A 115,343-nucleotide genomic window follows, 5' to 3' on the forward strand; every position below is an offset into this window, starting at 1 on the left:
GAAGGAAGACATAACAACCCAAAGGGCGGGATATACGGAGAAGACACCGATAACAGCAAGCAGCACATAACTGATTGACAGCCAGACCGATCCTCTTAGTTTACGGCTCATGATGAGGTGTCCTCCTTAAATGCCTTGGTCCGGCGAACATTCCAAATCGCGAACACGGACAGAATAATAAAAATAATAATGCCGATGACGGACGAGTAACTGTACTGTCCATATTCCATGGAAAGCTTGAAGAGCCAAGTGATCAGAATATCGGTATCCCCAGCAAACTGCAGGTCGCTATTGACCGGATTGCCGTTCGTTAGCAGGAAAATCACATTGAAATTGTTCATATTGCCCACGAAAGACATGATAAGCAGCGGCGCCATCGAATACATAACGCTAGGAAAGGTAATGAGCCGGGTCTTCTGAAAAGAACTCGCGCCGTCAATATCGGCCGCTTCATACATATCTTTAGGGATCGTTGACATAATTCCGATAATCATGAGCATGGATACCGGAAAGGATACCCAGAAATTCGCAATAACGAGCGTGACCTTGGCCCAAGTCGGGTCGGATAGCCACGGAATTCGGTTGAAGCCTAGAAGTTCGAGGTATTGGTTAACCGGGCCGAACTGGCCGTTAAACATATTTTGTAGAATCAGCATCGAGACAAACATCGGAATGGCGTATGGAAGAATAAACAGCGTGCGCCAGAACGATTTAAACCGAATCCGTTTTTGCTGTACGAGCAGCGCAACCCCAAATCCGCCGAAATAACCGGTGAGCGTCGCCAGAATCGCCCATAGGAAGGTCCAGAGCGTAACTTTGTAAAAGGTGGTGTTCCAACCTTTCATCTGGAAGATGTCCCTGAAGGCATCAAAGCCCGCCCAATTCAGCAGATGCGCCGGAGGCATATTCTTGGATGTGTAGTCGGTAAAGGCAATCAAAATCATGAATACGATCGGCATAATCGTAAAGAAGAAGACGCCCGCCAGCGGAAGCGCAAGGATCAGATAAGGGAAACGGTAGGACAGCACAAAGCTGACCGTCTGTCTGAAGGTATTGGGAACCCCTCCTTGTTCCCGCAATTTGCCGGTCCGGTAGGAATCCTTGATACTCAGCACGTAAATCCATAGCAGAATGATTACGGCAAATATCGTCACCAGACCTTCAATCATCAGGAACACGGAATGGTCCCCCATGACTTGCTGATAAAGTCTGCCCACTTTTTTTAGCTGTGTCTGGGTCTCGCCAAGGGTTGTAAGTCCCCATACCGCATGAGGCAGCTTAAAAATAACGGTATACAACGTAATCGCATGAACAGCCAGCAGAATAATGCCCTTCATAAACTGGCGATTATACAGTTGTCCCAATCCCATGGCCAGCACCGATAAGATCGTAGCGATTGTGCTGTAAGGTTTACCTGCCCCGGATTTGCTCTGCTTCGCTATGAGCTCCTGCATCACCCTTTAACCTCCTTTATTAAACTGCGGCCACCCTTAACCAAACGGGTGACCGCCAGCCCTTTCCAACATCCAACTTTATTTCTGATTAGCAATATTGGTCTTTAATTTCTCTGCGGCCTTGTCCAGAGCAGCCTTGGGGTCCCCGCCATTCCACACTTCGGCCACAGCTGCATCCAGCGCCGGCCATACATATTGGGTTTCAAACAGGCCCGGGAATCTGTGGCTGCTTGCAATCTGCTTCAGGAAGCCCTGCGTCAATTCATCATTACGTATGCCCTGTTCGGTTCCGGTGATATTCGCGGCAGGAAGAGCGCCGGTCAGCTCATTATTTTTAATCTGCATTTCCTTCGTTGTAATGAAGTTCGCGAAAATTTTCGCTGCGTTCGGATATTTGGAATAGGAGCTTACATAGTATCCGGTGCTTCCCGCAAGCGGCATCGCATTCTCTCCACCCGGCAGCTTCGGCATTGGAAGCACACCTACAGGAAACGGCTGCTTGTTATGCTCGCCGATTGCCCAGCTTCCGTCCATATTAATTGCGAGCTTGCCTTGTCCCCACAAGCCTTCCTTCAGGTTGTTCGTGGCATCGGCCAATGCAAGCGGCATAATCTCGCGAAGCGATTGAATGAACTTCAACCCTTTGACGGAGCCCTCGTTATTGATTCCGATGTCATTGACATCCGTTTCGTTGTTGCCGAAGATATATCCGCCGTAACCTGTCATGAAGGCAACGTCAAACGCAGAGGTTTTAGGCTCGTACAAGAAACCGTACTTGTTGTTCTTCACATCATTGAATTTCTTGGAGAAAGCGATGATATCATCCCATGTCTCAAGCTTCGCATCTTTGACGAGATCTTTATTGTAATAAAGGCTGAACGTGTACACATTCCAGGGATAACCGTACAGAATGCCGTCATGGGTAGCAGCGGCGATCGTGTCCGGCTTGTTGATGCTTTTCGTCTCTTCTTCAAAATAATCATTCGGCAGGACGAGGCCGGATTGGACCGCATTCGCCACATCGGGGGTTTGAAGCCCGAACACGTCGGCGCCTACACCGGCAGGTCCGTCTGTCGACAACCGCTTGATGCTGTCCCAGTAACCGACGTCTTCAACCGTGACTTTAATGTTATACTTTTGCTCAAACTCTTTAATTGCATAGTCTGTAAAAGGCTTCAGGTCCGTAGTGAATGTCCAGAATCTTAATTCTGCCCCTGGTTCGGGCTTCAGCTCATCATTAGCTGCTGGCTCAGCAGTATTTGCAGGCGTGCCTTCCGCATTACTGGTTGGATTGGCCGAATTCGTGCCTGCATTTCCGCCGCAAGCAGCCAGCGTGAACATCATTAGTGTAGAAAGCAATAGAGCGCCCAGCTTCTTTTTCATGGATAATCTACCCCTCTGTATAAAATAATCAGTCGTTGTAAAACCTGCGATGCAGATGAAGCGTATGTGTACGTATCCTATCCAGACGCAATTAGTCTACTCAGCTTCAGCCATTCACTGTCATGCAACTCCCCCTTACGATAATTTCATGGGACAGAATCCTCGTTTCCTTGACATAATCTTCTTTGTGCTTGATTTGCTTAAGCAGCATTTCTGCCGCCTGAACGCTGAGCTCATAAATCGGCTGCCGGATTGTCGTAATACCGGGACGGTAAGCTTTCGCCAAACGGATATCATCGAAGCCCATAATCGAAATATCTTCGGGAACCCTGATCCCGCTCACTTCCGCCGCCTTAATGGCGCCGACAGCGACCATATCGCTCACACAGCAGACGGCTGTCGGCCTGTCCGCTCTTTGGAACAACTGGATGCCGTTCTCAAAGCCGTGTTCGATATCATAATCATTTGCAAAAACAAGCGATTCTTCGTACTTGACTCCGTAGTCAGCCAGCGCTTGCTTGTAACCGGACAACCTCTCAACCGCTTGACGATAGATCAGAGGGCCGCCAAAAAAAGCGATTCTTCGATGACCGTTCTCTAGCAAATACAGGGTCGCATCATACATAGCCTGATAATTATCAATATTAACGGAGGAGAATTGCTTGCTCTTGTCGGTATGCCCGGCAAATACCACAGGAATATCTACCTGTTCGAAAAACTCAATTTGATGCGGCTTGGGATGAGAGGTCATCAGCACCACTCCATCCACGTACTTGTCTTTCAAGAGCCTCAAATAATCCTTCTCAACATCATCATCGCATCTTGTATTGCAGAGCAGCGTCGTATAATTGTGCTTAAAGAACTCCTCTTCTATGATGTTTACAAACTTTGAAAGAAATACGCTATCAATGCTTGGAATAACGACACCGATCAGCCTGCTTTCCTTCATGGCCAGACTGCGTGCAACCGAATTGGGATTGAAATTAAGTTCTTCCACAACCCTCATGACCTTCTCCCGTACCGCTTTGCTGACTGGTTTGCTTTGATTGAGAACCCGTGATACGGTGGCCGGCGACACATTAGCTCTCATGGCTACATCTCTTATCGTGATATTCATGACTCCCTCCAACTTCGCAGCAAAGAAGCGACTAGCCGAATTAGCGACGAACTTTCCACATCCAGGAAACCGGTTTCCCATCATGCATTGATGAAAATAAGTTGCCGGTACCCTCAGGAAATCGATTTCCTGTACATGCTTTGACACTGAATTCGATGTAAAGTGTGATAAATATCACTTCGTTTGTGTAAGCAAAATGTACATGAAGCCAAGAAATAGGTCAACTAACATTACATTTAATTGTACAATTCGACAATTTTCTTCGTTTTGATTATGCAGGGCGCACTATTTTTAGAGCAGTTGTAGAAATGAAGCCGGTTTCTTCAGTTATTATGATGTTATGTATATGTCATGTTTATAGGGATAAAAAAAGAAACGGATTGTCTCCGTTTCCAATATCTCCATAGGCACTACTCCAGCCTTTACCGAATCCAGACATTCAGACGGTCATAGTGTATGATCATCTCGGCCCTGCTAACGCAGCGCCTTGAGCGCATGGGCCTCATCTTCTTTACGCACAAAAATTTCGTATTGGACGGGTATTTTGCCTCCAATCTTCACCCGCCGATCCGCTGCGCCAGTTGATCCGGATATCCGTGAACGGTGACGGATTCCCTCAGCGTCAAGGATGCTTTTGGCTCTGAAATATGATGTCTGATTAAAAGTGTTACACACCAGCGTCCGCTCACCATCTGCAAACAGCCTCAGTATTCTTTTGAAGAAGCTCATACACTTCTCCCCCAAACTTTGATTAATACAAGTAACGTTCCTTAATTATATTCAAATGATGAAGCTCATGACCGATCAATAAGCAGGCCTGCGCCCTAGCCGTAATAGGATGGCCGTTCGAGGAGCCTTTACGGGTCCACGCTTCATCCGGAATGGCCGCAAACAACGACAGAGTCGATTGGCGCGAGGCTTTATATTGCCCGATCAGCTCCTCCAGGGAATAGGAATCGAACCCGGCTGCATTCACGAAATCATTCTCATCATACCCGGGAAGCGGCGTCTGATCTCCTCTTGATATCCGCAGCACGCGATAGGCGAAAATCCGGTCACTGTCGGTCAAATGACCGAGCAGCTGCTTGACGCTCCATTTTTCCGGGGCATACCGATAATTCCCCTGCTCCTCGGTCAATCCTTCAAACAAGGTGAACGCAGTCTTCGATTGCTCCTGCAGCACATCGGTAAGCTCTCCTTTTTCCGTCACCAATTTAAGGTATTTTTCGTAATTTTCTACATATTCTCCTTTTAACAGACGTTGATTCATAACGTATCTCCTCTCAAATTGAGAATAAAAAGAAATATTTGGTGGAAAGTGTAATTATCTGTTGTTGAATTGTATATTATTCGCTATACTAATTTCAAGAATCAGGAAATGAGAGTTTGCACACTTGGAGAGTGTCTGAATTGGTTAATTTTATATTTTACGTGTTTTTTTCGGTTTTAGATACTGCTTCACTCTTTTATATTGCTTTGAAGCTTTTTAAGATTGATCTTTATTTAAAAGAAATCATCTTCGCAAGCTTGATCATGACTTTCTTCTCATACGTAATTAGAGTAGAGCATAGTTACGCGTTTCTTGATGTTTTCTTACAATATGTTCTGTTTGTCTGTTTTTTATGGATGCTGTTTCGGATACATATCTTTTATGCCATTATTGTAGCTGGCACAGCTCTTCAGGCATTTATGTTTATACAATCCCTAATCTATATTGTCATAAATATCACGGGGATTTATCAACTGAACTTCCCCATCGTCTCAACTGGAATATTTCTGATGCAATTAATAACAGACTCTGTTGTTATATTTATAGGTTATTATATTCGCAAAAAGAGAAAAGGCTTCGATTTTATACCCGATAAACCAGATGGCAAAATCATACTTAGCAAGCGGGACATTGTATTATTTATCTTATCTGTTCCGTCTTTTCTAGCCTTTTACTTAAATATTTACTTCACTAGATATTTAAATCAGTATTCATTTCTGATTCCTTTGTTCTATGCTACGGTATTAATAGGTTATTTATATTTCTCTACCAAAAAAGATCGTGGTGATATATTCTGAATACCTTAGCCAACAAAATCGCTGTCGCTATTAAACGCGCGAATCCGGAAGAGACCAGTTCCGCTGAAGTGATGGCCTACTCCCTGGGCATCATTATGAACACCCTTCTCACTTTTGCTGCATCTTCATTAATTAGCTGGTTATTAGGAAATTTTGAAGCGACACTAACCTTTATGCTATGTTTTAGTCTATTGCGAGTATGTTCGGGAGGCTTTCATCTAAAGACGGCTACCGCCTGTAATATAGCCTCTACCTTCATCTATTCCTTCATTCCTTATTTTTTTGCGGTTAGCGGGACTATGCTTTGGACCATGAACGCCGTATCTCTGATTATGATGATTCTTTTTGCTCCCAATCCGGATAAAAATGCTCAAATTCCAGTAAAATGGTTCCCTTACCTTAAATGCGCTTCGATTTTGCTGGTCTGCTTCAACTTCTGGATTGGGTCTTCTAATATGGCGCTAGCATTTTTCATCCAATCTTTAACGATTATACCCTGGGAAAGGAGGTTGCGATCATGAAAAAAACTGTTGCCAAACATGCCTCTTCTGCTCTTTCCGCTTCTGCGCGCTTCTTTGCTTCCGTAATGAAAATTGGCATGAACAGCCCTGAAATCCCGCAAGAACTGCGCAAGTAATCAATTAAGGATGGGGAAAACATGCGTGTTCTACTAAAAGACGGTTCCTCCCTGGAAGTTAAAGAGGAAGAAATATTGTATTTCTCCAATTACAAGAATACAATATACGTCCATACGAAAGAAGGCGAGTTTGTTCTCCCCACAACTTTGTCTGACCTGTTTGCCGCCTATGGAAGCCGGGGATTTGAGCGTCTTGACCGAAGCAATGTCGTCAATATGAATAATATTAACGACTACGATGCTAGTCGCAAGATTGTGCACTTCCAATCGGGAGAACAATTCGCAACAGTTTCGGAGGCAAACGAAAGACGCGTCCAAAGATTTCTAGGTGCGGTAGACAAAAAAACGTAAGTATAACTGCTTCACTCCATTAAAAAGCAGCGCGACAAATTGCTGGTCAATTTATCGTACTGCTTTTTTAAATATATAGCTGCTTTAAGAAGAACAATTATTATGCCATATTATCCATCATTTGTAAAGAGAAATTGAGAGGGAGAATCAGGGGAGACAAGGAGAGGGATAGATGGTACCATTTGGAAAGGATGTATTTTCAAGAAACTAATTAACTTATGGAGGAATCTAATGGACTATCATTTTACTCCTTCTCCGCGCCCCTCCTCACTTGAATTATTAACCGATGAACAGCTATTTAACATCTATGAGTTGGCGGTAGAGGCGAAGGCAGCTCCCGAATTTATAGAAATTATCGAAGACGTTCTGATGAAAAGAAGACCGGAGCACTGTGAAAGCTACTAGCATGCGCCTTAAATAAAGAAGAATACCAGATAGAAGCCGCTTCCTCTATACAAGAGGCAGTCGCTTCCAATTCTGGTGGGTTATTTTACGTTCTTCGCCTGAATCTTATCCTCTTATCTAAAGAGCTCCACCTATATTTATCCCCGCTACTTCAAGACAATGTGGTAATCTTTTTTCAGATAGCTGTGAATTCTGTGGAAATCCGATTCGGTCAATTCATTAAGCGGTTTGTTTCGTTCCTTTAGGCGAGGTGACAACATGAAAGCAGTACCAAATTACATATCGTCCAGCAGAATTATTTTTTCGCTAATTTTGATTTTTGTTGCCCCATTAAGCACAGCTTTTTACGCAATATACAGTATTTGTGGATTCACTGATATTATGGATGGATTTATTGCCAGAAGCACAGGGACAACCAGCAGACTTGGCGAGAAGCTCGACTCTATCGCAGACTTAATAATGACTGGTGTATTAATAGTCGTTCTCTATCCAATCGTAAATCCTGCAACAGAAACCGTCATTTGGATAATTTCAATTGGCATAATCAGACTGGTATCGATGATTGCAGCCTTCAAAAAGTATAAAACCTTTGCAATTCTTCACACTTACGGAAATAAATTTACCGGCCTCGCATTATTCATATTTCCATTCATGCTTCCCTATTTTCACCCAACTGTGTTGATGGATATCATTTGTGTTGCAGCCAGTCTATCCGCGCTTGAGGAATTGATTATTCAACTGACATCAAGGGAACTGCAAGTCAATAGAGTAAGTATTTTTATCAAATGAGCAGCCTATTGAATCTCTTAAAATCTGTCACAACAAATACCGCTATTTATTGGATTTATGGCAAACCCAGTAAATAGCGGTATCCATTCGTTCGATACTTACTTTCGGCTCACTGATCCTTACCCTTTCAAGATACCTTATGCTCGATCCGCAGCTTGTCTGCCACCATCGCGATGAATTCACTATTGGTTGGTTTGGATTTCGAGATGTTGATCGTGTAGCCGAACAGGTGGCTGATGGAGTCGATGTTGCCGCGCGTCCAGGCTACCTCGATGGCGTGGCGAATCGCCCGCTCTACGCGTGACGGCGTTGTCTTGAATTTTTCGGCGATGGCTGGATAGAGCGTCTTCGTGATGGCACCGAGAATTTCAATGTTGTTATATACCATCGTAATGGCCTCACGCAAATACTGATATCCCTTAATATGCGCAGGAACACCGATTTCATGTATGATCGACGTGATATTGGCATCCAAATTTTTTCCTTTGGACAGCGGAACGACATTGGATTTGACCGACGAGAAGATTTGAGAACCGGAAGGAGAACTGGCCGTGACATTGCCAATCTGGGTTCCAACAAGCTGCCGCACACGGTTCGCGAGCACTTCCATATCAAACGGTTTCAAAATATAATATGATGCTCCGAGTTGCACTGCTCTTTGTGTGATATTCTCCTGACCGAATGCCGTCAGCATAATGATCTTAGGTTGGGGATTCAAGTCCAGCTCCCGCAGGCGTTCGAGAACACCCAGTCCGTCAAGATGCGGCATAATGATATCAAGGATGAGAACGTCGGGAATCTTGCGGGCTTGGCTTAATAATTGAACCACTTCTTCACCATTGTACGCAATTCCAGTAACCGTCATATCTTCCTGCTCGGAAATATACTCGGCAAGCAAATTAGTGAATTCCCGATTATCATCAGCCAACAATACTTCAATATTTTGCACTGGTTGTTTCCTCCTTATGAATATCTGCTTTTATCAAACAGCGTTTTATGTTCTCTGCATAATGATTTCGACATGTGGAATGAATTTCCTTCTGTCGAAAATTATTTTTCTTTATTTTTTTTTAGCCATGATTTATAATTAATAATTTTATTACACTATTCGATTATCTTCATGAACGTTCGACAAAAAAATCTTAAGGCTAAACCGCCTTAAGATTTGGTTGAAAACTATGCTGCTGAGCCGCGCCCGAATCTTTGAGCATCCATTCGATGAAACAACCGTAGCCGGATTTAGGATCATTGACGAAGACATGCGTCACTGCACCGACCAGCTTACCTTGCTGAAGAATAGGGCTGCCGCTCATGCCCTGCACAATACCCCCGGTCTTATCGATCAGCCTGGAATCGGTGATCCGCAGGACCATCCCTTTCGTAGCCGGCTCCTGCTGACGGGATACATGGATAATTTCAACATTGAACCGCTCGACCCGCTGGCCTTCAACTACAGTAAGAATTTGCGCTGGACCTTCCTTAACCTCACTGCTCATAGCCACAGGAATGGGTTCACGATACAAGCTGTGACCCGGATTACGCCCCATTTTACCGAAAATTCCGAAATCGGTGTTGCTTTCAACGTTGCCGAGCACTTGACCTTCCTTCATGAAAACCGCACGTTTCTCTCCAGGATCGCCGTCTTGGCTTTTGGAGATGGAGGTTACGTTTGATTCGACGATATGACCGCTCCCCACAACAATCGGAGTACCGGTATTCATATCGGTAATAACATGTCCCAGCGCTCCATAAACGCCCTCGTGGGGAGCATAAAAAGTCAGTGTTCCGACGCCCGCAGCGGAATCCCTGATATACAAGCCGAGCCGCCATACCTTGTCATTTCGATCGTAAGCCGGTTTCAGTCTGGCTGTTCGTTCCTTACCTTCACGAATATAACGGATGTTGAGTTCTCTGCCGGTATCTCCTGCCTGCTTTACCAGATCCGACACCCTGCTTATCTCGTTCAGCTTGACGCCGTCAATGGATACCATAAGATCGCCCGGCAGCAGTCCGCTCGTCTCGCCTGGTGATATTTTGGTTTGCCCCGACACATCGACAAGATGATGTCCCACAACCAGCACGCCTGCTGACTTCACTTTAACGCCGATTGTCTGTCCGCCGGGAAACACCCTGATATCCTGCCCCGCTTCGTGTTGGGCCGCGGCCCGCCCATGAATGATTTCGGCATTCGAGGCATAGCCGGAACTCGGAACGGTCAATCCTGAAACGCTAAGAAAGAACGCAAATAAAAGACCTGGCATTAACTTCCTGAGGTTGGGCTTCAAAGGCTGTCACGCTCCCTTTTGCTTCTTTCGCTTGACGAAAAAAGTGGTCGCCAATTGCGTACCTATAAGATAACCCTGCCCCCAGGCTTTTATTACTGTCAATACTTAACCGGTTGGGCCTCTCCAGCCTTGCTGGCCTCCGCCAGATTAAGCATTTCCTGCGCATGATGCAGCGTTTTTTCGGTAATCTCCACACCGCCCAGCATTCTGGCCAGTTCCTTGACCCGTCCTTCTTCGGACAGAGCCTCCACCTCAGTCATTGTACGGCCTTCCTGCACCTTTTTGCGGATAAGATACTGATGGTCCGCCATGCAGGCCACCTGCGGCAGGTGAGTAATGGAGAAGACCTGGCATGTTGAGGACAGCCGGTAGAGCTTATCGGCGATGGATTGAGCCGCACGTCCGCTAACCCCAGTATCCACTTCGTCGAATATCAGAACGGGGATATCCTCATGCCTTGCGAAGATGCTCTTCATTGCCAGCATGATACGCGACAGCTCGCCGCCCGAAGCGATTTTGCTCAACGGACGCAGCGGCTCGCCGGGATTGGGTGAAATCATAAACTCCGCACTGTCGATACCCTGCCGGGTTAACCGGATGCGGCGTCCTTCGTATTCTACTCCCCGTGGATCATCAAGCGTATCTATCTTAACTTCAAGGGAAGTTCGCTCCATTTGCAGGTCCTTCAGTTCACCTTCGACCTGTGACGCCAGATCCGCCGCACACTGACGCCGGGCTTCGCTAAGCTGCACCGCTGTCTCCATCAGCTCGCCAAGCAGAGCGTCCCGTTTAACCGTAAGTTTATCCAAATATTCGTCCTTATTCTCAAGCAAATCGGTTTCGCGGGAAATCTGCTCGTAATACTCCAGAATTTGCTCCACGCTGTCGCCGTATTTACGCCGCAGGCCGGAGATGAGATCAAGCCGGTTCTCCACTTCTTCCAGCCTTGCCGGGTTGAATTCAATGTCTTCGCGGTAGTCGCGCAGCTGAAAAGAGGCGTCCTCCAATTGATAAAAAGACGATTGAAGCTGTTCCAGAACAGGCTTCAGCGCTTTTTCGTCATAACGGGCAACTTCCTCCAGCGTGGAAATAACATTGCTGATCGCTTCAAGCCCCTGGCGGCCATTCAGCAGCTCGTAAGCGCCGGAGATGGAATCCATCATTTTCTCGCTATAGGATAGTTTGACCCGTTCCTCGGAAAGTAATTCATCTTCTCCCGGCTTTAAGGCAGCAGAAGAGATCTCCTCCAATTGAAACCGGTACAGGTCAAGCATCTGGTAGCTTTTTTGGCTCGAATCCTGCAGCTCGCGCAGTTCTTTCTCCACTTGGGCAAACTTTGAATATTTCTCCTGATATTCCGCCTTCAGCGGCCCGATCACAGATTCTCCATACGTATCCAGCAGCCCCAGATGCCGCTCTGGTCTCAGCAGATTCTGATGCTCATGCTGGCCGTGGATATTGACAAGCTGCTCGCCAATTTCCCGCAGCATCGTCAGATTTACCATTTGGCCATTAACTCTTGAAGTACTCTTTCCCTGGGAGTTCAGCTCCCGGCGTATAATTAAATGCTCCTCTTTCTGCGCCCTGATTCCAAGCTTCTCCAGTGTGCTCCAGACCGAATGTCCGCTTGGCAGGCTGAACAGGGCTTCCATCTCCGCCTTCTCGCAGCCGTAGCGAATGGATTCCGCCGAGCCTCTGGCCCCGGCAATTAATCCAAGCGCATCGATGATAATTGATTTGCCCGCGCCCGTCTCGCCGGTAAGCACGTGAAAGCCCGGATAAAAGTAGACATCTACCGACTCGACAACCGCCAGGTTGCGAATAGATAATGTTTCAAGCACAATTATTGCACCTCCGACGCATAAATAACATGCCCTTTGAGCTCTCCATAGACTAATGCTTAGCGAAAGGATGGCTCTTGGGTAACCCATCTACCCGAAAAAACGTTAGCCCAGCTAACCTTGTCTTTCCGGCAATTCATTTAAGATTTACACCGTCAGCATTTTATTGCCGTCGGCCCGGATGTTCGGATTGGCTTCTAAATATCGGTTAAGGCCTGTCCCGTGAGCGAGACCATAAACAAAGTATGACCGAACATAAGTTCGGAGTCAAGAGCTTTAAGTAAAAAAGTTACTGTCAGGCGGGAGGGAATGAAATTAAAGCGTTGAATGTGAAAGAAAGCAGCCAAAGGGGTTGCAAGAATGGCTAAGGAATAGATCGAACAAGGTGGTTGAAGATCGGGGACAATGAAGAGGGCAAAGACCCTCCCTTGTCCGGAGCCGATTCATCCCATGCGCATAGGGAAAGGGGTTGTCGATCGCTGACAATAAATTAAATGTAACCCATAATTTGCGATACTACTTGTTTGCTGTCCTCCGTCTCCCGGCAGATAATCAAAATCGTATCATCACCGGAGATTGTTCCCATGATTTGCGGCCACTCGATACTATCAATCAGCGCGGCGACGGAGTTAGCCGTTCCAGGCAGACATTTCATGACAACAAGATTGCCCGAATAGTCGATATGCACAAAATTGTCCACGAGCACCCGTCTCAGCTTCTGTGTCGGGTTGTAACGCTGATCGGTAGGCAGCGAATATTTATATCTCCCGTCATCCATTGGAACCTTGATCAGCAGCAGTTCCTTGATATCCCTGGATACGGTCGCCTGAGTAACCTGGAAACCCGCGCTTCGAAGCGCTTCAACCAGTTCATCCTGAGTTTCAATATCCCTATGGGTAATGATTTCTCGTATTTTGATATGTCTTTGACCTTTCATGAAAAGCCTCCCGTGTAATAAAAAATGCTAGTCATTCTCTCCATCATCCCTGCCAAATGTGATCACATTGACCGTGGCGGCCGGAGCGTTCACATAGAGCAGTCCCCCAACCCCCGGATAAATCAGGAGATAAGGAAGCAGCATGTCCCGCACCCCGCTTCCGGTCCACTCCAGCGAACGCCGCGGACGGGCAAGCACGACAAGATACTGTGTGCCATCCTCCGAGGCAGCGACGTAATCGACAAACAGCCGGCTGTACAGCGGAGCGCCGTCAATATTAAAGGACAGCGGAATTTTCAGCTTGCCGCCAACAACTTCATAACCTGCATCTTCCAGCAGACTTACGGCAGGGTGGGGGTAATCTCTTCATTCAGCGGAATATGATCCTGCAAAAAGGAACGCGGCGAGCTCTGGAGCCATACATAAATGCGGTAGACGACCCATACTGCCAGTCCAACGCCGATCAGCGCCATAACCGCCTTGTCCGGGCTACCCGTCATCGGAAATCACCTCGGTGATCTATTCGAGCAGATAGGGCTAAATCCCTCCAAATAGCCAAAAGAAACTCATCGTCTCGATGAGTTTCCATGAGTGGAAGCCTGACCGCCGAACGTGCCTGCGGCTTCCGCCACCACGTCTTTCGCAATTGCGGCAAAATCGCCGTTAGACTCAGAGGAAGCCTGATCGGGGGAAACTTCCCCCTGGTCAGCGGCTCCGCCGCTATTTTGTACACCCTCCGGTTCAAGACGCCAGTGGGCCAGAAATTCGATGTTGCCCTCGCCGCCCGTTATCGGCGAAAAGGTCAGCCCCTTGAGCATAAAACCAAGATCACGCGCCATTGTCAGCACATTCTCCAGCACTTCCCGATGAACCGCCGGATCGCGTACAACGCCGGATTTGCCGACCTTTTCCCGTCCGGCCTCGAATTGAGGCTTGATCAGCGCTACAATGTCAGCCGGGCGGTCCAGCAGCGCCATGAGCGGAGGAAGAATTATCTTTAGGGAGATGAAAGAAACATCGATACTAGCGAAATCCGGAACGGGACCTTTAAGATCGGGCGGCGTCATATACCGGAAATTCGTCCGCTCCATGACGCATACCCGTTCATCTTCCCGCAGCGACCAATCCAGCTGGTTATAGCCTACGTCGATGGCATAAACATAGCTTGCTCCGTTCTGAAGAGCGCAATCGGTGAACCCTCCGGTGGAAGCTCCGATATCCAGCATTGTTCGGCTTGCTACGTTGATGCCAAAAAGGCGCAGCGCCTTTTCCAGCTTAAGCCCTCCCCTGCTGACGTAAGGGTGTACAGCGCCTTTCACCTTGAGGACAGCACTTCGCGGCACCTTCATACCGGCCTTCTCGATGCGTTCTTCATTGGCAAGCACTAGGCCGGCCATTATGGCTGCTTTGGCCTTCTCTCGGCTTTCATAGAAGCCCTGCTCGACAAGCAGAACGTCGATTCTTTCCTTAGGACTCCGTTCTTTTTCTTTACCGTGCTCCATAGTCATCTCCAACTTCTATTCTCGCATGTTCATAAGCTTACGAAGATGTAGTCGTCTTGCCGTAAGGATAAGAGCTTGCCGCCCTCATCGATTTGATCCGTCCGCACAGCGCTTCAACGGTAAGTCCCGTTAGCTGACGCTGCTCCTTAATCGAGCCGTGCTCGACAAATATATCCGGCACGCCCATCAGTTCTACGCTGACAGCATGCAGCCCATGCTCGGCATAATACTCGAGCACAGCGCTGCCCAGACTCCCCGCCTGGCTCGCTTCCTCAAGCACGATCATCTTCGTTCCGGCCCGGGCAAGACCCTGCAGCATGGAGCCGTCCAGCGGCTTCAGGAACCGGGCATTGATGACGCCAACCTGGACTCCTTCCCGTTTGAGCTGGTCAGCCGCCTCTTCGGCCAACTGCACCATCGGTCCGCAAGTGATAACGGCAATGTCATCGCCCGGACGAAGCCGTTCCCACGAACCGATCGGCAGGCAGCGAAGCTCCGGATCAAGCGCCACTCCGGTGCCGTTCACACGGGGATAACGGTATGCAATCGGGCCTTCATCATATTCCAGCGCCGTCTTCATCATATGGCGCAGCTCGTTCTCATCCTTGGGCATCATCAAGACGATATTCGGGATATGCCGCATAAAAGCGATATCGTATACCCCCTGATGCGTCTCTCCGTCTGCTCCGACAAATCCCGCCCGGTCGATGGCGAACATCACGTTCGCGTTATGCCGGCAGATGTCGTGTACAATCTGGTCATAAGCGCGCTGCATGAAGGTGGAATAGACCGCAAATACCGGCTTCATTCCCTCCATCGCCAGCGCGGCGCACAGCGTCGCCGCATGCTGCTCCGCGATGCCTACGTCAATCATCCGGCCGGGAAATTCCTTCGAGAACGGAAACAGGCCGGAGCCTCCCGGCATAGCTGGAGTTACGGCGATCAGCCGCTCATCCTGGCGCCCAAGCTCAATCAAGGTCTCGCCGAATACTTCCGTATACATCGGATTGCCGACAGCCTTCAGCACCTGGCCGGATTCAATCTTGTACGGCGTGATGCCGTGCCATTTATAGGAATCGGCTTCCGCCGGCTTATAGCCTTTGCCCTTCGTGGTGAGCACGTGCACCAGTACGGGACCCGCCACATTGTCGGCCTGATGGAACGTATCGATCATGGTCGCAAGATCGTGTCCATCCACAGGTCCAAGATATGTAAAGCCCAGTTCCTCGAACAGAACGCCGGGAACCATCATATATTTGAGGCGGTCTTTCACCCGTTCCGCAGTCTTCGCCAGCCGGCCGCCGATCGCCGGAATCTTCCTAAGAAGCCCTTCCACCTCGTCCTTGGCCCGCAAATAATGGCGGTCCGAGCGAATCCGGCTTAAATAGTTATGCATAGCTCCGACATTGGGTGCGATGGACATTTCATTATCATTAAGAATAACCATCAGCTTGCGGCGCTCATGTCCGATATGGTTCAGCGCCTCGAACGCCATGCCCCCGGTAAGTGCCCCATCGCCGATCACCGCGATAACCTTGTTGTCCTCTCCCTTGAAATCCCGGGCCATCGCCATGCCCATCGCGGCGGAGAGAGAAGTGCTACTGTGACCGGCCTCCCATACGTCATGCTCACTTTCGGCCCGTTTGACAAAGCCGCAGAGCCCGTTCTGCTTGCGCAGCGAATCGAACCGGTCCTTGCGGCCGGTCAATATTTTGTGGACATACGCCTGGTGTCCGACATCGAAAATAAATTTATCCCGAGGACTATTGTAGCAGTAATGCAGGGCCAGCGTGAGTTCCACCACTCCCAGATTGGAGGCGAGATGTCCGCCGGTCACAGACAGCTTCTCAATCAAAAACCCGCGGATTTCCTCCGCCAGAGTATTCAATTTTTCGATCGATAGCGACTTCAGTTGCTTAGGATCATTCAGTTGTGGAAGCAGCACGTGATCTCCCCGCTTTCCTGATGTTGTAAAGTATAGCCTTCATTATAACATATATGAAACAGCTATCGAAATCAGCCCGATGCCGTAAACCTTAGTGATCTCTGGACATTAAGTAATCGGCAATTTCGAGCAGCCGCGACCCGTCCGCAAATCCGCCCGCCCGAACGGCGGTCTTGGCTTCTTCCGTCAGCCGTTCCACTTCCCGGCGGGAGGCCTCCAGCCCGATGAAATAGGGGTAGGTCACCTTCTGCTGCTTGACATCGCTGCCTGTCTTCTTGCCCAGCTTGCTTTCGTCGCCGACGAGGTCGAGGATATCGTCCTGCACCTGAAACGCGAGCCCGATGCTGACCCCGAACCGGCGCAAGGCGTCAAGCTGCTCCTCCGAAGCTCCACCTATCCGCCCGCCAGCGAGCAGCGAGAAGACGATCAGATCGCCCGTCTTATGCAGATGAATGTAGCGCAGGCTCTCAAGATCGGTCAGTCCCTGCTCACCTTCCATGTCGGCCGCCTGCCCGCCGACCATACCCCGCGGACCGGCCATTTCCGCCAGATCCTCCACAATGGACAGAACGCTCTCCGCAGGCGCCCCGTGCCGGCGGGAAGCCTGTACGACGCTGTAAAAAGCATGCGTCAGCAGGGCGTCTCCCGCCAATATGGCTACCGCTTCGCCGTACACTTTATGGTTCGTCAGCCTTCCCCGCCGGTAATCGTCATCGTCCATCGCGGGCAGATCATCATGAATCAATGAATACGTATGCACCATTTCAATCGCCGCGGCCACGGGAAGCGCCGCTTCCCGATTTCCTCCGATCGCTTCGCATGCTGCGATAACGAGCAGAGGGCGAAGGCGCTTGCCGCCGGCGAGAAGCGAATAGTTCATCGCCTCCGCCAGCTTGGCGGGAACCTCCCAATGCGGCGGGAACAACGCCCTGAATTCACCCGTGACAAGATCGCTCACGCCGGCGATATATTCATTTAAAGGCTCGCGATTAGCGGACTCAGCACGCTGAGCTTCTGCCGGTTCATTCTCGGGAAGACCGTTATTAAAAGGAGTCATCGCCGTCCCCTTCCAGCGAGGAGCCAAACGGCTTCTTACGAAGCTCTCCGTCTTCTTCCACAATCATTTCGATCTTGCGCTCCACCTGCTCAAGCTTGGCCCCGCACAGCTGCGAGAGCTTCATTCCCTGCTGAAACAAATCGATCGCCTTCTCCAGCGGAACGTCGCCCTGCTCCAGTTCACGCACGATCAGCTCCAGCTGGTCCATTGCCTCCTCAAACCCCAGTTCCGCTTCTTCCTTCGCCATGATCCTTCGCATCCTCCTTCATACCCCATACCTGGCAATCCAGCTGACCGTCAGCCAGCTTGACGACCACCAGGTCGCCGAGCTGGACCTCGTTCAGCGATTTGATCAAATGCCGTTCCTTCTCATCATAGACAAGGCTGTACCCCCGCGCCATGACCTTCAGCGGGCTGAGCGCGTCCAGCGCCTTAAGCTCCGCCGCAAAGCGGGAGCGCTTGTCCGCAAGACGCGCTCTCATAGCGGCGGCAAGCTCGCGCCTTGCCGCGTCGCTCCGGCGCCGCGCGGCGGTGACGCCTTCGCGCGGGCTATACCGCTCCAGGCGGTGATGCAGCACCGCCTGCCGCTCGCGGGCCCGCGCCTGCCGCGCCTCGGCGGCGCGGCCGAGCCGCTGGCGCAGCATGTCCAGCCGCTGCGCATGCTGGAGCAGGTGCCGGCGCGGGCTGGCCAGCACCGGCGAGCGCTGCAGCGCCGCGAGCCGCTCGCGCCCGCGCTGCGCGCGCCGCTGCAGCCCCTGGCGCAGCATGCGCTGCAGCTGGCGGAGCTGCGCAGCCAGCTCTGCGGCATGCGGCACGGCCAGCTCCGCAGCGGCCGTGGGCGTCGCGGCGCGAAGATCGGCCGCGAAATCGGCGATTGTAAAGTCGGTCTCATGGCCGACGGCCGAGATGACCGGAATATCCGACGCGGCAATCGCCCTCGCTACCGCTTCTTCGTTGAAGGCCCACAGCTCCTCCAGCGAGCCGCCGCCGCGGCCCACGATGAGCACATCCGCTTCGCCCATGGCGTTCAGATCGCGGATGGCCTTCACGATGGAAGGCGCCGCGCCCTTGCCCTGCACAAGCACAGGATAGAGCACAATGGCCACCTGCGGAAACCGTCTGCGCAGCGTAATCAGAATATCCCGAACCGCCGCGCCCGTCGGCGACGTGACGACGCCGATGCAGCGCGGATAACGAGGCAGCGGACGCTTCAGTTCCGCCGCGAACAGTCCCTCCTGCTCCAGCTTCTTCTTCAGCTGCTCATAGGCCAGGTACAAGCTGCCAATGCCGTCGGGCTGCATATGTGTAGCGTAGAATTGGTACTGTCCGTCCCTTTCGTACACGGTCACATTGCCCCTGGCAATGACCCGCGAACCTTCCTTCGGCACAAAAGGCAGCCGCTGGTTATGTGAAGCAAACATAATTGCCTTGATGCGGCTGCTCTCATCCTTCAGCGTAAAATACATATGTCCGCTGCCATGATGCGTAAAATTGGAGATCTCCCCGCGTATCCACACGTCGGAGAGCAGATGATCCGAGTCCAGCTTCATGCGGATGTAACGGTTAAGATCTTTAATGGAATATACCTTCCGCTCCGCCATGATGCCTGTCCTATTCCAAACCGTAGCGGCGCTTCGCCGCGGTCAGCGTGTTGACCATCAGCATCGTAATGGTCATCGGCCCTACGCCGCCCGGTACCGGCGTAATGTAGCCTGCAACATCCTTCGCGCTGTCGTAGTCAACATCTCCGGCCAGCTTGCCGTTATCAAGCCGGTTCATGCCCACATCGATAACGACCGCCCCCGGCTTCACATAGGAAGCGTCGATAAAGTTGGCGCGGCCGATCGCCACGACCAGTACATCAGCCATCCGGCACAGCTCGGCCATATTGCTAGTGCGGGAATGGCACATCGTGACCGTAGCGTTCTCGCGCTGCAGCAGCAGGGACACCGGCTTGCCGACAATATTGCTGCGGCCGATAACGACGGCATGCTTGCCGGATAGGTCGATGCCTGTACGCTTGATCAATTCAATTACACCGGCAGGCGTGCAGGGCAGCAGGCTGTCGTCCCCGATGACCAGATTGCCCACATTAACCGGATGGAAGCCGTCGACATCCTTCTCTACCGAAATGGCGTCGATTACAGCTTTTTCATTGATGTGCTTCGGCAGCGGAAGCTGCACCAGAATGCCGTCAATCTCGTCCGCATGGTTCAGCTCATCAACGAGCGCGAGCAATTCTTCCTGGGAAGTCGATGCGGGCAGCCGGTGAACTACCGAATGGAAGCCAAGGCTGATACAGGTTTTTTCCTTGCTGTTCACATATACCTGCGAACCCGGGTCCTCACCTACAAGCACCACAGCCAAACCAGGCTTGACCCCGCGCGCCGCAAGCGCCTCTACCTCCCGGGCAATATCCACACGAATCTCTTCGGAAACCAGTTTACCGCTGATGATTGCTGCTGACATGACACTTATCTCCCCTTTGTTGAACTTTGATAGTTGTTAGGCTGTCTTCTCGTGAAAAAAGGGCGCACCAGGCGCATCGTAGCATCTTTTGCTGAACCAGCTTCATTTACTAGGAACGGTTTGTCTTCAGTTCTTCCAGATCCTGAATCATTTTTCCGAGCACACCGTTGACGAATTTGCCGGAATCCTCAGTGCCGAAATGCTTGGCAAGCTCAATCGCCTCATTGACGGCAACCTTTGCCGGAACGTCATTCCGGTAAATCATTTCATAGGCGGCAAGCCTTAAAATCTGGCGGTCAACGCGGGACAGCCGGCTCATCTGCCAACCCTTCAAGTAATGTTCCAGCATATCGTCAATCGCAGGTTTAGCTTCCCAGATGCCGTTCACATGGTCCAGCACATAATCCTTTAGCTGAAGCTCGTCGGAAATGACGCGCTCCGTCTCATTTTCCTCCGACGCCTCTTCCAGCAGCATTTCCACCGCCTCGCCGCTTTCCACCTCGTTCATTTCCATCTGATACAGGCTCTGTACGATAATTTCTCTCGCAATTCGTCTTTTCATTTGTTCCTCCTTTAAATTAATCCAATCTCCATTTGACCGATGCGGACCTGCCGGTCCGGCGGGATGTGTCCCTCACTGTATCGCAAATAGTCGCTCATGTAGCAAGGTTAGGCGCAAGTACCCCCGTTCAATTATGTCACTCCGGCATATATGAATTAGGCAAGTGGAAAAACTCCCTATAATTTCAGCATAATTCCCCGTTCCCGTCCGAAATACTCAAATTAGATGGAGATTTTCCAGTCCGCTCTAGCGCCGAGCGCAGGCTGCAGCTTATTTAACCTGTACGGTAAAGCAGAACCCTTAGACGCAAAAAAACCGCGCCGCCCTTCTTTCGGGCACAGAAACGCAAATGACCAGTTCGCTCCGAAAGAAAGGCTTTAGCGCGGTTCACTTGAAGGGACGCCAGCGGCCCGACAGCTGCTCCAGCAGCTCCCGCCATGGGAGCAATGGAGCCTGCGCGTCTTTTCTGCCGCCAAGCGTATACCCGATGAACACAACCAGTGCAAAGAACAGCATATCCCAGAAACCGCTGATTAAATAAATGATGCCGAGAATTAAGCCAAAGGCTACTCCGGCGATTCTACCCCCGTGACTTTCCCATATTTCTCTCCAAGGCATAAGGGAAACTCACCTCTATTCCACTCGACTTTTGAAGCTGGGCGACTGGGCAAGATTGGCAATATAGACGGACACGTCGGCAACCGGAACTCCCGTCGTATCCTGCACATATTCATGCACCTGCCGCTGTACTTCCGAGGTCAGAAGCGGCAGCGATTGCTCGCCGTCCACTACGCCGCGAATCATAATTTCTAGTCCTGCCTGGGAGACGCGAATGCGCGATCTCAGGTCGCGGATGCCTTTGACCCTTCCGGCAGCCTTCAGGCTGAGATTCTCAATGGTTTCCATGGAAATCTGAATATCTCCGTACTCCGTCCGCTGATCAACCGACAGACTGGATGTCCGTTCCCGGCGAATGGAGATGTAGAAGAACCGGATACTCAGCAGGAATAAAATCACCGCAGCAACAATCACGGCGATATAAGCGGATTCCCAATCCCGGATTTCCAAATTCCTCGGAAGAATGCCGCTTAACAGGAGGATGGCGATAACAGATAATGTTCCAATGCTCAAGCTGTAAATAAACAGCAAAAGTCTGTCTAAAATTTTGGCCACGAGCCTCGTAACCTCCTCAAAGTAGACTAAACCCTCGACTTGACCGTCGGGGGTTTAATGAAAGACCGGAAGTCCTTATTTCACACGAAGGGCAACATCGGTATCGTCGGCAGCTGTGTTCTTATCCGCACTCTTAAACTGGACGTCGTGAATATGCACATTCACTTCTACTACCGTCAGACCTGTCATCGTTTCGATGGACCGTTTGACGTTTCGCTGAATTTCCGCCGCCACATCCGGGAGACGGGTTCCATATTCGATAATTACGGAGACGTCCACCGCAGCCTCGCGCTGTCCGACTTCCACCTTAACGCCTTTTGAAAGGTTCTTGCGTCCAAGCAGCTCGACAATGCCTCCGGCAAATCCGCCGCTCATGCCCGCTACGCCTTTAACTTCAACGGTCGCAAGGCCCGCGATCACCTCAATCACTTCTGGAGCGATCTGGATTTCACCGATTTCCGTACGTTCAAATTCTGTCGGCAGTGTACTCATTTTGTCTCTCACACCTTTCACATTTGTTCATGATGGCAAGCTTAAAGCACGTCTCTCCATTAAACATACTATATCATTTGGCGAAGTTTATGACAAACGATGCGGCTTTGCCCTAAATTTCATTTTCTTCAAGGAACTTGATATCGAAATGGCCGTCCAGGAATACGGGATGCTCCAGCAATTTTTGATGAAAAGAGATTGTCGTATGTATTCCTTCTATGGCGAATTCGCCCAGAGCCCGTTTCATCTTGAGAATCGCCTCCTGACGCGTAGGCGCCCAGACGATGAGCTTCGCAATCATGGAATCATAAAAAGGCGATATCGTTCCGCCGGGATACGCGGCGCTATCCACACGGACGCCAAGTCCGCCCGGAGGCAGGTAAAAGCCGATCTTGCCCGGAGAAGGCATGAAATTCTTGGTCGGATCTTCCGCATTGATGCGGCACTCGATCGACCAGCCGTTAATGACGATATCCTCCTGGGTGAATGAAAGGGGGTTGCCCTCGGCCACCGAAATCATTTCCTTAATCAGATCCACCCCCGTTACCATTTCGGTAACCGGATGCTCAACCTGAATACGGGTGTTCATTTCCATAAAGTAAAACTGCCCGTCTGCGCCAAGCAGAAATTCAAGCGTTCCCGCACCGGAATAATTTACGGCCAGCGCGGCGCGGACAGCCGCGTCTCCCATCGCCTCACGGATATCCGGCGTCAGCACGGAGCAAGGCGCCTCTTCCACCAGCTTCTGGCGGCGGCGCTGCACGGAACAGTCCCGTTCGCCCAGATGGACCACGTTGCCGTGGTTATCGGCAATAATCTGAATTTCGACATGCTTCATGCCGGTCAGATATTTCTCCATATAGACTCCGGCGTTGCCGAACGCCTTCTGCGCTTCCTGCTGGGCGGCTGTAATCTGCTTGATCAGCGATTCCTCGTCTTCGGCAATGCGGATGCCTTTGCCTCCGCCTCCGGCGGTAGCCTTGATGATAACGGGATAGCCAATCTCCCTCCCAAGCAGCACCGCTTCCTCCACATCTTCCACAAGACCGTCGGAACCGGGGATAACCGGAACGCCGGCCTGCTTCATCGTATCTTTCGCCACAGCCTTGTCTCCCATCCGGGTGATGGCTTCAGGAGACGGACCGATAAATATGATATTGCAGGAACCGCAAATCTCAGCGAAATCGGCATTCTCGGCAAGGAAGCCGTAGCCTGGATGAATGGCGTCGCATTCAGTCAGGGTCGCAACGCTCATAATATTCGTAAAATTCAAATAGCTGTCCTTGGAAGCTGTCGGTCCGATGCAGTACGCTTCATCGGCCAGCCGGACATGCAGCGAATCGCGGTCGGGTTCCGAATAGACTGCAACGGTGGAGATGCCCAATTCGCGGCAGGCGCGAATAATCCGAACGGCAATTTCCCCCCGGTTGGCGATCAACACTTTTTGTATATTCATTACTTTCCTCCCGATTCTAAGATTCCGGCTTCACCAGGAACAAGGGCTGGCCGTACTCAACAAGCTGGCCGTTCTCCACAAGTACGGACACAATTTCCCCGCGGACTTCGGCTTCCAGTTCGTTCATCAGCTTCATCGCTTCGATAATGCAGACTGTCGACTTCTCGGTCACCCGGTCGCCAACGCTTACGAACGAAGGCAAATCAGGCGAAGCTGCGGTGTAGAACGTCCCCACCATCGGAGAAACGATTTTATGTAAGGTTCCCTCTGCGGGAGCAGAGACCGTCTCTTGCTGTGGAGCGGCGGGACTGGGGGGAGCTTGCCCGACAATCTGCTGCGGTGCGGGCGGCTGTGGAGCAGGCGTAAAGGGGTAAGGAAAAGGCGCTGCCGGAACTACATGCGCTTCCGCAGCCTCGGAACGGTCCGGTTTGCGGATAGCCAGTTTCATTCCTTCGCTTTCAATCTCCAGCTCATGCACGGAAGAGGTCTGGTCCAGCAATTCGATCAATTCCTTAATTTCACTTAATTTGAACATTTCGATCAATTCACTCCTTCAGCTTTCTCTCGAACCCGCCACTCGGCGGATAAGATGAACCGGCTTCGGCGCCCTTTCGGGAACGTCAACCGTCACTCGTACAACATAGCGCAAATGACCAGCTGCAATGCTAATCCACCTATTTTCCATGATAACTTTATGTATTATAACACAAACGCAGGAAATGGAAAGAGCCCGGGATGACCCGAGCTTTTTTGCCAATTCCTGGCGTGATTTGTATTCGTATTACTTATCCGATACATGCTGTACGCTTACTTTATCCTGTGAAACGCTCAGCTCTTTCATGACCAGATCGATGATCGAGGCCGCCTGTTTCACATCCAGCTTGTCGCTGAGCACAACCACCTTATAGGAATCATTGTTCTCTTCCTTGACGATGGCTTCGCTGTACTGTTGTTGAAGCTTTTCTTCGATTCCGTTGATTTTGGATTCCTTCTCTTCGAGCTGATGCAGCTGCTCTTGCGCGGCCGCGCTGTCCGCCGGCGATTTGTCCATATCGTTGATCGCAGCCATCAGATCCTGCTGCTCTTTCAGGTTCTTCTGCTCTCGTTCGTACAGGTAGTTGGTGAACTGACTGGAAGCAGAAGTGCTTTGCGATGCGACTTCATTCAGAACAGCCGCGTCGTCCTTCGATACGCCGCTGTCTGCCGAAGCGGCATCCTTACCGCTATCCAATGAAGCCGTTCCCGGCTTCGCTGATGCGGCGGGAGCCGATGGAGCGGGAGCCGATGAAGCTGGAGCGGATGAAGCGGGGGCCGAAGCCGATGCCTGATCCTTGGCGCCTTCCGCCGCCTGATCTGCCTCCGATTTACCGTCATCCGTTCCCGCCGAAGCAGAGCTGGAATCGCCTTCCGTTGAGCTTGCCGCGGCGTTCGGGTCGGCCAAGGCGTTCGGGTCGGCGGCCGCAGCCGAATCGGAGGCTGCGTTCGGATCAGCGGCCGAATCGCCGCCTTGCGGAGTCACTTCGCTTGCCGTCGCGCCGCTGTCAGCCGCCGACGGAAGCGCGGCGCCCGAATCCTTAACGGTATCCACTTGAATCGTTCCGGCTGTATCCTTGGGCGAAGAAGAGCCCGAGTCCTCCGTGAACAAATAGTAAGCGGAGAGAACCACCATCAAGCTGAGCATAGACACCAACCAGATTGTTTGTCTTTTGCCATTCATTACTTTTCCTCCTTTTTGCTCTTCCTTCAGATTCGTCTGCCGAATCCATACCCTTTCGCGCTTCTTATTCCTGCTTGCGCGGCACAACGGAAATGCGGTAGCTTGGGACGTTCAGCGCTTTTTCCACCGCCTGCATGATCAGCCCTTTCACCACCTTGTTCTCGGCTCCCTTGGCGACAATGAGCACGCCGCGAACCTGGGGCTTGATTCTTTTGGTAATGATCGGCGTCTGGTCTCCGGACTGGCTGTAAGTGACGATTTCGCCGTTTCTCGTGTACGTGGTTGTGTGGCGCTTGCCGCCGTTCGCGTCGGTCTCGTCACTGAGCTGCTGCGAATCATTCACATTGCGCTGCACGATGACCTCCTCGGTGGAATCCACGGTCACCATAATATCCACCGTGCCGACCCCGACGATCTGCTCCAGTATGCCTTTCATCTGGTTCTCCATTTCCCGCTCGATGCCGTCAAATGAACTGGCGCTTTCACCTGTCTCCTGCTGCATGGCCGCCTGCGAGTTCTGGGTTTGTGGCGGTTCTCTCTCCGTATTCTCACTGTCGAGCTTCTTCACATTGACAAAGGAATTGAACAGCATAATCGCCACGCCCAACAGACCCAGGATGATCAGCCAGCGGAACGTGTGGTTTCGCTTCGGATTATCGGACCCGCCGCCGACCAGTTGCTCCAGCTTCTTCAGCCAATTGCCCATTATCGTTTACCCTCCTTCCTCCAGTCAGATGAACCCTGCCTTTACCATTTGTCTGTGCCGCTGTCCACTACTTTTATCTTGCCGGGATCAAGGCTCCAGTTCTTCTCCAGCAGGGCCGTTACCGCTTCAGCGTCCGCACCGCCAGTTCCGCTTCCTTGATTCGTCCCGGCCGCCGCCGGAGCGTCCCCGCCTCCGCTTGCGCCCTGTTCCTTCAGCCCTGTCTCTCCCCCGCCAAGTTCAACTTTGATATCCTCCACGGGTTGAACCATGATCGGAGTGCTTCCGCCGCTGCCGGAACCGCCGGGCGCATTGCCTTGGGCGGCGCCGGCTTCACCGGGAAGCGTGACAACGACCTGAGTTATGGCCGGAGTCCAGGCGCCGTCCGCCTCATTCGTCAAAGCTAGCGTTACGTTCACATTCGCTCCGCGCTTCCCCGTCTCTGCGGCAATCTGCTCTTTCATCTGTCCGGCAATTTGCTGCGCGGCCAGCTTCAGGCTTTGGTCCCTGCCCCCCGCAGCAAGCTTTCGCCCGTCCGCCAATATTTTTTGAAGCTCAGCGTCTGCCGTTCCGGTCTGCCCGGACCTCCCGCCGTCCGCCCGGTTGAAAGCCAGGCTGAGCTCGGACGCCGCGTTGCCTTTCAGCAGCGAGACAATGGGGCTGAGCAGCGTCAGCAGAATCAGCAGGCTGAGCACAAGCCTGGCATAGCGCTCCATCGACTTGCTCGGGAGCAGAAGCTCAACAAACGTCGCCAGCAGCACGATTAAAATGATCTCCCGCAGCCATCCTCCCAGCCAGCTCATGAGCTACCTCCTTTGTACCCCGTCATCTCATCATGACCGTGACATTTCCCGCCGTCAGCATGATGGTGACCGCCAGAAAGAACATGAGCGAAACGGCGGCCAGGGCGGCGAACACATAGACCATGCTCTTTCCGATGGTCTGCAGGCAGGATACGATCGGTGTGTCGCCGAGCGGCTGCATCACGGCTCCGGCTACGTTGTAAATGATAGCCAGCACAAGGATTTTGATCGCCGGGAACGCGCATAGGAACAGGATGATGATCACCCCTGACAGCCCAATCGCATTCTTCACCAGCAGTGAGGCGGTTATGACGGTGTCGGTTGCGTCCGCGAACATTTTGCCGATAACGGGTACGAAATTACCGGTGATGTACTTTGCCGCCTTTAACGTTACTCCGTCCGTAACCGAACTCGTAATGCCCCTGACGGAAATGACGCCCAAAAAGACGGTCAGCAGTACCCCAAGCACCGCCATGCCGATATTACGCAGCAAATTCGCAAGGTGGGTTAGCGTATATTTGTCAGAGATGGAGCTTACCAGATGCAGAACCGCCGAGAAGAACAGCAGCGGAAACACCATGGTATGGATCAAAGTGCCGACCGTATGGATCATGAACACGATCAGGGGATGGGTCACCGAGACGGTTACGATATTGCCCATCGAAGCAAGCAGAGCGAACAGCAGCGGAATCATCGCCATCATGAAGTCGATCATCCGGTCGATGGCGTCCTTGGCATAGCCGATGGCCACATTAAAGCTGTTAACCGCGATAACCAGCACCACCATGAAGCAGATCGTATACGCCACCTTACTCACCATCTTGCGCTCAAACGCCGTCTGCAGTGTCTCCAGAATCATGCTCATCACGCTGATCATCACGATCGTGACGAGCAGCTTGCCGTTGTAGAGCACTTCATGCCACATGTAAGATAAGAGTCCTAGTACCACATTTTGCAGGCTAAGCCCTTTCCCGCCCGGCAGCAGCATATCCATGAGCGAAGGAGTGGCCCCATCAGGAAAAAAGCCGCCGTAATCCTTCATCAACTGGTCCCAGTACCTCTCGACCTCGTCTTTGGGCAGTTCGTCCACCTGGCTCTTTACCCATTGGTCTATCGGCGTTCCGGTCTGACCGGTTTGCGCCCCGCTTGACGCCGCTGAAGTCACGGCCTGCTCCGCCGCTGCTCGAGCTTGATTCGCTGAATTTCCGGATTCGACCGGACTAGTCCCGGTTTGGTTCGTATATGCCTCCGCTTGACCCGGGTTATTGCCGAATTGGCCTGCGGCCATTCCCGGTTCGCCCACAGGCGACGCGTTGGCAGCCCGGCTCCATCCGATCAACACGAGACAGAGAAGCAGCAGCGCGGCACTAAGTTTGGGAGGACGGAATATGCCGCGCTTTTTCATTGCCGTTGCTCCTTTCGATTGCAGATAAGCCTGGCTGGCCTTATAGCGCCTTACGCCGGCAGCAGCTTCATGACCGTCTCAATAATGATGCCGATGATCGGCACAGCCAGCGTCATAATCAGCACTTTGCCGGCCAGTTCGATTTTGGAAGCGATCGATTCCTGACCCGCGTCGCGTACGATCTGGGCTCCGAACTCCGCGATATAGGCGATGCCAATAATTTTGAACACGGTCTTGAGATATACGGTCTCCATGCCCGAAGACTCCGCGAGCCGCTGAAGCGTGGATATGACGCCGCCGATTTTGCCGATCAGAAACAGGAAGATGAGTATGCCCGTAGCCGCGGCCAGCAAAAAAGCGAAGATTGGTTTTTGTTCTTTCAGCACAAGAATGAGAACGGTCGACATCAGCCCGATTCCTACGATTTGAATGATTTCCATGGCGCGGCCTATTGAAAAAGAAAGATCGTCTTGATTTCCTGCAGCAGTCCGTCCAGCATCCGGATGACCATGAACAGCACGACGACGAAGCCGATGACGGTCACCCAATGGGCTATATCCTCTTTGCCCATCTGCTTGAGGACGGTATGAATCATGGCGATAATGATGCCGATGCCGGCAATTTGAAAGATCGCATTGACTTCAATATTCATTCCTGGCACCTCGCTAAAAGATCAAAATGACGATGAGCGCCCCCAGCAGCAGTCCCAGGCTTTTGCTTACTTTCTCGTACTTGGCCTGGTCCTCGCGGGCCGAAATCTCCTCCTGCTTCAGCTGCTGCAGCGCCAGCGTAATATGGTTCACTTGATTGCCTCGGTCGCTGGTGCCCAGGGTGCAGCTTAGCTGCCGGAGAACTTCCTGCTCCGGCGCCTTCATCGCGGTCGCCTTCCAGTGCGTTTCCATCGCCCGGCCCACCGCTTCCTGCGCGCTTTCGTTACGCGGCGCGCACATGCCTTCTGCGGCTGCGGCGAAGAAGCCCTTGAGCGGCTCCCTCGACTGGACGGCGATCCGCTTCATCGCCTCCGGCAGCGGCGTATAGCCGTACATGATCTCGGTCTCCAGCCGCTGAAGCGCGGCGATCAGACCGCGGATGTGCCGGGGCCGGTCCGCATACTGGCCGGCCCGCCTGAAGCCCGCCAGCGTGGCCGCGAGCAGAATCATCGCGGCGCCGAGAAGCTTAAGCATGGCGTTCGCCTCCTCTGTCTTCTCCGGAGTATACCGGGAGCGAGCGTTTGCGGCCGTCCAGCACGCGGAAGGAGAGTTCTCCCGCCGACCGGCGGAGGATGACATACCTTTCGAACATCCCCAGCTCGATCAGCCTGCCCAGGCCGGGCCTTAAGGCCAGCTCGGACACTTCCCGGCCGTGCGCGGCCGCCAGAACCGTAATTCCGGCGTGCAGCGCCTCGGTTACCGCCTCTGCATCCTCCGGCCGGCCGATTTCGTCCGCAATCAGTACATCCGGCGAAAGGGAGCGAATCATCATCATCATGCCCTCGGCTTTGGGACAGCCGTCCAGCACATCTGTACGCGGGCCAATATCGAAGGCGGGAATTCCTCTTCGGCTTCCGGCGATCTCGGAACGCTCGTCCACGATGCCTACCTTGAGGCCGGGCCTCCGCCCTTCCCTTCCTCCCTTGCTCCCGGCGGAAATCTGCCGGGCGAGATCACGGAGCAGCGTTGTCTTCCCGTGCTGGGGCGGGGACAAAATGAGCGTGTGCATGACCCGCTGGCGGCTCCCGTCCAGAAGATGCGGCAGAAGCCGGTCGGCGACTCCGGGAATCTCTCTTGCGATCCGGACGTTGAATCCGCCGATGTCCCGCAGATGGCCTACGCTGCCTCCGCTCAGAACCGTCCGCCCGGCAAGTCCGATGCGGTGTCCTCCCGGGATAGTGATGAATCCCTTACGAAGCTCTTCTTCCATTGTGTACAGGGAATGGTTGCTGATCAGATCAAGCATCCGGTGGCTGTCCTCGCGGTCCGGTCTATATGCCTCCTCCGATTCCAGGGTCAGCCGCCCGGCCGCGTCTACAAAATGGTATTTGCCTGCATAATTGATTTCCAGCGGACGTCCTTCCCTGATGCGGATTTCTTCCACCGTCTCCAGCAGCGTAACCGGCAGCCGGGACAGCGCGGCTTTCACTTTTTCGGGAAATAATTGAAGCCAGTCGTTGGCCATAAACCGTACCCCCAAGTTGTCCTCTATAGAATGCTTTATTCCATATCTATGCTTGTACGTTCGCAATATGACTACCAATCTATCATTTTTTGAAAATGCCGATTAAGAGACACGCCACGCCTATACCCACCCAGGCCAGCTTGCCTGGAGAGAGATCCTTCGCCATGCCGGTTAGTCCGATAGCCGTCGTCAGAATCAGCACGGTCGGACCGACCAGCGCAAGCCCCGAGTTAACCGCAAGCGCCTTGTCCACCTGGTTTAACCGCAGCATGATCAGCGCAGCAGTGATTTCCGCGCTGCCCGACAGCATCCGCAGAATAGCCATCCAGCTCACATACTTGTCCACCTTCGTTATAGCCCCCTCTGCCCGAAATTTCGGCGCGTCTTCCGAAAGCCGCCGGTTCCCGACTGTTATATTCATAGATATGCGGGATTGTCCCGCTTTAGACAACAAGAATCCGGGCATAAAATCGGGTACAGCAATCCAATATATATGGAAAAGAAACCATTGCGAAAAAAAGTGATAGAAAAATCTCATCAGTGTGATAAAATATTTTTGGCAAATAGGATAACCAAGTCATGATACAGAAAGGAATGCTTCCATGCACATGCGTCATCAAGCAGTAGTCAACACTTTTGAAAGTCTTGCCAAAACGGCCAGAGAAGCAGCCATTGTCGTACTTTCCGCCCTCCTGGTAGCCGCCGGTCTCAAACTGTTCCTCATCCCGCATCAGCTGCTCAGCGGAGGAGTGGCCGGAACGGCGTCCGTCATCGGTTACTTGACCAATCCCAAGTATATTTCGCTCATCTATTTCGGCATCAATCTGCCGATTCTGCTCTGGGGCTTCGTTGCCGTAGGGAAAAAATACATCTTCCTCAGCATGCTCTGCGTCGCCAGCACGACCTGGTTTCTGACGATTATTCCCCAGGTGCAGGTGACCAAAGATCCGATTCTCGCCAGCATCTTCGGCGGGGTTATTATTGCGGGAGGCGTCGGTTTCTCATTGCGTGCGGGCGGATCATCGGGAGGGTTCGATATTCTGGGCTCTATCATTACCCGCAAGCGGGATGTGCCGATGGGAACGGTGCTGTTCATTTTGGACGGGGTAATTATTTTGACCCTCGGATTTATGAAAAGCTGGGATTCCGCGCTGTACGCCATGCTATGTACCTTTGTGAAGAGCAAGGTGGTTGACATCATCCATATCCGGCATGTCAAACTGACCTGCTTCATCGTTACGAAACGGAAGGATGAGATGGTCGCGCAGCTGAACCGGCTTCCTCATGGCGTTACCGTGGTTAATACGGAAGGGGGCTACAGTCACGAAGGTAATACGATGCTGATGACGGTCACCACGCGGTACGAGCTTGCGGAACTGCGCAAGACGGTTATCGAGGTCGATCCATCCGCGTTCGTCAATGTGCTGGAGACAGTGGAAATTCTGGGGAGGTTCAAACGGCTGGCATAAGGGCAGCTTACACATTCTTATCCATTAAAAAAAGGGACTGCCGAAAGCCTTCTCAGGCTCGCGGGGCAGTCCCTTGTTGCTGCTTGCTGTATAGAAAATTTGTGGATTATTCAGCTTGAAACTTTTTCAAGCTGTGATGATAGTCTACCGGCGTTCCTGCGGACCGCCTACAAACACCTGCTGGTCGGTATCCAGACCGTACGCCGTATGCAGCGCCTGGATAATCTCTAGAAGCTTGCCGGACTCCACAACGCAGGACACCTTGATCTCGGAGGTGCTGACCATCTTGATGCTGATTCCAAGACTTGAAATCACGTCGAACATCTGCGCCGCCACACCGGGATGGCTGACCATCCCCGCGCCAACGATGGAGATCTTGACCAGATTATCTTCCGAGGTTACTTCGCGGTATGGCAATTCTTGTCTGATTTGCCGGATAACCTCCTTGGCCTTTTCCATTTCGTCCAGCGAGACGGTGAAGGAGAAATCCGCTTCCCCGTTCTGTACGCCGCTCTGCACGATGATGTCGACGTTGATGCCTTCATCTGCCAGCTTTCCGAACACTTGAGCCAGTACGCCGGGAACATCGGCCACTCCCGAGATGCTGATCCGAGCCACACTTTTGTCGTATGCGATGCCGCTTACCGCCACTCCCTGCTCCATGCTTGCTTCCTCCTTCACCACAGTACCTTCGTTATAATTAAAGCTCGACCGCACAACCAGCTTCACCTGGTAGCGCTTTGCGTATTCCACCGCGCGCGGATGCAGCACGGCGGCGCCCAGATTGGCGAGCTCCAGCATTTCGTCATATGAGATTTCCTTAAGCTTGCGCGCGTTCTTCACGATGCGCGGGTCGGTGGAATATACACCATCAACGTCGGTATAGATCTCGCACACATCCGCCTTGATCGCCGCAGCCAGCGCAACCGCCGTCGTATCGGAGCCGCCGCGTCCGAGCGTCGTAATCTCGCCGTCCATCGTCATCCCTTGAAAGCCGGCAACGATTACAATCTTGTCTTTCTCCAGCGCTTCCAGCACTCGGCGGGGCACAATCTCGTTAATCCGCGCCCGTCCATGTGTCTCATCCGTGCGGAAGCCGGCCTGCCAGCCGGTATAGGAAACAGCTTCCCGTCCAATGCCGGATAGAGCGATGGTTAGCAGCGCAATGGAGATCTGCTCCCCTGTCGTCATCAGCATGTCCATCTCGCGCGCAGGCAGCTCGCTGCTGAGCAGCTTGGCCTGATCGATCAGATCGTCGGTCGTGTCCCCCATGGCGGAGACGACCACGACACAGCGATGGCCCTCATCCTGCTTGTCTGCGATGCGTTTGGCAACCCGCTTCATGCGCTCGGTGTCGCCTACGGAGCTGCCTCCGAATTTCATGACATAAAGTGACAAAGCCTCATTCACTCCCTACTTCAAATTCTATGTAGCAGTTAATACATTCGGTTTCCCGCTTTTACACAGTATAATACGAAAGTGACCGGTTGCGTTAATTATTTTTGCAAAAAAATAGCGACATATCTCAAGCTCATGAACGAGCCCGTGAACGCCAAAACCTCCCCGCATCCATGCGGGGAGGGCGGTATCACGGCGTAACTAAACGGAGCAGTCTTACGCGCGGGAAATATACTTGCCTTCGCGTGTATCGACCAAGAGAACGTCATCCTCGTTAATAAAGAGCGGCACCTGTACGGTATGTCCGGTCTCCAGCTTGGCCGCCTTCGTCGCGCCTTGTGCTGTATTGCCTTTCACGCCCGGCTCGGTTTCCACGACCTTGAGCTCAACGCTGGTCGGCAGATTGATGCCAAGAAGCTCGCCCTGGTAGCTGACGATGTTAACCGTCATGTTCTCTTTAAGGAAATTCAGTTCCCACTCGAGCTGATCAGCATCAAGGCTGAACTGATCATAGGTTTGGTTGTCCATGAACACATGCTCGGAAGCGCTCGCATACAGATATTGCACGGCACGGTTCTCGATGATGGCGCGGCCGATCGTCTCGCCCGCACGGAAAGTGCGTTCAACGGTGTTGCCGTTGCGCAGGTTCTTCAGCTTGGAGCGGACGAACGCCGCGCCCTTGCCCGGTTTAACATGCTGGAAGTCCAACACGGTAAAAATGTCGCCGTCCACCTCAACGGTCAGGCCTGTTTTAAAATCGTTTACGGAAATCACTAATAAACCCCTCCTGAATTCGAAAATAACTTGTCCTTATGAGAACAATTAAACTATTTCGGCCGTAACCTAGCAGGGCGGTTCTACCGAAATTTAGAGAACGGTGTAATCCTTGGATGAATGGGTCAATCTCTCGACGCCGGTCTCCGTTACGACTACATCATCCTCAATGCGGACGCCTCCGAGTCCCGGCACATAGATGCCCGGCTCAACGGTGACAACCATACCCGGCTGAAGCACATCGTCGCTGAGCTTCGACAGCCGCGGCCACTCATGAACTTCCATGCCAAGGCCGTGGCCAAGACTATGCCCGAACTGCTCTCCGTAGCCATAGCGGGTGATAATATCCCGTGACAAAGCGTCGCATTCCTTGCCGGTCATGCCCGGCTTAATATGCTCCAGCGCGTACAGCTGAGCCTCAAGCACGATGTCGTAAATCTCTTTAAGTTTAGGGTCAGGGCTGCCCAGCGCGATCGTCCGCGTGATATCGGAGCAGTAGCCGTCCAGCAGCGCGCCAAAGTCAAACGTCACGAATTCATTGTTCTGAATGACCTTCTGACTCGCAACGCCATGGGGCATGGAGGAGCGTTCTCCGGAAGCCACGATCGTATCGAAGGACGAGGCGGTCGCCCCGTGGCTCCGCATGTAGAATTCCATTTCCAGATCGACGTCCCGCTCGGTCATGCCCGGCTTAATCACATTCAGAATGTGCCGGAACGTGTCGTCGGCAAGATCCGCAGCTCTTCTCATCACGGCGAGCTCATCTTCATCCTTGAACATGCGAAGCTTCTCCACCGCTTGAGATACCGGAACGAGTTCGGCCGGCTTCAGCGCTTCCGCGTATGACGTATAGGCGCCATAGGACACGTCGTCCTGCTCAAAGCCAAGGCGTACCTGCCCGCCCTTCGGCAGCAGTTCGCGAACCGTATCGATAAACTTTGGCCCATGCTGCACGACCTTAAGTCCCTTCGCCTGTTCCGAAGCCTGGGTCATGTAACGGAAGTCGGTCAGCAAATAGCTCTCGTCGCCCGTAATCAGCACATAGCCGGATGAACCGGTAAATCCGCTCAAATAGCGGCGGTTAATGCTGCTCGTGATTAACATCGCATCCAGACCGCGATCCTGTACTACCTTCCGCAGTTTGGAGACCCGGTTGTTGCCCATGATCATTCTCCTCTCGAAAATAGCCACATTGTATTGTAACATAGGGCCATGCCAACTGAGAAGTTTTTTTGATCGTCAGGCCATTCCCTTACTGCTGTCCCTCTTGCGCTCATCCGTGTATTCGGTCGCGGCCGTATAGCCAATGAACAGTCCCCATAGGAGGAACAGGCAAAATTCACTGATTAATGAATTCCAGGGAAGCCGAAAAGGCGGCTGCATCAGGAGGGACCAGGAGCAGGCCAGAATGAGCACTGACCACCATACGATTCCATAGATCATACCTGCCCAAGGCCCCTTTATTTTGCGGAAAACCAGAACATACAAGATGGAACAAAGAACCGAGAAGCCGATGAACAGCAGATACCCTGTTAGCTGACCGGCGGCCGATATCAGAAATTTATGCCGAAAGACCGGCTCGCCCAGAAAGCCCGGAATTACCTTCGTAAATCGAAGCGCATAGAATATCCAGTGCAATCCGCCCCAGATAAGGCCCGCAAAAAAACCCGTCTCAATCGCAAAAAACAACGGATTCGTCTTCTGCCGCTGCTGACTCGCCGCATTTCCCATTAAGCCGCACTCTCCTCTTTCTACTATAGATATAGGCCTTATAATTAGCCGCCGATCCTGCTTACAGACTAGTATGCACAGGAAAGATCGTTCCAAGTAGAAATGCAAACAAAAATTAGTTACAATGAAGAATATAGAGCAGCAGTACACTACATTTTACAGGAAGGTGAATTGGTTGTCTCAGGAAACTCCAAGTTACGGCGGTCAGGCCGTCATCGAAGGCGTTATGTTTGGCGGCAAGCATGTCAATGTGACAGCCGTGCGGCGGAAAAATCAAGAAATCACTTTTTTGGAGGTGCCGAGAAGCGAGAAGAGCTGGGTTGTAAAACTGCGCAAGATTCCGCTGCTTCGCGGCCTTGTCAGTATTATAGATGCCAGCGCCAAAGGCTCCAAGCATTTGAATTATTCCGCCGAGGCTTATGCGGAAGACGAGACGGAGCCGGAGGAACCCGCCAAGCAGAAGAAGCACAAGGAGAAAGAAGAAGGCTGGGGGCTTGGAATGATACTTGGCGTAGCCGTCATGGGGATTTTGTCCTTCCTTGTCGGCAAAATTATTTTCACCCTCGTTCCCGTGTTCGTAGAAGATTTTTTGTTCGGTAATGCATTCAAGAACTACGTTCTGCACAACCTCATTGAAGGGGCCATTAAGCTGGTTCTGCTGCTGGTCTATCTGTGGGTCATCTCCCAGACCCCTGTGATCAAAAGATTGTTCCAGTATCACGGCGCAGAGCATAAGGTCATTAGCGCATTCGAAGCCGGCGACGAATTGACGGTAGAGAATGTGCAGAAGCACAGCCGCCTGCATTACCGGTGCGGAAGCAGCTTCATGATGCTGACGATTGTGCTGGGCGTTATCATTTACTCCATTGTGCCATGGGATACCCTGGTGGAGAGAATTGTACAGCGGCTTATCCTGCTCCCGCTCGTCATCGGTGTCTCCTTCGAAGTGCTGAAGGGCACCAACGCCGTACGCGAACTTCCGGTGCTGCGCTATCTCGGCTATCCCGGACTATGGCTGCAGTTGCTTACAACGAAAGAACCGAAGGACGATCAGGTGGAAGTATCGATCGCCTCCTTCAACCGCATGCGCGAATTGGATGCGGCAATCGAAGCAAAAGGATATCAACAATCAAGTGTAACCGGAGGCATATTGGACCCTGCGAAAGGATGAGTGGCCTATGAAACGGCATGCTTTGATTTTTTGGAGCGCAGTACTGCTAGCGGTTTTCGGTCTCGTATCGGGTTTGGCGGCAGATGGCCTCAGTTCGCTGAAAGGCTTTGTCATTCCCGTCGCTTTGTTCCTTGTTTTGTACCTGCTCTACAAGTTCCCGCCCCGCCGGTATGCCGGAAGCGGCAGCCGCAGACAGCCTAAAATCAAGGTGAAGCCTTCCCAGAAGACATTGGCGAAGGTCGCAGGCATGCGAAAGAGCCAGCCGCCGGCCGGCAAACGCAAGACCTATCCTTTTCGAGTCATTGAAGGCAGCAAAGGGAAGAACGAAGATGAACAGTTGCCCAGATATCACTAATTTAAGCACGGTATCCGGCGTTCACGCATTCCATCAAGAGTGCGGGGACGCTTTTTTATTTACAATCAGCAGCTTCTCCAGCCGTCCCGGACGCCATTTCCGGAAAAACTCTTTTCCCGCATGGTATCCTGAATTGTACAGGGCCGTGCTCTCTTCAGGAGTCAGCTCAAATTGGACCGTACCGATGCCGAGTGTGGGAATTTTGACCGTGCGGACGAACTTCTCCTGCTCGATGTAGCGCTCGTCATGCGCCGACAGCATCGTTCCGACCAGTGCCTGAAGCATACTGAACGGTCCTGTGATCCGGTGAGCCTGAGGTGCTGTGCGCCCGACCATCTGATAGCCGACGACCGGAATCTTAACCGGCCCCAGCCCGCCGGGCTCTTTTTCCTCAAACAGCCACATCGGAAAATTGCTCAGCAATCCTCCGTCCACCATGTAGACAAACTGTTCGGCAAAAGACCTTCCTTCCGCCGCTTTCCCGCTTCTGCGCAGCATCACGGGATCGAAGAAGTACGGAATGCTGCAGCTCATGCGCACCGCCTTGGCCACTTCAAAATAATCGGGGCTGATCCCGTACTCCTCAAGTCCTTCAGGCAGGACAACCAGCCGGCCATCTGTTATGTCGGAAGCGATGATCGACAGCTTGCCCGGAGGAAGATCGCGAAAAGAAATAATTCCCTTCTGCCGTAAAATGCCGCGTATCCACGATTCCAGCGCCTCTCCCGAGTAGAGCCCCTTTTTCAGCATCACCCGCAGAGCGGGACCGATTAGCTTGGTATTGAAGAACGGCGAGCGTTTCAAAAAAGAACGGAATGAGGTGCCCCGAATAATTCTGCTCATTTCCTCCCCGCTGTACCCGGCCGCAAGCAGTGAGGCGACAATGGAGCCTGAGGAGGTGCCTGCTACTCTTTTGAATGTAACGCCCGCCTCCTCTGACGCCTGAACCGCTCCCGCAAGCGAAATGCCCTTTACGCCGCCGCCTTCGAAGACCGCATTGATTTCCATAAACGGCAATCCCCCGTTCCCATAGACTTATACTGCTTATCTATGAGCACGGGGGATATTTAATGCCTGGGAAGCCGGTTTAAGACTTAAAATAAAAGGTCAGTAAACTGCTTAAATCCGATGGATTGCGCACCACAATATCATTGGCCCGGAACATGATGCTGCCCTGCACTTCGGCATATTTTTCGTTGAATTTCAACTGGTTGATAATCTGCTCGCCGCTCTGCCATTCGGCGCTTTGGTCCGCTGCGCCTACCTTGTAGGCCGCCTGGCCGATATACAGCTTCACGCCCGTATTCCGAACCTCGTTCGCCCACCAATCCACCAGCTTGTCGTACCTGGCTGCATCAAAGGATAGGCTCCAATAAATTTGCGGAGCGATATAATCGACCCAATCCTGCTTGATCCAGGTCCGAACGTCGGCGTATATATCGTCATATGCGGACACGCCTGCCGTCGTATCCGAACCGGTGCTGTCCATCTTGCTATTGCGCCAGACGCCAAAGGGGCTGATACCGTAAGAAACGTTAGGCTTTAGCGCATGAATCTGCTTCCCGAGCTCGCGAACGAAGTCGTTGATATTATCACGCCGCCAGTCGGCTTTGCTTGCGATATTTTTAGCGTTATAGGTATTGAAGGTGCTGTCATCATCAAAAGAGGAAGACGGATAGAAATAGTCGTCCAAATGAACGCCGTCGATCGAGTAGCCTTTCACGACTTCAAGCACCGTATCGATGATGCTCTGACGCGCCTCCGGAATTCCCGGATTAATATAAAGCTTCCCGTACGCCTTAACGATCCACTCCGGATGCGCCTTGGCGACATGATTGGCGGCAAGGGTGGCAAAGGATTTGTCAGAGTCGTCTGTTGTCGCCCGGAACGGATTGAACCAGGCATGGAACTGCATTCCCCGTGCATGCGCCGCGTCGATCATGAACTCCAGCGGATCATAGCCCGGGTCCTTGCCCTGGGTACCGGTCAGCACCTTGGACCAGGGAACAAGCGAAGACGCATACAGGCTGTCGCCGCTTGGGCGCACCTGCACGAATACGGCATTGAAGCCGATGGCCTTCAGCTTGTCGAGCAAGCTGATGAACTCTTTTTGCTGCTGATCAATCTTCCCTATCGAAGACGCAGAAGGCCAGTCCAGGTTGTACACGCTGGAGATCCAAATCCCTTTCATTGCCTTGGAGCCAGCTCCAGGAATACTGGGAACGGTTGGCTTTGGAATAACAGGCACGTCCGGTACGGATGGCGTCTGCGGATTTACCGGATCGCTTGCCTGCGGAGGCTCGTCGCCTGTATAGAGCGATATCTGCTTGGCGGCTTTATTCCATACAACCTGAAGGCCGAGATTCTCCGCCACGAACCGTATCGGCACCATAATCCGCCCCTGCCTGATCACGACCGAATTATCCAGAGAAACGGAGGTTCCGTTCACCATTGCCGTTTTTTTACCATTCGTGAGCTTCAGTTCATTACCGGCCTTGACGATCGTAACGGTCTTGCTGCTCTGATTCCACCCTGTCTGCGCGCCAAGACCTTGGCTGATCACCCCGAGCGGCACCATGGTGACATTTCTTGAAGTAATATACGGCGGCACGTCGCTCGCAAGCGGGATTCCGTCAAGTTCAATGGTAATTACGGCTGATGCCGCCCGAGCGGCGCCGGAAGACAGCAGCGGTATACAGAGCACAATAAGTAGCAATCCGATGATCCAATTCTTCAGTTTCATAATTCCTCCCCAAACCTCCGGTTATGTAACATGCTACAAATTTGGACGAGGAAAAATGGAAAAGGTTGCGCAAAAAGCAAAAGAAACGGATCTACCGTCCATTTTCAGGACAATATCCGTTTCTTGTTTGTGCTCATGATTCGCTGTATAATTCCTGATGAATCTGATTTAACATCTGAATTCTGCTCTCATCCCGGCGGAAAAATTCCACAAGCGACTCTATGCATGTAATGGAATCCCAGCTTAAATGATGCTCAATTCCCTCGACATCCCGGTATATATTCTGCTCCTGGACGCCAATAATCGTGAGAAACTCTTCCAGTAGCTTGTGGCGGTCCACTAGACGTTTCCCTACTTTTTTTCCTTTAGTGGTCAGGACGAGTCCGCGATATTTCTCGTAGATGAGATAGTCGTCCTTATCCAGTTTTTGGATCATTTTGGTAACGGAAGAGGGATGAACCTCCAGACCCTCGGCAATATCCGATACCCGCGCATAGCCTTTCTCATCGATCAGCTTGTATATGCGCTCCAAATAATCCTCCATGCTGGGTGTTGGCATGCAATTACCTCTTTTCTATATTGACCATGGTCCTAAGACCAAACCTTGTTCTAACAATGATACATGTTTCTCCCCAAGCTTGGCAAGTCGAAAGCACACATGTACTGCGCCTAATATTCTACAGCTTTGTGAGGATTTTTGGACAATTAAATTCGATAAAATAAATACGTGTATCCCCACCAACAGCAAAACGCCCTGCGCCCCTTCTAGAATTTAAGCCAACCCGGAGTAATGCCTTGCAGCCAAATGGTAATACGGAACATCTGATCCGTAAACAGCAAAATGCCCATAAAGACCATCAGCGCTCCGCCGATTTTCATCAGAGGACCCGAATATTTCAGCAGCCGCCGCGCCCCGCCAACGAAGAAGGCCAGCACGAAAAAAGGCAGCGCGAACCCGATGCTGTACGCCGTAATCAGCTTCAGCCAGGTTCCCGGTTCGCTCGCCGACAGGGCGATAATCGCCGTCAGGATCGGACCGATGCAGGGCGACCAGCCGGCGGAGAAGCCGATCCCGAAAATAAAGGAACCGGCGTAGCCCGCCGGTTTCCGGCTGAACTCCAGCTTACGCTCGCGCATAAGGAAGCGGGGCTGAAAAATTCCCAGCAGAAATAGTCCCATCACTATGATCAGGATAGCGGACAATCGGCGGATCAGCTCTCGCTGTTCAATGAAGAACTGCCCGAATACTCCGGCGCCGAAGCCGAGCGTATAAAAGACCGCCGAAAACCCCAGAATGAACGCCAGTGTATGGCTGAGCGTGCGAAGACGGGCTTCCCTTCTCTGTTCTCCCGTTCTTAGCTGCTGGACCGACAGCCCGGTTATGTATGATAAATAAGAAGGATACAGCGGCAGACAGCAGGGGGAAATGAACGAAGCCAGACCGGCGGCCAAAGCGATTCCCGCGTTAATGTTGGACACAGCGGCATCTCTCCTTCAGTCACATTGCCGGGAGCCTTCGGGCTTCCGGTTTTGCTGCTGCTTTCTCATCCTTTCCGGTTGATTCTACAGGCGAACTCCCTTTTTACCGGCCAGTGTCAGCGCAAGAAGAGCAATCAGCAGTAGAACAATGGTCGCGCCCGGTGCCAGGTTCCAGACCCCTGCAATGACCAGCCCGCCGACAACGGCGATTTCCGCTATAACAACCGATAAAATAACGGCGATTCTAAAGCTGCGCGATAGCAGCAGGCTGATCGCCACCGGCACTGTCAGAAGTGCGGATACGAGCAGAGAGCCGACGATTTTGATCGCGGTGCTGATAACGAGGGCCGTCAGAATGGTGATCAGCACATTAAGCATCTTAACAGGCAGTCCGCTTACGCTGGCAGCATCCTCCTCGAAGCTGAGTAGAAAGAACTCCTTGAAAAACACCGACATCACGACTACCACTACAAGGGTCACGATGCCGACGACCAGTAGATCGGTATTGTCTAGCGTATAAATGCTGCCGAACAGATAGCTGATGACATCGGCATTATACCCTTTCCCCAAGGTGAAAAATAGTGAGGCCAGCGCTACGCCGCCCGACATAATAATAGCGATCGACAGCTCGGCGTAGGTTTTATAGGCTTTGCGGAGCTTCTCTATCCCGAAGGAAGCCGCGACAGCAAAGATCAGTCCCGCCCCCAGCGGGTAAAATCCGGTCAAAAATCCGAGCGCCACTCCGGCGATCGTGACATGGGCCAGCGAGTCCCCAATCATTGACAGCCTTCTAAGCACAAGAAAAACGCCTATAAGCGGCGCCGTAATCCCAATCAACAGGCCGCCCGCGAGCGCCCGTTGAAAAAAATCGCTGAATAGAATATCCAATGTGAAGTTTCCCCTCCCAAACCCTCCCCACCGGGGAGGGCCCCAAGGGCCGCGCCCTCTGGACACCCGCAATTTTTGGTGAAGGTGTTCAGGGGGCGCTCCCTGGGTCTGTTTGACTCAATGAGCGCTTACGTCCCAAAAGGCGGGACACGCTTGACTTTGTGCGTACCTAGATTAAAAGCTTAAAGGTCAAAGGCTTGATCGGCTAATGTTGTACAATGGCCGATCGTATTAAAACCTTAAGATCAAAGGCCTGATCATCTAATGTTGTACAATGGCTGATCGTATTAAAACCTTAAGATCAAGGGCCTGATCATCTAATGTTGTACAATGGCTGATCGTATTAAAACCTTAAGATCAAAGGCTTGATCGACTAATGTTGTACAATGGCCGATCTTTATTATGTGAGCGTATGCTGCAGGTCTTTGGCGGCGCAGTTCTGAAGCTCATGCGAATGGCGGGAATAGAAATTGATTTTACCGTTGCACTGCAAAGGGTCCTTGCCGAGATAATTTTGGATCATATCAATGTCATGCGAAACCATCAGGAATGTCATATGATGATGGGCATGCATATGCGTAATCAGGTCGAAGAACGCTGCTTGCGTCTCGATGTCGATGCCGACCGTTGGTTCGTCCAGAATGAGCAAATCCGGATGGTTAATCAGCGCCCGTGCCAGAAAGACGCGCTGCTGTTGGCCGCCGGACAGCATGCCCACCCGTTTGTTCTGAATGCCCTCAATACGCATAACTTCCATTGCGTCATCGCACTTGCACTGCTCAGCGCGGGAGATGCGGCGAAATACATTTTTGTTGTTGTAGAGTCCGGACATGACCACTTCCCGTACCGTGGCCGGAAACAGCGGGTTGAACGCATTTTTTTGCGGCACATAACCGATTCGTTCCCAATCCTTGAACTTGCGGACCGGCTGGCCGAACAGGCGGATCTCGCCTTCGGCTGCTGGAAGCAGGCCAACGATCATTTTAAGCAGCGTAGTCTTGCCGGCTCCATTCGAGCCGATAATGCCGACAAAATCACGTTCTCTCACCGTAAAATTCAAATCAGAAATGACCTTCTGTTGCCCATAGGAAAACGAGAGGTTCTGTATATCGATCATATGCTGGTGGCAGTCCAGGGATACCGGTTGCATGGCAATCCCCCCTTTCACGTAGGCTTTCTCCCTTATTTTAAGGCCAGAATTAAATTTTGCAAATTTTTCTCCATAAGGGTGAAATAATTTTCATTGTTTTGCTGATCCCGCTCCGTAAGCCCCTCTACCGGATTAAGCACCATTGTGGACACGCCCGCTTCGGCGGCTAACGTCTTGGCCAATTTGTCCGAAACCAATTCCTCGAAAAAAATATAACGGATGCCCTCTTTTTTCACCAGTTCCGCCAGCTTCACCAAATCCTGCCCACGCGGCTCGGCGTCCGGAGACAAGCCCATAATCGCGTGCTGGGTAAGGCCATAATCACGGCACAGATAAGCAAACGCCTGATGGGACACCACGATCTCTTTATTCGGGACCTTTGCCAGCTCCGCTGCAAACTTGGCGTCCAGCGCCTTCAGACGCTCCGCAACCTGGCTGTAACGCTCTTCATATCCGTCTTTATGGACGGGATCAACCTGCACCAGGCTGTTTTTAATATTTTCAGCCATCAGTAGAGCCGATTTCGGGCTGACCCAGGTATGCGGATCGGTATGCAGCGAGTCCCCGGATGCTTCCTCTCCGTGCTCTCCGCCATGATCATGCTCATCTTCTTCATTCGTCATGATATAATTGATGCCTTTGCTTACTTCGACCGCCTGCACCTTACTGCCGCTGTCAAGACTTTTCAGAAAATTCGGCACCCAGCCCTCCAGCCCGGCACCATTGTACAGAAACAGCTGCGCTTTGGAGGTATTCACGATATCTTGACTGCGCGGCGTCCAGTCATGCGGCTCCACGCCGACCGGCAGCAGATTGATGGCATTGACGTCTTCCCCGCCGATTTCCTTAGCAAACTCATAAATGGGGTAAAAAGTGGTAACTACGTTCACCTTGTCCTCCACGATCGCACCGCTGCTCTTCGGGCCACAGCCGGATAGCAGAAGCGCCAGCAGCATAAGGGGAAGCGCCAGTCCCTTGATTCCTTTGAATAACATGTTGTATGTTTCTCCTCCTGATCGTAAACTTTACTATTAGATTATAGTCGTAATCGTTACGATAAGTCAATCGCCTAATAATCATTCTTTCGGTAATAGAGAGATTTATACGATTCTTTATTATTTTTAATAGAAAAAAAGCAGCCCGGTCCAATGACCGTGCCGCTTCGAAACGAAACTTTTAATCAAGCCTCATGCTTCTTCAATCTATTTTACAATAGCGCCGTTCGGCATCGAATCGGGTACTGTCGCAATCGTAAGCTGGTCACCCTTTGAAGCCGCCAAAATCATACCCTGCGACAGCTCGCCGCGCAGCTTCACCGGCTTCAGGTTCACGATGCAGATCACCTTGCGTCCGACAAGCTCCTCCGGCGTATAGAACTTGGCGATGCCGGACACGACCTGGCGCTGCTCATAGCCGAGATCGAGCTGCAGCTTCAGCAGCTTGTCGGCCTTCTTCACCGGCTCGGCGGCAAGCACCTGCGCCACCCGCAGCTCGGATTTGGCGAAATCGTCGATGCCGATTTCTTCCTTGTGCTCTTCTTCCGGCTCGGCGGCAGCTGCCGGTTGTGCGCTAGCGGCTTCGGCGGTGGTTTCCGCACCAGCCTCGGCCGTCTTCTTGCCTCCGCCCATCGCCGATGAGATGTAGGCGACCTCCTGCTCTACGTCAAGCCGCGGGAAGATCGGCGCTCCCTTCACAAGCTTCGTGCCGGCTGGGATAACGCCGAACGTCTTACCGCTGTCCCAGGCGGTCAATTCGCCCTGGGTTATGCCGAGCTGCTCCCAGATTTTCGCCGGGGCCTGGGTCAGGAACGGCTGAAGCAGAATCGAAGCCGTCCGCAGCCCTTCAGCCAGATGTCTCATCACGGAAGCCAGTTCCGGCGTCTTGCTCTCATCCTTGGCCAGCACCCACGGCTGCGTCTCATCAATATATTTGTTCGTCCGGCTAACGAGTGCTCCGATTGCGGCCAGCGCGACAGAGAACTCCATTTTCTCCATTGCTTCTTCCACTTTAGCGTAGGTTTGGGCAACCGCTGCTTCCAGTTCCCCGTCAAAAGCGGTTACCTGGCCCTCATAAGCCGGAAGCTCGCCGCCGAAATACTTGTCGATCATCGCGACGGTGCGGTTCAGCAGATTCCCGAGGTCGTTGGCGAGGTCGTAGTTGATCCGGTCTACAAAGCTTTCGGGCGTGAACGTGCCGTCGGAGCCAAACGGAACCTCGCGCAGCAGGTAATAGCGAAGAGCGTCAAGGCCGTAGCGGTCGATCAGCGTTACCGGGTCCACGACGTTGCCCTTCGATTTGGACATTTTGCCTTCCTTCATCAGCAGCCAGCCGTGCGCGAATACCTTCTTCGGCAGCGGCTCGCCCAGCGCCATCAAAATGATCGGCCAGTAAATCGTATGGAAACGGACAATTTCCTTACCCACAATATGTACATCGGCAGGCCAGAATTTGTCATACAAACTGCGGTCCTCAGAGCCGTAACCGAGAGCGGTAATATAGTTAGTCAGCGCATCGATCCAGACATAGACCACATGCTTATCGTCGCCTTTGACCTTAACACCCCAATCAAACGTAGTGCGGGATACCGCCAGATCTTCAAGGCCAGGCTTAATGAAATTGTTAATCATTTCATTTTTACGGGATTCCGGCAGGATAAACTCCGGGTTCTCCTCATAATATTTTAACAGCCGGTCCGCGTATTTGCTCATTCTAAAGAAATAGCTTTCTTCCTTCACCAGTTCCACGGGATGGCCGCTTTCCGGGCTTTTGCCGCCGATAATATTGCCGTCCGCGTCACGGACGATATCCACAAGCTGCGTTTCCGTATAGTAGGTTTCATCTGAAATGCTGTACCAGCCTTCGTACTCGCCTTTATAAATATCTCCCTGCTGCAGCAGCCGATCAAAAATATCCTGAACGACCTTTTTATGCCGCTCTTCCGTCGTGCGAATGAAATCGTCGTTGGAGATGTCGAGCTTGTGCCATAATTCCTTGATCCCGGCTACAATGTCGTCTACAAACTTCTGAGGTGTCTTGCCCGCTTCTGCAGCCTTGCGCTCGATCTTCTGGCCGTGCTCGTCCGTTCCCGTCAGATAGCGGACCTCATACCCGCGAAGCCGCTTGTAGCGAGCCATTGCATCGCCCGCAACCGTCGAATAAGCGTGGCCGATATGCAGCTTGTCACTCGGGTAATAGATTGGCGTTGTTAAATAAAAAGTTTTCTCCTGACTCATTTCCGTCATCCTTTCTTTTGTTGCAGCCATTAGCCGCACTGCCGTTGTACCGGCCGGGACGTTTCTCCATGACACTCTGTCATCTATTTCAAGCACCTGTGGAGCGCCGCACCTGTTCATCAATGTTTTTGCCCGCAAAAAAACTCCCGCCCCCATATGGGACGAGAGTTGCCTCACGCGTTACCACCCAAAATTCCCCGGCTCCTCACGGAACACGGACTCACCCAGTTCCCGCAGCGGGAACTGCCCATTAACGCTGGTCACGCCGCAGGCTTACGCAGAGGCCCAATACAGCCTCAAATCGCTCGCAAGCGGTTCCTCCCGGACCATCTTCCATCTGACGTTCCAGACCGGCTTGCACCTGCCCCGGCTCTCTGCACTGGCGTCCCGATGTACTCATCCATTCGTCGGAAATACTTTTATTATTGAAAATATAACCAATATAGCTTACCTATGTCAAGTAGGACCTGCAGCTTCCTGGCTGGAAATCTGCTCTTTCGCCGGAGGTACCGGATCGAGGCCGCCCGGATGAAAAGGATGGCACCGGGCAATCCGCTTGGCGGCAAGCCAGGAGCCCTTAAGAGGGCCGTGCACTTCCACCGCTTCGAGCGCATACGCCGAACAGGTCGGATAGAACCGGCAGGTGGCCGGCTTTAATGGAGAGATGTACTTGCGGTAAATCTTGATCGGCGCTTGGACCGCAGTTCGGCCGATTCCCATAACTATTTCCCCTCTTCTCCGCGAGCCGCTTTATCCTCCGCGCCGGCCTCCTCACATTCCCTACAGTACCCGAACACTTCGAATTTATGCTTCACAACCCGGAATTGATCGGGCGTATCGGTCATATTCATCGGGCAGAAGGAAATGGGATACGTCTTCTGGCACTGCAAACAAATCATATGATGATGGTGATGGTCCTGACTGCAGTTGGCTTTGAATTTAATGCCGTCCTCAAAGACGATCTGCTCCAGTACGCCCATCTCTTCCATCACCCGCAGGTTGCGGTAGACCGTATCAAAGCTGAGCCCGCTGTACTTGCGTTCCATATGTTTATATACATCCTTGGCGGACAAATATCCTGTACTCTCGCCAAACAATTTGGCAAGCGTCTTGCGCTGGTCGGTGATTCGCAGTCCCTGCTCCGACATGGCTTCTAGTATTTCTTCTGTCGACAGCATAAGCTCATCTCCCCAAAAGTAAAGGTTCAAGGTAAATAACCCCTCTTTTTATAATGCCCCAAAAATATGACGCCGTCAATGAAGCTCAGCTCACCACCGGATTAAGGGACGTCTATTAAAAAAAATTCCCGGCAAGCCGTTTGAACACACGCTTTACCGGGAAGATTGATATAACGCCAAGTAGTTTTCTGGTTATTGTGCCTTCTGAGCCGGAAGCGGCATAAACAGCAGATTAATTGGCAGATTGCTTCCGGAAGCTGCGGTGAACATGATTTCTATCGTCTGCTCAACATTACCGGTGCGGTACAGCACGCTGTTCTGGTTCGGGGCATCAACGGCGCTCGAGTTCGGAGCCTGAATGATATTACCGTTCACCAGAAGCGGTCCCTGATATTTTCCGCCGCGCGGATTGAGTGTAATCAGCGTATTGGGAGCGACCCGGGTCAGCGTAATTTTGTAGACAACGCCGAAGTTGCCCGCATTGGAAGCTTCCGTACCCGAAAGCGCGTCCGTTCCCGGAAGATTGGGGTCGCTGTTGTTATCCCCGATGACCAATCTTGAAGGCGTCGCGCCCACCGGATCGGTTACCGTGATAATACGGTTCGCGTCCGCATATGTCCCGCGGTTATGCACACCGTCGCGATCCAGATAACTAAGAGTTGGCAGCGTAAGCAGCGGGTCCTTGGTTGCATCAATCATAATCACGGAATATTTCACCGGGTAATCACTGAATACATCGGACATGAGTGAAATAATCTGGCCAGGCTTCATCGTCACATTACTGAGCGTGGTAAGAACCACTTTGTTTTCTCCAGGCTGTAGGGTTACATTGCTATAAGCACTGCCTGTCTGGATGGACTGATAATATGTTTCGATAGACTTTTTGCCTGTTGCCGTAGGGATATCAAGCGGACCGCCAAAGCCGGAGCGCTGCGTCGTAATGGTAGTAGGATAAAGGTTGTTGTTCGTTGCAATGACATACATCTTCATGTTCGTCGACATCGAATTCTTATGGTGAACCATCAACCGGGTATCCCCCATCGCTGTCTCCTGGTAGACAATGCCTTCCGAATATACGGTTTCCGGGCTGTTGCTGCGGATCAGCGTCACGGGCTCAGAACTCGCAGTATAAGAGATCTTGTTCCAGCTTGGTATCTCGCTTCCGTTGATCGTATAAATGTCGCCCAGCGGCACGAAGAGCTTGTTGAAGTCCTCCTGGCTGTACAGCACTTCGTTGGTAATATTGATCGTCTTCTCGAAAGTGCTGCTGAGACCATGGGTGTCGGTGACCGTCAGTTGAATCGAGACGGGACCGGGATTAAAGAAAGCCAGAGCCCGATTGGACCATGATTCCGTCAACTGATCGCCGTCCGGGTCGGAACTGATATTCGTGATCGTGATTGGCTCACCCATCTTGTATTCGTCTTTGTCCGTTGTAAACTGCGCCACCGGCGGCTGATTCGGCTTGAGGACATTAATGGTTACCGAATACGGGTCGCTCCACTGGCCGTTGGAATCCATAACCGAATAATTAACTGTATAATATCCTGGCTGTTCAAAAATGTCCTGCCGTCCTTCCCAGCGCTCGTCCACAATCGTTGCACCGTTCGAGGCTGTACTGCTGGTTACATAATTAACGGTCGTTTCTCCCGCGAAAATCTCGGCTGGCTGGACCGTAAAGGAAGCTTTAGGCTTCGTTTGCAAGGTCAGAATGACACGCTTCTGCACATTATCCACCGTATATGGGATGCCAAGCGCCTGGGTAATCGAGGTCAACGGGACCATAAAGGTGTTTTTGTATTGGTAGGCTGGACCTTTCATCGTTGTCGCCTTGCCGTTCACCGTATAAATCTTGCTGTTCGTCTTGAAACGGAGCTCATTGCCATTCTTCATGATGATCGTTTCTTTAGTTGCTCCATTGTAGGTCAATTTCAGACCCACACGCTCCACCATGGCCCGGATGGCCACATTAGAAACGCCATTCTTCACAGCCATTGGCTGGCCCGCTAAATATTGGACGCCATTCAAATACATCTTATTGCTGTTCATCATCAGCACAAGCTGACCCGCGCCGGCGGCGCTGGCAGGATTCGGCGTCGGAGTGACAGTTGGCTGTATAGTAGCTAACGGTGACTCGGAAGCTGACGGTGCCGGAGTCATGACAGGCTGCTCTACCGCCTGCGATCCTTCCGTGGTTGATGAAGGCATGGCCGAAGCGGCGGGCGATGCTGTTGGGGCCGGTGACGCTATTGGAGCCGGAGACACCGTTCCCGTAATCGCTGTAGCCGCTGCGGTTTCAGTCGGCGTAGCGGAAGATGCAGTGTTTACGGCTGCGGCCTTGACCGCCGTCCCTGCCGGTACCTGTGTTGCGGATTCAGCAAATGCTGGAATTGCCGAGGCGGCTTGCGCCACCGTAAGTACAGCTATTAGTGCCAGTTTTCTAACGTTCATTAGTATGACTCCTTCTGCTCCCTTTATTGTTGAAAATAAGAACTAAAATGGCGTAAACTCCGCCCACTACTGATATTCCCGGCAAAAACACAGCCGCCCACAGGCGGCTAGCGCTTTTGTCATGGCTTCCCCAAACAAAACATATTATTAGACGCAAGCCCAGGCAAAAAGTTTCATTAAAATGGAGAAAATTTGCAAAAAACATAAACTTCTCCCTAAAAGAATGCAATATCGCTCAAAATTCTTTCCTTAATTTGGAAATTCCGAAGACAACTGCTTTATCTATGTATATAGCCGCCAAATTTTTAGTTAGCCGCTCGTTTTTCTTTACTCTGTCACATCTACTGACGGATTAAGACGGAAACACCTAAATCCTTAGTACGCTATCCAAGACTCCTCAAAATAAAGGAGCTTTAGATTCCATTGCCCCAGCCTTGTCGCTTCTTCCGCTCCAACCAAAATCATCGTGTCCGGTCAAAAGCAGTAACTCATTCCAATTTCCCAGGAAATCAATCATAAAGGCTCATATGACGATATCCATAGCATTCTCAAATCATGAAAAAAGCTGCTCTATGCTCCGAAGATATCGGACGGTGAGAGCAGCTTCTATAGTTACACGGAAGAGTGACTCTCGTCCGTTATTAAAAATCGGAACCTCACTCCGGAACTCCCGATTTATATTCAGCGTCGAAATAATATTATACAAGAGCCGTCTGCTTGCGACCTTCGTCGATAAGCCGATATGCACGCTGCACTTCTTCGTCCGTAGGACTTGGCACACCTTCCAGTTCGTAGGGCTTGCCAAGCATTTCCCACTTGTAGACCCCCATCTGATGGTATGGTAAAATTTCGAACTTCTCTACACCTTTCAAGGTCCCGATAAACCGGCCCAGATTGAGCAGATCTTCTTCCTTGTCATGAATTCCAGGTACATAGACAAGACGAATCCACATCTTACGTCCGTGATCGGACAGCCAGCGAGCCAGCTTGAGTGTACGTTCATTCGACTTTCCAGTCAGCTTGAGATGAGCCTCGTCATCGATGTGCTTGAGATCCAGAAGCACAAGATCGGTTACATTCAGGAGGTCCGTAATTTTATCTCCTTCATTATATCCATTGGAATCCAGCGTCGTATGCAGATCCCAACGTTTCTTCACCTCAGTGAACAGCTGCTCCACAAACTTTGCTTGAAGCGTCGGTTCTCCGCCGGATACGGTAAGTCCGCCACCGGAAGTACGGTAATAATTCAGGTAAGGTTCGATTTCCTTAAGAATCTCATCTACAGTGACTTCTCTGCCTTCGTCTAAAGCCCATGTATCCGGGTTGTGACAGTATTGACATTTCATTAAGCATCCTTGCATAAATAAAATGAAACGGATACCAGGCCCGTCTACGGTTCCGAAGGTTTCCAGAGAGTGAATACGGCCTTTAATCATAGGTGGTCATCCTTTCTCACGACTGGCTATCTATCGAAAAAAACTTAAAATTTTAACAATATCAATACAAGATTTTACCGCCCTTGATTCAAGGGCGGTATCACCTTGCTTGTTACAGCATATTTAAAAGTTTAATTCACGTTAGAGACAACTTACATCGAACCGTGGAAAGTACGGTTAATAACATCAAGTTGTTGTTCACGAGTCAGCTTGATGAAGTTAACGGCATAACCGGATACACGGATGGTGAGTTGTGGGTAGTTCTCAGGATGTTCCATAGCGTCCATCAGTTGTTCGCGGTTAAATACGTTAACGTTCAGGTGATGACCTTTGCTGTGGAAATATCCGTCCATCATGGATACCAGGTTCGATTTACGTCCTTCTTCATCTTTACCCAGTGCCTTAGGAACGATCGAGAAGGTATTGGAAATACCGTCAAGGCTGTCTTCATAAGGCAGTTTAGCTACGGAACTCAAGGAAGCAAGAGCGCCCTTCTTGTCGCGTCCGTGCATTGGGTTAGCACCAGGTGCGAACGGCTCGCCTTTTTTACGTCCGTCAGGCGTAGTACCCGTTTTCTTGCCGTATACAACGTTCGAAGTAATTGTCAGAATCGATTGAGTCGGCAGGGAATCGCGGTAAGTTTGGTGTTTGCGAATCATGTTCATGAAGGATTCAACCAGTTCAACTGCGATGCTGTCAACAGCATCGTCGTTGTTGCCGTAGCAAGGGAATTCACCTTCGATTTCGAAGTCTACTGCGATGCCTTGTTCGTTGCGGATCGGTTTAACTTTAGCGTATTTGATCGCGCTCAGGGAGTCGGCAGCAACCGACAGACCAGCGATACCGCAAGCCATCGTACGCAGAATGTCACGGTCATGCAGTGCCATTTCAATGCGTTCGTAGGAATATTTATCATGCATGTAGTGGATAACGTTAAGGGTATTGATGTAAGTCTTAGCAAGCCATTCCATCATCGGTTTGAAGCGGCTGATTACTTCGTTGTAATCAAGCACTTCGGAAGTAATGCGCGGATATTCTGGGCCGACTTGAGCGCCGGATTTCTCATCCACGCCACCGTTGATGGCGTACAGCAGAGCTTTAGCCAAGTTGGCGCGTGCGCCGAAGAATTGCATTTGTTTACCGATGCGCATTGCGGATACGCAGCATGCAATACCGTAGTCATCGCCATAGATCGGACGCATCAGATCGTCATTTTCATATTGGATCGAGCTGGTCTCGATGGATACTTTGGCGCAATATTTCTTAAATCCTTCAGGAAGCTTCTCGGACCACAGAACAGTCAGGTTAGGTTCCGGAGCCGGTCCCAGGTTGTACAGAGTGTGCAGGAAACGGAAGCTGTTCTTCGTAACGCGAGTTCTTCCGTCTACGGACATACCACCGATGGATTCTGTTACCCAAGTCGGGTCACCAGAGAACAGGTCGTTGTACTCAGGAGTACGAAGGAATTTCACGATACGCAGTTTCATAACGAAATGGTCAACAAGCTCTTGTGCTTGTTCTTCAGTCAGTGTGCCCTCTTCAACGTCACGTTGAACGTAGATATCCAGGAAGGAAGATACCCGTCCGAGGGACATTGCGGCGCCGTTTTGTTCCTTGATGGCAGCCAGGTAACCGAAATATACCCATTGGAAAGCTTCTTTAGCAGTGTTTGCAGGTTTGGAAATATCAAATCCGTGCGCGGCAGCCATTTCTTTCAGCTCACTCAGAGCGCGGATTTGCTCCGACAGCTCTTCGCGGAGACGAATGACACTTTCGCTCATGGAATCTACTTCAAGGTTAAGTTGATCTTGTTTCTTTTCCTTGATCAGGAAGTCAATACCGTACAGAGCAACGCGGCGGTAATCACCAATGATACGGCCACGACCGTAAGCATCCGGAAGACCCGTGATGATACCTGCTTTACGCACAGCTCTCATATCAGATGTATATGCATCAAATACGCCTTGGTTATGCGTTTTGCGAATATTCGTAAACATGTCAACAATGCTGCTCGGAAGCTCGAAGCCATAAGCTTTACAAGCGTCGATCATCATTTTGATGCCGCCGAACGGTTGAATGGAACGTCTGAAAGGAGCATCCGTTTGAACACCAACGATTTGTTCCTTTTCTTTATCAATATAACCTGGTTTGTGGGATACGATTGTAGAAACCGTGTTAAGGTCTACATCCCATACGCCGCCTTTTTCTCTTTCTTCTTTGCTCAGTTGGGAAATAATTTTCCACAATTCGTTAGTGTTGCTGGTTGGACCTACGAGGAAATCTTCGTTTCCTTCATACGGCTTGATGTTCTTCTCGATGAAATCATTAACGTTAACATGCTTAGTCCATTTTCCGCTAACAAATCCACGCCATCCCGACTTGACTTCTTGTACTTCTCTTTCAATCACCGACATGCTAATCCCTCCATATATTTATATGATTTGTAGAGATCGCGGGCTTGAAGGTTAATCCCGTGTCTCGTGATCCCATGCTGTGCTTGTAACAAAATTCACAATTGAAGTTCAATAACTGGGATCTTATATAAACATCTTAGTTTACTTTCCCTAAGAAAACTGTGACAAATATCACCATCTAGCATCTTTTTGGTGATATTTGTCACTCCAATCTCAATCCCAGCTTGAACTGTCAAAAACCTATTTCTATATGTGCATTAAGCCTGATGCAGACTAAAAATTAGTTGTCAAATCTGCCGTAGAAGGCATTACGGTATACGTCGGCAAGTTCGCTTACCAGCGGCAGCTTCGGATTGGCAGTTGTGCATTGGTCTTCGAAGGCTTTATCGGCCAGGTAGTCTACATTGGCTTCAAAATCCTTCGGATCGATGCCCAGTTGCTGGAAGGAATCTTCGATACCCAGTTTTTTGTTCAACTCGCGAATGGCGCTGATCAGACTGTTGATACCTTCTTCAGTCGTACGAGCCGGCAGTCCCAGAATACGGGCGATTTCAGCGTAGCGCTCGTCAGCCACAAAGTGCGAATATTTCGGGAACGAAGCGAACTTCGACGGTTTCGCTGCATTGTAGCGGATAACGTGCGGCAACAGGATCGCGTTGGTGCGTCCATGAGGTGTATGGTATTGACCGCCCCATTTGTGCGCCAAGCTGTGGTTGATGCCCAGGAATGCGTTGGCAAAGGCCATACCGGCCAGCGTCGATGCATTGTGCATTTTCTCGCGGGCAAGCTTGTCGGCTTGCAATGCGGATTTCTCCAGGTATTGGAATACCAGTTGAATAGCTTTGATAGCCAGACCATCGGTGTAGTCGCTTGCCAGGATGGACACATAGGCTTCGATTGCATGTGTCAGCACGTCCATACCCGTATCGGCAACAGCTGTTCTAGGCAAGCTGTATACGAATTCCGGATCGATAATGGCTACGTCAGGAGTAAGCTCATAATCAGCCAGCGGATACTTAACATTTGGAGTAGTTGTTTTGTCGGTAATAACCGCGAAGGAGGTTACTTCCGAACCAGTACCCGAAGTTGTAGGGATTGCAACAAATTTCGCCTTAATGCCCAGTTTCGGGAATTTGTAGACCCGTTTACGGATATCCATGAATTTTTGCTTCAGACCATCAAAGTCAGCATCCGGATGTTCGTAGAACAGCCACATTCCTTTTGCAGCATCCATAGAAGAACCGCCGCCAAGGGCGATGATGCAGTCCGGCTGGAATCTGTTCATCATGGCAGTACCTTTTTCAACTGTAGTTGTCGATGGATCCGGTTCAACTTCCGAGAACACTTCGATTGCTACAGGAGTTTGGCGTTGACGCAGGTAGTGCTCAACTCTTTCCACATAGCCCAGTTTTACCATCATCGGGTCGGTGACGATTGCTACACGAGTGATGTCAGGCATTTTGGCCAGGTATTGGGTTGCGCCTTTTTCAAAGTAGATCTTCTCTGGCAGCTTAAACCATTGCATATTCACGATACGACGATTCACCCTTTTCACGTTGATCAAGTTAATGGCGGTAACGTTCTGCGATACCGAGTTACGGCCGTAGGATCCGCAGCCCAGAGTCAGCGAAGGGATGTTCGTGTTGTAGATGTCGCCGATGGCACCATGGGTGGAAGGCGAATTTACGAGAATACGTCCGGTTTGCAGACGGTTCGAGAATTTCATGATTACTTCTTCGTTGTTGGAGTGGATGGCCGAGCTGTGACCCATACCGCCAAACTCAACAACTTGCGCCGCACGCTCGATGCCTTGGTCCGCATTCTTAACTTTGTAGCAAGCCAGAACCGGGCTCAGTTTTTCAGCGGAAAGCGGGTATTTCGTACCCACGCCTTCGAGTTCGGCGATCAGGATTTTGGTGCCTGCAGGTACTTGAATTCCGCACATTTCAGCGATTTTCACAGCGGATTGACCGACGATTGCCGGGTTAACCGCGCATTTTTCTACGTTCATCGCGCCGTTGGTCAGCTTAGCAGCTTCTTCTTTATTGACAAAGTAGCAGCCGTTAGCGATCAATTTCTTCTTCACTTGGTCGAAGATCGGCTCTTCGATGATGATGGCTTGCTCGGATGCGCAGATCATGCCGTTGTCGAATGTTTTCGAAAGAATAATGTCATTTACCGCTTGGTCAATATCAGCGCTCTTTTCAATGAAGGCAGGCACGTTACCAGGGCCTACGCCAAGAGCCGGTTTGCCGCAGCTGTATGCCGCTTTAACCATTGCAGATCCGCCTGTCGCCAGGATCAGAGCCACACCATCATTGTTCATCAGCGCGTTAGTTTTATCCATTGTCGGCTGCTCGATCCATTGGATGAGGTTCTCCGGTGCGCCGGCTTTGACAGCAGCATCATGCAGAATTTTTGCGGCAGCGGCACTACACTCTTGCGCCGATGGATGGAAACCGAATATAATAGGATTACGTGTCTTAGCGGCGATCAATGCTTTAAACATCGTGGTGGATGTTGGGTTGGTTACCGGTGTGATGCCCATAACGATTCCGACCGGTTCGGCAATTTTTTGGAAGCTATCGTAAGGGTTATCTTCAATAACACCTACAGTTTTGTCATATTTAATCCCATGGTAAATATATTCTGTAGCAAAGATGTTCTTGGTGATCTTGTCCTCATAAACACCGCGGCCAGTTTCTTCAACTGCCAGTTTCGCCAGGTACATATGCTTGTCAAGTCCGGCCAGCGCCATCGCATGAACGATACTGTCTACTTGCTCTTGATCAAGGGCCATAAAAGCTTCTTGAGCTTTCTTTGCTTTGTCTACCAGTGTCTGAATATACTCTTCTGCGGTAGGTTGTTTCACTTGGGCGGCCACTTCATTCTTTACTGCCATTTCCCTCGTCCTCCTGTCAATTTGTGTTTGTTCCTCTCTACAAAACCGATAATATCACATCAAATGCGACTTGTATAGTGAAATCTTTCACAAAGTATAAAAAATTTTTTTCTTTCATTATTAAATCGCTTACAATAAAGATTCTTTTAAGGCCATCTTACCTATATCCTTCTCTTCCATGCTTATTAAGCTTAAATTAATAGTAGATTACATTGAAGAATTCAATGCCTTTATTTGGAAAAACACATAGGTTGTCGCTTGTTAGCCGAACTATCCATGCTATTATTCCTAATTTCAATTATAAATGAGGGATATTTCCTACAAGAAGCCTTCATGCTCCGTGAGCGCCGCCGATCTCGTGACGCTTTAAAGGGTATACGCCGCCACAATAACTTCTTATATTATGATCAATCTCCGCAAAAAAATCGGAAAGCCGCGCAACAGTCCATCAGACGCTAACCGAATCTGCAAACATCCGAATTATTCAGCTGTTTAGCCGAAATACACCGCATCCTCTCGAAATGCCATTTCTTCGGGAAGGGCAAAGCGGAAACGCATTTGACCCCGATTGTATCCAAACTCGTACAGCAGCATCACCAAGATCGGAATAAGCGTTTATGTTCATGTTCTGACCCGCCTATGTCAGCTCATAAAAAGTTGTGTCTTAAATCACATTCTACTTGCCTAAGGCTTAACCTTGTTTTATATTAAAAAAAGCTGTTTATTTGGTGTCGATTAACGAATTACAGCGCTTGTCGGAAAAACCTATTAGAAATCACACTAAAAATCACGCTTTTGAAGTGAAAATAATCACAATGTTGAAAATTAGACACTTTTTCCGTGATTTTTCCACCCACAATTAAAAAATTCATTGTATAATTAATTTAAAATTTATTGAAAAACTGAGGGAATAAAGGGGGATGTCGATTATGAAAGAACATACGAATGTTATCGAAGCCCACGGAAACACTAACTGTTTCTCCGAACAAAACTTTAACAGACTGCTAGTGACGATGAAAGAACGGTTAGTTCCGGAAGGTTCTCATTTATTCTGGGAAGGCGACTACTCGGATAAGCTGTTTTATCTCAAGCGGGGACGCGTCAAGCTGACCAAATCTACGGATGAAGGCAAGGAACTCATACTTTATATGTATCAAGCCGGCGACATGGTCGGCCAAGCTGATCCTTTCTTCAGCACAAAGCACAGCTTCACTGCCGAAGTGATCGAGGAAAGCGAGGTCGGCGTAATCGAACACAAAGATCTCGAGATTCTGATCTGCCAACACTGTGATTTTGCCATCGACTTTATGAAATGGATGGGCATTCATCACCGCCTGACGCAAACCAAGTTCCGCGACCTGATGATGTACGGCAAACCGGGTGCGCTCTGCTCTACATTGATCCGTCTGAGCAATACCTACGGTGAGAAGAACGGCGAGGCCATTCTGATTAACAAAAAAATTACGCACACCGACTTGTCCAACATGATCGGCGCGACTCGCGAGAGTGTTAACCGCATGCTTAGCGATCTTCGCAAAAAAGACGCCGTGGAATACGAGAACGGCATGATCGTGATTAAAAATATCGAGATGCTGCAGGACATTTGCCACTGTGAACTATGTCCTAACGAGATTTGCCGAATCTAACATCCCAACTATTTTACCCTATTCTTTCCTCAGTGAAACATAAATTGTCCGTGATTTTGACCCATTGGTTTTCGTGGTCAAGCGCCCATTTCGGGCGCTTTTTTTCTTTTATTTCAGTAAAAAACGGCAAGCCTCCAACCAACCGGAGACTTGCCGTTTATTCTTATAATCCTTAATCCTATCGCTTGCTGCGGATGGAACGGACGGGTGAAATGGCCCAATAAGCCATGCCGACGAATACGCCGCCGCCGATTATGTTGCCCAGCGTAACCGGAATCATGTTATGCAGCCAACCGGCCCAGTTGACGGTCTCCGGATGGTTCGGCAGCAGCAGCGCCACGCTCATCAGCGTCATGTTCGCTACACTATGCTCGTAGCCGCTGGCGATGAAGGCAAGCAGACACCACCAGATCAGCACCAGCTTGGCGCCTTCGCTCTTCGCCCGGGACGACATCCAGATCGCCAGACAGACCAGCCAGTTGCACAGAATGCCGCGGAAGAACAATTCGGAGTACGGCAGGCTCATCTTTTTGGCCGCTGCGGTGAAGATTAAATGCTCAGGGGCTGCGGCCTTGAACAGTCCTGTTCCTTGCACCAGCCAAGCCAGCAGCAGCGCGCCGGCAAGGTTGCCGAGAAAGACGATAATCCAGTTCTTGATCGTATCCCAGACGCTTGTTCTGCCTGCGAGGGTGCTGGCGGCAAAGAACATGTTATTCCCCGTAAACAGCTCCGAACCGGCAAAGATGACCAGCGTCAGCGCGATGCCGAAGGTTGCTCCCATTACGAGCGGCTGGAAGGGCGACTTGGCCGCTGCCAGAGGCGCCCCTAAAGTAAATATCAGGATGATGCCGATACCAACATAAGCGCCGGCCAGCAGCGCCGCCAAAGCATAACGCGGCAGGCTTTCATTCATTTTGTCGCGTTTGGCAACCGCCGCTTCAATAATATTTTCCACACTTTGCGTAAACATGCCCCTAACACCCCATTTTTTTCTCTGAAATAACCTTAAATTCCGATAACAACGGTATCTCCGTCAACACGAACCGGATAAGCCGCCGCCTGCCCCTTATCGGGCGCTTGAACCTCACCGGTGCGAAGATCGATCTTCCAATCGTACAGCGGGTCGTACAGGTAATGCCCGGATACGATTCCCTCGGCTAGAGGGCCGCCTTTGGGATGCGGATTGCGGTTCTCCAGAGCGTAGAACTCGTCCTCCGACGTGCGGAATACGGCCAGCTCTTTGCCTTCAATGTTGATCACCCGGCCGATTTGCTGCAGATAGTCCTCCACCTTGCCTGCGGCATGGGTTTGTCTTGCTGTTCCCGTCGCTTCAAACAGCGCAGAGCGTGTCGCGCCGTCGTTCAGCATTTTTTTCCATGGATCTTTGACCTGGGTCAAGGCGAAGTCAATCCGCTGCGCAAGCGCCTTGCGTTCCTCTTCGTTGTCCAGAATGACTGTCTTGATATGGTCCAGCCCCATTCGTTCCACCCATTCCGATGTTCTTTCCAGGTAATTGCCGGTTTCACGGTAGTACTGCATAACGGCGGAGCAGATCTCCACCAATTCATCGTCCGTCTTTACTTTGCAGAAGGAATCCGCAATCCGTGGCTTAATGCCGCCGTTGCCGCCGATGAACACTTCCCAGCCTCCGTCGTTGCCGACAATGCCGATGTCCTTCGTGCAGGATTCCGCGCAGTTCCGCGGGCAGCCGTTCACGGCCATTTTAAATTTGGCGGGGAAGTCAAGCCGCTCATACTTCCGCTCCAGCAGCGCTCCCATACTCATTGAATCCTGAGTGCCGAACCGGCAGAACTGAGAACCGACACAGGTCTTGACTGTCCGCAGCGATTTAGCGTACGCATACCCGGAAGGCATATCTAGCTCTTCCCATACTTTAGGCACATCCTCTTTCTTGACGCCGATCAGATCCAGACGCTGCCCGCCGGTCACTTTGACAACCTTAACATCATACTTGATGGAGACGTCGGCAATTTTCTTCAGATCTTCGGGAGTTGTCACGCCGCCGTACATCCGCGGAACAACAGTGAAAGTGCCGTCTTTCTGAATGTTGGCGCTCATCCGTTCGTTGACGAAGCGCGATTCCTTCTCGTCTTTATGCGTATCCGGATAGATCATGCCGAGATAATAGTTGACCGCCGGACGGCATTTCGAGCAGCCTTCTTCCTGTTTCCAGCCAAGGACGTTCATGACCTCTTTAGTCGTTGTCAGTCCTTTGGCCCGGATTTCGGCCACAATTTCATCCCGGCTGAGCGTCGTACAGCCGCAAATTCCGGTCTTCGCGCTCTGCTCGAAGCCGTCGCCAAGCACGTATTGCAGAATCTGTTCCACGACCGGCTTACAGCCTCCACAGGATCGGGTAGCGCCGGTGCTGGCCTTGATTTCGTCTACGGTCGTAAAGCCGTTCTCGGTGATGGCGTCCACAATCGCCTTCTTGGTCACGCCGTTGCAGCCGCAGACAATTTCCTCGTCAGACATGCTTTCGACAGACGCCGTCTTCTTGGCCCCGCCTCCGCCGCAGCCGCCGGTGCCCATAACGTCCGCATAGATGTCGTCGGTCATCTCCGCTCCCTGCTTCACCAGCTTCTGCAGGCTGGCCGATTCCGTCACATCGCCGAACAGAACGGCCCCGACGATAATGTTGTCTCTAAGTAAAATTTTCTTGTAGGTTCTCTTCCAATCATCCTTGGCGGAAATCACCGTATGCTCCGGCGTATCGATGAATTCTCCGGCCGAGAAGACGTCCACGCCGGAAATCTTCAGCTTGGTTGAGACGACCGAACCCTCATAAGTCTTGGTTTCCACGCCGCATAAATGCTTTGCAAGCACGCTTCCCTGTTCGAACAGCGGGGCTACCAGACCGTAGCAGACGCCGCGATGCTCGGTGCATTCGCCGACGGAATACACATCCGCAAGAGATGTCTGCAAATAGTCGTTAACCACGATGCCCCGGTTCACCTCAATGCCGCTGTCCTTCGCTACAGCCACATTCGGCTTGATGCCGACAGCCATAACCACGAACTGCGCCTCCAGCTCCGTACCGTCGCTGAAGCGCAGACCGCTAACCCGCTCATCGCCGGTCAACTCCACCGTCTGCTTGCCCATGGCGAACTTGACGCCCTGGCGCTCCAGTTCCGCTTTCAGCATCGAAGCGGCGGTATGGTCCAGCTGGCGCTCCATCAGGTCTTCCATCAGATGGACGACCGTAACGTCCATGCCAAGGTTAACGAGTCCCTTCGCCGCTTCCAGCCCAAGCAATCCGCCGCCGATGACAGCCGCTTTGCTATATTGCTTCGCGGCTTCCAGCATAGCTTCGCAGTCGGCGATGTCGCGGAAGCCGACGACGCCTTCCTTGCCGCTTCCCGGGATCGGCAGAATGAATGAATTCGACCCGGTGGCGATAATGACTTTATCGTAATCGACGGTCAATCCATTCGATGCGATTACCTGCCGCTTGTCTCCGTCTATGCGGGTTACCGTAGTTCCCGTATGCAGAGTAATGCCGTTATCCTTGTACCAGTTCCAGTCGTTCAGGATAATATCGTCCACTGTTTTGCTTCCTTCAAGGACGTAGGACAGCATAATGCGGTTGTAGTTCGGGTGAGGCTCGCTGCCGAAGACTGTGATGTCATATGCGCCGCCAAGCTTCAAAATCTGTTCGATGGTACCGACACCTGCCATGCCGTTGCCGATCAGTACTAATTTTTCTCGATTCGATGTCATTGTCAGGTCCTCCCTCAAAAGCTTCCTTAATCAACTCTCATGCTTAATAACGGAATTATACTGTTTAAATTTTAACTAGATGGGTGACCACAGTCACTCCAATAGTGAATATTTTCACATCAATCTGTAACAAATATTGTTATTTACCCTCTTGACATACGAGAAATAGCCGATTTCCCAAGGACAATCCAGGAAAATCGGCGTTAATTAAAGCTGAAACTAGGCTTGATATCTCGGGAACAGGATGTTGTTCTCCAGATGAACATGCTCGAAGGTCATACCTTCCAATTCTTCCAGCCGCGTATAGGTCAGACGATAGGTTGTGCAGGCATGCTCAGGTGGGGTGTAGTCGCCGGTAACTTCGCGAAGCTGTCTCAAGATGTTCCCCGCGGCATTATGCTCCTCTTCCAAATGGTGAAGAGCCTCCCGCAGCGCAGCTAAAGATTGTTCGTCCCCTTTTTGCTCGTAGGCAAGAATACTCGGAAAATCCTGCGCTTCTTCCTTCGCCGTATGCTCCAGCAATTCGTCCTTCAACTGGTTGAATAGGTGGTATACCTCGGCCAAATGCGGAGCGCCTTCGCCGTGCGCATGAAATACCTTGGCAACATTCTGTCCGATCAGCGGCAGCTCTTCACGCAGATAGCTGTGATGCTTGCTCACAATATGGCCGATCAGCGCTTCGGACGACGCCCCGTTCCACACGGTTTCTTCTTCCAGAACAGGGTGCTCCTCCACCAGCTTGTACAAATCGCCGATGACAGCGCCTGCATCTAAACCGCGCTCGTCCGCCGCCGCCCGAAGCGGCTTGGCGCCGCCGCAGCAGAAATCGATTTTGTTCGCTTTGAAGTAGTCCGATGCTTTGGGGAACTGCAGCACAATATCTCTTACCATCGTATCACTATTGAATAAAGGTTGTTTGATACTCATTATGGCTCCTCCTTAGGGGTGCTGGTTTATCTTCTACTCCACCTTAACCCCTAAAAGAGAGCTTACGTGTGATTGGAATCACGGTAAATCCATCAACATATTGAACAGATATTATTGCACAAAGGCTTCCATGTACGTGCGCTTGCCCGCAGCGTCCTTCAAGTAAGGCCCGAGTCCGGCAAATTTGGCCTGATTGACATACACGCCGGTCATCCATCTTCCTTCCGTCAAACCGCCATCCCATTGAAGCACAAGGTCCGGAGCCGCAACCCATTCCTGAAAGACGCGAATACCCGTGTCCGTGTAGGCTTTGCATGGCTTATTAAGCTCCCGAAAACGGACGTCATTGACATAGGTGGGCACAAAATAGGCCGATATGGTCTCCAAATCATCACCATCCAGAAAGGTCTCGGCACCAAGAAACGGATGAAGCATCAGCGTTTTTTCAAACAGCGACCAGATTACCGCCTGAAGTATCAGACTCTGTCTTCTGCCGTTATGAAACGTGTAGGTACGCCGCTGATCCGATATGCCTCTGTTACGTTCCGGTTTACCTTGTTCCTGCTCCAGACAGTGTCGCTCACAGCCGATGCATTTCCAACCCAAGGGCCCTTGAATCCATTTCTGAAATACCGTACCGGCTTCACCGTTACCTTTGTACAGAGAAGAGATAATGCTGTAGGGCACTCCAATCGTAGCGTTCCATAAAGAGGCGGGAATATGGCTGTGCAGCATGAACAGCGTCTTATCATAAATGAGCTGCACCTTAACAGATGCCGTTTCCAGCTCGGCGACATCCTCTTTTCCATAACCTACCTCACGTGAGAGCAGGGTGGTCTTCATCTTAGCTCGCCTCCCTCAATTTCCCGCAGGGCGGGGGAATTTATTTAGTAAGCGCTTCCAACGAGCGAGGAACAGTCGTTTTTTCTATTATATTACTTCTTTATGTCCAATGTGCAAATTTTTTCTCGAAAAAGAAACGGTAAAAAATAACATACCCGTCATTCCTGGAATGGCGGGCGGTTTGCTCCTATTGACCCCGGCACTTCGCCTGGGGGATACCAAGTCGCTTTTTAAATGCTTGGGTTTATTCCAAACTCTCCAATTGATCCGCATAGCTATATAAAATATCAGGCACATAAATACCTTGTTCAATAAATGACTTTCCAAATTCACTCATGATTTGTCTCAACTCTTCAAAAGATAACGGCATATCGTTCTTAAGCCAGTCCACTATGATCGTAAAACCTCCGGCAATTTGATACTTTATTGAATATTTAAAATGTAATTCATTTAATTTGTCTGCAGCCCCCGTATCTTCTTTGTTATACAGATGTACTAAAAATTTTATAAATTCCTCAATTCGTTCAAATAGTAAATAATCAGGTACAGCTTTGATGATTTTTAGTATAGGGTCACGATGCTTCTTTAAATGCGCAAACAGGAGATTCGTTAGAACCTCATTCTGATTATTGCCCTGCCATTTTTTTATTATAGTTAAACGCTCCTTAAATATATCATTTAGATATTGGATAATGATGTCATCTTTACTTTTATAATTCCTGTAGAAAGTCTGTCTGGCGACTCCTGCTTTTTTGGTTATGCTGGTAATTTTAATCTGATCATACGGTGTGGTCTCCAATAATATCAGCATCGCTTCAAAAATCCACTCTCTTGTTTGATGCAACACTTTCACCTCTTTTGTCTATTTTCGCGGATAAAGTCTCTAGTGAAATTGCACTCCATTTTTACATATACTATAATTAATACCATCACTTGGTACAATTCTAATACAAATGGAGGCTGATTGAAGTGAAAAAAACTCATATTGCTATGATTAATATTCCTGCTTACGGGCATATCAATCCCACACTTGCCGTTGTATCGGAGCTCGTCCAAAGAGGCTATAAAGTGACTTATCCGGCAACAGAAAAGTTTATACCGGATATTGAGCAAACGGGGGTTTCGGTTATTCCCTATCATTCGGCCTCAATGGATATTTTAGATCAAATAAGTCATGTTAAACAAATCACTGAAGCCATAAGCAGCAATGCGGAAAATCTCCCCATGAAATTCATTGAAGAAGCGATATCCACATATTATGAATTAGAGCAGATATATGCGGATGATCTTCCGGATTTAATTCTGTTTGATTTTATAGCGTTAGCCGGAAAATTGTTTGCCGCAAAGCACGGCATAGAAGCGGTACGGCTGTTTTCTTCCTATGCGGAGAATGAGCATGTATCGGCGTTACCTGAGGTTTCGGACGAGATCAAGAATGAATTGGCGGCAAAGCTCAAGGATTTTGCGGAGAAGGAAGGGATTCCGGTTGCATCCTTTATGGATTTATTCATTCCGGAGAAATTAAATATTGCCTTTATGCCTCGGGCTTTTCAGGTTAAAGGCGATCAGTTTGACGAACACTTCCTTTTTGTTGGACCGTCTATTGGCAAACGCAGCTACGATGAGAGCTTGCCGATTGATGAAAATAATGAGCGCCCCGTCATGCTGATATCGCTGGGTACGATTTTCAATCCATGGCCGGAATTCTATAACATGTGCATCGAAGCATTTGGCGGCTCCAATTGGCAGGTCGTCATGTCCACAGGATCTAAGATCATTCCGGAAAGTTTGGGGGACATTCCAGATAACTTTATTGTGCGCCAGCAGGTCCCGCAGCTTGAAATTCTTCCTCATACCCGGTTGTTTATCACCCATGGCGGCATGAACAGCACAATGGAAGCGTTAAGTAACGGCGTGCCCTTGGTCGTCTTACCGCAGATGCATGAGCAGGAAATTACCGCCCGCCGCGTAACGGAATTGGGACTGGGGCAGCATTTTCTGCCGGATGAAGTAACCGTTCAAGTGTTACAGACAGCGGTTCAAGAAGTTTCCGAGGACGAGCAGTTGCAACAGCGTGTGTATGACATGCAGAAGAATATTCAAGAAGCCGGCGGAGCTCAAAAAGCCGCTGAAGCCATTGAAAAGCTGTTACACAGCCAAAAAAATACACAAGTTACACACTAAAGATTTTTTTGCAAAAACATAGAGGAGGATGTGAAAAGATGTCAAAAGTGCTTTTTTTAAGCGTCCCTGCTCACGGTCATGTCAATCCTACACTGGGATTAGTCAATGAATTAGTAAATCAAGGCGAGGAAGTTACTTATTTTTGTGCAGCGGAATTTAAAGAGAAGATCGAAAAGACAGGCGCTGAATTTAAAAGCTATCAAGTAGAGTCGCCCCTGTTCAACGGTAGACACAACACGCCGCAAAACATGGGGTTAGAGAAGTTGTTTGACTCTATTAATGAAATGCTCAAGTCAAGCGATAAGATGATAGAAGATGTTTTAGATCAAATTAAGGATAGAAAGTTCGATTATATTATGTATACGGCGATGTATCCTTTTGGAAATGTGATGGCTCAAATCTTGAACCTTCCTTCGGTGTCTTCTTTTGCCGTGTTTGCTACTCCGAAGGAACTTATGGCCCAGCACAAAGAATTCGCCAATGAAGAGCTTATAAGAAATCATCCCGTTATGGAAACTTACAAAACAGTTGCAAAACGATTAAAGGAAGTCTATAACGTGGAACTGGCCGATAACCCGATGGGTTTATTTTTCAATAAAGGTGACATCAATATTGTCTATACTTCCAAATATTTCGTTTCCCATCCTGAATATTATGACGACAGCTTTAAATTTATCGGCCCTCCAATCTATGATCGGCAGGAAAATTTGGATTTCCCATTTGAACAATTAGAAGGTAAAAAAGTCATCTACATCTCATTAGGCACAGTGTTTAATAAAGACAGCAAGCTGTATGAAATTTTCTTTAAAACTTTTGCCGACACCGATGCTGTTGTGGTTATGACGGCATACAATGTGGATTTATCCGAATTTGAAATACCTGACAACTTTATTGTAAGAAATTTTGTGCCTCAATCGGAGATTTTAAAATATACCGATGTGGCGATCACTCATGCGGGGATGAACAGTACCAGTGACTTACTCTATCATGAAGTGCCTTTTGTGGCGATACCTATAGGCGCGGACCAGCCTTATATGGCGGGAAGATCTGCGGAACTCGGAGCGGCCATTTCTCTCGATAAGGATACACTTACTCCGGAACGATTAAAGGATTCGGTGGAAAAAGTGTTAAACGATCCAAGCTATGCTGAAAATATCAAGAAAATAAGTGATTCTTTTAAACAGGCCGGCGGTTATAAAAAAGCGGTTGAAGAGATTTTAAAATTAAAAAGCGAACGAGGTATTCTCGTATAAAACACGATGTCTAGTGCTAGATTGAATCGCTACTCAAAAAAAACTGGCGCCGATTGATTCGACGTCAGTTTTCTGCTTGTTTTGCGGCCGGCCCCGCCTTTATTTTACCCACTGTTCCGCCCATTTCTGAATCTGCTCCATGACAGGTTCCAGCGCGCGGCCTTTGTCCGTCAGCTCGTATTCGATCCGCACAGGCGTCTCCGGATAGACATGCCGCTCCAGAATGCCTTCGCTCTCCAGATCCTTCATCCGTTCCGACAGCATTTTATCGCTCATCAAGGGAATAAGGCCGGATATGTCCTTAAAGCGTTTCGGTCCGCTCATCAATGTCTTAATAATGAGGCCGTTCCACCGTTTGCCCAGAAAAGAAAATGCCGTCTCGAAGCGGGGACATAACGCCAACTGATGCTCTTCCATTGTTCTCACCTCTCGCTAAAAAACTTACATTTAGTTAGTACATATAATTTTACCATATTACGTTCCTGCTGAACATTGTTTTCCAAAAAAAGTTTGTTCGCATCCATCAAAAGCCGCCGCTACCGGCCGCGTTCCCCCTGCGCTCTTGCCGCTATCGCCTCCGTGATAACAAAAGCCAGGTCGTCGTTTCCATATAACGAAAGCACTCCGAGCACCGTATCATCTGATATAAAACCGGACTCGTCCGCCGGCACAGTCAGCGCAAGTGCTCTGGCAAGCTGTTCATTGCCCTGCTGCTGCGGGTAAGCCTGCAAATAGAGGACTTCCGGATCAAGACCGTTATTTACGCACCATTGGGCGAATACGAGGATCATCATTTCTTCATCGCGCCTATAGCTTTCCACAATTTGGTCTTCCACCGATTTACGGTAATCGTCCATTCTCTCTCCCCCTTTCTAGCTGTTCTGTACAAGTTTCTCCCCTTGCAGAAGCTGCCGCTTCATATCTAATGAACTATTATACCCTGCGGAGTCAATCCGACAAATGAGTTTTCTTCTATTCTTCAATTTTTTTCAGTATGATGGGTGAAGATGAATCGGAAAGGACATATTACAATGAGAAAATGGCTGCTGGCGCTGTGTTATGTTTCGGGCTTGGGCGCCGCGTTTATCTACAGATATACCATTCTGGCCTGGCTGGGCCAGGACGGGCATGCTCTGCTCTCGATCCTGGCAGCGGCCGCGCTGGCTATGTTCCCGGTCGTGCCGTACAAAGCCGTTATCGGACTGTTCGGATATGTTTACGGAAGTCTAGCGGGCGGAGTGATGTGCTGGCTGGCGACAACGGCGGCCGCAGCGCTGATGTTCGGCGGCGTCAAATGGCTGTTTCCGGAAAAAGGACGCGCTTATTTGTCTTCGATCCCGGCGCTGGACAAATTCACGGCTGCCGTTCAGCGGCGGCCCTTCGCTTCGGTAGTTGCAGCCCGCCTGCTGCCGATTATCCCGCAATCGGCGGTCAATGTGTATGCCGCCGCAGCCGGGCTGCCCTTCTGGAGCTTTATCCTTGCTTCAGGTCTGGGCAAAATCCCGGGCATCGCGCTCTTTGCCTTTCTCGGCGGCAGCGCCCGGGAGCATCCCGCAGCCGCCGGAATAGCCGCCGCGCTGTACATTGCGGCGCTTCTATTGTTCGGCCTTCTACTAAAAGGCGGCAGACACCGGAACAAACGTTCAGCCTGAAGCTTTACGGCTTGTTGGCACAACGCACTTAGATGGTTTATAATTAAATTGTGGTCTATTTAATTGCTTCATTTGACAGGAGGGACAACTATGACTGACAATCCGACTAACCGAGCAGGCTCCCGCACCGAAAAAGCGACATTCGCTGGCGGCTGCTTCTGGTGTATGGTCTCCCCGTTCGAGGAGCTGCCCGGCATTATCGACGTCGTCTCCGGCTATACCGGAGGGCATACGGTCAATCCGACTTACGAAGAAGTCTGCTCCGAAACGACGGGCCATGCGGAAGCCGTGCAAATTACATTCGATCCCGATATTTTTCCATACAGTAAGCTGCTTGAGCTGTTCTGGCAGCAGATTGATCCGACGGATGAAGGCGGCCAGTTCCATGACCGAGGCTCCTCCTACCGGACGGCGATCTTCTATCACAATGAGGAGCAGCGCAAGGAAGCCGAGGCATCCAAGCTCGCAACCCAGCACAGCGGCCGCTTCTCGGGTCCGATTGTGACGCCTATTGTTCCGGCCGGGGTCTTCTATCCTGCGGAAGAATATCATCAGGGCTATCACCGCAAAAATCCGGGCCACTATAAACGCTACCGAAAAGCCTCCGGCCGGGAAGCCTTTATTGAGAGCCATTGGCCGCATAAAGAGGACAAGCAAAGTCTGAAGCAGCGGCTTACGCCACTGCAATACGAGGTCACACAGAATAATGCCACGGAATCCCCGTTTCAAAATGAATTTTGGGATCATCACGGAGAAGGCATTTATGTGGACATCGTGTCCGGAGAGCCGCTTTTTAGTTCCAGGGATAAATATGATTCCGGCTGCGGCTGGCCCAGCTTCACCCGCCCGCTCCGCGACTATTCAGTGAAAGAAAAGACCGATCTCAGCCACTTGATGATCCGCACGGAAGTACGCAGCAGAGAAGCGGATTCACATCTCGGCCATGTTTTTAATGACGGACCGGGCCCGGATGGTCTTCGCTACTGCATCAATTCCGCCGCGCTGCGCTTCGTTCCGAAGGAGAATCTTGAACAGGAAGGTTATGGCGAATACCGCGTCTTATTTCAATAGAACGCTTTCCCTATAAAGCGGGAATGTAACAAAAGCCTCTGAACGGGTTTCTCGCCCGCCCCAGAGGCTTGTTCTCTTACTTGTCTTCCGGCGGTTCCAGCGCCTGCGGCACATCTCCGGGCTCATCTTCCCCGTCCTTCCGGCTTTGTCCGGCCGTTCCTCCGTATGCCCCCTCTTCTTTACGCCGATTGGCTTCCCGAATCAGCTGCGAAGCCTCTTCGCGGCGGCGATGGCGTCTTGAGCGGCGGACCCAGAGCAGCGCGGCCAGAATGAGACCGGCTCCGATCAGTACCGGCAACGCCCCGGCCAGGAAGATAAAGATCCCCTCTAATCCCTTGGCGATGGCATTTAGGGTTCCGCGCAGCGCGTCAGAGGCTCTGCCAAATAGCGATTGCGGCTCTTCCTTACGCATATTTAAGGTACTCTCGTCCGGCTGATACAGTCGCAGCTCCACCGTCGAGTACAGTACATTTTGATCGATATAGCGCATTCTTCCCTTGATCTGCTCAATCTCCTCCTGAACCTTGCCAAGCTCGTTGGCAAACGACACAAGATCCGTGGCTTTGGTCGCCTGTTTCATAAATTCGACATACTGGGATTCCAGCAGCTGCTTCGCCTTCAGGCGCGCTTCAAGGTCGACATACTCTTCAGAAACGTCCTGACCCTCGATGCTGCGCTGGAGCGATTCATGCTTGACTTTCTCCAGACTATCCAGAAAAGAAGAGAAGCCGGAAGCAGGCACCTTCACGACAAACGTGCCGCCATGCTCGGAACCAGTCATCGTTTCCGTGAATCCGAGAATGTAGCCCCGGGCGAGATTGATCATATTTCGCACTTCCGTCTGCGCTTTCTCGTAATTTTCCACTTCCATGTTGAGATTGGCATGGTAGATCAGTTTCTTGTTCAGCCCAGCGGCTACATCGCCGGACGCGAAACCGCCGGAGCTGCTGACGGTTTGTTCTGCGGGGGAGTCGCTTGCAAGCTCTTTACCGCTCCCCGATCCGCTGTCTTGCGCGGTTTTGGCTGAATCTGCAAGACCGGCGGCGATGGGAGCCCCCTCGCTGACCGCGTTCGAATCAAATGAGACGCTTTTGTTCATCATGGAATTTGCAGCCTTATCCGCGCTCCCGGCGCTGCCGCCCGAACTGCAGCCAACCAGCATGAAAGACAACAGCAACAGCACCGTTACCATGTAATACAGACTTCGCTTCAACATCCGAATCCCCCCAATTTATCTGCTGTCTGATATTTAATCTCCAGACGTTTCCAGACCCTGAAAGGTTGCGGAGTACGAATCTTTCTTTAGCGGCTTCAACGGAAGGGTTCAATGGGGGCCTGCCAGATCACTGGAATGATCGCTTGGTATAAATCAAGAGGTATGAGGAAAACCTACTAACGTTAGGAGGTGAATACTTTATGGCAAAAGATGTGCTTTGCGAAGTGAACACCTGTACTTATTGGGCCAATGAAAACAAGTGTAATGCCGAGTCAATCTTCATTGCTTTCAACAATGTGAGACAAGCTTCCCGCTCCGAAGAAACAGATTGCGACACGTTTAAAAAGAAATAGGGTATGGATATAAAAAGCAATAAACCGGGATCGGATTCCCGGTTTATTCTTTATAAGCCGATCTTTCGCAAGTTACGGCTGAGTCGCCCGAGCTTTCTTTCTGGCATCCTCAGCAGCCGCCACCATATTTCGCAGCGATGCCTCCGTCTCGTTCCAGCCCCGCGTCTTCAGTCCGCAGTCCGGATTGATCCAGAACTGCTCCGGATGCAGCACCCGCAGCGCCCGGTCGATGCCGGTCTTCATTTCTTCCACCGCCGGAACCCGCGGGCTATGGATGTCATATACTCCAAGGCCGATCCCTTTGTCGTATTCCATTTTCTCAAAGCTTGCAATTAGCTCGCCATGGCTGCGCGAAGTCTCAATCGAAATAACATCCGCATCCATATCGGAAATGGAATCGATCATATCGCCAAATTCGCAATAGCACATATGGGTATGGATTTGCGTCGTGTCCCGGACGAGATTCGTGGAAATCCGGAAAGCTTTTACAGCCCAGTCCAGATAATGCCTGCGGTCCTTCTCCTTGAGTGAAAGTCCTTCGCGCACCGCCGGCTCGTCCACCTGGATCATCTCCACCCCGGCGCTTTCGAGCGCCAGCACCTCCTGCCGCAGCGCGAGCGCAATCTGGTTCGCTACCCGCTCCCGGCTTAGATCGTCGCGCACGAAGGACCAGTTCAGAATCGTGACCGGCCCGGTCAGCATGCCCTTTACCGGAAGCTTCGTCAAAGACTGCGCATAGACGCTTTCCTTGACGGTCATCGGTTCGGTGAAAGCGACATCGGCGTAGATCACCGGCGGCTTGACGCAGCGGGAACCGTAGGATTGCACCCAGCCATTCTGCGTGAACAGAAATCCATCCAGCTTCTCCCCGAAGAACTCCACCATATCGGTTCGTTCAAATTCGCCGTGCACCAGAACATCCAGACCAATCTTCTCCTGAAGAGCGATGGCGTCCGCAATTTGCCGGCGGATAAAATCATCATAGACTTCCTGGCTCAGCTCGCCCTTGCGCCATTTGAGCCGCGCCTGCCGGACCTCCGGCGTCTGCGGAAAGCTGCCGATTGTCGTTGTCGGCAGCAGCGGCAGGCGCCACTTATCCTGCTGGCGCTTCGCCCGCTCGGCATAGGCCGGGCTTCGCCGATCGGGCAGCTCCGCCAGGCCGCGTTCAAGCTCCGCCACATCCGCGCGGCTGCGCTCGGGCAGCTTGCGGAAGGCGGCCAGCGCAGCCTGCGCCTCGGCTAACGAAGCCCCGGCGGCGACGCGCCCCTCAAGCAGCGCCCGTTTCAGCAGCGCAAGCTCTGCCAGCTTCTCATCGGCGAAGGCCAGCGCGCTGCGCACCTCCGGCCTCAACTTCTCCTCGCTGCGCACCGTCACAGGCACATGCAGCAGGCTGCTGGACGGCTGCAAAATCAGCTTGCCCGCCGGGACGAGGGCAGCGAGCCGCTGAGCCAGCGCCAGCTTGTCATCCGGGTCGCAGCGCCAAATCCCGCGCCCGTCAATCACTCCGGCTCCAAGCGTCTTGTCCTCCGGCCAGCCCAGACGCTCGATCGCTTCCAGATTGCCCCCGCCGTCGTGTACAAAATCGAGTCCGATGCCCTGCACTGGCAGCTTCAGCAGCGCTTCAAGCGGCTCGGCAGACTCGAAATACGTCTGCAGCATAATGGAGAGTCCCGGAACAGCGGAATGAAGCGCGCCGTAAATCTCGCTTAGAAGCTCAATATCCTCTTCCTGAAGCCCGGTCACTACCGCAGGCTCGTCTATTTGAACCCAAGCCGCCCCCTCCCGCTCCAGCTCCTGCAGCAGCTGCACATAGACCGGCAGAAAGCGCTGCGCCACACTGCGGATTTCCGAAAGGGCAAAGCCCTTGGACAGCTTCAGGAACGTATAGAGTCCAATGACCACGGGCTTGCCGTCAATGCCCGCCTGCGATTTGGCGAACCGGTACGCGGCAAGCGGTTTGTTCTCCGTTAGAACAGGCTTAAGATCCCCGATCTCCGGCACGATGTAGTGGTAATTCGTATTGAACCATTTCGTCATCTCGCATGCCGCCGCCCGGGAATTGCCGCGGGCCAAGGCAAAATACAAATCCAGTCCGGCAGGCCCTCCCTCATACCGGTACCTGGGAGGCACAATACCGAACATGACGGCCGTATCCAGCACATGATCGTAATACGTGAAATCTCCCACGGGAATCAGATCGATGCCCGCCTCCTGCTGCTTACGCAGATTTCCCAGCTGAATGCGATCCATTTCCGCATGCAGCTGTTCCTCGCTAATCCGTCCCGCCCAGTAAGACTCCAGCGCTTTTTTCCATTCCCGGTTCACGCCGATTCTTGGATATCCGAGATTGCTTGTTCTTGCCTGAGTTGTCATTTCCATGTTCCTCCTATTCGACTTGTCCTGCCGTAATCTTTCAAAAAAACATCATATACCGTTGTTTAAGGAAGTGAAATCTTATCCCCTTGGAAGGCCCGCTTCCTATTTCGCATAAACGATCCAACAAAAAGGCGTCCTTCCTTAAAAGCCCAAGAGGAAAGACGCCTACGTTAATCTCACGTTTGCGATCTAACACCTCCCTATCTCCCGTAGGTACAGCAGTGCGTCGAAACAGGCAGGTCTCCTGGCTGCGGCGTCATCGTCATCAGCGGCCTTCCCGTCAGCGCCGGGCTGACAGTGGCATAAGATGGCTGAAGAACTCTTCCGTTACAGTGGCGGGACCGCGTCGGCTTTGCACCGAGCTTCCCTTTTAAGCTCCGGAATTCTCTATTCCGGCAAGCACCTGTTTCCGTTATTTTGTGAATGTTGGATTGGTTAATGAGTACAACATTTATGTTACGGCAAGACCCTGCGGCCCGCAATAGGAGATAGGGATTCTGGTTATATCGAAACCTGATAACCGGTTAAAAGAAAATAATATAAACGACGGCGGCCAGCACAATGCGGTAGATGGCGAATGGCAGCAGCTTGATCCGGTTGATCAGCTTCAGAAAGAACCGCATCGACAGCAGCGCGAACACGAAAGCGCTGATAAACCCGGCGATAAAGAACGGCAGCGCATCCAGCGTAAAATACTGCCAGTTCTTGTAAAGCGAGATCAGGCTTGCGCCGGCCATGATCGGCACAGCCATAATAAAGGTGAAGTCGGCGGCGGCCCGGTGGCTCAGGCCAAGCAGGACGCCTCCCGAAATCGTCGAGCCGGAGCGGGAGAAGCCGGGCCAGAGCGAGACACACTGGATTAGCCCCACCGCAAGCGCTTGCCCATATGTAATCTGGTCAACACTTTGCGTCCTGGCGCGCTTCGGAGCAAATAAATCCGCGCAAATCATAAATAGGGCGCCAATTACCAGACCGATCAGCACGGTTGATGTCGAGAACAGATATTCATCAATATAATCTTCGAATAACATTCCGAGCAGACCGGCAGGAATGAGACCCGCAATAACTTGCCCAAGCTTCAGACGGCCCCCGGTCTCTACCTGCGGCTGGTCGTCCGGGACCGGTTCAAGCGATCCCTTGCTAAAGCGTTTCAGTCCGAGCAAATCAATAAAACGATTCCTGAAAATGACGACAACCGCAAGAATTGAACCAAGCTGAATCACGACTTTAAATGTATTAGCCGTGTATTTTCCGAGAAACTCCTGCGATTTCAACCACATATCATCGACAATAATCATGTGCCCTGTAGAAGATACCGGAGCGAATTCGGTCAGGCCTTCGACCAGACCAAGTACGATGGCTTTAATAATGGCTAGCAGATCCAAGCTTACGCCTCCTCAATGATTAGATTTGTACTATTTTTTCTTTATACTGTAGCTTAAACACTGTATGTTATTTCTGAAACTTGCAGCCCTATTTTTCAGGGTCAGAAGCTCTAACAGCACCCTCTTCCATTTGACTTCCAGACTTGCGAACGCCCCGGGTACATATGCAATAATGAAGGAATAGATTTCACATGACGGAATAATGTTGGGAGGATGTCCATTGCTTGCACGCCTGCGCGCATTCATATCCGCCTGGAAGGATTATCCCAGGGAGCAAGGGGAGCTGATCGGGCAGCGTTACGAGGTGCTCTCCCGGATCGGCATGGGAAGCTACGGACTGGCTTACCGCTGCCTGGATAAGCGGGAGGGACGCCAAGTGGCCGTCAAACAGGCCAAACCGAGCAAACGGGATGCTGGAAAGCAGATGCTGAAGCGGGAACGGGATATCCTTAAGCAGCTGGATCATCCCTATATCCCGGCCTGCAGAGATTATTTTGAGGAGAACGGCTCTGCTTGGCTGGTTACTGATTATATTGAGGGTTACACATTGGAACAGCTGATTTTCGAGCAGGGATGCATATTTCGGGAACAAGACACCCTTCGCTTCGTCTTGAGCTTGATGGAACGGGTGAACCATGTGCATGAACGCGGCTTCGTGCACCTTGATCTCCGCATTCCCAACATCATTCTCCGGGGAAATGATATTTACTTAATCGATTTCGGTCTGGCCCGGCGGATTGAAGACGACTCCCTATGTAATAATGGAGAAGCGGAGCGGGACAAGGACGGACTGCCAAAGCGCATGCCCGCGTCTATACAATCGGATTTGCATGACATCGGACATCTTATGCTGTTTATGCTGTATTCCGGCTATACTCCCACGCCTGGCGGCGCCGAGCGAAGCTGGTCCGAAGAGTTGGAGCTTACGGCGGGCGTGCAGCGCATACTGCTGAGACTGCTTGACGAGGAATCGAATCCATACGCAAAGACGCGGGAGTTCATTCGGGATGCCCGGCAGGCATTATCCGTACTGGACTCCTAGCCGACCTGAATGAATAACAAGAAACGGATGCCTCCCTAAATTAGGGTTAGCATCCGTTTCTTATTTACTACATTTTAAGAAGCGAAATTTCAGCTTGAACTTCCATATCTGTTCTTGTAATAACCGTGGCCGTGACCGCTCCCGTAACCGGGTCTGCGGCTTGAGGAATTTCCGTAATGCATCGGTCTCCGGTAAGCATCGGAAGAAGCTCCGTGTCTTTCGTGTTTCGAGTGTCCGACGGAGTGAATGAGTTTGTCGATCAGTCTCCTAAGCATGCTGTTTCCTCCTTTTATTCGGATACTGTATAGCTACAGGATTGGCATCCTTACAACTTCTATACGTAGAGAAAGCCAGCCGGTTTCGGCTGACTTCAATTGATTCTTATAATTTTCCCGTGGCAGCGGCTTCTTTACGGCCCACAAGCGCAGGCTGAACCTGCAGCTTGTTCTTTCCGCGTTTCGGCTTGCCAAGCGAAGTTGTCAACGTGATAACCTGCCCGGCCACGATCACCGCCATCGCCGTATACATCGTTTCTCTGAGCGGCATATAGAAGAGTGACAGCAGCAGCACGAAAATGTCCATAATAATGAACACAGTGCCGACCTTGATCCCCTTCCATTCGCTGATCAGCAGCGATAAGATGTCGTCTCCGCCGCTAGCGCCTCCGCATCGCAGCACCAGTCCCGCGCCAATCCCCGTCAGCAGTCCGGATAGCAGCGCTGCCAGCGCCAGATTGTCATGGAAATTAAGCACCAGTCCGGAATAGCGCTCCATTAGTCCGTAGAACACAGTGAACGAGCCTATGGAAATGAATGTGTTGCAGACAAATCCCTTTCCTTTGAGCACCAAGGCTGCGAGCAAAACCGGAAGATCAAGCAGCAGCACGGTGACGGAAGGCGACAGTCCCAGAACATACTTGCCGAGCAGCGACAGCCCTACGAACCCGCCCTCGGTCAGATGATTCTGATAATTGATGTGATAGTAAGTAAAGCTAAGCAGCAACGTTCCGAGCAAATTAATCGTTAATTGTAGCGGCAGACGAACACCGCTGTTATGGTTCCTCATACAGGCTCCCCTTATCGTAAATGGCGGCTAGACGTCCCACCAACCTCTACGACGGGGTGAACCGGTTGTCTTTCTCCTTCGCATACCTATTCCCTTCCTTCGTAGAGGCGGCTGGTTGTCAACTGACTGTGCACACACCTTCTACAAGGAAGCTAAGTATAAGATAGATCATAACGTTTCCAAATCGTCCTTTGGGGAATCGTCCTTCGGGGACACATGGTATCCTGATCCTTTCGATTTTGTTTTGAATACTGATTCCAGTATACCACAGAATAAGCCATTTCCAAACAAGAAGACAAGTTTTTCCAGAAAAAAGTACAAGCTCAGCTGCGCAGCAGCCTGTTCACCGTCTCCCTGCGGACGCCGATCAGCTGTCCGATCTCTTCCTGGGTCAGCAGGTCGGTCAATGGGACCCCATGCGAATAATCGCGCAGCCATCCGATCAGCAGCTCCAGCCTCTCGGCAGGCGCCCCGACCGTAAGATGATCCAGCCGGGTCTGCATGAACCTTACCTTCTCCTGCAGCAGAAGGGCCACCTCCATCGCTTTACCGGGCTCCTCGCGAAGCTGGCGGTACCATTCCGGCGCCGGGATATACTCTACTTCACTGCTCATCAGCGCAGTGGCCGTCCCATGAGCCTCTTTAGGTGAGATAAGCGAATGATGAGGCACCGTCTCGCCGGGATAAAGAATGTTGAACAGCACGATATTCCCATTCTCGTGAAGCCTTGTCACTTTGAATAGACCGCTCTTGATATGGTACAGCGTATCACAGCCATCTCCCTGCCTGAATAAAATCTCCCCTTTATGCAGTATCATCCCATAATTCTCCTTTAGCCAGTGATTGTTCGATTAATCAAGTATAATCAATATGCACCTTCCTGCTCAAGAAGCCTGGAAAATACATCCCTCCCCGCCTATTCCGTCTTTGCTCTTTGCAGCATACTTTGTAGCATACGACCAGATGAAGCGGGTGAGAGAAGATGGCAAATAATAAAAACATCCAACGCCTCCCCCAGGAAGAGGAACTGTCCGCAGAAGATTACGCCATCATCGCTGCGGCGCTGAGCGCTTTGGGCGATTTCTTCTTTTTCTTGTCCCTCGTAAAAGGAAAGGAAACGACTCAGGCTGAAAAAAAGAGGAAAACAAAATAAAGATGAAAGCAAGGCTGTCCTCCAGTTCGATTCATTCGGGGAGACAGCTTGTTTGGCATGTCCGCCATTCCTTTCCTGAATTGTACCCGGCGGTTACAAACCTGGAATCGGGTTTAACTATTAAGTAGAGTCGGCATAGTAGTGAAGCCGCCATACATACTATTCGGTACAAATTAGGAGGTGCGGCCATTGCTGCTGCAGAACAAGTTTTTTCGTACCACGCTTGGAATCATATTTCTTCTGCTTATCCTTTATCTCGGCTCCAAGGTTATCGTTCTATTCTCGCCTATTGGAACCATCATTAATCTTCTGCTCGTGCCGATGATGCTCTCGGGGTTCATGTATTATTTGCTTCGCCCGCTGGTCAATTATCTGGAAAAAAGAAAGCTCAAGCGCCCGATCGCCATTTTGCTCATCTATGCCGTATTTATTGCTCTGTTCGCTATTTTCTGGGTCGCCGTCTGGCCGACGCTGCAGGAACAAATCCAGAATTTTATCCGAAATGCCCCGTATCTTGTCCAGGATATCCAGACCCAGTTTGACCGTCTGCGTGAGGACCCTTTATTTGCGCGGTTCTTCCGCGGAGAATCGGATCTGACCGTCCGGCTGACCGAATACCTGCAAAACGCGGTAACCTGGGTGTCGAACTCCATCAGCAATCTGATTACTGTCATCTCCAATATTGTCGTCGTTGTGGCCACACTGCCGATTATTTTGTACTATATGCTGAAAGACAGCCATAAGCTGCCCCCTATTCTGCTCGGCCTGGTCCCGCGAAAATACCGCAGTGAAGGTCAGGAGACACTGGAGCAAGTCGATTCGGCGCTCAGCAGCTTCATCGTTACGCGGGTAATTCTGAATCTGATTCTGGGCCTCACCCTGTTCATTGGATTTCTTGTGATCGGTTTGCCGTATGCCCTGCTGCTTGCCCTCGTATCGGTTCCGCTGAACTTTATTCCCTATGTCGGCGCCATCCTTGCCTCGATTCCCGTCGTCATTGTCAGTTTTATTGAATCACCCATGACCGCCTTGTGGTCTCTGGTCGTTATCGTCGTCTCGCAGCAAATTCAGGATAACCTGCTCACGCCGATCATTTATGGCAAATCTCTGGATATCCATCCGCTGACTACGGTAATCCTTGTACTTATCGGCGGAGAATTCTACGGTATTATCGGTGTGCTGATCGCGCTGCCGGTCTATATGACCGTCAAAATTATTTTTCTGCGGGTATACGAAATTATCGTTGCGGAGCGGACGAACGAAACGTAATGGAGGCCTGTTCCAATACTGTAAAAAGAGCCCTGCCTGCATGATTCGCAGACAAGGCTCTTTGAGGTTGCCGGCTTAAGCCGCGCTCTAGCCTCTTAGCGAGCGGACGACAAACAGATGCGTCCCTTTCATCAGCGTTCTTCCGTCCTCTAAAGTAACCGATCCCTTCGTATGGGAACCAAGGGTGGTATTAAGCGCAATCAGCCGATCACCCTTCCAGACCGTGACCGCCGACTTGAAATAGACGGCATTATCGAACTGCAGCCGGTCTTTCAAAATATAGCCGACGGAATGAAGGACCGGGGGGAGCGCTCTTTCTTTGGGAGCGAGCGCCTTGATAATCGCAATATCCCGGATAGGGATTCCGGCTTCATGATGCCCGATCACAACGCGCCCCGCAGCGCTGTCCCATTTGCGGAGCACACCTCTCAGCGTGATGTAAGGAGGCTTTCCTAGATACGCAATAACCGGCTTGCCTACCCAATGTCTCATTCCAACGCCTCCTTCTGCCTTACCCGTCCTATTAATTCGGTATGGTCCAATGGATAGGTTCCAGACCATGTGCATTCAAAAATTGATTGGTCTGCGAGAACGGCTTGCTGCCGAGAAATCCCCGGTGAGCCGAGAACGGACTCGGGTGCGCCGACCGGATTACTTTATGACGGCTCTGGTCGATGTAAGCGCCCTTCTGCTGGGCATGGCTGCCCCATAATATAAAGACCAGCGGCGTTTCCCTTTCGTTCAGTTTCTCCATAATAGCGTCCGTAAAACGTTCCCAGCCCATTCCTTTATGCGAACCCGGCTGGCCCTCGCGCACGGTCAGAACCGCATTGAGCAGCAGCACCCCCTGCTCCGACCAATGCAGCAGAGACCCGTGATTCGGACTAACGGAACCGACATCATCGGCCAGCTCTGCATAAATATTGCGCAGGGACGGCGGAATCCTCACACCGGGCTTCACCGAAAAGCTAAGCCCATGGGCTTGTCCCGCGCCGTGATAAGGATCTTGCCCCAGAATGACGACCCTCGTCCCGCTGTAGGCCGTTAGCTTCAGTGCAGAGAACAGCAGTTCCTTCGGCGGATACACCGTATACTGCTTGTACTCCCTCGCCAGTGTATAGCGCAGCTCCTGAAAATACGGCTTCTGCGTCTCTTCATGCAATACCTCGTCCCAATCATTGCTAAATATCATACGGTTCCCCTCCCATATCTCCCCAAGTAATGGATTCGTTCCCTACTGGGATGCAGGGAGCGCTTCTCTCTTATTTTCTTCCGTAGTCCGCTTTGATCTCTCCCCACAGCCGGGTCTGCCACTTCAGCACCTTGTTATCGTATGTATGCGTCTGAAGCCAGTTCTCCGCCCGGTCGATGAGTCCCCAGATCTCCTCCGTCGTATGGTCCCGGGGAAGGGTGGTTGAAACCTTTTTCTCTCTGACCCATTTCATTGCGTTGACCGAATCACTGTATACCGTCTTGCCGCTGCCTTCTTTCTGCAGAAACGCAAGGGCATGCACAATAGCCAGAAATTCTCCGAGATTATTCGTGCCCTTGCTAATCGGACCGCAGGAGAAGATGACCTCCCCTGTCCGTGTGTCTACCCCTTTATATTCGATAGGACCGGGGTTTCCCCTAGTTCCCACATCAACCGAGATGCTGTCATAATCGATGGGTTCCGCCGCTGTCCGCGCGCCCGTCCGCTTGGAAGTATAGCTTTCCTGAGATCCGCCGGCTGCGCGTCCTTTTTCAGACCCCGTGTTCCCCCAGTTGCCTTTCCAGCCTGCCCGGAACGCTTCCTCAGCCGCAGCCTTCGACTCATAGGATTTGTATTTTGCTCCCGTAAATTGGTCCGTCTGCCGCTTGCATTCCGCCCAAGTTGCGTACACTCCCGGCTTCCGTCCCTCCCATACCACATAATATTTCTGCTTAGCCACGATGCCGGCTCCTTCCTGCAGCATTATTGAATTAATATTAAATTACAAATGAGCAAGACACAACAGGAAATGCAGCCGGTAAACCAAGAGCGGCCTGCCGGATGTTTCGACAAAGGTTCTCCTGTTTAATAACGTAAGTAAGCAATTTGTCGACATACAGTATGATATACAAATTTGATATCTAAAATCTCAAGTAAATTCAAGGTTGTAAACGTTTTACATGAAGATAAATACGAAGCGGTTTAGGACCATGCGGCTATTTTGGGGATTCGAATGATTACGACAAAAACATCTCTTCACTCCTGCCGCAAGTTCCAGTATCATACTATATATACATTACAAAACATACACTTTTGAAGTCAGTAATGTACAATCGCTGGTCGACAAGGTTATGCTGCTAAACTACTATTAGGAGGGGCAATTATGGTTCTCTTATTTCACAATGCTACTGCAGAAAGACTCGAACGTTTATCACGGGATGTTCAGGCAATTAGTGATGAGGCGCGCCAAGCTTCTTACGAAATGTCCGTGGTAAGGAAAACTTCCGGCTCCGGCTATGAATGGGAGGTTACGGTTTACGGAAGGAAGGTAACCGTAACATCGGAAGACATTCTCAAAATCCAAAGTAAGCGCTTAGACTTGAGTATTAAAGACATTTTCAAAGAGGTTGTCGCCTGGAAATTGAAAGCGTTGTCCACATTTCAATCCTAGCTTCCTGCGGCAGCAACATGTGCTCTAGCATTTAGGTAATTGCTCCATCCTAATACGGCAGCCCTCCCCCTTCTGCGGGGGAGGGCTGCGCGCGTTTCCCGGCTTCCCGTCAACTTTTGGTTATACATATTATATACATTTTCCGGATGAGAATGCGCCCAAAGATGAAGCCGTAGGCGCGCTGCAGCGCCTGAAGGAAGCGGGCAAAATCCGGGCGATCGGCGTCTCCAACTTCAATATCGACCAGCTCCGAGTAATCGCCAAGTCGAAGGATACGGAGATCGCTAATCTGGTCCTCGCCTGGTATTTGACCCGGGACGAAATCGATTCGCTTAATCCGGGCGCCAAGAAGCCGGCGCAAATTCTCGCCAACCTCACAACGCTGGATGTCAAGCTGAACGCGGATGAAATCGCGAAGATCGATAGCATTTTCCGCGATTGTTTCAAGGCATTTCAGCCGCTCTCATCCTAAATTTGCCGTCTGCACTGCATGTCAACGTTGATCGGGAAATGAGAGGGGGGCGAACGGATGAAACGGAATTCCTCCCTCTTATTTATCTGAAAACGGCTTAAACAGAGCTTGGAAGGGAATTTCTCCGCTTTATTCAGGTGATTTTGCCGAAGCCATAAGAAATTGGAGAATTAAACCGGAGCTTTTCCCGCTTATCATTCCAGAACGGCCTTTTTTTCGAAAATAAAAGGGACATTTTCCCGTTCGTGCCTGTATCTCCTTAAGATCAAGTGTCTATCTCAGGATTCTCCCTTGTGCCGAAAATCGTTCAATGAAGTCGTGCTCAATTTCCCTGATCCGGTTTACTCAGTACATAGAAAGACCGGTATTGCATAACCTAATCAGCGGACCTGTGCAGAAAGGAATGAGATACCATGGAGGATGTGAGCAGGCTGACAGACCCCAAGGGAAGCGGCGTGGAGCCGATTCCCGATCCCGACAGCCCTCAGTCGAACAGGGAAGGGTCGACCGGCAAGGTGGAAGATATCGTCAGGGGCATTATGGACAATGTAGAGGAAAGTCTGACCGGGAACCGTGATTCACGCCCAGGCGGTAGCGGCAAAGCATAAAGCAGCCGTGTATGAAAAAGCAGCGGATCGAACGTCATTCTGGCGCCGGCCGCTGCTTTATTTTTCTTCCCTTTTTTTCATAAATGTGACCATACTGAAAACCTATTGAAACTTGCGAAACACCGATGTATAATTTAGCAAATTAACGCGCTCCCATATGCTAGTCCAAGAAATCCAGGAGGGAAAGTCATGCCATATACGATTATGAAAAACGCTGAATTTTTCACCGCCGCGCTGGCGCAAAAATACGTGTTCGCTCTGCAGATCGGTCCTGACGGCATGTATTCCCGCGTAGGCGCAGGTCTTGTTCAAATGTTCTCCGATGAGTGTGTCCGTCTTAAAAATTTTGACGGGTCGGTTGTCTTATACTCCAGATCGGACACCAAGTTTCAGCACTAGGTACTTCAATTCGCATTGAAGTACCTATATGGAAAATGGCTTGGCGCATCATCGTTCACTACAGATCAACCATGGCCTCATACCGGTCTTTTGAAAATGGCCACAACATCCCGGGTCTGACCCTGACTGATGCTGGTATCAAAGCAGGAAACAAGCTCCCAGCCGTCATTTCCATAGCTGTTCAACAGATTCTCAAAGTCCTCCTCATCCAGCTTGCCACCCAGAAAGCCGCCCGTCTTGTATTTTACCGTCCGATATTCCCAACGATTCATATTTTTCGCTCCTTATCTAGATAAATGATTCCAGTATCCCTTTTCTCCAGACTCGTAATCACAAAGTATCCGAACAGCACACCGGAGATTACATTGATCTGAGCGGAAGTCAGCAGCAAATAAACTGCGCCCTTCGGCAGCCACTCCATTTTCCACGGCATATACGGATAAACACAGAACAACAGGGCAGGTAAAGCAAGAAAAATCAGCCGATACCCGTTAAAGGTCCAGCGGCCTTTACGGCTGTGTTCTCGAAGTAAAGTCTCAACTCCGATAGCTAAACCGGAAAGGGAGGGAATTAGGGGGTAAAGAAAAACAAGCTGATCGGGGAATGGGAACTTGTAATATTGACTTCGGTATTCGGTAATCTTGCTGACAGCAAACCCCACAAGCAGCAATACAACGACCAGAACTGCCATCTTTAACAGATGAACCAGTACTTTTTTCAAGCGTTCCACCCACTTCGCATATAAAATCATTTTCTAAAATCAAACATCGCTGCCTCACTCTTTTGCCGAGTAAATATCTCACTTGGATAAGGGATTGCGATTTCAGGAATCTGATCCTCTTTATAAAATTGAAATTCCGCAACTTCCCCATCGGTCTCGCCGCGAAGCCCCTCTGTTATACGACACTCAAAGACAATAGCCAGATATTCAACTTTATGGCCATTACTATATTCGTACCTATACTTGTTTCCTCCGAAAACTCCAGCAATCTTGTCAGGAACAACAATGAGTCCTGTTTCCTCACACACTTCCCTGATTACCGCTTCAGCAGGCGCTTCGCCTATTTCGATTGCACCGGCAGGCAGTCCCCAAATGCTTTCGCCCTTTTTGCGTATAAATAAGATTTCATTAAGATCATTTCTAATAATTGCTGCGACCGAAGGCATGAACAGTAAATCCTTGCCCACTTTATTCCTCAGGTTTTGATAATATTCCGACATTGGCATACGGTTTACCCCGCAGTTTTTTTGTTAAAACTCCACATAATCTCCCACTCTTGACTCCAAAATATCTATCAAATCGCTGTCCATGAATCTGTAGTCGTCCGCGATATCCAGACAAATGACCCGTTTATACGCGATTTCGGCTTGAAACTTGGCGCTCAGTCTTCGGAGATGCTTTTTTTCCATGACAAAAATAAGATCCGCCCAGCCGATATGTCCTGCGGTTACCTTTATCCTCGCGTTCTCTTCCGTCCCCGCCGATCTGATTTCATGACCGCCGCGTCCATCAAATAACTTCTCCGCCGTCAGGCTTCTCCATTTGTTCCGACTGCATATAAAAAGAATTTGAATAAGGTTGACCTCCTAAAATGCTATACGCTGTCTCTGCTGACCCATCTCATCCCCGGCGCCGCCTCCGGGCGTTCCTCAAACCCAAACTTTTTGTAAAATCCGGACTTATGCGCCGCCGCAAACAATTGAACCATCAGGATATCCTGTTCTTTGCATTTTTTCAGCAATCTGCTTAGAATACCTGTACCAATGCCCTTACTCTGGTCGTCCGGTAATATAATCAAATCACAGATGAACGCTTGAAAAATGCCATCCGAAATCACCCGGCCCATTCCAACCAGCCGATCCTCCTTAAATGCCGAAACAACGAGCCAACTCTGGCGCAGAGCCGCTTCCAGCTGACCGCTTCCCTTCTTCGTTATCCCCTGCCAGCCAGCGCTTTCCACTAACCGGATAAATTCTTCCCCTGTCGGTATGTACTCGCGGTATATAACAGGCTGCAAATCCTTGGACATGATCATATTCACCTCCGGCCGTTCTTATTATTTCTCCGCGATCCACACCGTCCATCGATCCTGTTCTTGTATCGGTTGGCCGCTTGCCAGACGCTGCCGGGTGAAGGATTGATTATTGTAGTCGTGAAAGTCGATCGGCATTTCTTTACCGCCCTTCCTTAATATCTGGGGCTCATTTCCTTCTCCAAAACATAACTTGCTTCCTTGGCATCCCAGGCGTTCTCGATTCGGACGATTTTAAATCCGCATTTATTAACATAAAAATGATGATTACGCCTTGAAAAGCCTGGAGTTTCCGTTGTCCACTTTTTCGTGTCCGGGTATTTCCTCTCTATTGCTTCCCAAATGCTCAAGCCGACGCCATGACTTTGCAAAGCCGGGTCCACAAATAAATTGCCCAGGAAATTTTCGTTATTCTCATGAATGAAGATAATGACAGCGCCCACTATTCTCTCATCCAGCAGCACTTTAAAAGATTCGGAAGGCGATTCCAGCGCCCAACGTCTTATAAATTCTTCTGTGTCATAGCCTTCCGGACCGCCTTTTTCTTCACCGAGCGAAACCAAAGCGTCATTATCAAAAGACCGGGTCATGATCTCCGTCAACGCTGCAACATCGCTATCCTCAATCGGTTCAAGCTCTAACTTCCAATTCCCCTCCATTTTCCACTGCTCCTTTAAAAATGCTTGCGAAACCCCACCGCATTCTCTTCCTTATAGCCTAACTCTTCGTAGAACTTATGCGCTTCCGTCCGCTGCCCGCCTGATACAAAAATGATATAAGTGCAATCTCTTTCCCTGGCCGCCCGCTCGATTTCCTGCATTAATATTCTACCGACACCTTGTCTTCTGAAACGGCTCGAAACAACGACGTTCTCAATGACCATAAAAGACTTGCATTCTCCCACAAAATCCTGGCAGATGATCCCCATCAGCGAACCAGCCAGCATATCGTCTTGAAAAGCGCCCAGCAGTATGTAGTTGTTATTATTTTGATGCGATTCGAACACGCTGGCCAGCTTGGCCTCATTGCTCTTGTGCCCAGTCAGTTCCTCATACAAGCCGTTTAGCCCGGGTAAATCTTCTTTGCCGATCTTTCTAATGGAAATCATAATAAGCCTGACCCCTTCCCTGCTAAGGCAAACGCTTCGTATAGTTCCTGCACAGTACGTATGCAATACGTCGGCCCAATAGCCTCCATCTCAGCTTCGCTGCCGTACCCGTACAAGATGCCAATCGACGATATTCCGTTGGTATGCGCTCCGATAATGTCATGCTTCCGGTCACCGATCATGACGGTGCTGGCTGTGTTCAGGTTCTCTTTTTCAATGATATGCCGAATGATCTCACTCTTATCCGACAGCGTTCCGTCCAGGTTGCTCCCGACCACCGCATGAAAAAAGTGCTCCAGCTTAAAATGCTTCAATATCCTCTCAGCGAACACAAGCGGCTTCGAAGTCGCTACGATCAGAACGGCCTGCCGCTGAGTGAGCATGCTCAATAGCTCGGGAATGCCAGCGTACAGCTCATTTTCGAAAATGCCCTTGTCCGCAAAATACTCCCGGTAATACTGCACGGCATGCCAGGCATCCTCCTCTGAAAAATCGTAAAACTCCTGAAACGAATAAGCCAGCGGCGGCCCGATGAACGGCTCCAAACGATCCAAATTGTCTTCGATAATCCCAAACTTGGCAAGCGCGTACTGCACGGACTTGGTTATGCCAATCTTCGGGTCCGTCAGCGTTCCGTCCAGATCAAACAAAATATGCGAAAAATTCAAATGATCACCTTCCCGTTCGGCGAATTTAGTCAATCTTACAGTCTCTTCTCAAAACACAGGCTGGACGGGCAATCCGCGTATTCTCCGAACCGGTCAATCTCGCCGTAGCCGTTCTTCTTATAGAAACCGATGGCCTCCGTCTGCTGATCCCCCGTTTCCAGCTTGATTCCCTGATATCCCTGCCTGGCCGCCTCTTCTTCCAGTCGTTCCACAATCCTCCAGGCGATTCCCTTGTTCCGGTACTCCGGCTCCACGAAGAACCGCTTCAGCTCCACGTACTCCTCGTCCAGCTTCTTAATCGCTCCGCATCCGACAGGACGGGAGTCCAGGTAAGCAACAATGAAATAAATTTCATTTACGTAAGGATCTTCGAAATCAACGAGATAAACTTCCTCCGGCGGGTAGAGCTCAAACAGATAGCGGTCAAGCTGTGCAATCAGCAGGGCCAGGTCCGGATGCTCCGGCGCCACCTGCACCAGTTCGGTATTTTCCATGTACAATCTCTCTCCTTGTTATCCGTTCTACATCCAATTTTCCAGCAGAAAAGCATGAATCAATTGTAACGCGCGTTATATTTTTTCTTTGATCACAGCAGCCAATAATCCGAGATATTCCTTCAGCGCCGTTCCAACCGTTCCAATTGAACCAGGGCTAGGCGCCAGCATGCCCGCATACCAAGCCGTTGTGGCGCCGCCGCTTATATGGTAATCGGTCGGATACGGCTGAACCTCCATACCGGTTCGCCGGAACTCCGTAACTGCCCGCGGCATATGAAATGCCGAAGTGACCAGCACCGGGCGGCTCAGCCCGTGCTCCTTCATGAGCGCAGCCGTAAATTCGGCATTCTGCTCCGTGTTCAGCGAACGGTTCTCGATAAGAATACTCCGTTCATCCACTCCCAGTCCGATCAGCTGCCTGCGGGCGATATCGCCTTCGTTGCCGCTATCGGCAAAAACCTGCCCGCCGCTGAACAGCACCGGCAATCCCGTCAGGCGATGCAGCCGAACCGCAGTAACCAGCCGATTGGCCGCCGATCCGCCCAAGCTGCCTTCGCCATCAATGTCGGGCGTTCCTGTCGTTGCTCCGCCTCCGAGCACCACCAGACAATCGCCCTGAAACTGCTCCAGCTCCGGCTGGGCATACCGCGATTCCAGACTACGCATCAGCGGGTTCGCGATCAGCGGCACCGACGTCAAATACAGCAGCAGCGTTACGGAGAGCAGGACCACTGCCGGGCCGCGCTGTTTTTTCCATAACAACCATAATGCCAGCAGCGCCAGCAGCACAACAAATATTCCCGGAGGCAGCACAAAGCTGTAGATAAATTTGATTACATAAATCAATCTTAGGCATCTCCTTTCGATCCAATGAAGCTTATACCAATGTTTTTAACCTGGCTCTGATGATAGATAACAGCTCGTCTTTCTCATCCTGCGGAATCCGTTCGGCCAATCTGGCCGCCGCTGCCGGTAAAATCCACGCATCAATGGTTGAATAACCATACCCGGTTACCCGAAGATATTCTTTAATGTAGGCTGCCTTTATCATGCGAATATTCGAATATATCGGCGGTTCTGCCTTGCCCAATCCGCTTTAAATCGGTCACCTGCATAAACCTCCTAAATTTGCTTCTTGCAACGATATTAGCGAATAGATTCAGAAATGATTAGATCTATCCTTCCTTCATCCGCTTTAAGCTTCGCCTGCCCGCCTATAGGAAACGTCAGCATCGGTGTTGTGTGGCCAAAGTCCACATCCGCAATGACCGGAATAGAGACCAGCTCTTTTTTCGTTTTTATTATTTTTGTTAATAGATCTCTGGTCATTTGCGATGCCTGTTGAAATCTCCCAATAACTAGTCCTTTCACTTTGTTAAAATCAGCCTGGTGAATAAGCGACTGCAGGTCTCTATCGAACGTAGCCGGTGAGGATTCATAATCATCTTCTACAAAAAGAATCGCCCCCGCCAAATCAGGCATAAACATGGTTCCCTGCAGCAGATTGAGCGTACACAAATTTCCGCCGATGATGACGCCGCTCGTATCTCCTTCGTTAATTATATAGGGTCCCTCATTAGGAAAAAACGTACGTCTCTCCTGATCCGCATACCAAGCATCATCACTCCAATAATCGGAGGGCCTGATCTGAATGGATTCATGTCCGGTCATAAGTCGGTTGAAACAGTCAACCGTGTACTCATTCCCCTGTAGCATGCCAAATGTAGAGAAATGCGGTCCAGAATAGGTGATCAAGCCGGTCTGGCTGTAAATCGCGCTGCTTATCGCTGTAATATCCGAATACCCGCATAGACGCTTGGGATTGGACTTTATCAGAGAATAATCTATGTATGGAAGCAGTTGGTTACTATTGAAGCCGCCGATAGCCGTCAGAATCCCTTTTACTTTCGGATCTCTAAATGCGTCATGCAAATCTTCAATTCTTGCTTCTACAGAGGAAGAATCGAATTCATCGCTGTCCATGGAGTATTTGGAGAACGTAACCCGATAACCCAACTGCTCTAATTTCTTTTTTGCCAATTCCCTCTGCTCCACCCGGATCAGACTGAGGCTTCTAGATGGTGCAATAACCCGTATCTCATCGCCTTGTTTTAATTTATCTGCTTGCATACTAAGCCTCCTTTATTCTAACCAAGCCGAATCAGCGTTAAGATAGGAACGCCAAGAATACATACAGCTGAAGCAGCCACTAGAAATATTGTGGTATTTCTTTTTAACTTTACATTGAGGGCCGACTTATACCATCCTCTGAACTGAAAGTAGTTGCGGTATAGAACAAACAGCAGGATGAAATTACCTAGCGTTGTATACCAGCCGTCAATCTCCAGATTGAAAAAAGTGGTAAATACAATCCGCTCCATTCCATAGGCGATGGTCGTGCCCAAAATAAACAGGAGACACATGCGGAGCAACTCCAGCAGAAAGGTTGTCAACTTCATCATAAACCAATCTCACTCCATTTCTGATTATCCCTTTTCATGCTTTCCTCCCGATTCCATTATCCACCTTTATTAACAATTAGGACAGAGGGTGAGGATGCGATTTTCATGAATATGATTAAGGTCTTGACAAGTCGCCGATACTTATTAATAATGATCCGTAAAGAACGTATGTTCGTTTCTGAGTTTGTTTTTTTATTTCGATAAAGGGGCGATAGGTATGGAAAATCAAAAGATTTCGACGTTTCTAATGTTTTCCGGACAAGCCGAGGAAGCCATGAACTTCTACATTTCTTTGTTCGAGCAGTCGGAAATTCTGCATATTCAGCGCTACGGACCTGGCGAGGCAGGAGCGGAAGGAAGCGTGGTGCACGCCATCTTCTCCCTGAATGGCCAGCAGTTTATGTGCATTGACAGCAATACGCCGCATGACTTTACTTTTACACCCGCCATTTCACTCTATGTCAATTGCGAGACCGAGGAAGAGATCGATAATCTGTTTGGAAAGCTGTCCGAGGGGGGCCAGGTGCTTATGCCTCTGGATAAATATCCTTTCAGCGATAAATTCGCCTGGGTCGGCGATAAATTCGGGGTGACTTGGCAACTGAATCTGCTGGGGAAACAGCAATAGATCGAAAATAAGCCACAACTATCTGCTGCAACAAAAAAAGAAGCACAATCATCCTGAAAACTGGTGACGGTGCTTCCCCTTTAACCTATTATTTTTCCTTAAAAAATCTTGCCCGTATTCAAAATGTGGCGGTCATCAAGCGCATTCTTGATCTGCTTCATGGCGGCGATCACCGCCGGGTCCGTCGCTTTCTGGAAATAAGGCTTCTTGCTCAGCCCGATTCCATGCTCGCCCGACGTTAACCCGCCAAGCTCATGGCTTTTTCCGTAGATGCGGCTCATGACGGCTTTTAAATCGTTCCGCCAAGCCTCTGCATCCCGCTCCCCGCGAACGACGCATAAATGCACATTCCCGTCTCCGGCATGGCCGAAGCTGATCAGCTGCACGCCGCTTTCCTGCTCCACTTCATTGGCGTAAGCGATAAAATCCGCCGTCTTGTTGATCGGCACGACGATATCTACCGGCTCCTGCTCGGACACCGCTTCTACCGCCTTGACGAGCGCTCCGCGAACCTTCCAGACCTCGTCAAGGATCGCTTTATCCTCCAGCAGCAGAAAATCGAGCGCTCCATTCCGAACGGCAGTCTGACGCGCGCGCTCCGCATTGGAGCGGACCTCGCTTTCGCTGTTGCCGTCGAAGGACAGCAGAATATACGCCGACGCCTCCGGATATGGAAAAGTGACTCCCATAAACCGCTCGCCCAAGGCAACCACCTTGCGTTCCATGAACTCGATAGCGGTTGGCCCCACGTTCTCGTGAATGAGCCGGATCACGGCGTCAATCCCCGTCTTCAAGCTGTCAAAAGGCACAAGCGCCCCCATTACGAACGCAGGCTTCGGAATAAGCTTCAATACGCATTCGGTGATGATGCCAAGCGTGCCTTCCGAACCGATAAGCAGATGTTTGAGCGACAGCCCCGAGCTGTCCTTCACCACCTTGCCACCGGTGTAAATCACCTCGCCGCTTGGCAGAACCGCTGTCAGCCCGCGCACATAATCCCGCGTCACGCCATACTTGACGGCTCGCATCCCGCCAGCGTTGGTGCTGATGTTGCCGCCGATCGTCGCCTGCTTCTCCCCGGGATCGGGCGGATAGAACAGCCCTCGGGCCTCCACATAGGCTTGCAGATCGGCAAGCAGGACACCCGGCTGGGCCGTAACCGTCAGCGTGTCTTCGTCCAGTTCCACAATCCGGTTCATCAGGGACAGGTCTAGCACGATCCCCCCATGCTCAGGAACGGTAGAACCAACGAGATTCGTCCCCGCCCCGCGCGGCGTCACTTGAACAGAGTTCGCATACGCCCATTTCATCACTTCGCTGACCTCTTCAGTACTGACCGGAAACACCAGAGCGTCGCAGGTTCCCTGCAGGCGTCCCAGATTATCCGTAACGTACTTTTCCGCGATTCCTTCCGTCTTGATCCGTCCCGGATCGGAAATAATGCTGTACAGTTCCTGCAAGAAACCCACCTCTACTTTCTGGTAAATACCCGGGCGCACCAATCGCCGACGAATTGCGCTCCCTGGACAATGACAATCAGCAGAAGGACTGTTGCGATCATCACGCCCGTCTCATAGCGGTAATATCCATACTGGATCGCCAAATCGCCGATCCCGCCGCCGCCGACGAGGCCAGCCATCGCGGAATAACCGATCAGACTGATGACCGTCACGGTCGTTGCCCGGATCAGGCCGGGCATCGCCTCCACAAACAGCACCTTCCGCAAAATCAGACCTAAGCCCGCTCCGGTGGCAATAGCCGCTTCGAGCACGCCTTTATCCACTTCACTGAACGCCCCTTCCACCAGCCGGGCGAAGAACGCGACGGAAGCAAAAGCGAGCGGAACCGAAGCGGCCACCGGCCCGATGGTCGTGTTGACGATCAACTTGGTCAATGGAATGAGAAGAACGAGCAAAATGACGAAAGGGACGGAGCGGATTACATTCACCAGCACGCCCATCACCGCATTAAGCGTCCGTTTGGGAAAGAACAGAGGGCTGGCAGACAAATACAGAATGAGACCGATTAGCAATCCGAACACAAGTGAAGCGGCTAAGGAAATGCCAATCATAATCAGCGTTTCCCAAATCGCGGAGGGCAGCTCTAATTGCAAAATATCCCAGGTGCTATCCATTCAGCTCTCCCCCTTCTTTTGCGGCGGAAATCCGTTCAATTTTAAACACCTGTCCGGAGATATAATCCCGGGCCCTGGCAATTTCCGCTGCGTCCCCGCTCAGCTTGATAAGCAGAATACCTAGCGGTTTGCCTTGAATATATTCGATCTTGCCGTGGAGAATATCGACCAGCACGTCAAATTCCTTCGACACCTTACTGATAAGCGGTTCATAAGCCCGCTCGCCGGTGTAGGTGATCTTCAGCATTTCCTCTTGACCCTTTAGTTCCAAATGCTCCGGCACTTCAATATTCAGCACCCGGGAAACCAAAGACTGGGTCATAGGATGCTGAGGTTCCGTGAAGATTTGGTACGTATCGCCGACCTCTACGATTTCACCTTCCGCCATCACCGCAATGCGGTCAAATAGCTTCCGGGCCACGTCCATCTCATGCGTAATAAACACAATCGTAATCGGATTGTCCCGGTTGATGCGCCGTAAAATCCGGATGATCTCTTCCGTATTCTCCAGGTCGAGCGCCGAGGTCGCCTCGTCGCACAGCAGAATTTCCGGATCGTTCGCGAGCGCACGGGCAATCGCCACCCGCTGCTTCTGCCCGCCGCTCAAATTGGCCGGATACACCTGGGCCTTGTCCGACAGATTGACCTGCTCAAGCAGTTCAAGCACCCGGGCGCGAATCTTCTCCTTGGGATAATTGTTCGCTTTGAGCGCGAACGCAATGTTGTCGTACACCGTCGCTCCGCTGATCAAGTTGAAGTGTTGAAAGATCATGCCTATTTTCAATCTAACATTGCGCAGCGCGGCGCCTTTGAACCGGGTAATATCCTGACCGCCTACAATGACTTGGCCGGAAGCGGGCGGCTGCAGGAGATTGATTACCCTAACCAAAGTGCTCTTCCCGGCTCCGCTCGGCCCGACAATCCCGAAGATTTCGCCTTTGCCTACGGTTATGGACGCTTCTTTGACCGCGTGCATTCTCCGGCCCTTTTGCTTAAAGATCACGTTCACTTTATCTAGAACAATCACTACGAGCACCCTTTCCTGCAATCAACACCGTTCATGCCATGCTGTCCAGCTGATTGATTACTTGCTGTATTTAGTTGTATACCATTCCGGTTTGTCAAAAGCTTTGAAAATTCCGTCCGCATCTTCAATCGCTTGATGGAACTCTTCCGACTCGACCGCCGCTTTCAGATCCTTGCCCAGCTGGCCGTCAATATCCGGAGTCCGCACCGCAACGACGTTCTTGTAATCCTCCGTCAGCTTCTCGACAGCGAGCGCGCTTGCGAGGTCAAGCTTTGCCGCAATGGCAAAGTTTCCGGGAATCAGACCGATAGCCACGCTGTCCAGGCTGCGCGAGATTTGGGCTGCATCCATCGTTACAAACTCCAGGTTATGCGGATTTTCCGATACGTCATGCACAGTGGCTTTGGTCGGGTCCACGTCGGCTTTCAGGTCAATCAAACCGAGCGCCTTTAGGAAGCGCAGCGAGCGCGCCAGATTGGAAGCGTCGACGGCAATCGCTACCTTGGCACCGTGCGGAAGGTCCGCCATATTTTTTACCGAGTTGGAGTATACGCCCATGCCCGCTGTCGGAACCGAGATCACCTTGCCGATGTCCAGCTTGTTGTCCGCAGCGAATTTCGTCAGATATACCGTGTGCTGCATCAGATTGGCGTCGATTTCTCCGCTGCCCAGCGCTTGGTCCGGCTGCACATAGTCCGAAAATTGAACGACTTCAATCTTGTAGCCCTGCTTTTCCATATAAGGAGCAATCGCTTTGGTGATCATATCGCCATAAGGGCCGGGAGACACGCCAATCTTGATGTCCTTCTTCGTCTCCGCCGATGCGCCCCCATCCGCAGCTTTCTCATTGCCGCCGCAAGCGGCGAGCAGAAGTCCCATCAGGGAAACAACCAGTGTAATGACCAACCCTTTTTTTATCTTGTTCATTTGTCTGTTCCTCTCGTTCTCATTTATTTTAAATTCGTTATTTCCGTGCCCCGGTAAGCCTCAAGCTTTTCCAGCCGTTTGAGCGCCTCGACCAGCGTCTCTTCCTTCTTGGCAAAATGAAACCGGATATACTGGCGCACGTCCTCCCGGAAAAAGCTTGAACCCGGAACAGCGGCCACTCCAATCTCTTTTGCCAGCCACTCGCAGAACTTGTAATCATCCGGCTCGCCGAACTCGCTGATATCCACCAGTACATAATACGCCCCTTGGGGCTTGTAATACTTGAGACCGATCCGGTCCAGCCCGTCCAGGAACAGCGTCCGCTTCCGCTCATAAACTTTAGTAAGCTCTTCATAATATGCGTCGTCCATTTCGAGCCCCTTCACCGCCGCTTTCTGCAAGGGAGCAGCTGCTCCGACAGTGAGGAAATCATGCACCTTGCGGCAGACCTCAATAACATGAGCCGGACCGATAATGTACCCCAGTCTCCAGCCGGTGATCGAATACGTCTTGGACAGCGAGCTGCAGGACAGCGTACGCTCAAACATGCCGGGCAGAGAGGCCATGTACGTATGCACATGCGGCTCGTACACAATATGCTCGTAGACTTCATCCGTAATCACGAACGTGTCAAATTCTACCGCGAGCCGGGCAATCTCCTCCAGTTCCTCACGCGTGAACACTTTTCCTGTCGGGTTGGACGGATTACACAAGACAATCGCCTTAACTCCCTGTTCAAAAGCGTTCCGCAATTTTGCAGAGTCAAACTGGAATTCCGGCGGGGCGAGCGGCACATAAATGGGGGTTACACCGGTCAAAATCGCATCCGCCGTATAATTTTCATAGAACGGAGAGAACACGATAACCTTGTCGCCCGGGTTGCACACCGTCATCATTGCCGCCATCATCGCTTCGGTGCTGCCGCAGGTCACGACAATATTCGTTGCCGGATCTACAGGAATACCCATCAGCTTTGTCTGCTTGAGCGCAAGCTTCTCCCGGAACAACTCGGAACCCCACGTAATCTCATACTGATGGGGGCCGTCGTCCGCGACTTTCCGCAGCTCCTCCGTCAGTTCGCGGGGCGGATCGAAATCCGGGAAGCCCTGGGATAAATTAATGGCATCATACTCTCTGGCTACACGGGTCATTTTGCGAATAATCGATTCGGTAAATCCGTCCAGCCTATTGCTTAATTCCGGCATCACCTTGGCTCCTTTTCTCTAAACATCCCGTCCAATGGTACAAATTTACACTTTTTATTTAAACATACCATTTTTGTCGGATTAACGACTTAAAGTATAGAATCCCCGCTGTGTCTTGTCAATGCTTTTTCCCCAACTTCATACCTTAACCGGATCATATCCCGGCACTGTATGCCGTTCTCATAGATGGCTTCCGTATAGTTTCGGATAAAAAAATCGCGGTCAACGCCAATGATCCGAAATCCGCATTTTTGATAAAGCGCCAGTTGTTGAAGACTGGAGTTCCCCGTGCCAATCTCGATGTTCCGGGCTCCAGGCGCTTTCGCTATTTCAATTGCAGCTTGCAGCAATCTTGTCCCAATCCCCTTGTCCTGAGCGTCTTCCCTTACGGCGATATTCATAATCTCAACGGTCTCCGCATCCCTCAGCAGCAGCACGAAGACGCCAACCGGCTTCTGCGGCAATGCCTCTTCGGGCAGCACGGCAATGTAACAGGTTCCCTGCTTCAGATAGCGGTCGACCATCTCACGGGACGGGTCGGCGAGCAGCAGCAGTTCATAAGGCGGCGTTTCGTCAGAGTCCAACAACCGAATGTAAAAATCTCGTTCCGGAGCAAGTTCCCCCATCATTAACACATCACCTTCGCATTATTCGCCCTCCGGCTTCTCCTATATATTTATCTCTTCCATAAGCTGCTGGGATATCTCGTCTGTTTAATGAGAACCTCCATAAGAAACGTAAGCCACGTTTTAATTCAAGTGCCTTCAACAAAGCTATATTATACGATACTTTCAATTGGCATGAAGTAACAGACCACGTCATAACAGGCAACTTTGGTGTCGATTTTTCCACACTTATTAAGAAATTGGAGAAGGGTGAATACAATGAAGAAACCCATGGAGAGAATGAATTTTTCTCCGTGGGTTTTTATATTGGGTGAACACTTGAATCCGCTGGCTTCTCCCGTTCAAAGGTGTATAATAAAGTGGAATATTCATTCCGATTCATTAATACCTCTGAATATGAAGGAGAACGAGCATGGATAACTTGACAAGCGCCGACTTTTCGGCGCCGAGCAACCGCAAAGATGCAAATAAAAATACACAGCGAGTGCTGTCTGCCGCCCATAAGTTGTTTGCCGATAAAGGAATCGAGGCTACAATGGAGGAGATTGCCTCCGAAGCAGGCGTTGGCGTAGGGACTGTACAAAGACGTTTTTCAAGCAAAACGAGGCTTGCCGCGGCTGTTGTGACCGATGTGTTCCTGAAAGTGAAAGAGAAACAGCTTGAAGTAGTACAGATGGCGGTTCCGGCCGACCGTAAAATGCGGCTGCTGTTCGAAATTTTCTCCGCTTCCCACCGGCAGTATGGGAAAATCCACAGCTTAGGGCTTCACTTGGCAACTGCCGGAGAATTGGGCGATGATATGAAAACCTCTTTAATGTCGGGACTTGAAGGGGGCGTGTGGAAGGTTATTATACAGGGCCAAGACGAGGGCCTGTTTAGAGAAGGAGATCCGGTATTAATGGAACTGCTTATTATCAACATGATCAACCCGGACCTTATTCTCAAATTGAACGAACGGATTCCGGCAGATGAGATCCCAAAGTGTGTTACGGACATGATTCTTCTAGGTCTAACCCGTAGGTAAACGCTTGAAAACACAACAAAAGGCTCCTTTCTCGAAAGTGAGCCTTTTTAGTCAATCATTTATATCCCTCATTATCACTTCGCAACTACACCCATCGAAATCGAAATGCGGTTCCAGCTATTCATCTGGTTGATCAGCATAATGAGATCCACATATTCTCTCTCACTGTAGTGCTCGCGCACACGATGATACAGCTCTTCCGGAACACGCTTCGCCTGGACCAGAGTAACATGCTCGGCGAGCTCCAGGGCAGCCTTCTCGGCATCGGAGTAGAAGGCGCATTCTCCCCACGCGCTGACGCAGAATATGCGCTGCTCCGTCTCTCCTATCTTCCGTGCATCGGCACTGTGCATATTTAGGCAGAAAGCACAGCCGTTAATTTGAGAGACGCGGATCTTGATAAGCTCACGAAGCCTCGGGTCGAGTTCAATAGCCGCAATATATTTCTCCATTTCCATCATAATCTTAAACGCTTCAGGAGCTATTTTGTAATAATTCATCCGTTGTTCCATGATTAAACCCTCCATTCAAATTTGGTTGCTGATTTAAAACGGAATTAATAATCCGTTTCTTGAATACATTATAACTCCCTTATCGAAAAGCGTCAATAAAACGGAATATAAATTCCATTTTTCACACTCTCTCGTTTACATATCCCCCCCGGGGGGATAAAATAAAGCTAATATCCATCCCCATCAACTAATAACGGAGGAAATACCGTGTCATCGAACTTGCTGGAGACCGCGCATGAAACCCGAGGGCAGAAAGCCAAAATCATACTGGCATTAGCTATCCCGGCTATGATTGAGAATTTTTTTCAAACGGTCGTTGGATTTGTCGATACATTGTTTGTATCTAAGCTTGGATTGACAGAGGTTGCAGCCGTCGGTGTGACCAATGCGATCTTAGCGGTTTACATAGCTGTGTTTATGGCGCTTGGTGTAGGCACCTCTTCCATGATCGCAAAAAGTGTGGGAGCAGGGGATTTTGACAAAGCTAAAGCCATTGCCAAACAGTCAACATGGGCAGGCTTGGCGGCGGGATTATTTTTTGGAATAGTTACGTTCTTCTTTGCTGAATCCTTATTGCGTGTCATGGGAGCGGAGCCGAATGTAGTAGCTGAAGGGGTAAAGTATTTCCGTATTGTTGCGGTACCCTCAATTCTGATTTCGTTAATGACGGTATTTGGCAGCATATTAAGGGCGGCGGGCAATACCAAGACCCCTATGAAGATCGGACTGTGGATTAACGTCTTTCATATTCCTCTGGATTATGTACTCATTTTCGGGATTCCCGGATTCGACGGTCTTGGCATTACAGGTGCGGCGTGGGCGACTACGATGGTGCGGATTGCGGGTACGGTTCTTCTGTATCTTCACATTCGGAAGACGAGGTTATCTTTCCCGATTACCCAGGGGTTCATTTTTAATCGTGAATTTGCTTTACCTTTATTGAAATTGTCCACACCTGCTGCTATTGAACGGCTTATCATGCGTTTCGGCCAGGTGCTGTACTTCGGCTTAATTGTCCGGATCAGCACCGAGACCTATGCCGCTCACACCATAGCAGGCAATATCGAGGTGTTCTCTTATATGCCCGGGTATGGCTTAGCGGTAGCGGCAGCTACGCTTGTAGGGCAGAGCTTAGGGGCGAAACGTCAAGATGACGCCTACCAATTTGGAAAAATAGCCGCCGTGATCGCTGTCCTGTTCATGTCCTTCGTGGGTGTTCTGTTATTCTTCCTATCCCCTGCCGCCGCAGCATGGTTTACAGACGAGATGGAGGTTCGCGGTATGGTCATTACAGCCCTGCGTATTGATGCATTCGCCCAGCCCTTCCTGGCGATCGGATTAGTGTTAGCAGGAGCATTGCAGGGCGCGGGAGACACCAAAAGTCCACTATATAGCACAACTATAGGCATGTGGCTCATTCGGGTTATAGGCGTTTATGTTCTGGGGATTTCGATGGGGCTTGGAATCGCGGGAGTATGGCTGTCTATTGCAATAGACTTGGTTGTGAGGGCTTTGTTCTTAATGTATCGTTTCAACAAGAAACTTGCCTGACTCCCGCGCTTCATTAATTCTGAACTACATTAGACGAAACCATTTCTTCGTATCCGGGAGTGCTGCTTTTCAAAAATTGTTCATGTTCCTTCATGAAAAGCCTTCCCTTTCTGCAGTAAAATACCTCTGTACATACCGCCAAGCATAACTCCTTCATCGATTTGGATAGTAAAGTGATTCTGGTACGGGGAGGAAATTTGTTCAAAACTCCGTCCAATGTCTGTACCCATAACCGCAATAATAGGTCGGAGAAAAACCATTGGTTTCGGCAGTTTCCCACTACGGGATGCAAATTTATCCATTATAATGATTTGCCCTCCGTGCTTTGTTACGCGAACCATTTCGCTGAAGCATTTACCGGCATCAGGAACAACCGATAAAATTAAGTTTGCAATAACGGCATCGAAATGACCTTCTGGAAATGAAAGTCGTTGTGCGTCCATCTCAAGAAAGTCAACTTCATTCGAAGGATCCTTTTTTCGAGCCTGGGCAAGCATTTCCTTAGAAAGGTCGACAGCTGAAATCTTTATATTTAGGCCCAAAAGGTACGAAAGGTCAGCACCAGTACCAACACCCACAAGCAGAACCCTGCTTCCTTTCTTAATTTTTGCCTTTTGGAAAATTCTCTTTCGTGCAGATCGGAATGGCGGCGAGTTGAAAAAAATATCGTAGACGGGCGACCAAGCCTTATAAACCAACCTGTTCCATTGATTGTTCATTCGATTTGCTACCTTTCTTACTCTCTATTTTGTCTGCGGATGAACAAGTTAATGTTTCTACCGTCTCACAATATGAAACTAAGGACTTTACGGGTTGTAAAGCTATATCGAACATGCGGAGAAGGCTAATGATATCTGGGGAGGCCCCGATCTCTTCGATGAGCTGTGATACTGTCTTCCCCTCTTGTTTTAACATTCGCTAATATTTTAGTCAATTTGAATAACCGAAACAGGGTGATATCGTTGAAATTTCGTGAATCCGGAATGCCTTCCGAAGCATTATGGGATACATTTTTTGACCCTTCGGAGACACTCCGCTTAATGGATTTACCGCAAGATGCTCGGATATGGATTGATATTGGTTGCGGTTACGGTACTTTCTTAGTCCCTGGAAGTGCCATGATTAGCGGGAGAGCAATCTTCATTGTGAAAATCCAAACGAATTATTGGACTTAGCTTTCCGTCTGTTGAGAGCTGGGGGCAACTTAGGTGTAATCCACTGGAAGCGGGAACCTGCACCTAGAGGTCCATCTTTGGAGATACGGCCTGATCCGAAAGTTATCATCTCGTGGGCTAAAGATCATTGATAAGTTTTTTGTTAAACGAAGAACAATAGCAACATGACGAGTAGGCTGCCGGCATCGGCAGTCTGCTCGTCTATCTGGCATTATAATGCAACTTTGTATATGATGGAATCGTCATTTATCAGAAGAGATAAGCGATAACCGAAGAATACGGAAAGGAGTAAAGCAATGGAGAAATATTGGAATCACAATACTGCATTTCACGAAGAGTTAGTAGCAGATGCAAAGGAACGAGGTGGACGGGTCCTTGACATCGGCTGTGGTGACGGTTTATTGCTCCAACGCCTAGCTCCTTTCGCTCAACAGGTTGTCGGAATTGACCCTGATACGCAAACTATTGCGCGCGCGCAGACTCGTCTAGCTTCGATCTCAAATGTGTCGCTCATAAACGGCGACTTCCTTGCAATGCCAGCCCCTTCTCAGAAGGAACTATATTCTACGGTCATTTGCGTAGCAACTTTGCATCATATGGATTTGAGAACTGCACTGTCAAAAATGCGCCAAGTTCTCGCACCAGGTGGGAGACTCCTTATAGTTGGATTAGCAGCCGACAAATCGTTCATAGATTTTATCATCTCTGGACTTCTTGTTCTCCCAATCCGTTTCATGGATCGACTTCATGGCGGAATGCAAGACGTAGGTGTTCGGATTGCAGATCCTAAAGAGTCTTTAAGCGAGATTCGCCAAGCGGCACATGAGGTACTGCCTGGGGCAAATATCCGACGCCGCTTCTATTACCGATATCTAATGTCATGGAACAAACCTATATTAGAACATTAACTAGCAACGCAACGCATCGTATCGAATGTAAAGATAGATTAAGCTAACGGATACGATAGTTAAAATATTACAGCGGCAACTTAAGACTATTTTTTCTAGTCTAAGTGTGCAGCTGCGTCTCTATTCCCTTTGGGAAACACGTCAAAAATCAGTCTGAGTGAGTTTTTGGTAAAGTAGCAAATTTCCCTGCTCAAGTGCGTCCCGTTGCTCTTTAAGTCTCTGTATCTCTGTCCGAACACGCTCAATGGTTGCTTCCATTTCATCAATGCCGTCACGTTATTGCCCTTTGAGACGCCCGACTCTTTTGATCACGCTATTAAAATTGTTGCCCTTGCTGGCTCGTATAAGGCGTTTAATCGCCTGGTCTACCTTTTCCAAGGTAAACCGAAAATGATGTTTCCTTCTTGTTACCTCAATGGAAAGTCCTTACATGGGCTTCCTCCGTGATATACCGTCCGATGTAATTGCTGCTGGAAATCCGTGCCGGGTTATTCGGAAGAATACAGATGAGGATGCAAGTAAATATTAGAAAAAATAGGTGCAACCTCTTCCTACTGGTATGTTGAAAAAAAATGTAGGTATGCTAAAATAGCTGTAACATAAATGAAAGGTGTTGGGGAAAGTATGTAATATTTCTTGCGTATTTTAGAGAAAATAAAACAACTGCTGTTTTATTTCTTTAAGCAAGAAAGTTACTTATTCTTCCCACTCAATACGTGTATACATTACCACTCCATTTATCATAATGTTTTATTGGAAGGTTTGTATCTGTTTGGGCTACAAGAAAGGTAACTTTCTTGTAGCCCTTATTTGTTTTGATGGAGGAATTCGCCTGAACAGCTTTATCTGGAATGTAACTTTATTTTAGGAGGTTGAAATAAATGTTTGAAATTGTGAATGTTTATGTGAATCGTTCATTGTCCGTTGGTACGGTTCACGATCAATTTAAACGGATGCCGGGGCATTATCCATCTATCGATAGATGCACGTAGCGACTCTAGCTGCAAGCTCGTGAATTAAATCTAAGTTGGTTAATGCATATGCTAGAGGACCCTAAAAGGTGCTTTTGGCATTTTCTCCGGCTCAAGAGGAGAACAAACATGAAATCAACTTCGAAATACGAAAGAATTCAACACTTATTGTCGGATTTAAAACAACCTGCATATCGTTTCCAACAAATCGCGGACGCGATCTTCAAGCAAAGAATTGGTGAATATGACCAAATGACTATAATTCCTAAAGCTATAAGAAACGAGCTAATACAAAACTTTGGCGAAAATGTTTTGAACTTAACTCCAGTTATGCAAAAAACATCTAATCAAGTTAATAAAGTGCTTTTTGCTATTGAAGGTAACGAACATGTAGAAGCAGTTCAACTAAGCTACGAACGCGGCTGGAAGTCATACTGCATTTCAAGCCAATGCGGATGTGGATACGGTTGTCGTTTCTGTGCTACAGGAACAATTGGACTAAAACGGAACCTAACAGCAGATGAAATTACCGATCAACTGTTGTACTTTCATTTTAACGGACAGGCTTTAGATAGTGTTTCATTTATGGGGATGGGGGAGGCTTTAGCCAATCCTTATATTTTCGATACGCTCAAAATTCTAACAGATTCACGAACCTTTGGCTTAGGGCATCGCAGAATTACAGTTTCCACCATTGGGATTATACCGGGGATAGATCGGTTAACAAAAGAATTTCCACAAGTTAACCTTACCTTTTCACTTCACTCCCCTTTTGATGAACAACGGAGTGAGCTTATGCCGATTAATAATCGTTTTCCGCTTAATGACGTGTTAAATAAGTTAGATCAGCATATTAGTGATACAGGTAGAAAAGTTTACATTGCGTATATATTACTTCGGGGAGAAAACGATTCAAATGAGCACGCAGAAGCTATCGCTGCTTTATTAAAAAACCGAGGTCCTTGGGAACATTTATATCACGTCAATCTGATACCTTACAACTCAACCGACGCAACACCTGATAGTTTTCATCAATCTGACAAAGAACAAGTTCAAAGGTTTGCTCATATTTTAAAGTCAAAGGGAATCAAAGTCACTGTGAGGACTCAATTTGGAACGGACATTGATGCAGCATGCGGTCAACTTTACGGGCACAATAACTGAAAATAAAGGAGAGAACACACCATGGCGAATAAGAATTTTACAGTAACACATGTTCAATTCCATGCAAAGACAGACATTTGGTGATATTTGCATGGAATAACATGATCACCATTCATGCTGGCTTTGCTACTTGAGACAATACTTTTATTCAAGGGGTGAGCTACATGAGATATATTAACGCGAATGAAATTCTTCCAAAAGAGTTGGTGGAAAAGTTACAAGATTTCATACAAGGTGAATACATCTATATTCCCGCAATAAAAGATCATCATAAAAGTTGGGGAGAAGTCTCCGGTTTTCGAAAAGAGATTGATAGGAGAAATAATGAAATAATAAATGCCTATTCATCTGGTTCTTCAATACAAGAACTGGCGGAATATTACTGTCTTTCTGTTTATGCTATAAGAAAAATAATATACAGCAAATGAAACAGAAGCTTCATATTTATATTGGACTACCTTAGCAGCTTTAATTAAAGCGAACACCTTCAAATATCTCAATGGAAGAACCCTAGAGATTAATTTGAGGGTTTTTTCATTTGCAGTAAAAGTTGTCTCCCAAATCTTAAAGCATGTTAGTGATAAGCCCTGTTACTTCCAAAAGCGAGTATACAAAATGCTACAGAACCATTTGGTGTATAGTTTAAGTGATTCCCATCTGTTACCCTTATGAGTATGAATTTCTTCTAAAAGTAAAGGTAAACGGAGGTTTTAATTATGGATATTACTGTAGATATTATGCGGTTTAATTAACAAAATCTCTAATACAACTAGATCTTACTTTAACTTAATTAATATATGTAATACGTCTTGAAATCTATCATATTTTTATATTATCGTGTAGCTTTTTAAATATGGAGGAAGAGTAATGTTGAATGTAACTATTTATAATATGGAAGGTAACCGTGTTGGTGAAATGGAACTGAATGAGTCCATTTTTGGTATTGTCTCCAATGAATCAGTTATGCATGATGCAGTTGTGAATTATCTTGCAAATAAACGTAGCGGAACACAATCTGCATTAACGCGTGGGGAGGTTAGAGGTGGCGGTAGAAAACCCTATAAGCAGAATAAAATCGATAAATCTAGAGCAGGTTCGATCCGAATGCCACATTGGCGTGGCGGTGGAGTTGTCTTTGCTCCTAAGCCCCGTGACTATAGCTACAAGCTTAATAAAAAAGTTAAGCGGCTCGCTATACAATCTGCATTATCAAGCAAAGTTAGGAGTAAAGAATTTATCGTTGTTGATGAAATTAAATTAGAAATTTACAGAACAAAGTCTATAGTGGCCATGCTTAATGCTCTTGGCGCAGAAAAAAAGACACTAATTGTTACACCTTCGATAGATAACTATGTTTTTAAAAGTGCTAATAATATACCTGGTGTAGAAACCGCTGTAGCTGACTCACTTAATGTATACAATATTTTGAATTGTGATAAATTAATAATTGCTAAAGAAGCTGTCACAATAATTACAGAAATACACTCCCAATAAATTGACCGGCTAGTAAAAGTATATTGCTTAATAAATCTACTATTGTCATATCTTTAGAAAACAAGGCCCCGAAAATTGTGCCCGCATTGTGGAGGCGCTGAAATAAGCAAAAATCGGCGATTCATTAGACAGTTGTTTAAAAATAACGGATAAAGATGATTTCACAAAATTAGCAATTTCACTAAAGTCCTTCTAGAGAGGCTTAAGAGTACACAGGCAAGCACTGCAATACGCGCTCAGACAAAAGAGACCACAAATATGCGGTCTCTTTTGTCTTGCGATATCCCCAAACCTTGCAGCAAGCCGCAATTACGGGTTGTCGGATACCGCCGAAGGGTTTAAGGAATCAGCAATCGCCTTAAAGTTCAAGCCGGCCTTGTGCTGGTATTTTACACAGGTGTTGAAATACTCCTCTACAATGCGGCTGTGCAGCGGATGTTCGGCCGGAATGCCCAATTCATCGGACACGACCTTTTCAATACCCGAACTCCGAATAGCCATTTGAAGACTTACCGCCTCCGGATCATCATTATTCTCATAGAGCAGCGCGGAGGCAATAGCCGAGACCAGATGAGAAGTTTCGAATCCAAGCTCATGCGCCTTCATCGCAGGCCGTACAAGCCGTTCATTCGGGGAAAGCTTGCGGAGCGGAGATCGGGCCACTCGCGAGACCTTATCATTGAAATTACGGTTTGCGAAGCGGTCCATCATTTTCTTAATGTACTTCTCGTGCTGCGCCGGGTCGAATCCGTATAAGTGTACCAGCATCGCCCCCGTTTCTTGCAGAACGCCGTATACCCGGGAACGGATACCAGGATCGGACATCGCATCCTGAAGTGAAGTATAGCCCTCAAGATATCCGAAATAAGCGGCGCTGCAATGACCTGTGTTAACGGTAAACAGCTTCCGTTCCAGATACGGTTCGAGTTTATCGACGTAACGTACCCCTTCGATCTCGTTATAATCGCCGATCATCCCGCTTCGCGGGACAATCCACTCGCTGAAAGGTTCAACCACGACTGCCAGCGGATCGGCATGCTTTTGGACGGGCACAATGCGGTCGACCATCGTATTCGGAAACGCCACAATGCGTTCGGCGCGCTTGATCACGTCCGGCCGCAAATGCCGATATACGGATTTTCTTAACCGCTGGCTTCCCCCGATTCCATTCTCGCAGGCGATAATATGCAAGGGCTGGGGTGTGCTTTGGCTCAGCCGCAGCTCGATGCCGCGGGCTATCGTTCCCGCAATATCCTTCAGCGCAGAGACTCCGACGGCGGTCGTTACAAGTTCAGCGTCGGCGATCGCCTCCGCCACCTTCTCGGTATCATTCAAATTAATGGCTGTTACATTATCCACAATAAATTTATCCCGGTTCTCGTTGGCCAGGGTGACCGGATATTGTCCCCTCTTTTGCAGTTCGGCAATCTTTCTCTTATTGCGTCCGACGAAACAAACGTTATAACCGGAGCGAGACAAGACGGGGCCGATAAACCCTCTGCCAATATTGCCTGCTCCAAAATGTACGGCTTTCACAATGGCGTCCCCCTTAGTCAATTTAATATACTGCTGCGAGGAACAGGAACTATGAAAGTCTGAAATTTAGGATGTTCCACCTGCTCCTCTCTGAACATTGGTCAGTCGGAATGAAGTGAACGTCAGCGGGCTTAAACCTGGAGATTCATATCTTGGAAACAGCGGCGGGTAAACACATGGTCGAAATCGAGGTGTGATAAACTCTCTATTTTGTGATGCGGAGCTTCAAATTTAAGATAACTTGTGATTTCGTTCGGAATCACGACACAATCAAGGCCGGCCGCAGCAGCAGCTTTGGAGCCGTTCGGCGAATCCTCGATAGCCACAGCCTCTTCAGGCTTCAACCCGAGGCAGGATAGTGCCTTCTGATACAATTCCGGATCGGGTTTTACATTCTCGACATCGTCCGCAGTACAGATGCAGTCGAAATATTCGCGGATGCCGAGCTGATCCATATATTTGTCAATCCAATTTCTATCCGAGCTGGTGGCAAGCCCAATTTTCAGTCCGGCCGCTTTGGCCGAATCCAAATAATACTGAATGCCCGGACGTACCGCTTGAAGTTCCATCAGCTCGCTGTGCCTTTGCCGGACAGCCTTTCTGAATTCATCTTTGTCAATGTCAAGCTTCAAATCCGTCATCAGGTATTCGTAAGGATTAAAACTGTTCAGGCTTGTTCCGATGCAAGTTGAATACTGTTCAAGCGTCAAATCGACATCATGTTCCTTATAGGCTTCCTGAAATGCGGTGTACCAAGCCGTCTCCGTATCGATAATCGTTCCGTCAAAATCAAAAATCAGTCCTTTGATCAAGATCAACCATCTCCTCTTTGTCAGTTTAGTCAACATCCCTCGCATCGTTAAGCAAATATTTCGCAAAAAATGCTGTTCAGCGGTCATTGGCTTGTAAAAACCGTAACAAACATACGTATATGCGTCAAGCTAGGCATTATAAATTCCAGTAAATGAATCCGCTTACTCGCGCCGCTTTCAAGCCCATTTTTTAGTAAAAAACAACCCGGAATGAAAACGATTAAATTTTACGTTTCTAAAGCGGCCCGTGCATGGATTTTCCGCATAAGATCAAGGGTTTGCGCCTGCTGCGCCACCAAATGACCGGCCGGGCCGATTTCCCGGAGCAAATAGAGGAGAAATTCAGTTAATTTTAAATGGAAGAAATTTTTTTTATAAAAGATGTCTTTTGGCCTCTCATGTGAGGTTTTTAGATAATAAAAAATCGCAGAGCCGCTCATTTTCACGAGAGCAATGCGATCTCAATCCGAAGCTTTCCTGTTCACATTCCGTCAAGCGGCCTGTCTGCGTCTCATCCCTTTCCAAATGATCATCGAGACGATCCAGCTCAATATCAGAAATCCGGTCAAAGCATAGCCAAGGTGAGCGATATCGAGGCTGTTGATCCACTGGAGATGCTGCGGCCATTTTGCTTCAATTAAGTGAACAAGCTGAACGGCGCCGATAAAAAACGCGGATATAACCGAGACACCGGTAATGATCAGGTTATAGGCTGTTTTTTTCTTATAGGAAATGAATGCCCAGCGGTAGGCCCTGGTCATAATTGCGCCGTCGATCGTGTCCATCAAGCTCATTCCGGCTGCAAACAGCAGCGGCAGGGACAGAATGCCGATAATGGAGAACGATTTATTCGCGGTACTGGCCGTTATCGCCAGCAGACTCACTTCCGTCGCCGTATCAAAGCCAAGCCCGAACAGAAATCCGAGCGGATACATATGCCAGCTTTTGTTGATCATTCGAAAGGCAGGCGTCAACAATCGGGTCAATATCCCCTTGGGTCCATGCGTATGGCTCAATCCAGAATCCCCGTCTGTTCCATTCGCCGCCCCCCGGGCTCCGCGCCATAGCTTCACAAGCGTGAACACATTAATCAGTCCGATGAAGATCAGGAAGAAACCGGATACGAACGTGCCGATCAGCCCGCCGGCTTCACGCAGCGCCTGATTGTCGAGCACAAGTCTGTTCATCGAGAGCGCGATCACAAGCACCATGAGAAAGACAACCGTCGAGTGCCCGAGGGAAAAATACATGCCTACCCCTAAGGGGTTCCTTTTTCGTTCGATCAGCTTCCGGATCGTATTGTCAATGGCCGAAATATGATCGGCATCAAAAGCGTGGCGAAGACCGAGCGTATAAGCCAAAAGGCCAAGCCCCCACAGCTCCGGCTGACGGGCCGCAGCCGTGAGAAATCCGGCTCCTCCCAACACATGCAGCGCCAATACAACAAGAAAGTAGACATAGCCGTTACTGGCGGAAATTCTCCTCATTCATTTCACCTTCTCCTGGTAGAAGCGCCTCGCGCTTGATTTTTACAGATACTTCTAAGCCCTTTTAAGATAGGGGCATCCCACCGTTTAACAAATCCGGGGCAGTTGGTCGCCTACCAGCATATCGATGATGCGGTGCCCTCCGGCCAGCGTGCGCATATACACCTTTCCCGGATGGTCTGCGACAACTTCGCCGATTATGGCAGCGTCCTGTCCGTTGGGGTGACTGCGCAGCAGTTCTATTACTCGGTCCGCCTGGGTCCCGTCGACTATCAGAAGGGCTTTGCCCTCATTAGCTATGTACAGCGGGTCCATTCCCAGCATGCCGCATAGACCACTCACTTCGCCTTTGACGGGAAGCGCATTTTCCTCAAGCCGAATGCCAAAGTCCTGCCCCTCCGTAAATTCATTCAGTGTTGTGGCTACGCCGCCGCGGGTCGGGTCCCGCATAAGTCTTACGGCACCGCCCAATGAAGCCGTTACCCGCTCCAGCATTCCGTTCAGCGGCGCACAGTCGCTGGCAAGTCCGGTTTCCACCTGCAGCTGTTCCCGTTCAATCAGAATCGCCGTTCCGTGATCCCCGATCGTACCGGTGACGATCACTTGGTCCCCCGGCCGGATCAAGGCGGGAGACAGCCGGAGACCTTCAGGAATAAAGCCCACTCCGGAGGTGTTAAGGAACAGCTTGTCCGCACAGCCTCTCGGAACGATCTTGGTATCGCCGGTTACGATAAATACGCCGGCTTCCCTGGCGGTTGCCGCCATGGATTCCGCAATCTCCTCCAGTTCCTCCAGAGGAAACCCTTCTTCGATGATCCAGCCGCAGCTCATATACTTGGGAATCGCACCGCAGACCGCCAGATCGTTAACAGTCCCGCAGACCGCCAGCTTTCCGATGTTCCCTCCCCTGAAAAAAAGCGGATGAATGACATAGGAATCCGTGGTGAACGCCATTTGTCCCGGGAGAGTTTCCAGCACGGCCGAATCGCCGCCCTCAAGCAGCCAATCGTTCCGGAAGTGCTTCTGAAATATCCCTTGGATCAGTTGATGGGTCAGCTTCCCTCCGCTGCCGTGGGCTAAAGTAATAATTTCGCTCATTTGGTCTCCCTCCCCCTATTGATACCGGTAATATGCCGCGCAAGTCCCCTCGCTCGACACCATACAGGAACCGACCGGGGTTTCGGGCGTGCATGCTTTTCCAAACAACTTGCAATCGGATGGGAGGCATTTTCCTTTCAAAATATCGCCGCAGCGGCAGCCGCGCGCTTCCTCGTCCCGCTCCTCCACGGAGCCGTTTATTAGGCTCCACGCATCAAAGGATCTGTATTTCTCGCGCAGCCGCAAGCCTGAGCCCGGAATCTGACCGAGTCCCCGCCATACGGCATCTGAAGCCTCGAATACCTCATCTATTTTTCCCCGGGCAATTGGATTGCCACCCGGCTGAACAACCATGGAATACAAGTTGGCTACAGTGGCCTTGTTGTCCTGGATTTGCTCAAGCACGTATAGGATCGAGCCCAAAATATCCGCCGGGTCGAACCCGGTGACGGCTCCCGGAATCCCATACGCCTTGGCCAGTTCCTCGTAGAGGCCGGAGCCGATCACCGCGCTGACATGGCCGGGATACAGGAACCCGTCAACCGCGACTTCAGGGTCCGAAGACAGTAGGTGCATTGCCGCCGGAATCGTTTTATTCGCCGACAGGATCATGAAATTGTCAAGCCCCTGCTGCGCAGCTTCCAGAACCGCGATGGCCGTGACCGGAACCGTCGTCTCAAATCCTACAGACAGAAAGATGACGGTCTTGTCCGGATGCTGCCGGGCGATATCCAGACTGTCCAGCGGGGAATAGACCATACGGATATCCCTGCCCAGCGCCTTCTCGGTCAGCAAGCTGGCGCCCTTATACGGAATCCGCATCATGTCGCCGAAAGTCGCCACGATAGTGTTCTCTCTCCTGCAGAGCTCCAAAGCCGATTTCAGGTAAAAGCTCGGGGTTACGCAGACCGGACAGCCCGGTCCTGAAATGAGCCTGACGTTCGGCGGCAGCAATTCCCGAATCCCATAACGGGAGATCGCCATCGTATGGGTGCCGCATACCTCCATAATCGAAACGGGCCTGCCGTCATAGCGCCGGATGGCCTTCACCAGACCTTCCGCCAACGTTTCATTTCTGAATTGTTCCAATTCACTAATCATGGATATCCCCCGCTAGCTGACGGAGCAGCTCCAGCGTCTCCATGGCTTCCTGTTTATCGATGATCGCAATCGCGCAGCCTGCATGAACGAGCAGATAATCTCCCACGTTCACCCGGTCGACCAGGGCAATGGACACTTCCCTCCGAATACCGGTAATATCGACCACCGCCCTGTCGCCGCTTACGCTTGCTACTTCTCCGGGTATTGCCAAACACATGATTCCCGCATCCCTTCCCATGTGAGATATTTACCCAGCGCGATTGCCGCCTGGCCTAGTGAAAGTCCCCCATCATTGGCAGGCACCTTGCTGTGGAGCCATACGCGAAACCCGCTGCGTTCCAATTCATCGACCGTAAGGGCGAGCAGCAAGCGGTTTTGAAACACACCGCCGCTGAGCGCCACCTCATTCAGACCTCGTTCGGATCGAATCCGTCCGCAGATATCCCCTACAATTGCAGCCAATGTCCGGTGAAACGCTCCGGAAATTCCGGAAACGCTCATGCCGTCACGAATTTCACGAACCAGTTCCCGGATCAGAGGCGCAGTGCCGATCTCAAGCATGCCTTGCACAGTCTTCACTTCGTAAGGATAAATCCGTGCCGTCTCCGGGTCCGCCGCGCTTTCCAAACGGATGGCCGCCTGGCCTTCGTACTCGGCATAATGGCATACGCCGGTCAGTGATGACACGGCGTCAAACAGCCTGCCGACGCTGCTCGTGAGCGGCGTGTTGATGCGCTGCAGGATTTGGCGTGTGACGATATCCCTTTTGTACGGCTCGATTGAATTCAGCCACTCGGACGGCAGCTCTGATGCTTCGTCATTCAGAAGATAGCTCAAAGCCATCCGCCAAGGCTCCTTGACACCCGCATCCCCGCCAGGGAGCGGCACATACCCGAACCGGGCCATGCGCTCAAATCCGCCGTAATCCCCGGCGAAAAATTCACCGCCCCAAATATGCCCGTCTTCGCCCAGTCCCGTGCCGTCGAAGGCGACTCCGATCACCGGACCGGAAACGCCGTTCTCCGCCATGCAGGAAGCGATATGGGCGTGATGATGCTGAACGGGAATCTTGACGGTGTTCTTTTGTTCAGATGCATATTGGGAGGAGCGGTACCCAGGGTGCAAATCGTAGGCCACAACCCCGGCCTCGGCTGCGAAAATACGTCCAAAATGCTCCGCTCCGCCAATCAGGGAATCCAGCGTTTCCAGATTATCCAGATCGCCGATATGATGGCTGACAAAGGCTTTGCGGTCCTTGACCAGACAAAACGTATTCTTTAACTCTCCCCCCACAGCCAAAATGGGAGGATTGCCGGACTTGTGCGACTGCCCTTCCGCCGATTGAATGACGGCAGTCAAGTCGACAGGATAAGGAACGTATCCCCGTGACCGTCGAATGATGTACTCCCGTTCCCGAAACACACTGGTTACCGTATCGTCCGTCCGCATATGAATAGGCAGCTCTCCCACCAGGTAATAGTCGGCGATTTCTTGAAGAGCGGGTACCGCCTCCTCGTCGCGGTATACAATAGGCTCACCGGAACGGTTGCCGCTCGTCATGACCATCAGCTCCAAACCTTCCTGAAACAACAGATGCTGCAGCGGCGTATACGGCAGCATCACGCCCAGCATGTTATTATCAGGGGAGAGAGAATCCGCCGCCGGAAGAAGCTTACGCGCTTCATTCTTCAACGGAAGCAGAACGATCGGCCGCCGGGGGCTTGTGAGAAGCTCCCGCTCCTTCTCCGTGACGTCACAGATGCGGAGAACCGTCTCCAGCGTATCCGCCATAACGGCAAACGGCTTGCCGTCCCTGTGCTTACGTGCCCGCAGCTCCCGCACCGCAGACTCCTGCGCAGCGTCGCAAGCCAGGTGATAGCCGCCGAGGCCCTTGACCGCCAGAATGGCGCCCGACTTCAACCGTTCGGTTGCCTGAGCGACCGGATCAGCCGTATCCACTCTTTTGCCGGAAGCATCCAGCAGATATACCTTTGGTCCGCACTTTGGACATGACACCGGCTGGGCATGAAATCGCCGATCCATCGGGTCATGGTATTCCTTCGCACAATCCTCGCACAGCTCGAAATCCCGGATCGTCGTCGTTTTTCGGTCATATGGAACCTGAACCGTAATGGTAAACCGGGGCCCGCAGTTGGTGCAGTTGATGTACGGATAGCGGTACCTCCGGTTGCCGGGGTCCTTCAACTCCGCAAGACAATCTTCACAAACGCAAATATCCGGCGAGAGGTTCACCTCGTGAGAGGCCGCGCCAACGCTCTCTTTTATGCGGAATTCCGTGTATCCGATTGGGGAGTGCAGTTCCCAGGTCAGTTCCTCGATATGAGAGAGCGGCGGGGCGGACGTTCGCAAGGAAGCCAAAAAAGCATCGACGTCCGGCCTG

General features: G+C 50.4%; 120 protein-coding genes, 2 pseudogenes and 1 riboswitch (2 of these 123 only partly in view). Of the genes and pseudogenes, 28 read left to right on the top strand and 94 right to left on the bottom strand.

Annotation, left to right across the window (positions count from 1 at the left end; genetic code table 11):
• The 6 genes from VK70_RS13775 to VK70_RS13800 form a co-directional block, all read right to left on the bottom strand.
• A protein-coding gene (locus tag VK70_RS13775) for a sugar ABC transporter permease (RefSeq protein ID WP_025697585.1) crosses the window boundary here: on the bottom strand, positions 1–111 show its start. Its footprint begins 723 nt before the window's first position; only the first 111 of its 834 coding nucleotides appear in the window; its start codon is at positions 109–111; its stop codon lies beyond the left edge, outside the window.
• Complete coding sequence (locus VK70_RS13780) at positions 108–1,454, bottom strand: carbohydrate ABC transporter permease (RefSeq protein ID WP_025697587.1); 1,347 nt, start codon at positions 1,452–1,454, stop codon at positions 108–110. The genes VK70_RS13775 and VK70_RS13780 overlap by 4 nt, the downstream gene beginning before the upstream one ends.
• Before the next feature lie 78 nt (positions 1,455–1,532).
• Positions 1,533–2,837, bottom strand: a complete 1,305-nt coding sequence (locus VK70_RS13785) for a sugar ABC transporter substrate-binding protein (protein ID WP_025697589.1) — start codon at positions 2,835–2,837, stop codon at positions 1,533–1,535.
• A 106-nt stretch (positions 2,838–2,943) separates the two neighbouring features.
• A complete protein-coding gene (locus VK70_RS13790; RefSeq protein ID WP_025697591.1) occupies positions 2,944–3,954 on the bottom strand; it encodes a LacI family DNA-binding transcriptional regulator in 1,011 nt (336 codons plus the stop codon).
• Between the two features lie 474 nt (positions 3,955–4,428).
• Positions 4,429–4,683 carry a hypothetical protein gene (locus VK70_RS13795; RefSeq protein ID WP_025697593.1) on the bottom strand — a complete coding sequence of 85 codons (255 nt, stop codon included), beginning with the start codon at positions 4,681–4,683 and terminating at the stop codon, positions 4,429–4,431.
• 22 nt (positions 4,684–4,705) lie between these two features.
• Positions 4,706–5,224, bottom strand: a complete 519-nt coding sequence (locus VK70_RS13800; protein WP_025697595.1) for a DinB family protein — start codon at positions 5,222–5,224, stop codon at positions 4,706–4,708.
• A gap of 814 nt (positions 5,225–6,038) precedes the next feature.
• Between VK70_RS13800 and VK70_RS29540 the strand changes: the two genes are divergently transcribed.
• The 4 genes from VK70_RS29540 to VK70_RS13820 all read left to right on the top strand — a co-directional run bounded on the left by VK70_RS29540 (position 6,039) and on the right by VK70_RS13820 (position 8,203).
• Positions 6,039–6,542, top strand: coding sequence for an accessory gene regulator ArgB-like protein (locus VK70_RS29540; protein ID WP_411431704.1), 504 nt, complete (start codon positions 6,039–6,041; stop codon positions 6,540–6,542).
• 137 nt (positions 6,543–6,679) lie between these two features.
• Entirely contained in the window at positions 6,680–7,009 is a 330-nt protein-coding gene (locus tag VK70_RS13815) for a LytTR family DNA-binding domain-containing protein (RefSeq protein WP_025697602.1), read from the top strand.
• 231 nt (positions 7,010–7,240) lie between these two features.
• The gene (gene sda, locus VK70_RS27225; RefSeq protein ID WP_081754945.1) at positions 7,241–7,414 is read left to right on the top strand and encodes a sporulation histidine kinase inhibitor Sda; all 174 of its coding nucleotides are present in this window, start codon (positions 7,241–7,243) and stop codon (positions 7,412–7,414) included.
• 258 nt (positions 7,415–7,672) lie between these two features.
• A complete protein-coding gene (locus VK70_RS13820) occupies positions 7,673–8,203 on the top strand; it encodes a CDP-alcohol phosphatidyltransferase family protein (protein ID WP_025697603.1) in 531 nt (176 codons plus the stop codon).
• Positions 8,204–8,330: 127 nt separating this feature from the next.
• On the opposite strand, the gene spo0A is transcribed toward VK70_RS13820, so the two are convergent.
• The 27 genes from spo0A to VK70_RS13950 form a co-directional block, all read right to left on the bottom strand.
• On the bottom strand, positions 8,331–9,152 hold the full coding sequence (gene spo0A, locus VK70_RS13825) for a sporulation transcription factor Spo0A (RefSeq protein WP_025697605.1): 822 nt from the start codon (positions 9,150–9,152) through the stop codon (positions 8,331–8,333).
• Between the two features lie 199 nt (positions 9,153–9,351).
• The gene (spoIVB, locus tag VK70_RS13830) at positions 9,352–10,488 is read right to left on the bottom strand and encodes a SpoIVB peptidase (RefSeq protein WP_036641653.1); all 1,137 of its coding nucleotides are present in this window, start codon (positions 10,486–10,488) and stop codon (positions 9,352–9,354) included.
• A gap of 98 nt (positions 10,489–10,586) precedes the next feature.
• The gene (gene recN, locus VK70_RS13835; protein ID WP_025697609.1) at positions 10,587–12,329 is read right to left on the bottom strand and encodes a DNA repair protein RecN; all 1,743 of its coding nucleotides are present in this window, start codon (positions 12,327–12,329) and stop codon (positions 10,587–10,589) included.
• A 490-nt stretch (positions 12,330–12,819) separates the two neighbouring features.
• Positions 12,820–13,266 carry a transcriptional regulator AhrC/ArgR gene (gene ahrC / locus VK70_RS13840; protein WP_025688531.1) on the bottom strand — a complete coding sequence of 149 codons (447 nt, stop codon included), beginning with the start codon at positions 13,264–13,266 and terminating at the stop codon, positions 12,820–12,822.
• Positions 13,267–13,293: 27 nt separating this feature from the next.
• Positions 13,294–13,464 (bottom strand): hypothetical protein, encoded by a 171-nt coding sequence (locus tag VK70_RS28335; protein ID WP_158454067.1) that lies wholly within the window; start codon positions 13,462–13,464, stop codon positions 13,294–13,296.
• Between the two features lie 143 nt (positions 13,465–13,607).
• Positions 13,608–13,766, bottom strand: a complete 159-nt coding sequence (locus VK70_RS28340) for a hypothetical protein (RefSeq protein ID WP_158454068.1) — start codon at positions 13,764–13,766, stop codon at positions 13,608–13,610.
• A gap of 66 nt (positions 13,767–13,832) precedes the next feature.
• Entirely contained in the window at positions 13,833–14,768 is a 936-nt protein-coding gene (locus VK70_RS13850) for a TlyA family RNA methyltransferase (RefSeq protein ID WP_046723409.1), read from the bottom strand.
• Between the two features lie 37 nt (positions 14,769–14,805).
• Positions 14,806–16,713, bottom strand: coding sequence for a 1-deoxy-D-xylulose-5-phosphate synthase (gene dxs, locus VK70_RS13855; protein ID WP_025697837.1), 1,908 nt, complete (start codon positions 16,711–16,713; stop codon positions 14,806–14,808).
• Positions 16,714–16,804: 91 nt separating this feature from the next.
• On the bottom strand, positions 16,805–17,770 hold the full coding sequence (locus VK70_RS13860) for a polyprenyl synthetase family protein (RefSeq protein ID WP_082210237.1): 966 nt from the start codon (positions 17,768–17,770) through the stop codon (positions 16,805–16,807).
• Positions 17,757–18,017, bottom strand: a complete 261-nt coding sequence (xseB, locus tag VK70_RS13865; RefSeq protein ID WP_025691555.1) for an exodeoxyribonuclease VII small subunit — start codon at positions 18,015–18,017, stop codon at positions 17,757–17,759. Before xseB ends, VK70_RS13860 begins: the two co-directional genes overlap by 14 nt.
• Positions 17,986–19,371 (bottom strand): exodeoxyribonuclease VII large subunit, encoded by a 1,386-nt coding sequence (gene xseA, locus VK70_RS13870; protein ID WP_046723412.1) that lies wholly within the window; start codon positions 19,369–19,371, stop codon positions 17,986–17,988. The genes xseB and xseA overlap by 32 nt, the downstream gene beginning before the upstream one ends.
• Positions 19,372–19,381: 10 nt before the next feature.
• Positions 19,382–20,239 (bottom strand): bifunctional methylenetetrahydrofolate dehydrogenase/methenyltetrahydrofolate cyclohydrolase FolD, encoded by an 858-nt coding sequence (gene folD / locus VK70_RS13875; RefSeq protein WP_025694705.1) that lies wholly within the window; start codon positions 20,237–20,239, stop codon positions 19,382–19,384.
• A gap of 109 nt (positions 20,240–20,348) precedes the next feature.
• Positions 20,349–20,801, bottom strand: a complete 453-nt coding sequence (gene nusB, locus VK70_RS13880) for a transcription antitermination factor NusB (protein WP_025694706.1) — start codon at positions 20,799–20,801, stop codon at positions 20,349–20,351.
• A 387-nt stretch (positions 20,802–21,188) separates the two neighbouring features.
• A complete protein-coding gene (locus VK70_RS13885) occupies positions 21,189–21,419 on the bottom strand; it encodes a DUF2273 domain-containing protein (protein ID WP_025697272.1) in 231 nt (76 codons plus the stop codon).
• 15 nt (positions 21,420–21,434) lie between these two features.
• Positions 21,435–21,974 (bottom strand): alkaline shock response membrane anchor protein AmaP, encoded by a 540-nt coding sequence (gene amaP, locus VK70_RS13890; protein ID WP_025697274.1) that lies wholly within the window; start codon positions 21,972–21,974, stop codon positions 21,435–21,437.
• A 75-nt stretch (positions 21,975–22,049) separates the two neighbouring features.
• The gene (locus VK70_RS13895) at positions 22,050–22,466 is read right to left on the bottom strand and encodes an Asp23/Gls24 family envelope stress response protein (protein ID WP_025697276.1); all 417 of its coding nucleotides are present in this window, start codon (positions 22,464–22,466) and stop codon (positions 22,050–22,052) included.
• Positions 22,467–22,578: 112 nt separating this feature from the next.
• A complete protein-coding gene (gene accC / locus VK70_RS13900) occupies positions 22,579–23,922 on the bottom strand; it encodes an acetyl-CoA carboxylase biotin carboxylase subunit (protein WP_025697278.1) in 1,344 nt (447 codons plus the stop codon).
• Between the two features lie 16 nt (positions 23,923–23,938).
• Positions 23,939–24,457 carry an acetyl-CoA carboxylase biotin carboxyl carrier protein gene (accB, locus tag VK70_RS13905; RefSeq protein ID WP_025697279.1) on the bottom strand — a complete coding sequence of 173 codons (519 nt, stop codon included), beginning with the start codon at positions 24,455–24,457 and terminating at the stop codon, positions 23,939–23,941.
• Between the two features lie 246 nt (positions 24,458–24,703).
• Positions 24,704–25,639 (bottom strand): SpoIIIAH-like family protein, encoded by a 936-nt coding sequence (locus tag VK70_RS13910; RefSeq protein WP_046723414.1) that lies wholly within the window; start codon positions 25,637–25,639, stop codon positions 24,704–24,706.
• A gap of 64 nt (positions 25,640–25,703) precedes the next feature.
• Positions 25,704–26,345: a stage III sporulation protein AG gene (gene spoIIIAG, locus VK70_RS13915; protein ID WP_025699263.1), complete on the bottom strand. Its 642-nt coding sequence runs from the start codon at positions 26,343–26,345 to the stop codon at positions 25,704–25,706.
• 41 nt (positions 26,346–26,386) lie between these two features.
• On the bottom strand, positions 26,387–27,145 hold the full coding sequence (gene spoIIIAF, locus VK70_RS13920) for a stage III sporulation protein AF (RefSeq protein WP_025699265.1): 759 nt from the start codon (positions 27,143–27,145) through the stop codon (positions 26,387–26,389).
• A 22-nt stretch (positions 27,146–27,167) separates the two neighbouring features.
• Positions 27,168–28,550, bottom strand: coding sequence for a stage III sporulation protein AE (gene spoIIIAE, locus VK70_RS13925; RefSeq protein WP_025699267.1), 1,383 nt, complete (start codon positions 28,548–28,550; stop codon positions 27,168–27,170).
• A 50-nt stretch (positions 28,551–28,600) separates the two neighbouring features.
• Entirely contained in the window at positions 28,601–28,990 is a 390-nt protein-coding gene (spoIIIAD, locus tag VK70_RS13930; protein ID WP_025699269.1) for a stage III sporulation protein AD, read from the bottom strand.
• Positions 28,991–28,998: 8 nt separating this feature from the next.
• Entirely contained in the window at positions 28,999–29,202 is a 204-nt protein-coding gene (gene spoIIIAC, locus VK70_RS13935) for a stage III sporulation protein AC (protein ID WP_025335735.1), read from the bottom strand.
• 13 nt (positions 29,203–29,215) lie between these two features.
• Complete coding sequence (spoIIIAB, locus tag VK70_RS13940) at positions 29,216–29,734, bottom strand: stage III sporulation protein SpoIIIAB (RefSeq protein ID WP_025699271.1); 519 nt, start codon at positions 29,732–29,734, stop codon at positions 29,216–29,218.
• On the bottom strand, positions 29,727–30,725 hold the full coding sequence (gene spoIIIAA, locus VK70_RS13945) for a stage III sporulation protein AA (protein WP_046723417.1): 999 nt from the start codon (positions 30,723–30,725) through the stop codon (positions 29,727–29,729). Before spoIIIAA ends, spoIIIAB begins: the two co-directional genes overlap by 8 nt.
• 82 nt (positions 30,726–30,807) lie before the next feature.
• On the bottom strand, positions 30,808–31,071 hold the full coding sequence (locus VK70_RS13950) for a YqhV family protein (RefSeq protein ID WP_025691606.1): 264 nt from the start codon (positions 31,069–31,071) through the stop codon (positions 30,808–30,810).
• A 262-nt stretch (positions 31,072–31,333) separates the two neighbouring features.
• On the opposite strand from VK70_RS13950, the gene VK70_RS13955 reads away from it, so the two are divergent.
• The gene (locus VK70_RS13955) at positions 31,334–32,194 is read left to right on the top strand and encodes a YitT family protein (RefSeq protein WP_046724278.1); all 861 of its coding nucleotides are present in this window, start codon (positions 31,334–31,336) and stop codon (positions 32,192–32,194) included.
• Between the two features lie 144 nt (positions 32,195–32,338).
• Here the strand turns inward: VK70_RS13955 and VK70_RS13960 are convergent, their stop codons facing one another.
• The 4 genes from VK70_RS13960 to VK70_RS13975 form a co-directional block, all read right to left on the bottom strand.
• Positions 32,339–33,592, bottom strand: a complete 1,254-nt coding sequence (locus VK70_RS13960) for an aspartate kinase (protein ID WP_025693951.1) — start codon at positions 33,590–33,592, stop codon at positions 32,339–32,341.
• Positions 33,593–33,808: 216 nt separating this feature from the next.
• Positions 33,809–34,366, bottom strand: a complete 558-nt coding sequence (gene efp / locus VK70_RS13965) for an elongation factor P (protein ID WP_025693952.1) — start codon at positions 34,364–34,366, stop codon at positions 33,809–33,811.
• A 93-nt stretch (positions 34,367–34,459) separates the two neighbouring features.
• A complete protein-coding gene (locus VK70_RS13970) occupies positions 34,460–35,530 on the bottom strand; it encodes a M24 family metallopeptidase (protein ID WP_025693953.1) in 1,071 nt (356 codons plus the stop codon).
• 75 nt (positions 35,531–35,605) lie between these two features.
• Positions 35,606–36,097 (bottom strand): YqhR family membrane protein, encoded by a 492-nt coding sequence (locus VK70_RS13975; RefSeq protein WP_025693954.1) that lies wholly within the window; start codon positions 36,095–36,097, stop codon positions 35,606–35,608.
• A 226-nt stretch (positions 36,098–36,323) separates the two neighbouring features.
• Between VK70_RS13975 and VK70_RS13980 the strand changes: the two genes are divergently transcribed.
• Positions 36,324–37,268 (top strand): DUF1385 domain-containing protein, encoded by a 945-nt coding sequence (locus tag VK70_RS13980; protein WP_411431705.1) that lies wholly within the window; start codon positions 36,324–36,326, stop codon positions 37,266–37,268.
• 7 nt (positions 37,269–37,275) lie between these two features.
• On the top strand, positions 37,276–37,623 hold the full coding sequence (locus tag VK70_RS13985; RefSeq protein WP_025693956.1) for a hypothetical protein: 348 nt from the start codon (positions 37,276–37,278) through the stop codon (positions 37,621–37,623).
• A gap of 33 nt (positions 37,624–37,656) precedes the next feature.
• Here the strand turns inward: VK70_RS13985 and VK70_RS13990 are convergent, their stop codons facing one another.
• The 14 genes from VK70_RS13990 to adhE all read right to left on the bottom strand — a co-directional run bounded on the left by VK70_RS13990 (position 37,657) and on the right by adhE (position 57,497).
• A complete protein-coding gene (locus VK70_RS13990) occupies positions 37,657–38,631 on the bottom strand; it encodes a patatin-like phospholipase family protein (protein WP_025693957.1) in 975 nt (324 codons plus the stop codon).
• A 79-nt stretch (positions 38,632–38,710) separates the two neighbouring features.
• The gene (locus tag VK70_RS13995) at positions 38,711–40,366 is read right to left on the bottom strand and encodes a family 10 glycosylhydrolase (protein ID WP_025693958.1); all 1,656 of its coding nucleotides are present in this window, start codon (positions 40,364–40,366) and stop codon (positions 38,711–38,713) included.
• 133 nt (positions 40,367–40,499) lie between these two features.
• Complete coding sequence (gene mntR / locus VK70_RS14000) at positions 40,500–40,925, bottom strand: transcriptional regulator MntR (protein WP_025693959.1); 426 nt, start codon at positions 40,923–40,925, stop codon at positions 40,500–40,502.
• 206 nt (positions 40,926–41,131) lie between these two features.
• Positions 41,132–41,845, bottom strand: coding sequence for a cytochrome c biogenesis CcdA family protein (locus VK70_RS14005; protein ID WP_025693960.1), 714 nt, complete (start codon positions 41,843–41,845; stop codon positions 41,132–41,134).
• Between the two features lie 84 nt (positions 41,846–41,929).
• A complete protein-coding gene (locus VK70_RS14010; protein WP_025693961.1) occupies positions 41,930–42,733 on the bottom strand; it encodes a metal ABC transporter permease in 804 nt (267 codons plus the stop codon).
• A gap of 400 nt (positions 42,734–43,133) precedes the next feature.
• The gene (locus VK70_RS14015) at positions 43,134–43,883 is read right to left on the bottom strand and encodes a metal ABC transporter ATP-binding protein (protein WP_025693962.1); all 750 of its coding nucleotides are present in this window, start codon (positions 43,881–43,883) and stop codon (positions 43,134–43,136) included.
• A gap of 32 nt (positions 43,884–43,915) precedes the next feature.
• Positions 43,916–44,878, bottom strand: coding sequence for a metal ABC transporter solute-binding protein, Zn/Mn family (locus VK70_RS14020; RefSeq protein ID WP_025693963.1), 963 nt, complete (start codon positions 44,876–44,878; stop codon positions 43,916–43,918).
• 207 nt (positions 44,879–45,085) lie between these two features.
• Positions 45,086–47,116: a methionine--tRNA ligase gene (metG, locus tag VK70_RS14025; RefSeq protein ID WP_046723419.1), complete on the bottom strand. Its 2,031-nt coding sequence runs from the start codon at positions 47,114–47,116 to the stop codon at positions 45,086–45,088.
• Positions 47,117–47,572: 456 nt separating this feature from the next.
• A complete protein-coding gene (gene yidD / locus VK70_RS14030) occupies positions 47,573–47,836 on the bottom strand; it encodes a membrane protein insertion efficiency factor YidD (protein WP_025700312.1) in 264 nt (87 codons plus the stop codon).
• A gap of 2 nt (positions 47,837–47,838) precedes the next feature.
• On the bottom strand, positions 47,839–48,294 hold the full coding sequence (locus tag VK70_RS14035; protein ID WP_025700314.1) for a Fur family transcriptional regulator: 456 nt from the start codon (positions 48,292–48,294) through the stop codon (positions 47,839–47,841).
• Between the two features lie 192 nt (positions 48,295–48,486).
• The gene (locus tag VK70_RS14040; RefSeq protein WP_025700316.1) at positions 48,487–50,745 is read right to left on the bottom strand and encodes a copper amine oxidase N-terminal domain-containing protein; all 2,259 of its coding nucleotides are present in this window, start codon (positions 50,743–50,745) and stop codon (positions 48,487–48,489) included.
• A 698-nt stretch (positions 50,746–51,443) separates the two neighbouring features.
• The gene (gene pflA, locus VK70_RS14045; protein WP_025700317.1) at positions 51,444–52,181 is read right to left on the bottom strand and encodes a pyruvate formate-lyase-activating protein; all 738 of its coding nucleotides are present in this window, start codon (positions 52,179–52,181) and stop codon (positions 51,444–51,446) included.
• 152 nt (positions 52,182–52,333) lie between these two features.
• A complete protein-coding gene (pflB, locus tag VK70_RS14050; RefSeq protein WP_025700318.1) occupies positions 52,334–54,595 on the bottom strand; it encodes a formate C-acetyltransferase in 2,262 nt (753 codons plus the stop codon).
• A gap of 280 nt (positions 54,596–54,875) precedes the next feature.
• On the bottom strand, positions 54,876–57,497 hold the full coding sequence (gene adhE, locus VK70_RS14055; RefSeq protein ID WP_025700320.1) for a bifunctional acetaldehyde-CoA/alcohol dehydrogenase: 2,622 nt from the start codon (positions 57,495–57,497) through the stop codon (positions 54,876–54,878).
• Between the two features lie 929 nt (positions 57,498–58,426).
• Here adhE and VK70_RS14060 point away from each other — a divergent pair.
• Positions 58,427–59,143 (top strand): Crp/Fnr family transcriptional regulator, encoded by a 717-nt coding sequence (locus VK70_RS14060; protein WP_025700322.1) that lies wholly within the window; start codon positions 58,427–58,429, stop codon positions 59,141–59,143.
• Positions 59,144–59,321: 178 nt separating this feature from the next.
• Here VK70_RS14060 and VK70_RS14065 read toward each other — a convergent pair whose 3' ends face one another.
• The 5 genes from VK70_RS14065 to VK70_RS14085 form a co-directional block, all read right to left on the bottom strand.
• Entirely contained in the window at positions 59,322–60,113 is a 792-nt protein-coding gene (locus tag VK70_RS14065) for a formate/nitrite transporter family protein (protein ID WP_025700323.1), read from the bottom strand.
• Positions 60,114–60,148: 35 nt separating this feature from the next.
• A complete protein-coding gene (gene nirB / locus VK70_RS14070; protein WP_025700324.1) occupies positions 60,149–62,884 on the bottom strand; it encodes a nitrite reductase large subunit NirB in 2,736 nt (911 codons plus the stop codon).
• A 219-nt stretch (positions 62,885–63,103) separates the two neighbouring features.
• Complete coding sequence (gene ric, locus VK70_RS14075; protein ID WP_036643097.1) at positions 63,104–63,811, bottom strand: iron-sulfur cluster repair di-iron protein; 708 nt, start codon at positions 63,809–63,811, stop codon at positions 63,104–63,106.
• 111 nt (positions 63,812–63,922) lie between these two features.
• On the bottom strand, positions 63,923–64,654 hold the full coding sequence (locus VK70_RS14080; RefSeq protein ID WP_025700326.1) for a hypothetical protein: 732 nt from the start codon (positions 64,652–64,654) through the stop codon (positions 63,923–63,925).
• Positions 64,655–64,898: 244 nt separating this feature from the next.
• Positions 64,899–65,498: a TetR/AcrR family transcriptional regulator gene (locus VK70_RS14085; protein ID WP_025700328.1), complete on the bottom strand. Its 600-nt coding sequence runs from the start codon at positions 65,496–65,498 to the stop codon at positions 64,899–64,901.
• A gap of 125 nt (positions 65,499–65,623) precedes the next feature.
• On the opposite strand from VK70_RS14085, the gene VK70_RS14090 reads away from it, so the two are divergent.
• Complete coding sequence (locus VK70_RS14090) at positions 65,624–66,838, top strand: macrolide family glycosyltransferase (protein WP_025700329.1); 1,215 nt, start codon at positions 65,624–65,626, stop codon at positions 66,836–66,838.
• A gap of 38 nt (positions 66,839–66,876) precedes the next feature.
• Entirely contained in the window at positions 66,877–68,091 is a 1,215-nt protein-coding gene (locus tag VK70_RS14095) for a macrolide family glycosyltransferase (RefSeq protein ID WP_025700331.1), read from the top strand.
• A 99-nt stretch (positions 68,092–68,190) separates the two neighbouring features.
• Here VK70_RS14095 and VK70_RS14100 read toward each other — a convergent pair whose 3' ends face one another.
• Together VK70_RS14100 and VK70_RS14105 are read right to left on the bottom strand one after the other, a co-directional pair.
• A complete protein-coding gene (locus VK70_RS14100; RefSeq protein ID WP_025692322.1) occupies positions 68,191–68,508 on the bottom strand; it encodes a winged helix-turn-helix transcriptional regulator in 318 nt (105 codons plus the stop codon).
• A 119-nt stretch (positions 68,509–68,627) separates the two neighbouring features.
• Positions 68,628–68,948 carry a hypothetical protein gene (locus tag VK70_RS14105; protein ID WP_025700333.1) on the bottom strand — a complete coding sequence of 107 codons (321 nt, stop codon included), beginning with the start codon at positions 68,946–68,948 and terminating at the stop codon, positions 68,628–68,630.
• A gap of 174 nt (positions 68,949–69,122) precedes the next feature.
• Between VK70_RS14105 and VK70_RS14110 the strand changes: the two genes are divergently transcribed.
• Positions 69,123–69,743, top strand: a complete 621-nt coding sequence (locus VK70_RS14110; protein WP_046724280.1) for a TVP38/TMEM64 family protein — start codon at positions 69,123–69,125, stop codon at positions 69,741–69,743.
• Positions 69,744–69,833: 90 nt separating this feature from the next.
• A complete protein-coding gene (msrB, locus tag VK70_RS14115) occupies positions 69,834–70,814 on the top strand; it encodes a peptide-methionine (R)-S-oxide reductase MsrB (protein ID WP_025697612.1) in 981 nt (326 codons plus the stop codon).
• A gap of 76 nt (positions 70,815–70,890) precedes the next feature.
• Here msrB and VK70_RS14120 read toward each other — a convergent pair whose 3' ends face one another.
• A complete protein-coding gene (locus VK70_RS14120) occupies positions 70,891–72,030 on the bottom strand; it encodes a DUF4349 domain-containing protein (RefSeq protein ID WP_025697615.1) in 1,140 nt (379 codons plus the stop codon).
• A 200-nt stretch (positions 72,031–72,230) separates the two neighbouring features.
• Here VK70_RS14120 and VK70_RS27230 point away from each other — a divergent pair, with 200 nt between their 5' ends.
• Positions 72,231–72,383 (top strand): DUF1540 domain-containing protein, encoded by a 153-nt coding sequence (locus VK70_RS27230; RefSeq protein WP_081754946.1) that lies wholly within the window; start codon positions 72,231–72,233, stop codon positions 72,381–72,383.
• Positions 72,384–72,455: 72 nt separating this feature from the next.
• Here the strand turns inward: VK70_RS27230 and metE are convergent, their stop codons facing one another.
• Together metE and VK70_RS14130 are read right to left on the bottom strand one after the other, a co-directional pair.
• Positions 72,456–74,756: a 5-methyltetrahydropteroyltriglutamate--homocysteine S-methyltransferase gene (gene metE, locus VK70_RS14125; RefSeq protein ID WP_046723423.1), complete on the bottom strand. Its 2,301-nt coding sequence runs from the start codon at positions 74,754–74,756 to the stop codon at positions 72,456–72,458.
• A 220-nt stretch (positions 74,757–74,976) separates the two neighbouring features.
• A riboswitch (cobalamin riboswitch) is annotated at positions 74,977–75,181 on the bottom strand.
• 102 nt (positions 75,182–75,283) lie between these two features.
• Positions 75,284–76,144: an undecaprenyl-diphosphate phosphatase gene (locus VK70_RS14130; protein WP_025694701.1), complete on the bottom strand. Its 861-nt coding sequence runs from the start codon at positions 76,142–76,144 to the stop codon at positions 75,284–75,286.
• A 220-nt stretch (positions 76,145–76,364) separates the two neighbouring features.
• Between VK70_RS14130 and VK70_RS14135 the strand changes: the two genes are divergently transcribed.
• The gene (locus VK70_RS14135) at positions 76,365–77,186 is read left to right on the top strand and encodes a serine/threonine protein kinase (protein ID WP_025694702.1); all 822 of its coding nucleotides are present in this window, start codon (positions 76,365–76,367) and stop codon (positions 77,184–77,186) included.
• A gap of 89 nt (positions 77,187–77,275) precedes the next feature.
• On the opposite strand, the gene VK70_RS27235 is transcribed toward VK70_RS14135, so the two are convergent.
• The 3 genes from VK70_RS27235 to VK70_RS14145 form a co-directional block, all read right to left on the bottom strand.
• A complete protein-coding gene (locus VK70_RS27235) occupies positions 77,276–77,461 on the bottom strand; it encodes a hypothetical protein (RefSeq protein WP_081754766.1) in 186 nt (61 codons plus the stop codon).
• Between the two features lie 106 nt (positions 77,462–77,567).
• On the bottom strand, positions 77,568–78,251 hold the full coding sequence (locus tag VK70_RS14140; RefSeq protein WP_025694703.1) for a YitT family protein: 684 nt from the start codon (positions 78,249–78,251) through the stop codon (positions 77,568–77,570).
• A gap of 323 nt (positions 78,252–78,574) precedes the next feature.
• The gene (locus tag VK70_RS14145; protein WP_046723427.1) at positions 78,575–79,069 is read right to left on the bottom strand and encodes a Crp/Fnr family transcriptional regulator; all 495 of its coding nucleotides are present in this window, start codon (positions 79,067–79,069) and stop codon (positions 78,575–78,577) included.
• Positions 79,070–79,233: 164 nt separating this feature from the next.
• Between VK70_RS14145 and VK70_RS28560 the strand changes: the two genes are divergently transcribed.
• Together VK70_RS28560 and VK70_RS14150 are read left to right on the top strand one after the other, a co-directional pair.
• Positions 79,234–79,404, top strand: a complete 171-nt coding sequence (locus VK70_RS28560; protein ID WP_169733324.1) for a hypothetical protein — start codon at positions 79,234–79,236, stop codon at positions 79,402–79,404.
• A gap of 189 nt (positions 79,405–79,593) precedes the next feature.
• Positions 79,594–80,673, top strand: a complete 1,080-nt coding sequence (locus tag VK70_RS14150) for an AI-2E family transporter (protein ID WP_025693677.1) — start codon at positions 79,594–79,596, stop codon at positions 80,671–80,673.
• Positions 80,674–80,760: 87 nt separating this feature from the next.
• On the opposite strand, the gene VK70_RS14155 is transcribed toward VK70_RS14150, so the two are convergent.
• The 3 genes from VK70_RS14155 to rnhA all read right to left on the bottom strand — a co-directional run bounded on the left by VK70_RS14155 (position 80,761) and on the right by rnhA (position 82,604).
• A complete protein-coding gene (locus tag VK70_RS14155; RefSeq protein WP_025693678.1) occupies positions 80,761–81,165 on the bottom strand; it encodes a hypothetical protein in 405 nt (134 codons plus the stop codon).
• 31 nt (positions 81,166–81,196) lie between these two features.
• A complete protein-coding gene (locus VK70_RS14160) occupies positions 81,197–81,862 on the bottom strand; it encodes a uracil-DNA glycosylase (protein ID WP_025693679.1) in 666 nt (221 codons plus the stop codon).
• Positions 81,863–81,935: 73 nt separating this feature from the next.
• Positions 81,936–82,604 carry a ribonuclease H gene (rnhA, locus tag VK70_RS14165; protein ID WP_025693680.1) on the bottom strand — a complete coding sequence of 223 codons (669 nt, stop codon included), beginning with the start codon at positions 82,602–82,604 and terminating at the stop codon, positions 81,936–81,938.
• A gap of 423 nt (positions 82,605–83,027) precedes the next feature.
• Between rnhA and VK70_RS14170 the strand changes: the two genes are divergently transcribed.
• From VK70_RS14170 to VK70_RS14185, 4 genes and pseudogenes are all read left to right on the top strand, one after another.
• Complete coding sequence (locus VK70_RS14170; protein ID WP_025693681.1) at positions 83,028–83,315, top strand: hypothetical protein; 288 nt, start codon at positions 83,028–83,030, stop codon at positions 83,313–83,315.
• Positions 83,316–83,442: 127 nt separating this feature from the next.
• A pseudogene (locus VK70_RS27240) lies at positions 83,443–83,787 on the top strand (aldo/keto reductase); the annotation flags it as partial.
• A gap of 413 nt (positions 83,788–84,200) precedes the next feature.
• Entirely contained in the window at positions 84,201–84,395 is a 195-nt protein-coding gene (locus VK70_RS14180; RefSeq protein WP_025693683.1) for a hypothetical protein, read from the top strand.
• Positions 84,396–84,584: 189 nt separating this feature from the next.
• On the top strand, positions 84,585–84,794 hold the full coding sequence (locus tag VK70_RS14185; protein WP_025693684.1) for a hypothetical protein: 210 nt from the start codon (positions 84,585–84,587) through the stop codon (positions 84,792–84,794).
• Between the two features lie 77 nt (positions 84,795–84,871).
• Here the strand turns inward: VK70_RS14185 and VK70_RS14190 are convergent, their stop codons facing one another.
• The 12 genes from VK70_RS14190 to VK70_RS14250 form a co-directional block, all read right to left on the bottom strand.
• Complete coding sequence (locus tag VK70_RS14190; protein WP_025693685.1) at positions 84,872–85,066, bottom strand: DUF4177 domain-containing protein; 195 nt, start codon at positions 85,064–85,066, stop codon at positions 84,872–84,874.
• Entirely contained in the window at positions 85,063–85,515 is a 453-nt protein-coding gene (locus tag VK70_RS14195) for a hypothetical protein (protein ID WP_155986849.1), read from the bottom strand. The genes VK70_RS14190 and VK70_RS14195 overlap by 4 nt, the downstream gene beginning before the upstream one ends.
• 26 nt (positions 85,516–85,541) lie before the next feature.
• Positions 85,542–86,021, bottom strand: coding sequence for an NUDIX domain-containing protein (locus VK70_RS14200; protein ID WP_025693688.1), 480 nt, complete (start codon positions 86,019–86,021; stop codon positions 85,542–85,544).
• A 24-nt stretch (positions 86,022–86,045) separates the two neighbouring features.
• The gene (locus VK70_RS14205; protein WP_025693689.1) at positions 86,046–86,369 is read right to left on the bottom strand and encodes a low molecular weight protein tyrosine phosphatase family protein; all 324 of its coding nucleotides are present in this window, start codon (positions 86,367–86,369) and stop codon (positions 86,046–86,048) included.
• Between the two features lie 20 nt (positions 86,370–86,389).
• Positions 86,390–86,824 (bottom strand): GNAT family N-acetyltransferase, encoded by a 435-nt coding sequence (locus tag VK70_RS14210; RefSeq protein WP_036637929.1) that lies wholly within the window; start codon positions 86,822–86,824, stop codon positions 86,390–86,392.
• Between the two features lie 158 nt (positions 86,825–86,982).
• Entirely contained in the window at positions 86,983–87,486 is a 504-nt protein-coding gene (locus tag VK70_RS14215; RefSeq protein WP_025693692.1) for a GNAT family N-acetyltransferase, read from the bottom strand.
• A 14-nt stretch (positions 87,487–87,500) separates the two neighbouring features.
• A complete protein-coding gene (locus VK70_RS14220) occupies positions 87,501–87,935 on the bottom strand; it encodes a GNAT family N-acetyltransferase (protein ID WP_025693693.1) in 435 nt (144 codons plus the stop codon).
• Positions 87,932–88,636, bottom strand: a complete 705-nt coding sequence (locus VK70_RS14225; protein WP_233277689.1) for an HAD family hydrolase — start codon at positions 88,634–88,636, stop codon at positions 87,932–87,934. The genes VK70_RS14220 and VK70_RS14225 overlap by 4 nt, the downstream gene beginning before the upstream one ends.
• A 2-nt stretch (positions 88,637–88,638) precedes the next feature.
• Positions 88,639–89,097: a GNAT family N-acetyltransferase gene (locus tag VK70_RS14230; RefSeq protein ID WP_025693695.1), complete on the bottom strand. Its 459-nt coding sequence runs from the start codon at positions 89,095–89,097 to the stop codon at positions 88,639–88,641.
• Positions 89,098–89,172: 75 nt separating this feature from the next.
• Positions 89,173–89,946 (bottom strand): YdcF family protein, encoded by a 774-nt coding sequence (locus tag VK70_RS14235; protein ID WP_025693696.1) that lies wholly within the window; start codon positions 89,944–89,946, stop codon positions 89,173–89,175.
• Positions 89,947–90,246: 300 nt separating this feature from the next.
• On the bottom strand, positions 90,247–91,230 hold the full coding sequence (locus tag VK70_RS14245; protein ID WP_025693698.1) for a S66 family peptidase: 984 nt from the start codon (positions 91,228–91,230) through the stop codon (positions 90,247–90,249).
• Between the two features lie 17 nt (positions 91,231–91,247).
• Positions 91,248–91,562 (bottom strand): hypothetical protein, encoded by a 315-nt coding sequence (locus VK70_RS14250; protein WP_025693699.1) that lies wholly within the window; start codon positions 91,560–91,562, stop codon positions 91,248–91,250.
• Between the two features lie 211 nt (positions 91,563–91,773).
• Between VK70_RS14250 and VK70_RS14255 the strand changes: the two genes are divergently transcribed.
• Positions 91,774–92,190, top strand: a complete 417-nt coding sequence (locus VK70_RS14255; protein WP_025693700.1) for a VOC family protein — start codon at positions 91,774–91,776, stop codon at positions 92,188–92,190.
• A 98-nt stretch (positions 92,191–92,288) separates the two neighbouring features.
• Here the strand turns inward: VK70_RS14255 and VK70_RS14260 are convergent, their stop codons facing one another.
• The 6 genes from VK70_RS14260 to VK70_RS14285 all read right to left on the bottom strand — a co-directional run bounded on the left by VK70_RS14260 (position 92,289) and on the right by VK70_RS14285 (position 98,112).
• Positions 92,289–93,650, bottom strand: coding sequence for an FAD-binding oxidoreductase (locus tag VK70_RS14260; protein ID WP_025693702.1), 1,362 nt, complete (start codon positions 93,648–93,650; stop codon positions 92,289–92,291).
• Between the two features lie 11 nt (positions 93,651–93,661).
• Positions 93,662–94,324 (bottom strand): methionine ABC transporter permease, encoded by a 663-nt coding sequence (locus VK70_RS14265; protein WP_025693703.1) that lies wholly within the window; start codon positions 94,322–94,324, stop codon positions 93,662–93,664.
• On the bottom strand, positions 94,317–95,351 hold the full coding sequence (locus VK70_RS14270) for a methionine ABC transporter ATP-binding protein (RefSeq protein ID WP_025693704.1): 1,035 nt from the start codon (positions 95,349–95,351) through the stop codon (positions 94,317–94,319). The genes VK70_RS14265 and VK70_RS14270 overlap by 8 nt, the downstream gene beginning before the upstream one ends.
• Before the next feature lie 57 nt (positions 95,352–95,408).
• Positions 95,409–96,278 (bottom strand): MetQ/NlpA family ABC transporter substrate-binding protein, encoded by an 870-nt coding sequence (locus VK70_RS14275; RefSeq protein WP_025693705.1) that lies wholly within the window; start codon positions 96,276–96,278, stop codon positions 95,409–95,411.
• A 23-nt stretch (positions 96,279–96,301) separates the two neighbouring features.
• On the bottom strand, positions 96,302–97,483 hold the full coding sequence (locus VK70_RS14280; protein WP_025693706.1) for a pyridoxal phosphate-dependent aminotransferase: 1,182 nt from the start codon (positions 97,481–97,483) through the stop codon (positions 96,302–96,304).
• Positions 97,484–97,572: 89 nt separating this feature from the next.
• A complete protein-coding gene (locus VK70_RS14285) occupies positions 97,573–98,112 on the bottom strand; it encodes a GNAT family N-acetyltransferase (protein WP_411431678.1) in 540 nt (179 codons plus the stop codon).
• An 80-nt stretch (positions 98,113–98,192) separates the two neighbouring features.
• Here VK70_RS14285 and VK70_RS28930 point away from each other — a divergent pair.
• Positions 98,193–98,423: pseudogene (locus VK70_RS28930) on the top strand (hypothetical protein); the annotation flags it as partial.
• 98 nt (positions 98,424–98,521) lie between these two features.
• The gene (locus VK70_RS14290; RefSeq protein ID WP_025693708.1) at positions 98,522–99,133 is read left to right on the top strand and encodes a TetR/AcrR family transcriptional regulator; all 612 of its coding nucleotides are present in this window, start codon (positions 98,522–98,524) and stop codon (positions 99,131–99,133) included.
• Positions 99,134–99,207: 74 nt separating this feature from the next.
• Here the strand turns inward: VK70_RS14290 and VK70_RS14295 are convergent, their stop codons facing one another.
• Positions 99,208–99,645, bottom strand: coding sequence for a carboxymuconolactone decarboxylase family protein (locus VK70_RS14295; protein WP_025693710.1), 438 nt, complete (start codon positions 99,643–99,645; stop codon positions 99,208–99,210).
• Between the two features lie 207 nt (positions 99,646–99,852).
• Here VK70_RS14295 and VK70_RS14300 point away from each other — a divergent pair, with 207 nt between their 5' ends.
• Complete coding sequence (locus tag VK70_RS14300) at positions 99,853–101,196, top strand: MATE family efflux transporter (protein WP_025693711.1); 1,344 nt, start codon at positions 99,853–99,855, stop codon at positions 101,194–101,196.
• Between the two features lie 80 nt (positions 101,197–101,276).
• Here the strand turns inward: VK70_RS14300 and VK70_RS14305 are convergent, their stop codons facing one another.
• The gene (locus VK70_RS14305) at positions 101,277–101,915 is read right to left on the bottom strand and encodes a class I SAM-dependent methyltransferase (protein ID WP_025693712.1); all 639 of its coding nucleotides are present in this window, start codon (positions 101,913–101,915) and stop codon (positions 101,277–101,279) included.
• Between the two features lie 752 nt (positions 101,916–102,667).
• Here VK70_RS14305 and VK70_RS14310 point away from each other — a divergent pair.
• The 4 genes from VK70_RS14310 to rplD all read left to right on the top strand — a co-directional run bounded on the left by VK70_RS14310 (position 102,668) and on the right by rplD (position 106,908).
• Positions 102,668–103,279, top strand: coding sequence for a class I SAM-dependent methyltransferase (locus tag VK70_RS14310; protein ID WP_025693713.1), 612 nt, complete (start codon positions 102,668–102,670; stop codon positions 103,277–103,279).
• Positions 103,280–104,379: 1,100 nt separating this feature from the next.
• Positions 104,380–105,414, top strand: a complete 1,035-nt coding sequence (locus VK70_RS14315) for a Cfr family 23S rRNA (adenine(2503)-C(8))-methyltransferase (protein WP_025693715.1) — start codon at positions 104,380–104,382, stop codon at positions 105,412–105,414.
• Positions 105,415–105,578: 164 nt separating this feature from the next.
• Positions 105,579–105,842: a CD3324 family protein gene (locus VK70_RS14320; protein ID WP_025693716.1), complete on the top strand. Its 264-nt coding sequence runs from the start codon at positions 105,579–105,581 to the stop codon at positions 105,840–105,842.
• Between the two features lie 439 nt (positions 105,843–106,281).
• Positions 106,282–106,908 carry a 50S ribosomal protein L4 gene (gene rplD / locus VK70_RS14325; protein WP_025693717.1) on the top strand — a complete coding sequence of 209 codons (627 nt, stop codon included), beginning with the start codon at positions 106,282–106,284 and terminating at the stop codon, positions 106,906–106,908.
• 309 nt (positions 106,909–107,217) lie between these two features.
• Here the strand turns inward: rplD and VK70_RS14330 are convergent, their stop codons facing one another.
• The 7 genes from VK70_RS14330 to hypF form a co-directional block, all read right to left on the bottom strand.
• Positions 107,218–108,444 (bottom strand): mannitol-1-phosphate 5-dehydrogenase, encoded by a 1,227-nt coding sequence (locus tag VK70_RS14330; RefSeq protein WP_025693718.1) that lies wholly within the window; start codon positions 108,442–108,444, stop codon positions 107,218–107,220.
• Between the two features lie 131 nt (positions 108,445–108,575).
• Complete coding sequence (locus VK70_RS14335) at positions 108,576–109,256, bottom strand: HAD family hydrolase (protein WP_025693719.1); 681 nt, start codon at positions 109,254–109,256, stop codon at positions 108,576–108,578.
• Between the two features lie 491 nt (positions 109,257–109,747).
• The gene (locus VK70_RS14345; RefSeq protein ID WP_025693721.1) at positions 109,748–110,743 is read right to left on the bottom strand and encodes a HoxN/HupN/NixA family nickel/cobalt transporter; all 996 of its coding nucleotides are present in this window, start codon (positions 110,741–110,743) and stop codon (positions 109,748–109,750) included.
• An 87-nt stretch (positions 110,744–110,830) separates the two neighbouring features.
• Positions 110,831–111,841, bottom strand: coding sequence for a hydrogenase expression/formation protein HypE (hypE, locus tag VK70_RS14350; RefSeq protein WP_025693722.1), 1,011 nt, complete (start codon positions 111,839–111,841; stop codon positions 110,831–110,833).
• 15 nt (positions 111,842–111,856) lie between these two features.
• A complete protein-coding gene (gene hypD, locus VK70_RS14355) occupies positions 111,857–112,942 on the bottom strand; it encodes a hydrogenase formation protein HypD (protein ID WP_036637923.1) in 1,086 nt (361 codons plus the stop codon).
• Positions 112,935–113,159: a HypC/HybG/HupF family hydrogenase formation chaperone gene (locus VK70_RS14360; RefSeq protein ID WP_025693724.1), complete on the bottom strand. Its 225-nt coding sequence runs from the start codon at positions 113,157–113,159 to the stop codon at positions 112,935–112,937. The genes hypD and VK70_RS14360 overlap by 8 nt, the downstream gene beginning before the upstream one ends.
• Positions 113,132–115,343, bottom strand: partial view of a carbamoyltransferase HypF gene (gene hypF / locus VK70_RS14365; RefSeq protein ID WP_025693725.1) — the 3' portion only. Its footprint extends 155 nt past the window's final position; the window shows 2,212 of its 2,367 coding nt (coding positions 156–2,367); its start codon lies beyond the right edge, outside the window; its stop codon occupies positions 113,132–113,134. Before hypF ends, VK70_RS14360 begins: the two co-directional genes overlap by 28 nt.

The organism is Paenibacillus durus ATCC 35681, assembly GCF_000993825.1.
Classification (GTDB): domain Bacteria; phylum Bacillota; class Bacilli; order Paenibacillales; family Paenibacillaceae; genus Paenibacillus_AQ; species Paenibacillus_AQ durus_B.

Coding starts and splice junctions, on each gene's coding strand:
- VK70_RS13980 (WP_411431705.1), top strand. CDS start 36,324: ATGTTTGGCGGCAAGCATGTCAATGTGACAGCCGTGCGGCGGAAAAAT.
- VK70_RS14015 (WP_025693962.1), bottom strand. CDS start 43,883: ATGCAACCGGTATCCCTGGACTGCCACCAGCATATGATCGATATACAG.
- VK70_RS13795 (WP_025697593.1), bottom strand. CDS start 4,683: ATGAGCTTCTTCAAAAGAATACTGAGGCTGTTTGCAGATGGTGAGCGG.
- VK70_RS13970 (WP_025693953.1), bottom strand. CDS start 35,530: ATGGGCAACAACCGGGTCTCCAAACTGCGGAAGGTAGTACAGGATCGC.
- VK70_RS13780 (WP_025697587.1), bottom strand. CDS start 1,454: ATGCAGGAGCTCATAGCGAAGCAGAGCAAATCCGGGGCAGGTAAACCT.
- folD (WP_025694705.1), bottom strand. CDS start 20,239: ATGTCAGCAGCAATCATCAGCGGTAAACTGGTTTCCGAAGAGATTCGT.
- VK70_RS14065 (WP_025700323.1), bottom strand. CDS start 60,113: ATGTTTACGCAAAGTGTGGAAAATATTATTGAAGCGGCGGTTGCCAAA.
- xseB (WP_025691555.1), bottom strand. CDS start 18,017: ATGGCGAAGGAAGAAGCGGAACTGGGGTTTGAGGAGGCAATGGACCAG.
- VK70_RS14040 (WP_025700316.1), bottom strand. CDS start 50,745: ATGAACGTTAGAAAACTGGCACTAATAGCTGTACTTACGGTGGCGCAA.
- VK70_RS14200 (WP_025693688.1), bottom strand. CDS start 86,021: ATGCCAATGTCGGAATATTATCAAAACCTGAGGAATAAAGTGGGCAAG.
- VK70_RS14360 (WP_025693724.1), bottom strand. CDS start 113,159: ATGTGTTTGGCAATACCCGGAGAAGTAGCAAGCGTAAGCGGCGACAGG.
- spoIIIAF (WP_025699265.1), bottom strand. CDS start 27,145: ATGAGCTGGCTGGGAGGATGGCTGCGGGAGATCATTTTAATCGTGCTG.
- VK70_RS14105 (WP_025700333.1), bottom strand. CDS start 68,948: ATGGACGATTACCGTAAATCGGTGGAAGACCAAATTGTGGAAAGCTAT.
- VK70_RS14315 (WP_025693715.1), top strand. CDS start 104,380: ATGAAATCAACTTCGAAATACGAAAGAATTCAACACTTATTGTCGGAT.
- VK70_RS13985 (WP_025693956.1), top strand. CDS start 37,276: ATGAAACGGCATGCTTTGATTTTTTGGAGCGCAGTACTGCTAGCGGTT.
- VK70_RS14220 (WP_025693693.1), bottom strand. CDS start 87,935: ATGATTTCCATTAGAAAGATCGGCAAAGAAGATTTACCCGGGCTAAAC.
- VK70_RS14095 (WP_025700331.1), top strand. CDS start 66,877: ATGTCAAAAGTGCTTTTTTTAAGCGTCCCTGCTCACGGTCATGTCAAT.
- sda (WP_081754945.1), top strand. CDS start 7,241: ATGGACTATCATTTTACTCCTTCTCCGCGCCCCTCCTCACTTGAATTA.
- spoIIIAA (WP_046723417.1), bottom strand. CDS start 30,725: ATGGCCAACGACTGGCTTCAATTATTTCCCGAAAAAGTGAAAGCCGCG.
- accB (WP_025697279.1), bottom strand. CDS start 24,457: ATGTTCAAATTAAGTGAAATTAAGGAATTGATCGAATTGCTGGACCAG.
- VK70_RS14155 (WP_025693678.1), bottom strand. CDS start 81,165: ATGAGACATTGGGTAGGCAAGCCGGTTATTGCGTATCTAGGAAAGCCT.
- VK70_RS13995 (WP_025693958.1), bottom strand. CDS start 40,366: ATGAAACTGAAGAATTGGATCATCGGATTGCTACTTATTGTGCTCTGT.
- VK70_RS14080 (WP_025700326.1), bottom strand. CDS start 64,654: ATGAAGACCACCCTGCTCTCACGTGAGGTAGGTTATGGAAAAGAGGAT.
- nirB (WP_025700324.1), bottom strand. CDS start 62,884: ATGACATCGAATCGAGAAAAATTAGTACTGATCGGCAACGGCATGGCA.
- VK70_RS13820 (WP_025697603.1), top strand. CDS start 7,673: ATGAAAGCAGTACCAAATTACATATCGTCCAGCAGAATTATTTTTTCG.
- ahrC (WP_025688531.1), bottom strand. CDS start 13,266: ATGAAAGGTCAAAGACATATCAAAATACGAGAAATCATTACCCATAGG.
- VK70_RS14180 (WP_025693683.1), top strand. CDS start 84,201: ATGGAGGATGTGAGCAGGCTGACAGACCCCAAGGGAAGCGGCGTGGAG.
- VK70_RS14305 (WP_025693712.1), bottom strand. CDS start 101,915: ATGAACAATCAATGGAACAGGTTGGTTTATAAGGCTTGGTCGCCCGTC.
- mntR (WP_025693959.1), bottom strand. CDS start 40,925: ATGCCAACACCCAGCATGGAGGATTATTTGGAGCGCATATACAAGCTG.
- VK70_RS14020 (WP_025693963.1), bottom strand. CDS start 44,878: ATGTTATTCAAAGGAATCAAGGGACTGGCGCTTCCCCTTATGCTGCTG.
- VK70_RS13785 (WP_025697589.1), bottom strand. CDS start 2,837: ATGAAAAAGAAGCTGGGCGCTCTATTGCTTTCTACACTAATGATGTTC.
- spoIIIAD (WP_025699269.1), bottom strand. CDS start 28,990: ATGGAAATCATTCAAATCGTAGGAATCGGGCTGATGTCGACCGTTCTC.
- VK70_RS14185 (WP_025693684.1), top strand. CDS start 84,585: ATGCCATATACGATTATGAAAAACGCTGAATTTTTCACCGCCGCGCTG.
- xseA (WP_046723412.1), bottom strand. CDS start 19,371: ATGGCGGAGCGGAAGGTATATTCCATTAAAGATCTTAACCGTTACATC.
- VK70_RS28560 (WP_169733324.1), top strand. CDS start 79,234: ATGGCAAATAATAAAAACATCCAACGCCTCCCCCAGGAAGAGGAACTG.
- msrB (WP_025697612.1), top strand. CDS start 69,834: ATGACTGACAATCCGACTAACCGAGCAGGCTCCCGCACCGAAAAAGCG.
- metG (WP_046723419.1), bottom strand. CDS start 47,116: ATGAGTCAGGAGAAAACTTTTTATTTAACAACGCCAATCTATTACCCG.
- VK70_RS14280 (WP_025693706.1), bottom strand. CDS start 97,483: ATGCCGGAATTAAGCAATAGGCTGGACGGATTTACCGAATCGATTATT.
- VK70_RS13800 (WP_025697595.1), bottom strand. CDS start 5,224: ATGAATCAACGTCTGTTAAAAGGAGAATATGTAGAAAATTACGAAAAA.
- metE (WP_046723423.1), bottom strand. CDS start 74,756: ATGACAACTCAGGCAAGAACAAGCAATCTCGGATATCCAAGAATCGGC.
- VK70_RS14210 (WP_036637929.1), bottom strand. CDS start 86,824: ATGTCCAAGGATTTGCAGCCTGTTATATACCGCGAGTACATACCGACA.
- spoIIIAB (WP_025699271.1), bottom strand. CDS start 29,734: ATGCTTAAGCTTCTCGGCGCCGCGATGATTCTGCTCGCGGCCACGCTG.
- spoIIIAG (WP_025699263.1), bottom strand. CDS start 26,345: ATGGGCAATTGGCTGAAGAAGCTGGAGCAACTGGTCGGCGGCGGGTCC.
- VK70_RS14145 (WP_046723427.1), bottom strand. CDS start 79,069: ATGATACTGCATAAAGGGGAGATTTTATTCAGGCAGGGAGATGGCTGT.
- VK70_RS13885 (WP_025697272.1), bottom strand. CDS start 21,419: ATGCCTTGGAGAGAAATATGGGAAAGTCACGGGGGTAGAATCGCCGGA.
- VK70_RS14265 (WP_025693703.1), bottom strand. CDS start 94,324: ATGGATAGCACCTGGGATATTTTGCAATTAGAGCTGCCCTCCGCGATT.
- VK70_RS13815 (WP_025697602.1), top strand. CDS start 6,680: ATGCGTGTTCTACTAAAAGACGGTTCCTCCCTGGAAGTTAAAGAGGAA.
- nusB (WP_025694706.1), bottom strand. CDS start 20,801: ATGAAAAGACGAATTGCGAGAGAAATTATCGTACAGAGCCTGTATCAG.
- VK70_RS14110 (WP_046724280.1), top strand. CDS start 69,123: ATGAGAAAATGGCTGCTGGCGCTGTGTTATGTTTCGGGCTTGGGCGCC.
- VK70_RS27235 (WP_081754766.1), bottom strand. CDS start 77,461: ATGCTTAGGAGACTGATCGACAAACTCATTCACTCCGTCGGACACTCG.
- VK70_RS14275 (WP_025693705.1), bottom strand. CDS start 96,278: ATGAACAAGATAAAAAAAGGGTTGGTCATTACACTGGTTGTTTCCCTG.
- VK70_RS14345 (WP_025693721.1), bottom strand. CDS start 110,743: ATGAGGAGAATTTCCGCCAGTAACGGCTATGTCTACTTTCTTGTTGTA.
- accC (WP_025697278.1), bottom strand. CDS start 23,922: ATGAATATACAAAAAGTGTTGATCGCCAACCGGGGGGAAATTGCCGTT.
- spoIIIAE (WP_025699267.1), bottom strand. CDS start 28,550: ATGAAAAAGCGCGGCATATTCCGTCCTCCCAAACTTAGTGCCGCGCTG.
- VK70_RS28340 (WP_158454068.1), bottom strand. CDS start 13,766: ATGACGGGTAGCCCGGACAAGGCGGTTATGGCGCTGATCGGCGTTGGA.
- VK70_RS13860 (WP_082210237.1), bottom strand. CDS start 17,770: ATGACTCCTTTTAATAACGGTCTTCCCGAGAATGAACCGGCAGAAGCT.
- hypE (WP_025693722.1), bottom strand. CDS start 111,841: ATGAGCGAAATTATTACTTTAGCCCACGGCAGCGGAGGGAAGCTGACC.
- pflA (WP_025700317.1), bottom strand. CDS start 52,181: ATGATTAAAGGCCGTATTCACTCTCTGGAAACCTTCGGAACCGTAGAC.
- VK70_RS14230 (WP_025693695.1), bottom strand. CDS start 89,097: ATGGAAAATACCGAACTGGTGCAGGTGGCGCCGGAGCATCCGGACCTG.
- VK70_RS14245 (WP_025693698.1), bottom strand. CDS start 91,230: ATGCAAGCAGATAAATTAAAACAAGGCGATGAGATACGGGTTATTGCA.
- spoIIIAC (WP_025335735.1), bottom strand. CDS start 29,202: ATGAATATTGAAGTCAATGCGATCTTTCAAATTGCCGGCATCGGCATC.
- VK70_RS14250 (WP_025693699.1), bottom strand. CDS start 91,562: ATGATGAAGTTGACAACCTTTCTGCTGGAGTTGCTCCGCATGTGTCTC.
- adhE (WP_025700320.1), bottom strand. CDS start 57,497: ATGGCAGTAAAGAATGAAGTGGCCGCCCAAGTGAAACAACCTACCGCA.
- VK70_RS13955 (WP_046724278.1), top strand. CDS start 31,334: ATGCGTCATCAAGCAGTAGTCAACACTTTTGAAAGTCTTGCCAAAACG.
- ric (WP_036643097.1), bottom strand. CDS start 63,811: ATGAGTATCAAACAACCTTTATTCAATAGTGATACGATGGTAAGAGAT.
- hypD (WP_036637923.1), bottom strand. CDS start 112,942: ATGATTAGTGAATTGGAACAATTCAGAAATGAAACGTTGGCGGAAGGT.
- VK70_RS14140 (WP_025694703.1), bottom strand. CDS start 78,251: ATGAGGAACCATAACAGCGGTGTTCGTCTGCCGCTACAATTAACGATT.
- VK70_RS14190 (WP_025693685.1), bottom strand. CDS start 85,066: ATGAATCGTTGGGAATATCGGACGGTAAAATACAAGACGGGCGGCTTT.
- rplD (WP_025693717.1), top strand. CDS start 106,282: ATGTTGAATGTAACTATTTATAATATGGAAGGTAACCGTGTTGGTGAA.
- VK70_RS13975 (WP_025693954.1), bottom strand. CDS start 36,097: ATGGGAAATGCGGCGAGTCAGCAGCGGCAGAAGACGAATCCGTTGTTT.
- VK70_RS14035 (WP_025700314.1), bottom strand. CDS start 48,294: ATGCTGTCGACAGAAGAAATACTAGAAGCCATGTCGGAGCAGGGACTG.
- VK70_RS14320 (WP_025693716.1), top strand. CDS start 105,579: ATGAGATATATTAACGCGAATGAAATTCTTCCAAAAGAGTTGGTGGAA.
- VK70_RS14170 (WP_025693681.1), top strand. CDS start 83,028: ATGGTTCTCTTATTTCACAATGCTACTGCAGAAAGACTCGAACGTTTA.
- VK70_RS27230 (WP_081754946.1), top strand. CDS start 72,231: ATGGCAAAAGATGTGCTTTGCGAAGTGAACACCTGTACTTATTGGGCC.
- VK70_RS14310 (WP_025693713.1), top strand. CDS start 102,668: ATGGAGAAATATTGGAATCACAATACTGCATTTCACGAAGAGTTAGTA.
- VK70_RS14285 (WP_411431678.1), bottom strand. CDS start 98,112: ATGATGGGGGAACTTGCTCCGGAACGAGATTTTTACATTCGGTTGTTG.
- VK70_RS13850 (WP_046723409.1), bottom strand. CDS start 14,768: ATGGAGCACGGTAAAGAAAAAGAACGGAGTCCTAAGGAAAGAATCGAC.
- VK70_RS14060 (WP_025700322.1), top strand. CDS start 58,427: ATGAAAGAACATACGAATGTTATCGAAGCCCACGGAAACACTAACTGT.
- VK70_RS13790 (WP_025697591.1), bottom strand. CDS start 3,954: ATGAATATCACGATAAGAGATGTAGCCATGAGAGCTAATGTGTCGCCG.
- VK70_RS13990 (WP_025693957.1), bottom strand. CDS start 38,631: ATGGAAATCAATGCGGTCTTCGAAGGCGGCGGCGTAAAGGGCATTTCG.
- VK70_RS13910 (WP_046723414.1), bottom strand. CDS start 25,639: ATGAATGGCAAAAGACAAACAATCTGGTTGGTGTCTATGCTCAGCTTG.
- VK70_RS14295 (WP_025693710.1), bottom strand. CDS start 99,645: ATGGAACAACGGATGAATTATTACAAAATAGCTCCTGAAGCGTTTAAG.
- VK70_RS14290 (WP_025693708.1), top strand. CDS start 98,522: ATGGATAACTTGACAAGCGCCGACTTTTCGGCGCCGAGCAACCGCAAA.
- pflB (WP_025700318.1), bottom strand. CDS start 54,595: ATGTCGGTGATTGAAAGAGAAGTACAAGAAGTCAAGTCGGGATGGCGT.
- VK70_RS14120 (WP_025697615.1), bottom strand. CDS start 72,030: ATGTTGAAGCGAAGTCTGTATTACATGGTAACGGTGCTGTTGCTGTTG.
- yidD (WP_025700312.1), bottom strand. CDS start 47,836: ATGGGAATCGGCCGAACTGCGGTCCAAGCGCCGATCAAGATTTACCGC.
- VK70_RS14215 (WP_025693692.1), bottom strand. CDS start 87,486: ATGGAGGGGAATTGGAAGTTAGAGCTTGAACCGATTGAGGATAGCGAT.
- VK70_RS14100 (WP_025692322.1), bottom strand. CDS start 68,508: ATGGAAGAGCATCAGTTGGCGTTATGTCCCCGCTTCGAGACGGCATTT.
- VK70_RS13895 (WP_025697276.1), bottom strand. CDS start 22,466: ATGAGTACACTGCCGACAGAATTTGAACGTACGGAAATCGGTGAAATC.